General features: G+C 31.8%; 88 protein-coding genes, 1 tRNA gene, 1 pseudogene and 1 riboswitch. Of the genes and pseudogenes, 47 read left to right on the top strand and 43 right to left on the bottom strand.

Annotation, left to right across the window (positions count from 1 at the left end; all coding sequences use genetic code 11):
- Positions 1-165: 165 nt before the first annotated feature.
- Positions 166-483, bottom strand: coding sequence for a thioredoxin (gene trxA, locus N5D46_RS05490; protein ID WP_038331009.1), 318 nt, complete (start codon positions 481-483; stop codon positions 166-168).
- Positions 484-593: 110 nt separating this feature from the next.
- Complete coding sequence (gene dnaE, locus N5D46_RS05485) at positions 594-4,994, bottom strand: DNA polymerase III subunit alpha (RefSeq protein WP_114998805.1); 4,401 nt, start codon at positions 4,992-4,994, stop codon at positions 594-596.
- 102 nt (positions 4,995-5,096) lie between these two features.
- Between dnaE and N5D46_RS05480 the strand changes: the two genes are divergently transcribed.
- Together N5D46_RS05480 and N5D46_RS05475 are read left to right on the top strand one after the other, a co-directional pair.
- Complete coding sequence (locus tag N5D46_RS05480) at positions 5,097-5,621, top strand: NADPH-dependent FMN reductase (RefSeq protein WP_115001941.1); 525 nt, start codon at positions 5,097-5,099, stop codon at positions 5,619-5,621.
- A gap of 270 nt (positions 5,622-5,891) precedes the next feature.
- The gene (locus N5D46_RS05475; RefSeq protein ID WP_038331001.1) at positions 5,892-6,395 is read left to right on the top strand and encodes a hypothetical protein; all 504 of its coding nucleotides are present in this window, start codon (positions 5,892-5,894) and stop codon (positions 6,393-6,395) included.
- A 15-nt stretch (positions 6,396-6,410) separates the two neighbouring features.
- Here N5D46_RS05475 and N5D46_RS05470 read toward each other — a convergent pair whose 3' ends face one another.
- Together N5D46_RS05470 and N5D46_RS05465 are read right to left on the bottom strand one after the other, a co-directional pair.
- Positions 6,411-6,779 (bottom strand): MerR family transcriptional regulator, encoded by a 369-nt coding sequence (locus tag N5D46_RS05470; RefSeq protein ID WP_038331000.1) that lies wholly within the window; start codon positions 6,777-6,779, stop codon positions 6,411-6,413.
- Between the two features lie 9 nt (positions 6,780-6,788).
- Entirely contained in the window at positions 6,789-7,739 is a 951-nt protein-coding gene (locus N5D46_RS05465) for a M23 family metallopeptidase (protein ID WP_280049394.1), read from the bottom strand.
- 99 nt (positions 7,740-7,838) lie between these two features.
- Between N5D46_RS05465 and alaS the strand changes: the two genes are divergently transcribed.
- From alaS to N5D46_RS05450, 3 genes and pseudogenes are all read left to right on the top strand, one after another.
- Complete coding sequence (alaS, locus tag N5D46_RS05460) at positions 7,839-10,448, top strand: alanine--tRNA ligase (RefSeq protein WP_280049392.1); 2,610 nt, start codon at positions 7,839-7,841, stop codon at positions 10,446-10,448.
- 100 nt (positions 10,449-10,548) lie between these two features.
- Positions 10,549-11,460 (top strand): annotated as a pseudogene (locus N5D46_RS05455) (EamA family transporter).
- Positions 11,461-11,516: 56 nt separating this feature from the next.
- On the top strand, positions 11,517-11,936 hold the full coding sequence (locus tag N5D46_RS05450) for a DUF805 domain-containing protein (RefSeq protein ID WP_180905777.1): 420 nt from the start codon (positions 11,517-11,519) through the stop codon (positions 11,934-11,936).
- A gap of 15 nt (positions 11,937-11,951) precedes the next feature.
- Here N5D46_RS05450 and N5D46_RS05445 read toward each other — a convergent pair whose 3' ends face one another.
- Positions 11,952-12,479: a hypothetical protein gene (locus tag N5D46_RS05445; protein WP_280049390.1), complete on the bottom strand. Its 528-nt coding sequence runs from the start codon at positions 12,477-12,479 to the stop codon at positions 11,952-11,954.
- 174 nt (positions 12,480-12,653) lie between these two features.
- Between N5D46_RS05445 and N5D46_RS05440 the strand changes: the two genes are divergently transcribed.
- Positions 12,654-13,070 carry a nucleoside-diphosphate kinase gene (locus N5D46_RS05440; RefSeq protein ID WP_038330990.1) on the top strand — a complete coding sequence of 139 codons (417 nt, stop codon included), beginning with the start codon at positions 12,654-12,656 and terminating at the stop codon, positions 13,068-13,070.
- Positions 13,071-13,170: 100 nt separating this feature from the next.
- Positions 13,171-13,629: a copper resistance protein NlpE N-terminal domain-containing protein gene (locus N5D46_RS05435; protein ID WP_219033791.1), complete on the top strand. Its 459-nt coding sequence runs from the start codon at positions 13,171-13,173 to the stop codon at positions 13,627-13,629.
- 214 nt (positions 13,630-13,843) lie between these two features.
- On the opposite strand, the gene N5D46_RS05430 is transcribed toward N5D46_RS05435, so the two are convergent.
- The 6 genes from N5D46_RS05430 to N5D46_RS05405 all read right to left on the bottom strand — a co-directional run bounded on the left by N5D46_RS05430 (position 13,844) and on the right by N5D46_RS05405 (position 18,148).
- Entirely contained in the window at positions 13,844-14,584 is a 741-nt protein-coding gene (locus tag N5D46_RS05430) for an acyl-ACP thioesterase domain-containing protein (RefSeq protein WP_280049387.1), read from the bottom strand.
- Between the two features lie 30 nt (positions 14,585-14,614).
- Entirely contained in the window at positions 14,615-15,112 is a 498-nt protein-coding gene (gene ribH / locus N5D46_RS05425; protein ID WP_125349547.1) for a 6,7-dimethyl-8-ribityllumazine synthase, read from the bottom strand.
- 114 nt (positions 15,113-15,226) lie between these two features.
- Positions 15,227-15,934 carry a tetratricopeptide repeat protein gene (locus tag N5D46_RS05420; RefSeq protein WP_125349548.1) on the bottom strand — a complete coding sequence of 236 codons (708 nt, stop codon included), beginning with the start codon at positions 15,932-15,934 and terminating at the stop codon, positions 15,227-15,229.
- A gap of 74 nt (positions 15,935-16,008) precedes the next feature.
- Positions 16,009-16,608, bottom strand: coding sequence for a porin family protein (locus tag N5D46_RS05415; protein WP_280049384.1), 600 nt, complete (start codon positions 16,606-16,608; stop codon positions 16,009-16,011).
- A gap of 23 nt (positions 16,609-16,631) precedes the next feature.
- Positions 16,632-17,402, bottom strand: coding sequence for an ATP-binding cassette domain-containing protein (locus N5D46_RS05410; RefSeq protein ID WP_280035372.1), 771 nt, complete (start codon positions 17,400-17,402; stop codon positions 16,632-16,634).
- On the bottom strand, positions 17,402-18,148 hold the full coding sequence (locus N5D46_RS05405) for an ABC transporter permease (RefSeq protein WP_171622564.1): 747 nt from the start codon (positions 18,146-18,148) through the stop codon (positions 17,402-17,404). The genes N5D46_RS05410 and N5D46_RS05405 overlap by 1 nt, the downstream gene beginning before the upstream one ends.
- 53 nt (positions 18,149-18,201) lie before the next feature.
- Here N5D46_RS05405 and N5D46_RS05400 point away from each other — a divergent pair, with 53 nt between their 5' ends.
- Together N5D46_RS05400 and N5D46_RS05395 are read left to right on the top strand one after the other, a co-directional pair.
- Positions 18,202-18,792 carry a SprT-like domain-containing protein gene (locus N5D46_RS05400; protein WP_180905771.1) on the top strand — a complete coding sequence of 197 codons (591 nt, stop codon included), beginning with the start codon at positions 18,202-18,204 and terminating at the stop codon, positions 18,790-18,792.
- A gap of 9 nt (positions 18,793-18,801) precedes the next feature.
- Positions 18,802-19,896, top strand: coding sequence for a mannose-1-phosphate guanylyltransferase (locus tag N5D46_RS05395; protein ID WP_280049382.1), 1,095 nt, complete (start codon positions 18,802-18,804; stop codon positions 19,894-19,896).
- A 60-nt stretch (positions 19,897-19,956) separates the two neighbouring features.
- On the opposite strand, the gene N5D46_RS05390 is transcribed toward N5D46_RS05395, so the two are convergent.
- Together N5D46_RS05390 and N5D46_RS05385 are read right to left on the bottom strand one after the other, a co-directional pair.
- On the bottom strand, positions 19,957-20,931 hold the full coding sequence (locus tag N5D46_RS05390) for a hypothetical protein (RefSeq protein WP_280049380.1): 975 nt from the start codon (positions 20,929-20,931) through the stop codon (positions 19,957-19,959).
- A 119-nt stretch (positions 20,932-21,050) separates the two neighbouring features.
- Positions 21,051-21,485, bottom strand: coding sequence for a hypothetical protein (locus N5D46_RS05385; RefSeq protein ID WP_038336372.1), 435 nt, complete (start codon positions 21,483-21,485; stop codon positions 21,051-21,053).
- A gap of 132 nt (positions 21,486-21,617) precedes the next feature.
- Between N5D46_RS05385 and N5D46_RS05380 the strand changes: the two genes are divergently transcribed.
- From N5D46_RS05380 to N5D46_RS05365, 4 genes are all read left to right on the top strand, one after another.
- Positions 21,618-22,472, top strand: coding sequence for a glycerophosphodiester phosphodiesterase family protein (locus N5D46_RS05380; protein ID WP_280049377.1), 855 nt, complete (start codon positions 21,618-21,620; stop codon positions 22,470-22,472).
- A complete protein-coding gene (gene bshC / locus N5D46_RS05375) occupies positions 22,473-24,071 on the top strand; it encodes a bacillithiol biosynthesis cysteine-adding enzyme BshC (RefSeq protein ID WP_280049375.1) in 1,599 nt (532 codons plus the stop codon).
- Positions 24,072-24,113: 42 nt separating this feature from the next.
- Complete coding sequence (locus tag N5D46_RS05370; RefSeq protein ID WP_038336376.1) at positions 24,114-25,961, top strand: LysM peptidoglycan-binding domain-containing protein; 1,848 nt, start codon at positions 24,114-24,116, stop codon at positions 25,959-25,961.
- Between the two features lie 114 nt (positions 25,962-26,075).
- A complete protein-coding gene (locus tag N5D46_RS05365; RefSeq protein WP_038336378.1) occupies positions 26,076-27,245 on the top strand; it encodes a dicarboxylate/amino acid:cation symporter in 1,170 nt (389 codons plus the stop codon).
- Positions 27,246-27,344: 99 nt separating this feature from the next.
- Here N5D46_RS05365 and N5D46_RS05360 read toward each other — a convergent pair whose 3' ends face one another.
- Complete coding sequence (locus N5D46_RS05360; protein WP_280049370.1) at positions 27,345-29,753, bottom strand: TonB-dependent receptor; 2,409 nt, start codon at positions 29,751-29,753, stop codon at positions 27,345-27,347.
- 300 nt (positions 29,754-30,053) lie between these two features.
- Between N5D46_RS05360 and N5D46_RS05355 the strand changes: the two genes are divergently transcribed.
- From N5D46_RS05355 to N5D46_RS05330, 6 genes are all read left to right on the top strand, one after another.
- Entirely contained in the window at positions 30,054-30,818 is a 765-nt protein-coding gene (locus N5D46_RS05355; RefSeq protein ID WP_038336382.1) for a Rossmann-like and DUF2520 domain-containing protein, read from the top strand.
- Positions 30,815-31,339 carry an HAD hydrolase family protein gene (locus N5D46_RS05350; protein ID WP_114998734.1) on the top strand — a complete coding sequence of 175 codons (525 nt, stop codon included), beginning with the start codon at positions 30,815-30,817 and terminating at the stop codon, positions 31,337-31,339. The genes N5D46_RS05355 and N5D46_RS05350 overlap by 4 nt, the downstream gene beginning before the upstream one ends.
- An 11-nt stretch (positions 31,340-31,350) precedes the next feature.
- Positions 31,351-31,935 carry a Maf family nucleotide pyrophosphatase gene (locus N5D46_RS05345; protein WP_280049368.1) on the top strand — a complete coding sequence of 195 codons (585 nt, stop codon included), beginning with the start codon at positions 31,351-31,353 and terminating at the stop codon, positions 31,933-31,935.
- 75 nt (positions 31,936-32,010) lie between these two features.
- Entirely contained in the window at positions 32,011-32,577 is a 567-nt protein-coding gene (gene nadD, locus N5D46_RS05340) for a nicotinate (nicotinamide) nucleotide adenylyltransferase (RefSeq protein ID WP_280049366.1), read from the top strand.
- Positions 32,578-32,608: 31 nt separating this feature from the next.
- Entirely contained in the window at positions 32,609-32,965 is a 357-nt protein-coding gene (locus N5D46_RS05335; RefSeq protein ID WP_280035389.1) for a hypothetical protein, read from the top strand.
- Positions 32,962-33,402: a GNAT family N-acetyltransferase gene (locus N5D46_RS05330; protein WP_280035390.1), complete on the top strand. Its 441-nt coding sequence runs from the start codon at positions 32,962-32,964 to the stop codon at positions 33,400-33,402. Before N5D46_RS05335 ends, N5D46_RS05330 begins: the two co-directional genes overlap by 4 nt.
- Here the strand turns inward: N5D46_RS05330 and N5D46_RS05325 are convergent.
- Genes N5D46_RS05325 through pth form a run of 3 tightly spaced genes read right to left on the bottom strand, consistent with a single transcriptional unit; the run spans position 33,399 to position 34,598 of the window.
- Entirely contained in the window at positions 33,399-33,629 is a 231-nt protein-coding gene (locus N5D46_RS05325) for a DUF3820 family protein (RefSeq protein WP_280035391.1), read from the bottom strand. The two genes, N5D46_RS05330 and N5D46_RS05325, sit on opposite strands and share 4 nt — an antisense overlap.
- Positions 33,629-34,042, bottom strand: a complete 414-nt coding sequence (locus N5D46_RS05320) for a rhodanese-like domain-containing protein (RefSeq protein WP_280049364.1) — start codon at positions 34,040-34,042, stop codon at positions 33,629-33,631. The genes N5D46_RS05325 and N5D46_RS05320 overlap by 1 nt, the downstream gene beginning before the upstream one ends.
- Positions 34,032-34,598, bottom strand: a complete 567-nt coding sequence (gene pth / locus N5D46_RS05315; RefSeq protein WP_038336392.1) for an aminoacyl-tRNA hydrolase — start codon at positions 34,596-34,598, stop codon at positions 34,032-34,034. Before pth ends, N5D46_RS05320 begins: the two co-directional genes overlap by 11 nt.
- A gap of 112 nt (positions 34,599-34,710) precedes the next feature.
- On the opposite strand from pth, the gene N5D46_RS05310 reads away from it, so the two are divergent.
- The 3 genes from N5D46_RS05310 to N5D46_RS05300 all read left to right on the top strand — a co-directional run bounded on the left by N5D46_RS05310 (position 34,711) and on the right by N5D46_RS05300 (position 38,394).
- A complete protein-coding gene (locus N5D46_RS05310; protein ID WP_221855624.1) occupies positions 34,711-35,226 on the top strand; it encodes a TlpA disulfide reductase family protein in 516 nt (171 codons plus the stop codon).
- Positions 35,227-35,410: 184 nt separating this feature from the next.
- Positions 35,411-36,391: a glutathione synthase gene (gshB, locus tag N5D46_RS05305; protein ID WP_280049361.1), complete on the top strand. Its 981-nt coding sequence runs from the start codon at positions 35,411-35,413 to the stop codon at positions 36,389-36,391.
- Positions 36,388-38,394, top strand: a complete 2,007-nt coding sequence (locus N5D46_RS05300) for a flavohemoglobin expression-modulating QEGLA motif protein (protein ID WP_280049359.1) — start codon at positions 36,388-36,390, stop codon at positions 38,392-38,394. Before gshB ends, N5D46_RS05300 begins: the two co-directional genes overlap by 4 nt.
- A 54-nt stretch (positions 38,395-38,448) precedes the next feature.
- Here N5D46_RS05300 and N5D46_RS05295 read toward each other — a convergent pair whose 3' ends face one another.
- From N5D46_RS05295 to N5D46_RS05275, 5 genes are all read right to left on the bottom strand, one after another.
- Positions 38,449-39,735: an amino acid permease gene (locus tag N5D46_RS05295; RefSeq protein WP_280049357.1), complete on the bottom strand. Its 1,287-nt coding sequence runs from the start codon at positions 39,733-39,735 to the stop codon at positions 38,449-38,451.
- 69 nt (positions 39,736-39,804) lie between these two features.
- Positions 39,805-42,192: a TonB-dependent receptor gene (locus tag N5D46_RS05290; protein WP_280049355.1), complete on the bottom strand. Its 2,388-nt coding sequence runs from the start codon at positions 42,190-42,192 to the stop codon at positions 39,805-39,807.
- Positions 42,193-42,245: 53 nt separating this feature from the next.
- A riboswitch (SAM riboswitch) is annotated at positions 42,246-42,349 on the bottom strand.
- 58 nt (positions 42,350-42,407) lie between these two features.
- Positions 42,408-43,007 (bottom strand): aminotransferase class IV, encoded by a 600-nt coding sequence (locus N5D46_RS05285; RefSeq protein WP_280049353.1) that lies wholly within the window; start codon positions 43,005-43,007, stop codon positions 42,408-42,410.
- Positions 42,991-43,950 (bottom strand): aminodeoxychorismate synthase component I, encoded by a 960-nt coding sequence (locus tag N5D46_RS05280; RefSeq protein WP_280049351.1) that lies wholly within the window; start codon positions 43,948-43,950, stop codon positions 42,991-42,993. The genes N5D46_RS05285 and N5D46_RS05280 overlap by 17 nt, the downstream gene beginning before the upstream one ends.
- Before the next feature lie 15 nt (positions 43,951-43,965).
- The gene (locus N5D46_RS05275) at positions 43,966-44,727 is read right to left on the bottom strand and encodes a hypothetical protein (RefSeq protein ID WP_280049349.1); all 762 of its coding nucleotides are present in this window, start codon (positions 44,725-44,727) and stop codon (positions 43,966-43,968) included.
- Between the two features lie 72 nt (positions 44,728-44,799).
- Here N5D46_RS05275 and N5D46_RS05270 point away from each other — a divergent pair, with 72 nt between their 5' ends.
- Together N5D46_RS05270 and N5D46_RS05265 are read left to right on the top strand one after the other, a co-directional pair.
- Positions 44,800-45,372 carry a nitroreductase gene (locus N5D46_RS05270; RefSeq protein WP_280049347.1) on the top strand — a complete coding sequence of 191 codons (573 nt, stop codon included), beginning with the start codon at positions 44,800-44,802 and terminating at the stop codon, positions 45,370-45,372.
- A gap of 109 nt (positions 45,373-45,481) precedes the next feature.
- The gene (locus tag N5D46_RS05265; protein WP_114998709.1) at positions 45,482-46,315 is read left to right on the top strand and encodes an alpha/beta hydrolase-fold protein; all 834 of its coding nucleotides are present in this window, start codon (positions 45,482-45,484) and stop codon (positions 46,313-46,315) included.
- Positions 46,316-46,373: 58 nt separating this feature from the next.
- Here the strand turns inward: N5D46_RS05265 and N5D46_RS05260 are convergent, their stop codons facing one another.
- The 4 genes from N5D46_RS05260 to N5D46_RS05245 form a co-directional block, all read right to left on the bottom strand.
- A complete protein-coding gene (locus tag N5D46_RS05260; protein WP_221408225.1) occupies positions 46,374-47,210 on the bottom strand; it encodes an IS3 family transposase in 837 nt (278 codons plus the stop codon).
- Positions 47,211-47,233: 23 nt separating this feature from the next.
- Positions 47,234-47,662 carry a transposase gene (locus tag N5D46_RS05255; protein ID WP_221408224.1) on the bottom strand — a complete coding sequence of 143 codons (429 nt, stop codon included), beginning with the start codon at positions 47,660-47,662 and terminating at the stop codon, positions 47,234-47,236.
- An 87-nt stretch (positions 47,663-47,749) separates the two neighbouring features.
- Positions 47,750-48,247, bottom strand: a complete 498-nt coding sequence (locus N5D46_RS05250) for a GNAT family N-acetyltransferase (protein WP_260509600.1) — start codon at positions 48,245-48,247, stop codon at positions 47,750-47,752.
- Between the two features lie 32 nt (positions 48,248-48,279).
- Positions 48,280-48,741, bottom strand: coding sequence for a DinB family protein (locus tag N5D46_RS05245; RefSeq protein ID WP_038336414.1), 462 nt, complete (start codon positions 48,739-48,741; stop codon positions 48,280-48,282).
- Between the two features lie 134 nt (positions 48,742-48,875).
- Here N5D46_RS05245 and N5D46_RS05240 point away from each other — a divergent pair, with 134 nt between their 5' ends.
- From N5D46_RS05240 to N5D46_RS05230, 3 genes are all read left to right on the top strand, one after another.
- Entirely contained in the window at positions 48,876-49,976 is a 1,101-nt protein-coding gene (locus tag N5D46_RS05240) for an Mrp/NBP35 family ATP-binding protein (RefSeq protein WP_114998705.1), read from the top strand.
- Positions 49,977-49,991: 15 nt separating this feature from the next.
- On the top strand, positions 49,992-50,285 hold the full coding sequence (locus N5D46_RS05235) for a NifU family protein (protein WP_038336433.1): 294 nt from the start codon (positions 49,992-49,994) through the stop codon (positions 50,283-50,285).
- A gap of 109 nt (positions 50,286-50,394) precedes the next feature.
- Positions 50,395-51,165 (top strand): DUF3108 domain-containing protein, encoded by a 771-nt coding sequence (locus N5D46_RS05230; protein ID WP_280035402.1) that lies wholly within the window; start codon positions 50,395-50,397, stop codon positions 51,163-51,165.
- A gap of 40 nt (positions 51,166-51,205) precedes the next feature.
- Here the strand turns inward: N5D46_RS05230 and aat are convergent, their stop codons facing one another.
- Together aat and N5D46_RS05220 are read right to left on the bottom strand one after the other, a co-directional pair.
- Positions 51,206-51,838, bottom strand: coding sequence for a leucyl/phenylalanyl-tRNA--protein transferase (aat, locus tag N5D46_RS05225; protein ID WP_280049340.1), 633 nt, complete (start codon positions 51,836-51,838; stop codon positions 51,206-51,208).
- Positions 51,839-51,922: 84 nt separating this feature from the next.
- Positions 51,923-52,294 carry a DUF3127 domain-containing protein gene (locus N5D46_RS05220; protein ID WP_038336420.1) on the bottom strand — a complete coding sequence of 124 codons (372 nt, stop codon included), beginning with the start codon at positions 52,292-52,294 and terminating at the stop codon, positions 51,923-51,925.
- A 117-nt stretch (positions 52,295-52,411) separates the two neighbouring features.
- On the opposite strand from N5D46_RS05220, the gene N5D46_RS05215 reads away from it, so the two are divergent.
- Positions 52,412-52,493 (top strand) — tRNA-Leu (locus N5D46_RS05215).
- A 343-nt stretch (positions 52,494-52,836) separates the two neighbouring features.
- Entirely contained in the window at positions 52,837-53,076 is a 240-nt protein-coding gene (locus N5D46_RS05210) for a CsbD family protein (protein WP_125349576.1), read from the top strand.
- Positions 53,077-53,118: 42 nt separating this feature from the next.
- On the opposite strand, the gene N5D46_RS05205 is transcribed toward N5D46_RS05210, so the two are convergent.
- The 9 genes from N5D46_RS05205 to N5D46_RS05165 form a co-directional block, all read right to left on the bottom strand.
- Positions 53,119-54,243 carry a GNAT family N-acetyltransferase gene (locus N5D46_RS05205; protein WP_280049337.1) on the bottom strand — a complete coding sequence of 375 codons (1,125 nt, stop codon included), beginning with the start codon at positions 54,241-54,243 and terminating at the stop codon, positions 53,119-53,121.
- Between the two features lie 46 nt (positions 54,244-54,289).
- On the bottom strand, positions 54,290-54,811 hold the full coding sequence (locus tag N5D46_RS05200) for a DUF4833 domain-containing protein (RefSeq protein ID WP_114998697.1): 522 nt from the start codon (positions 54,809-54,811) through the stop codon (positions 54,290-54,292).
- 48 nt (positions 54,812-54,859) lie between these two features.
- Complete coding sequence (locus N5D46_RS05195) at positions 54,860-55,462, bottom strand: hypothetical protein (protein WP_280049335.1); 603 nt, start codon at positions 55,460-55,462, stop codon at positions 54,860-54,862.
- 3 nt (positions 55,463-55,465) lie between these two features.
- Positions 55,466-56,104, bottom strand: coding sequence for a VTT domain-containing protein (locus N5D46_RS05190; protein WP_280035410.1), 639 nt, complete (start codon positions 56,102-56,104; stop codon positions 55,466-55,468).
- A gap of 50 nt (positions 56,105-56,154) precedes the next feature.
- Positions 56,155-56,826 carry a DedA family protein gene (locus N5D46_RS05185; protein WP_180905395.1) on the bottom strand — a complete coding sequence of 224 codons (672 nt, stop codon included), beginning with the start codon at positions 56,824-56,826 and terminating at the stop codon, positions 56,155-56,157.
- Positions 56,827-56,835: 9 nt separating this feature from the next.
- Positions 56,836-57,201 carry a YraN family protein gene (locus tag N5D46_RS05180; protein ID WP_125349580.1) on the bottom strand — a complete coding sequence of 122 codons (366 nt, stop codon included), beginning with the start codon at positions 57,199-57,201 and terminating at the stop codon, positions 56,836-56,838.
- Positions 57,202-57,211: 10 nt separating this feature from the next.
- Positions 57,212-57,847: a uracil phosphoribosyltransferase gene (upp, locus tag N5D46_RS05175; RefSeq protein ID WP_280049333.1), complete on the bottom strand. Its 636-nt coding sequence runs from the start codon at positions 57,845-57,847 to the stop codon at positions 57,212-57,214.
- Positions 57,834-58,790, bottom strand: coding sequence for an LD-carboxypeptidase (locus tag N5D46_RS05170; protein ID WP_280049332.1), 957 nt, complete (start codon positions 58,788-58,790; stop codon positions 57,834-57,836). Before N5D46_RS05170 ends, upp begins: the two co-directional genes overlap by 14 nt.
- A 129-nt stretch (positions 58,791-58,919) precedes the next feature.
- Positions 58,920-61,361 carry a TonB-dependent receptor gene (locus N5D46_RS05165; protein WP_280049331.1) on the bottom strand — a complete coding sequence of 814 codons (2,442 nt, stop codon included), beginning with the start codon at positions 61,359-61,361 and terminating at the stop codon, positions 58,920-58,922.
- Between the two features lie 471 nt (positions 61,362-61,832).
- On the opposite strand from N5D46_RS05165, the gene N5D46_RS05160 reads away from it, so the two are divergent.
- Positions 61,833-62,039 carry a T9SS type A sorting domain-containing protein gene (locus N5D46_RS05160; RefSeq protein WP_347881017.1) on the top strand — a complete coding sequence of 69 codons (207 nt, stop codon included), beginning with the start codon at positions 61,833-61,835 and terminating at the stop codon, positions 62,037-62,039.
- Between the two features lie 73 nt (positions 62,040-62,112).
- On the opposite strand, the gene N5D46_RS05155 is transcribed toward N5D46_RS05160, so the two are convergent.
- On the bottom strand, positions 62,113-63,468 hold the full coding sequence (locus N5D46_RS05155; protein WP_125349589.1) for an orotate phosphoribosyltransferase: 1,356 nt from the start codon (positions 63,466-63,468) through the stop codon (positions 62,113-62,115).
- A 239-nt stretch (positions 63,469-63,707) separates the two neighbouring features.
- On the opposite strand from N5D46_RS05155, the gene N5D46_RS05150 reads away from it, so the two are divergent.
- The 5 genes from N5D46_RS05150 to nadC are packed head-to-tail and all read left to right on the top strand — an operon-like array spanning position 63,708 to position 69,161.
- Complete coding sequence (locus tag N5D46_RS05150) at positions 63,708-64,826, top strand: C1 family peptidase (protein ID WP_280049330.1); 1,119 nt, start codon at positions 63,708-63,710, stop codon at positions 64,824-64,826.
- Positions 64,827-64,838: 12 nt separating this feature from the next.
- Positions 64,839-65,843 carry a quinolinate synthase NadA gene (gene nadA / locus N5D46_RS05145; protein WP_038337116.1) on the top strand — a complete coding sequence of 335 codons (1,005 nt, stop codon included), beginning with the start codon at positions 64,839-64,841 and terminating at the stop codon, positions 65,841-65,843.
- On the top strand, positions 65,843-67,408 hold the full coding sequence (nadB, locus tag N5D46_RS05140; protein WP_280049329.1) for an L-aspartate oxidase: 1,566 nt from the start codon (positions 65,843-65,845) through the stop codon (positions 67,406-67,408). The genes nadA and nadB overlap by 1 nt, the downstream gene beginning before the upstream one ends.
- The gene (locus N5D46_RS05135) at positions 67,408-68,298 is read left to right on the top strand and encodes a hypothetical protein (RefSeq protein WP_280049328.1); all 891 of its coding nucleotides are present in this window, start codon (positions 67,408-67,410) and stop codon (positions 68,296-68,298) included. Before nadB ends, N5D46_RS05135 begins: the two co-directional genes overlap by 1 nt.
- The gene (gene nadC / locus N5D46_RS05130; protein ID WP_219033810.1) at positions 68,298-69,161 is read left to right on the top strand and encodes a carboxylating nicotinate-nucleotide diphosphorylase; all 864 of its coding nucleotides are present in this window, start codon (positions 68,298-68,300) and stop codon (positions 69,159-69,161) included. Before N5D46_RS05135 ends, nadC begins: the two co-directional genes overlap by 1 nt.
- Positions 69,162-69,307: 146 nt before the next feature.
- On the opposite strand, the gene N5D46_RS05125 is transcribed toward nadC, so the two are convergent.
- The 3 genes from N5D46_RS05125 to trmB form a co-directional block, all read right to left on the bottom strand.
- On the bottom strand, positions 69,308-69,796 hold the full coding sequence (locus tag N5D46_RS05125) for a hypothetical protein (protein ID WP_280049327.1): 489 nt from the start codon (positions 69,794-69,796) through the stop codon (positions 69,308-69,310).
- A gap of 86 nt (positions 69,797-69,882) precedes the next feature.
- Positions 69,883-71,334: a M20/M25/M40 family metallo-hydrolase gene (locus tag N5D46_RS05120; RefSeq protein ID WP_280049326.1), complete on the bottom strand. Its 1,452-nt coding sequence runs from the start codon at positions 71,332-71,334 to the stop codon at positions 69,883-69,885.
- A gap of 94 nt (positions 71,335-71,428) precedes the next feature.
- Complete coding sequence (gene trmB / locus N5D46_RS05115; protein WP_114998671.1) at positions 71,429-72,106, bottom strand: tRNA (guanosine(46)-N7)-methyltransferase TrmB; 678 nt, start codon at positions 72,104-72,106, stop codon at positions 71,429-71,431.
- Between the two features lie 135 nt (positions 72,107-72,241).
- On the opposite strand from trmB, the gene N5D46_RS05110 reads away from it, so the two are divergent.
- Positions 72,242-72,655, top strand: a complete 414-nt coding sequence (locus tag N5D46_RS05110; protein ID WP_125349592.1) for a hypothetical protein — start codon at positions 72,242-72,244, stop codon at positions 72,653-72,655.
- 180 nt (positions 72,656-72,835) lie between these two features.
- Positions 72,836-73,309 carry a DUF6702 family protein gene (locus N5D46_RS05105; protein ID WP_114998668.1) on the top strand — a complete coding sequence of 158 codons (474 nt, stop codon included), beginning with the start codon at positions 72,836-72,838 and terminating at the stop codon, positions 73,307-73,309.
- A 49-nt stretch (positions 73,310-73,358) separates the two neighbouring features.
- Here the strand turns inward: N5D46_RS05105 and N5D46_RS05100 are convergent, their stop codons facing one another.
- The gene (locus tag N5D46_RS05100; RefSeq protein WP_280049325.1) at positions 73,359-74,615 is read right to left on the bottom strand and encodes a D-alanyl-D-alanine carboxypeptidase; all 1,257 of its coding nucleotides are present in this window, start codon (positions 74,613-74,615) and stop codon (positions 73,359-73,361) included.
- On the bottom strand, positions 74,615-75,517 hold the full coding sequence (locus N5D46_RS05095; RefSeq protein WP_280049324.1) for a mechanosensitive ion channel family protein: 903 nt from the start codon (positions 75,515-75,517) through the stop codon (positions 74,615-74,617). The genes N5D46_RS05100 and N5D46_RS05095 overlap by 1 nt, the downstream gene beginning before the upstream one ends.
- 172 nt (positions 75,518-75,689) lie before the next feature.
- Here N5D46_RS05095 and N5D46_RS05090 point away from each other — a divergent pair, with 172 nt between their 5' ends.
- The 10 genes from N5D46_RS05090 to N5D46_RS05045 all read left to right on the top strand — a co-directional run.
- On the top strand, positions 75,690-76,991 hold the full coding sequence (locus N5D46_RS05090) for an OmpA family protein (RefSeq protein WP_280049323.1): 1,302 nt from the start codon (positions 75,690-75,692) through the stop codon (positions 76,989-76,991).
- A 112-nt stretch (positions 76,992-77,103) separates the two neighbouring features.
- On the top strand, positions 77,104-78,234 hold the full coding sequence (tgt, locus tag N5D46_RS05085; RefSeq protein WP_280049322.1) for a tRNA guanosine(34) transglycosylase Tgt: 1,131 nt from the start codon (positions 77,104-77,106) through the stop codon (positions 78,232-78,234).
- A 1-nt stretch (position 78,235) separates the two neighbouring features.
- Positions 78,236-79,330, top strand: a complete 1,095-nt coding sequence (locus N5D46_RS05080) for an LptF/LptG family permease (protein WP_114998662.1) — start codon at positions 78,236-78,238, stop codon at positions 79,328-79,330.
- Positions 79,331-79,509: 179 nt separating this feature from the next.
- A complete protein-coding gene (locus N5D46_RS05075) occupies positions 79,510-80,760 on the top strand; it encodes a hypothetical protein (protein WP_280049321.1) in 1,251 nt (416 codons plus the stop codon).
- 154 nt (positions 80,761-80,914) lie between these two features.
- On the top strand, positions 80,915-82,837 hold the full coding sequence (thrS, locus tag N5D46_RS05070) for a threonine--tRNA ligase (protein ID WP_114998657.1): 1,923 nt from the start codon (positions 80,915-80,917) through the stop codon (positions 82,835-82,837).
- Positions 82,838-82,896: 59 nt separating this feature from the next.
- Positions 82,897-83,406: a translation initiation factor IF-3 gene (infC, locus tag N5D46_RS05065; RefSeq protein ID WP_236688239.1), complete on the top strand. Its 510-nt coding sequence runs from the start codon at positions 82,897-82,899 to the stop codon at positions 83,404-83,406.
- A 59-nt stretch (positions 83,407-83,465) separates the two neighbouring features.
- Positions 83,466-83,663: a 50S ribosomal protein L35 gene (gene rpmI, locus N5D46_RS05060; RefSeq protein WP_038337133.1), complete on the top strand. Its 198-nt coding sequence runs from the start codon at positions 83,466-83,468 to the stop codon at positions 83,661-83,663.
- A gap of 95 nt (positions 83,664-83,758) precedes the next feature.
- Entirely contained in the window at positions 83,759-84,103 is a 345-nt protein-coding gene (gene rplT / locus N5D46_RS05055; RefSeq protein WP_038337134.1) for a 50S ribosomal protein L20, read from the top strand.
- Between the two features lie 135 nt (positions 84,104-84,238).
- Complete coding sequence (locus tag N5D46_RS05050) at positions 84,239-84,904, top strand: phosphatase PAP2 family protein (RefSeq protein ID WP_280049320.1); 666 nt, start codon at positions 84,239-84,241, stop codon at positions 84,902-84,904.
- The coding region (locus N5D46_RS05045) for a nitrilase-related carbon-nitrogen hydrolase (protein ID WP_280049319.1) at positions 84,888-85,625 on the top strand (738 nt) is incomplete at its 3' end. The genes N5D46_RS05050 and N5D46_RS05045, both read left to right, overlap by 17 nt.

Raw genomic sequence — 85,625 nt, 5'->3', positions numbered from 1 at the left:
TGACAGGCAAGTATTCTAACCAACTGAACTACCGGATCAAAATCTGTATCGATTTCGGATTGCAAATATAGGCGGTTTTCTGATAAAACCTAAACTTTTTTCAAAAAAAATCTCGGAAATTTTGCATCCGAGATTCTTTTATTTCAAAATCAACGATTTAATTTATTATAAAATCGCGTTTAATTTTTCTACTAATTGCTCTTTTGGAACAACTCCAACAACTTTGTCTACTACTTCTCCGTCTTTGAAGAATAAAATTGTAGGAATGTTGCGAATTCCATATTTTGCTGCAACTTCTTGGTTTGTGTCTACATCAACTTTACCAATAACTGCTTTTCCTTGATATTCTGTAGCAAGCTCTTCCACAACTGGACCAACCATTCTACAAGGACCACACCAAACAGCCCAAAAATCAACCATTGCTGGTTTTCCTGACTCTATAATATCTGATGCAAATGATGCGTCTGTTACTTCTAATGCCATAATCTTATATTTTTTTATCTAATCTTAAGTTTACAAATCTACATAAAATTTTATTCTTGAAAAATTTCGTTCATATTATCTATCAATTATTGAATAGATGAAACGAATAATTAATTCAGTTTGAATGTAATTTCCTGCAATTCATCTAATTCTTTCAACAAATCTCGACAAATGTTAATTTTGATTTTACTTGCTGGTAAATCTAAATTATTCAAATAATCTTTTGGATCAATTAATTGAATTTTTAATAATTTATCTCCTTGATATTTGAACATAATATCTGATAATTTGCTAAATGTTTCTTCCGAAAATTCTGGAACTTCAATCTTCACCGTCATTTTTTCGGCTTGCTTTTCCACAATTTCATTCAACAACAAAATATTTGTGATGTTTTTATACACGCGTCCTTGCGTTACATTTCCTTCTTTGTCTTTGAATTCTTTTTTCGAGATATTCAATTTCAAATTCAAGAACATATTTTCCTGCATAAAGTGTCTATATTTCATATAATCGCTACCAAAAACCATGATATCCATCGAATCGGTGTAATCACTAAACGTAAAAATACCAAATTCGTTTCCATTTTTGGCAATTCTATGTTGAATATTTGACATCATTCCACAAATTGAAACTTCTTTGTTGACAAAATTATCTTCATTCGCATTGATATCAGAAATACTACAATTTGAAGCCATTTTCAACTCATGTTTGAAATCATCCAAAGGATGCGAAGAAATATAAATTCCAACAACTTCTTTCTCTTTCGACAAACGTTGTAACATATTCCATTTCTCACAATCTGGCAACATCGGAACCACATCTTCTACAACAGAATCTCCTCCAAAATCACCAAATAAAGAAGTTTGAGAAGAGTTTTTTTGCTCCTGATAATTTCCTCCATATTTGATTAATTTTTCCAGATTCGTCGTTGTATTATCGATAAAAAAATAACGTCCACGATGAAATTCAAACGAATCAAAACCTCCAGCTAAAACTAAGTTTTCGATTGTTTTTTTGTTCACTGTTCTCAATTCGACACGTTTAACAAAGTCGTATATATCTTTGAACGGACCATTTGCTTCACGTTCAGAAATTATCGAGTTTACTGCGGCTTGCCCAACACCTTTTACAGCGCCCATTCCAAAACGAATTTCATAATTTTCGTTTACGTTAAACTTCGTAATCGATTCATTGATATCTGGACCAAGAACCGCCAATCCCATTCGCTTACACTCTTCCATAAAGAAGGTCACTTGCTTGATATCATTCATATTATTTGAAAGAACAGCCGCCATATATTCTGCTGGATAATGTGCTTTCAGATAAGCTGTTTGATACGCTACCCATGCATAACACGTCGAGTGCGATTTATTGAAGGCATAGGATGCAAAGGCTTCCCAGTCTGTCCAAACTTTTTCTAAAATCTTAGGATCATGCCCTTTTTCTGAAGCTTGCGCAACAAATTTTGGTTTCATTTTATCCAAGACAGCTTTTTGCTTTTTCCCCATTGCTTTACGCAAAACGTCGGCATCACCTTTCGAGAAACCTGCTAATTTTTGCGAAAGCAACATTACTTGCTCCTGATAAACCGTAATTCCGTAGGTTTCTGATAAATATTCTTCCATCGCATCCAAATCGTACTGAATTGGTTCTTCACCATTTTTACGGCGAACAAACGACGGAATATATTCGATAGGCCCAGGACGATAAAGGGCATTCATGGCAATTAAATCCGCGAAAACTGTCGGACGTAAATCCTTCATGTATTTTTGCATTCCGGGGGATTCGTATTGGAAAACCCCAACCGTTTCGCCACGCTGGAAAAGCTCATATGTTTTTTCGTCGTCAATCGGAATTTCATCCGGATTGATTTCGATTCCTGTTCTCGCTTTTACTAATTTGATGGTATCTTTAATCAAGGTTAAGGTTTTCAACCCCAAAAAGTCCATCTTCAATAATCCGGCACTTTCTGCAACCGAGTTATCAAACTGCGTTACATATAAATCTGAATCTTTAGCTGTTGTTACAGGTACGAAATTCGTGATATCATCTGGCGTAATAATTACCCCACACGCGTGAATTCCCGTGTTACGAACAGAACCTTCTAAGATTTTTGCTTGCTGAATAGTTTCCGCAGCTAAATCGTCTCCATTCGATAAACGTTTTAATTCGCTTACAGCATCAAACTCTTCTGGTTTTAAGGCTCCTTTTAATGCAGCTTCATCTAAATTGAAGATTTTAGATAACTTCATATTCGGAATCAAACCTGCAACACGGTTCGCATCAAACAATGGTAAATCCAATACACGCGCCGTATCTTTAATCGAAGATTTCGCCGCCATTGTACCATAAGTGATGATTTGCGCTACTTGATTTGCTCCATATTTATCAATCACATAATCCATTACCAACGATCGACCTTCGTCATCAAAGTCGATATCGATATCGGGCATAGATACACGATCAGGATTTAGGAATCGCTCAAAAAGTAAATCGTACTGAATTGGATCTAAATTGGTAATCCATAAACAATAAGCAACTGCTGATCCTGCCGCCGAACCACGACCTGGACCAACCGATACGCCCATTTTACGCGCCGCAGCAATAAAATCTTGTACAATCAAGAAATAACCAGGATAACCTGTTTTTTCAATTGTGGCTAATTCGAAATCCAAACGTTCTTTAATTTCGTCTGTCAATTCTGGATAACGAATTTTTGCACCTTCGTAGGTTAAATGTTTTAAATAAGCATTCTCACCTCTTTTCCCTCCATCTTCATCATCTTCTGCGTGATGAAATTCTTCGGGAATATCAAATTTTGGAAGTAATACATCTCGATAAAGCGTGTATTCTTCTATTTTATCAACAATTTCTTGAATATTAATAATTGCTTCGGGAATGTCTTGAAACAATTGTTTCATTTCTGCTTCCGACTTAAAATAATATTCTTGATTTGGCAAACCAAAACGGAATCCACGACCACGACCAATTGGCGTTGATTGTTTTTCTGCATCGCGCACACACAACAAAATATCGTGTGCATTCGAATCGTCTTGATTGATATAATACGTATTATTTGTCGCAACAACTTTTACATTGTGTTTACGCGCAAACGCAAGCAAAGTCTGATTAACACGATCTTCATCTTCTTGTCCGTGGCGCATCAATTCGATGTAAAAATCATCACCAAACTGCTCTTTCCACCAAAGTAAAGCTTCTTCGGCTTGCTTTTCACCAAGATTCAAAATTTTGTTTGGAACTTCACCTTGTAAGTTTCCAGACAAAACAATTAAATCTTCTTTATATTCTTCAATAATCGCTTTATCAATTCGAGGCACGTAGTAAAACCCATCAGTATAAGCCTTCGATGCCATTTTTGCTAAATGATGATAACCATTTTTGTTCTTTGCAAAAATTACAATTTGATAGCCATTATCCTTTTTTGTTTTGTCTAAATGATTTTCACAAACAAAGAATTCGGAACCAATAATAGGTTTTAAGATAACTTCCGTTGGTTCTGCTCCGTCAGCAATTAACTCTTCATTCTTTACTTTTGCAGCTTTATTATGATTTTGTACTTCTGCATTAAAATGAAAAGCTCCCATCATATTTCCATGATCGGTAATTGCAACTGCAGTCATTTTATTTTTTGCCGCAGCACTCACCAAATCGTTTACAGAAATAGTCGATTGAAGAATTGAAAATTGTGTGTGATTATGTAAATGTGCAAATTTTGCTTTCTCGAATTGTGCTAAAACTTCTTCCGAAATATCAATAACCTCATCTCCTCCATCTTCTTTGGCTTTAATTTTCGCAATTTCTTGTGAAGCTTTTTTAAGATTTACGTGATTTAGTCCAACTGGCTGAATATTTGTTTCATTAATTGCATTAAATCGAACAAAATATTCATCTTCAACTTCTAACTCGTTTTTTGTAAAAATACCTTTACGAATCAACTCGAAAAAACAACGCGTAGTTGCCTCCACATCGGCAGTTGCGTTATGCGCTTCGCCAAACGAAACACCAAAAAGATATTGATGCAATTCCGTTAACGTTGGTAATTTGTAACGACCTCCACGACCTCCAGGAAGTTTCAATAACTCAGCAGTCACCTCGGTACAGGTATCCAAAACAGGTTTTTCGGCTAAATTATTTTCATAATTCAGACGATAAAATTCGGCTCCCATAATGTTAATATCGAAACCTAAATTTTGTCCAACAATAAATTTAGCTTTACCTAAAGCTTCGTTGAATTTATCTAAAACTTCTTTTAATGGAACACCTTTTTCGGTTGCTAAATCAGTTGAAATTCCGTGAATACGTTCAGAATCATACGGAATATCAAAACCATCTGGACGCACCAAATAATCTTGATGTTCAATAATTTGCCCCATTTCATCGTGCAATTGCCAAGCGATTTGTATACAACGCGGCCAGTTGTCGGAGTCAGAAATCGGCGCATTCCAATCTTTCGGAAGACCAGTTGTCTCTGTATCGTATATTAAGTACATTGAGTTTTCGTTTGAATCTGTAAATTTACGAAATCTTAGCAGAAGATTTTCTTAAGATAAGTTAAGAATAATTATCTATTTTAGATGTTCAAATCAACGAAAATGAAAAATATTTTCATCATTAATGGAAGCACAAGCGAAAATTCATCTAATCAAAAAATCATAGAAAATTTTATTTCTTCTACATCTCAATATTTCAAATGTACTGTTTTTGATGAATTAAAAACTCTTCCTCATTTTGATCCAGAACGTTCTATCGAAAATACGCCGCAAGAAATACTTGGTTTTAGAACTGAAATAGAAAAAGCTGATGGAATAATTATTTGTACGCCCGAATATATTTTTAGTATTCCGAGTGGATTAAAAAATGTATTAGAATGGTGCGTTTCTACAACCATTTTTGATGGAAAACCTTTAGGAATTATCACTGCGTCTGCAAATGGAGAAAAAGGACATGAAGAATTGCAATTGATAATGAAAACGTTGATGACAAACTTCAATAATGAAACAACTTTACTCATTCAAGGTGTTAAAGGAAAAGTAAATTCGGAAGGAAAAATTATTGATAAAGTAACTTTACAACAATTGGAAGAGTTCATCGTAGCTTATAACCAACTATTAACCTAAAATATGTTTTACGTTTATACTATTGCAATACCACTTTTGATTATTTTGACTTTTTATTTCGTTGAACGAAAAATATTCAAAATAAATAACCTTCTCATTTTAGTTTTTTTATTCTGGCTTTACTTGATTAGCTTATTTTTTTTACAATATTTTAAAATTTTAAATGATTTTTGGAGTTTATACTCCATTTTACTCTTCTTACTTCCAATCACTATTATTGTATTAATTATAAAAATTGTAATGATTATTCTAAATAATTTTAAAAAATAAATGAAACAAAAACTAATCTATATACTTTATTGGTCAGCAATATTTACGGTTTCAATATCAATGTTTGTGTATGGAATTGTAAAACCTACTCAATTCACAAATATGGATAACAGCATTAATAATCATCTTTCTGAAGGTCATCGATTGATGTGGAATTTTTATAGTTTTACCAAAGGGTATCCAATAATCATCGGAATTTTTGAAGTGATTGGTGCAATCACATTACTTTTTAGAAGGACAAGAATTTTTGCATGCTTGTTATTAACTACAATTTTAATCAATATTATTCTACAAGATTATTTCTATGAAATTGTTGCGCTAAATTCTTCTATTTTTTATCAAGTTTTAGTCTTTGTTATCTTAATTATTGACAAAGAAAGAGTGATTGAAATTTTTTCGAAACTATTTGAATTAAAAACTAAACTAAAACCAAACTGGATTCTAATCATTATAAGTTTTATACTTGCAATTGGCTTTAAATTTATTGAAACAAAAGTTTTATAACCAAAAAAGATGAACTTAATTCAGTTCATCTTTTTCTAAAATTTCTTCCGACTCAAAACTCATTTTAAGTTTGATGAGTTCATCTTTTATATTTTCTAATCGCTTCACAACATCTATTTCATCTGTTGTTGTCGCAATTCCTTTTTTACCAATCGCTTGTTTTGCACCTTCTAACGTATAGCCTTTTATTTTTACCAAATAATAGATATTCTTGAAACAATCAATATCATTTTTGGTAAATAATCGATTTCCTTTTTTGTTCTTTTTGGGTTGAATAATTTCAAATTCTTTCTCCCAAAATCGAATCAACGATGCATTTACATCAAAGGCTTTGGCGACTTCGCCAATCGAGTAATATAGTTTATCAGGCAGGTCTACGTTCATTATCAGCGTTTAATCCAAAGATAATGACAATTTTTTAGAGTTTTGATAAATTTTAATGAAATCGTCTGGATCTACATCATTGTAGAAATACATAATTGGATCTACAGGTTCTCCATTCTTGTGAATTTCGTAATGCAAATGCGCTCCTGTCGACAATCCAGTCGTCCCAACATAACCAATTACATCGCCTCTTTTCACTTTTTGTCCACTACGAACTTTCGCACGAGACATGTGAGCATACAAACTTTCGTAACCATTTCCGTGTTTCAAGACCACCATATTTCCGTAACCCGAATTAAATTCAGAAACTTTTACAGAACCATCTCCAGTTGCATAAATTGGTGTTCCTGTAGAAGCTGCAAAATCTAAACCTTTGTGCATTTTATTCACTTTCAAAATTGGGTGAAAACGAGATCCATAACCAGAAGCTAATCTACTTACATATTTATCTGCAACAGGTTTTAGTACTGGCATTGATGATAAATTGGCATCTTTAACACCAGCCGAACGAAATACTTCGTCCAACGATTTTGATTCAATTTCAATTTTATCAATCAATTTTTCGATATCTTCTGCTGTATAATTATCAATTTCTTTGTTTACAGAATCGATATTTTCATTGACACGCATATCATAAATTGTACGATAAATATTACGATCTTTTTCTTCGATTTCTGTCAAAGCTTCTTCAACTTCTTTGAATTTTTTATGTAATTGCTGATTTTCATTTTCCATTCTTTCCAACTCAGCCAATAATTTGCTTTTGTCGTCTTTGAATTTTCCTGCTCTTGATGCGTATTCAGAATCATTAAAATGATATCCAATCATTCCAGCAGATATTGTCGATAGACATAAAAATAGTAATATGTATAATGCTGTTTTAGGAGTTTTTTGGACTCTTTTCTTCGCCCAACTCATCAAAAATTTCACAGAATTATACTTATAGTTTTTATTTTCCATTACTTAACCAACCTTTTATTATCTTTGTAAAACGTTTGCAAAGTAACGAATATTGTACGAGTAAACTTGTTAATCAAATGATAAAAATAATTTAATTAGATGAAATCCAAAGATATAAGAAAAGAATTTCTGCATTTTTTCGAAACAAAAGGCCACTTAATAGTAGACTCTGCGCCGATTGTTTTGAAAGACGATCCGACATTAATGTTCAATAATTCGGGGATGGCACAATTCAAAGAATATTTTTTAGGAAACGGAACTCCAAAAAGTAATCGTATCGCGGATACACAAAAATGTCTTCGTGTTTCTGGTAAACATAATGATTTGGATGATGTAGGAAAAGATACTTACCACCACACGATGTTCGAAATGTTAGGAAACTGGTCTTTTGGTGATTATTTCAAAAAAGAAGCAATCGCTTGGGCGTGGGAATTACTAACAGAAAAATACGGAATCTCTAAAGATCAAATTTATGTAACCGTTTTTGAAGGTGATAAAGGTGACGGAACATCATTAGATGAAGAAGCATTAGAACTTTGGAAACAACATATTGCTGAAGATAGAATTCTTTACGGAAATAAAAAAGATAATTTCTGGGAAATGGGTGATATCGGACCATGTGGACCATGTTCTGAAATTCATGTTGATATTCGTCCAGAAGCTGATCGTTTAGCTGTTGATGGTAAAACATTGGTTAATATGGATTATCCACAAGTTATCGAAATTTGGAACTTGGTATTTATGCAATATCAACGTAAAGCGGATGGTTCTTTAGAATCTTTACCGGCTCGCCATATCGATACAGGTATGGGATTTGAGCGTTTGGCAATGGTTTTACAAGGAAAATCATCTAACTATGATACAGATGTTTTTCAACCAACAATTCAAAAATTAGAAGAAATTTCTGGTGTAAAATACGGAACAGCAGAAAAAACAGATATCGCTATTCGTGTTGTAGTTGACCATTTACGTGCAGTTTCTTTTGCAATTGCAGACGGACAATTACCATCAAACACAGGAGCAGGATATGTAATTCGTCGTATTTTACGTCGTGCAATTTCTTACGGATATCGTTTCTTAGGTCTTAAAGAACCTTTTATCTATAAATTATATCCAATCTTGAAAGCTGAAATGGGTGATTTCTTCCCAGAATTAGTGAAACAAGAAACAATTGTAACTGGCGTTATTCGCGAAGAAGAAGCATCTTTCTTACGTACAATTGAACAAGGATTAAATCGATTAAATCAAATCATTGAGCAATTAGGAGATTCTAAAGTTGTTCCTGGTGATGTGGTTTTCGAATTATATGACACATTTGGTTTCCCCGCAGATTTATCTCGTATTGTAGCAGAAGATCACGGTTTCACAATTGACGAAGCTGGTTTTGAAGCTGAAATGGCGAAACAAAAAGAACGTTCGAAAAAAGCAACTGCTTTAGTAACGGATGACTGGGTTATTTTAGATGATAAAGGAAAGGAAACCTCTATCGCTTATGATAACACAGAAGCTGAAGTAAAAATTACACGTTACAGAAAAGTAAAAAATAAAAAAGGAGAATTTTTCCAATTAGTATTCAACCAAACACCATTCTATGCAGAATCTGGAGGACAAATTGGTGATACAGGATTTATTTCTACTTTAAATGAAACAATTGAAGTTGTTGACACGAAAAAAGAAAACAACTTAGTGATTCATTTTGTTGAAACTTTACCAGAAAATGTAAACGCTACATTCAATGCGAAAGTTGATAAAGAAAAACGCAACGAGACAACGAAAAATCACTCTGCAACACATTTAATGCATGAAGCTTTACGCGAAGTTTTAGGAACGCACGTAGAACAAAAAGGTTCTTATGTGGGAGATGATTATTTGCGTTTTGACTTTTCTCATTTCTCTAAAATGACAGATGAAGAATTGGCAATTGTTGAGCAAAAAGTAAATGATAAAATTGCGGAAGCTTTACCATTAATCGAAAAAAGAGATTGTGACATCAACGAAGCTATCTCTGAAGGTGCAATGGCTTTATTTGGTGAGAAATATGGTGATAAAGTTCGTGTTATTCGTTTTGGATCTTCAATCGAATTATGTGGTGGTACACACGTAAAAAACACAGCGGATATTCGTCTGTTCAGAATTTTATCTGAATCTTCAACGGCTGCTGGTATTCGTCGTATCGAAGCAATTACATCAAATAAAGCGATCGAAGCATACAAAGATGCTGAGAAAAACTACAATGATGTTTTAGCTGCACTTAAAACGAAAAATGATGCGGTAAAAGCTGTTCAACATTTATTAGATGAAAATGCTGAATTGAGAAAGCAATTAGAATCTTTTGTTGCACAACAAGCTGCTGCTGAAAAAACAACTTGGAAAGCTGCTGTTAAAGAGATTAACGGTGTTAATTTCTTAGCGGTTAAAACGAATTTAGATACAAATGCAGCGAAACAAAATGCAATTGATTTAACAAAAGAAATCGAAAATGCATTTATCGTTGTTGGTACGAATGATGCGTTAAAACCATCGATTACAATTTCTATCGCGAAAAATCTTGTAGATGAAAAAGGTTATAACGCAGGACATATTGTAAAAGAAATCGCTAAGCACATCAACGGTGGCGGAGGTGGACAAGCTTTCTTAGCTACTGCAGGTGGTAAAGAGGTTTCTGGATTAGATGCTGCACTTAAACAAGCAGAAGATTTTGTTAAATAACAAATCTCGATCATAATATTTAAAAGCGACTTGGTTTATCAAGTCGCTTTTTTTATTTTTATAATTCTATTTAGATTTAACACTTTTAACTTTTTTAATCTTGAAAGTCATCAAATTATTGATTGCCGTAAGCATCGTTGCAATTGTTTGAGGAACAACTTTTCTCGGAATTCGTGTAGCAGTAGAAACCATTCCAGGCTGGTTTGTAGCAGGAATTCGTCAATTTTTGGCAGGAATTATTATGCTAATTATTTTACTCTCAAAAAAAGAATTAAAATGGATTGTCTAGAAAAATTTGTCTTATCAACTTATATTTTCAAGTTTGATGTTAATCGCTGCAAATGGTTTAACTACTGTTGCAGAAGAAAATTTATCGAGTAGTTTAGCTGCATTAATTAGCGCAACCTCACCTATTCTCGTTTTTCTAAGAAGTATTTTTATTGGCTTACAAAAATTCAGTTAGCGTGGATTATTAGGTGTTTTACTTTATTTTGGGGGTGGAATATTTATTTTTTGGTAGGGAAATCAAGAATTAGCAAATCTAGCATATAGAACTGGAATTATTTTACTTTTTTGTGCAATTACAGGTTGGGCAACAGGAACTATTTTCATTAAAAAAATGAATATTCAATCCAAAAATATTTCTCTCAATCTTTTTTACCAATTTATATTTGCTGGAATTGTTTAAATTATTTTTGCTTTCGCTTTTACAAAAAATTATAATTTCGAAAATTGGAGTACAAAAAGTATTTCTGCCATGCTTTATTTAGCTGTTTTTGGTTCTGTGATTACGTTTTTTTCATTTCATTATGCGTTGACCAAAATTTCTCCAATACAAGTTTCTATTCTTTCTTATTTCAATACGATTATTGCAATAATTTTGGGTTGGTTAATATTAGACGAACAAATTTCATCAAAGTTTATCGTCGCTACTATTCTAATTATTCTTGGTGTTTTTATTATTAATTATAAGCCAGAAATGTTCAAAACTAAACGTTTAAAAGCAGATTAAGAGTTACGTAATAAAATTTATTTTAATATTTTTAACATAATTTAACAACTTAATCTATGATTGAAATATACAAACGAGTAATGTTTGACAATTACGCCAATTTCTCGGGAAGAGCCCGCAGAAGCGAATTTTGGTATACAACTTTAATTAATACTATATTTTTTATAATATCTTTCATTTGTTTATTTAAATTTATAAATATATCAGACATAGTTTCATATACTATTGGAGGAATAATAGTTTTATTTTTTTTTATAACTCTTATACCAAGATTAGCTTTAATAAGTAGAAGATTGCATGACACAGGAAAAAGTGGATGGTTCTATTTATTAACTTTTATACCTGGAGGAAATCTTATTTTATTAATATTTTTTATTATGGATAGTCAACCAGGTTCTAATCAATGGGGACCAAACCCAAAAGAAACTGATGATTCTATCAACGAAATAGGAAACGATTTAATCGAAAGATATTAAAATTAAAAAGCGAGATTAATTCTCGCTTTTTAATTGGATCAATTTTATCCATTGTTTTAGATTATATCGTCTAAAAATTCCTAAATAACGTTGATTAAAAGAGTTCACCCAAATCGAATTGTCTTCACAATAAATCACAACTGTTTCGATATAATCTCTTCTTCGGTAATTGTATTTATAAAAAATATTTCGTTCCGAATATTCAAAAAGAAACAAACCTTCTTCATCCAACGATTCGGTAAAATTAAGTTGTCGCTGAGCTAATTCTTTGATTAAATTAATATTCTCACTTAACGATTTTGATGTTTTAATTTCTACAAAAAATCTATCATTAATTGTCGTTATTATTCGGATTCCAAAAATTAAAATCATTGAAATAAAAACAATATTCATTTCACTTGATGCATAAATAAAGAATAAAACAAGTGCAAACATCAGCCCAAAATCTAAATAATTCCAAATTTCGAAAGGTAGAAAATATTTATCACCAACCTTTTTGAGTTTTGTTTTATGATGAAATGTGGAAAGATCATTTGTATTCATAAGTTTTAGATTTCTCTTAAAAATAAGAAATATTATCGAATTGAAACAATCTTAAATGAATAACAATTAACTATTTTTATTAAAATAAGAAATTTTAATTATAAAACAAAAACATTCGAATCATTTTTGTAATTTTGCACCTCAAAAAATAAGTAATAAATACAATTCAATAAAATGGCAAACATTACATTTACAATGATTAAGCCTGATGCAGTTGCAAAAGGACACATCGGAGATATTTTAAAAGACATTACTGACGCTGGTTTCAAAATTAAAGCGGCTAAAATGACTCAATTAGCAAAACAAGATGCTGAAGCATTTTACGCTATCCACGCAGAGCGTCCTTTCTTCAAGGATTTAGTAGAATTCATGACTTCTGGACCAATCGTTGCTGCAGTTTTAGAAAAAGACAACGCAGTTGCTGATTTCCGTACTTTAATCGGTGCTACTAACCCAGCTGAGGCTGCAGAAGGTACAATCCGTGCTAAATATGCTGAATCTATCGATGCTAACGCTGTTCACGGTTCTGATTCTGACGAAAATGCTGCTATTGAAGCTGCTTTCCACTTTGCTGCGAAAGAAATTTTCTAATCGAATAAGATTACAAAACATTATACAAATCCTTCTGAAAATATTCGGAAGGATTTTTTTTGGCTCAAAATTTACTTACCTTTAAATCAAATTCTAAAAAATGAAAAAAATAATTTTAGCCACATTTACAATCGCAGCTTTTGTTGTGTCAAGTTGTAAAAGCGAAACAGAACCTGTAAAAAATGATGTAGAAAATGTAGAAGATTCAGTAAAAGTTGAAGCAAAAACTGCCGAAGAATCTATTCAATACGAAGGAGCTTACAAAGGAATTTTGCCTTGTTATGAGAAAGATTGCAAAGAGGTTGAAATGGAAATAAAATTATTACCAAACAAAGGATATGTCTATTCTACAAAACGTCTGGGGTTAGATAAAATGGCAATTATGACATCTGGAACTTTTCAGTTTAAAGAAGATGGAAATACAATTGTTTTTCCTGAAATTGCCAATGTTCCGAATGCTTTTTTGGTTGAAGAGGGAAAAATTACTCAGTTAAATAAAAATCAGAAGAAAATAGAATCGGCCGATTCTGCTAAATTTGTTTTGACAAAAGAAAAATAGATAAAAAAAGGTTTCGATATGAAACCTTTTTTTATTGTAATAATTTTAGATTCTTTGATAAACTCAGAATAATTGTTTTCAAAACTCTGATAAAGTAAATGTCATTCCGACGAAAGGAGGAATCTGAGATTCTTCATTCCACTTACGTTGCATTCTGACTTATTATCCATAAGTCATGTTGAACTCATTTCTACATCGCATTATACAAAGTATTTTACCTCAACTCCAATCGACAAACGAAGTTTACTTTTTCTTGATTAACAACTTTAAACTGAATTAAATTCTTAGTTTCTAATTTCTGAATTTCTATTTTGTCATGTAAACTTAATTCTTTCAAGAAATTCATATCAATCGCTTTGATACGATGTTTGAATATTATTTCAGGATCAATAGTATTCAAACACCAATCCAAATATTTGGTATTATTTGCGTGTTTTACGATATCTAAATCAGAAAACTGAACTTTATATTGAATAACTTCTGTTGGTTCAAAATCGATGTTCAAAATCGAATTTTCGATTTCAGTTGGTTTCAGATTTGGAAAACGTTCAATGTGAGATGAATCAAGTTGAAGAATATCCGGACGACGTTTTTCTGTATTGAAAACCGCCCACAAACTTGAAGCGCCAATTAATTTTTTTCCATTTTTCTCAATCGTAAAATCACGAATAGATTTTGCTCCTTTCAGCACTTCAATCCACGTTTTTACATCAACAAAATCTGTCCAAGAAGGTAATTCATCAATTTCTATTCGAAGTCGATTCATTACCCAAGATTGGTTAAATTCTTGTAAATCAAAAAAACCTAAACCTCCTTTTATCGCATGTTCTGAAGCTGTTAATTGAAAAAGATTTGCCATTTCAGACAATTTCATTTTACCAGTCGGATCACATTGAGAAAAATAAATTTCCCAATTTTTCGTATAAATTGATTTAAAATCTTCTGCTATTGGCATCGATAAAGCTTTGAATCTATTATGCTGAAATTATTTACCTAATTTCTTTTTCATATCCGCCATCATAACCGCAGCTACACCAGCTTCAACTCCTTTATTTCCATGTTTTCCGCCAGAACGATCAATTGATTGCTGTTCATTTTCGTCTGTTAAAACACAAAAAATAATTGGCATATTGTGTTTGATATTCAAATCTTTTACACCTTGCGTCACACCTTGACAAACATAATCAAAATGCGCTGTTGCTCCACGAATCACACATCCAACAACGATAATTCCGTCCAAATCTGGATGAGTTTGCGCAACTTTATCAGCTCCATAAATCAACTCAAAACTACCAGGAACTTCATATAAAGTAACATCATCAGGATTTGCGCCCAAATCAATCAATGTATCTTTTGCTCCATCTCGCAAATTAAATGTGATATGATTATTCCATTCAGATGTAATGATTGCAAACTTAGAGCCCGCTACATTTGGTAATTCTGCTTTATTATATTGAGATAAATTTTTATTTTCTGTTGCCATTTTGTTTAAAATTTGAATGGTAAAATTACAAAAATGATTTAGGATAAACTTTGATTTGAATCAATAAAAAAAGCCGAACAATTTGTTCGGCTTGTAATTATCTTTTGAAGTGAATTATTTTGCAGTTTCAGAAGCGTATTTTAAACGCTCAATAAACTTCGCAGTTTCACCATTATTTGCATTTGGATATTTATCCTCTAAAGCTTGAAAATATTTTAAAGCATCAGCATTTTTACCTAATTCCATTGCAATTTCACCTGCTTTTGTGTAGTAAGTTGATTGTAAAGTTTCAACTTCTGTCGCTTCAGCAGCTTTTACATAGTAAGGTAAACCTTCTTCTAATTTGTTAGAAGCAACTAATGCATTTCCTAACATACCATATTTTTGCGCCAACATTACATTGTCATCTGTGTCAAAATCTTCTAATAATTTTACCGCAGATGCGTAATCTCCTAATTTATAATAAGAACTTGCCGCTTTGAAACGTGCTAAATTACCAGCATCAGTATTTCCATATTCATCAACAATTTGTTGTAAACCTTGGAAACTTCCTGCGCTACCATTAAGAGCAACGTTAATAGAATCTTGATCAAAAAGACGTTCTGCTTGAACCATTTCTTTGAAAGCGTCTTCTGATTTAGGTTCTACGACTAATTTTAAGTAAGCAAAATAACCTAAAACAGCTACAATAATTACTCCTAAACCAATACCAATTGCTTTAGCATATTTTTCAACAAAAAACTCTACGTTGAAAGCTGTTCTATCTAATTTTTCTACGAATTGCTCTGTAGCAAATTCTTCTTTTTTATTATTTTTTGCCATTTTAATAATTTACGAGATTGCAAAAATACAATTTGGAACAAATATATCCAATAAATTTATTTACAAACAACCTTTTAGAATAAATATGCTACTGATAAGTTTAACATTTGCGGACGATTTTCTGTTCTATATTGTCCATTTGATCCGTTCAAAATGTCAGATCCAACTTTTCCTAAACCGAATTCGTAACGTAAATCGAATAATAATTTAGAAACTTCTACACCTGCACCAATTTGCATTCCGACATTAAATTCGTCTTGTTTTGCAGTTGTAAAATCTTTTACAGATAATTTATCATCAAAATAGTAAGAGAAAACTGGACCAGCTTGAATATGTCCGATTCCTAAAAATCTTTTTCCAACATTTACAGGAATATCCATACGTTTTTTAGTTACATTCAGTTTTTGTCCATCAACATCATATTCATTTTTGAATTGCGTATACAATAACTCTGGTTGTATGTAAATTCCTGCTAAAGAGACACGAGCTAAAGCACCAGCTTGAAACCCTGCAGAAGCTTTCCCATCTTTCTTGGAAATATTTCCAGCATCTTCCCAAACTTTTCCTTTATCTGTATTGAAAACAGCTCCTCCTTTGATACCAAAATTGATATTTTGTGCTGTTGCAAAATTTGCAGCTAAACCTACAATTGCAGTTAAAATTAATTTTTTCATAGAATTTTTATTTTTATTGATTTTTATTGTTTTTCTTTTAATAGAGCTTCTCTCAATTTCTTGAAAAGATTTGACGAATATACAAAATCAATTACATTCGGATTATCAGCCACCAGAATCTCTTCTTTCGTCCCTTCCCATTCTAAGAAACCGTTTTTAAGAAATACGATATGGTCACCGATTTCCATTACCGAGTTCATATCATGTGTATTGATAATTGTAGTAGTATTTAATTCCTTTGTAATATCGTAGATCAATTGATCAATTACCAAAGCTGTTTTTGGATCTAGACCTGAGTTTGGTTCATCAGCAAATAAATATTTTGGATTATTTACAATCGCGCGCGCAATCGCCACACGTTTTTGCATTCCTCCAGATATTTCTGACGGATATTTTTTAAGCGCTGTACGAGCTATTTCTACACGATCTAACACTTCACGCGCACGTTTTTCGGCATCAGCATTTGACATATCCGAAAACATTTGCAATGGAAATTTTACATTTTCTACAATATTCATCGTATCATACAAAGCCGAACCTTGAAAAACTACTCCAATTTCTGAACGTAAACGTTGTTTTTCTTTGTAATCAAACTCGATCATATTATCTCCTTCGTACAAAATTTGACCTGAAGTTGGTGTTAATAATCCAATCAAATTTTTCAAGAAAACTGTTTTTCCAGAACCACTTTGACCAATAATCAAACTAACTTTTCCTTTCTCGAAAGTGACAGAAAAACCTTTCAGAACTTCTACTGCATCAAATGATTTTCTGATATCTTTTACTTCAATCATTAGCTCAAAATTGTTTGTGTTAATATTAAGTTGATCACAATAATTGCTACTGATGTCCATACAACAGCTGTTGTTGCAGAACGACCAACTTCTAACGAACCTCCTTTTACTTTATAACCATAGTATGCCGGAATTGTTGCGATAACAAACGCGAATACCATTGTTTTAAGGAATGTATAGACAAACAATTTTGTTGCCATATTCATTTGTAAACCTGTAATAAAATCGGCTGCCGACCATAGTTTTGTAAAAACTCCAATATAATAACCGCCTAATAATCCAAATCCGATAGAAATCATAACCAATAAAGGATTGAAAAATACACAGGCGATAATTTTTGGTAAAATCAAGAAGTTTGCAGAATTGATTCCCATAACATCTAACGCATCAATTTGTTCGGTAACACGCATGGTTCCGATACTCGAAGCGATATACGAACCTACTTTACCAACTAAAATTAGCGACATAATGGTTGGAGCAAACTCTAATACCAAAACCACTTTGGTTGCATAACCAATGTAGGCATCTGGAACAGGAATAGAAGCTCCCTGAAAGTTTTGCGCCATTTGTATTGCTACAACTGCACCCATAAATGTTGAGATAAAGGTTACAATCCCTAAAGAGTTGACACCTAAATCATATATTTCTCTAACGGTCAATTTCCAGAAAACGCTCAATTTTTGAGGTTTGCTAAATACTTTACCCATAAGCATAAAGTATGACCCTAAATTTTCGATTAGTTTCATTACGACAAAATTAATATTTTTATTGGAAAGGCTTTTTATTTATCTTGCACAATGTGAATTTAGAACATTTAACTTCTTATCTCCCTCATAATGCAGACTTGTATGTAAAAAAGTGGTTAGAAAATCATTTTATAACGTTAAAAATTACAAGAAGACGTGAAACTAAGTTGGGAGATTATCGCAAATTGGTCGAAAATAATCGTCATCAAATTACAGTGAATGGCGACTTAAATCAGTATGCTTTCTTTTTTGTTTTTACACATGAAGTGGCGCATCTCAAAACTTTTGTTCAGTTTGATTCGCGTAAAATAAATCCGCATGGAAAAGAATGGAAAACCATTTTTGGGCATTTATTATTAGAATCTCTTCACATTTATCCCGAAGAATTGCAACCGTATATTCTTCATCATGCCAAACATCCGAAAGCGAGTTTAGGAGCAGATATTAATATCTCAAAATATATTATAGATGATAAAAATCCTGCTCAAATTTATCTTGAAGATTTGGAGGATGGTACAATATTTTCGATAGGAAAAAGAATCTTTAAAAAAGAATCTAAAAGAAAATTAAGGTATCTTTGTTTAGAGTTGAAAACCAAGAAAAAATATTTGATAAACGCAACTGCAACTGTAAATAAACTTTAAAAGACAATCATGAATAATAAAGATAACTACGCTGTTATCCTTGCCAGTGGTACAGGAGTGAGATTATGGCCTTTGAGTACAATTAAAAAACCAAAACAATTTCATGATTTATTAGGAATAGGAAAAACTTTTATTCAATTAACGTATAATCGCCTTAAAAAAGTCGTTCCGCAAGAAAATATTTTCATTGTAACTATTCAAGATTATAAAGAGATTGTAAAAGAACAATTACCAGATTTTGAGGATAAAAATTTTATCATCGAACCAAGAGTCATGAATACCGCAGCTTGTAATTTATTGGCCGCAATGACAATCCAACAATTTAATCCAAATGCAAAATTGATTATTTCTCCTTCAGATCATTTTATTTTTGATGAAGATGAATTTGTAGAAAAAGTAAATCTTGCTTTCGAAGATGCTGATAACGATCGATTGATTACTTTGGGAGTAGCTCCAACGCGACCAGATGTTAATTACAGTTATATTCAGTTCATCGAAAATACAACACCTATAAAAAAAGTAAAATCTTATATCGATAAACCTGATTTAGAATTTGCTGAATCTTTTATAACGAGTGGTGAATTTATTTGGAATACAGGAATCCTTATTTGGTCTGTAGATAGTATTGTAAAAGCTTTTCAACAACATTTACCTTCGATGAAAGAAACTTTGAAAAAATATTTTAATCTTGAACGTTCTTTACAAAATACAGAAACTTTAAAACCTGTTTACACAACGTTAGATGTAACTTCTATCAACAAAGGAATTTTAGAGCAAGCAGATAATGTTTATGTCATTCCGACAACTTTTGGATGGAGTGATATTGGAACTTGGTCGGCAATCAACGAAAAGTATAAATATACAGGTGAAGATCAGGACGAAAATCACAATACATTATTATGTAAACATTTTTCTGGTTACAACGCCAAAAATAATTTCATTTATTCTACGCAAGACAAAGCTATTATTATTGATGGATTAGATAGTTATGTGGTTATTAATTCGGAGAAAGGATTACTCATTTGTCCTCGAAGCAATGTACAGTTTATAAAAACTTATGTGAGCGATTTGAAATTACAGAAAAACGGAGAAAAATATTGTTAAATAAAAAAATCTCTTCAATATTATTGAAGAGATTTTTTTATGTATTTATAATTTTAATATTTATCGAAGTGTAATCACATTTTGACCAACTTTGTATCCATTTTGGTAAATATCGATTTTATATTCACCTTTTGGAAAGTCATAATCAACCCAGTCAAAATTAACTCTTGAACCAGACATATTATTGTAATTAACTTTTACACGATCAGAATATTCTACAGAAGATCCTGAACGTAAAGTTGTTTCACCAGCATCAGCACCTTTAAATTTTCCTATCTCGCCACTTGGTTTGTAAATAGAAACATACAATTCTTTGGTTTCAGAAGTTGCATTCAAGTTTTTATCCAAATCGAAAGATACTCTAACTTTATCAATTCTTCTTGCTCGCGTTGTTTCCACTTCTTTTCCGCTTGATTTTACTCTCAAACCTTTAATCGTATAATTTGAAATCGATAAAGTAGAATTTGTCTCTTTGATTAAATTCTGATGATTTTCTTTTTCAGTACTCAAATTTGATTCAACAGTTTTTTTCTGCTCATTCAAATGAGAATTTTCCGAAGTTAACTCTGTATTCTTGTTTGTCAGCTTTTTATTTTCGTCTTTCAAGCGAACAATTTCTTCTTTATAAACTTTAATATCTGCTTGTAAAGAGGTTATCAAACGTTTAGCACGCTGCAACTCTCCACTTGTAATTCCTTCTTTATTTAAGATTGATTGAATTTCTTTTTGTTTCTCCAAAATCAATCGATCTTGATAACTTAAAGAAGAATCTTTTTTTACAACACGAGTTTTAGCATCATCAAAATCAGATCTAATTATACGTAATTCTTGTTTCAGAATTTCTCTAGATCGTTCCAAATCATTGATATCACTTTGCATTTCTATCGAAGATTTTGCATTTGCTTCTTTAGAATATACAATATACCCAATAGCTAATAACAGGGCTACTGCTAAAACAGCAATAATAATATTCTTTACGAATTCATTTTTATGTTTAGGGTTTGTAGAGGGTTCAAGATCTTTGTATTCAGTCATTTTAATTATTTCGAGGAAAAATTATTAAATCAAAAATTAAACCAATTTTATAATAATTAATAACTAATGTTAAATTTAACATTTACAAATTGTAATAAAACTTGATAAATAAAGACTTTTTAATCGTTTGTCTCTTTTTTAATGTCTTCAGAAGCTTCGTCTAATTTATTTTCGGCTTTTGTTTTTAACTCATCAGCTTTTTCTTCCAATTCTGTTTTTTCTTCTTTAAAAGTTTCTTTCAAATCCGAAACTTTCTCTTTCACAAAAGCACTTGTTTCTTTCATTTGCTTTTCCGCAATATCTTTTACTTCGTTATAATCTTGTTTCGATCTTTCTTTAAAATCTCTAGCGGCTTCTTTCGATTGTTCTTTCAAATCACCCGAAGCATCTTTTATATTATTGATTGTTTTACGCGCAAAATCCGATGCGTCATCTGCAATCAATGTTCCTGCTTTTTTTACAGTTGCCGAAACATCGTCAAATTTATCTCCCGCAACATCAATCGCAGTTTCAGTTTTTCCTAAAATTCTTTTCAAAAAAGTTCTAAGTCCCATAATAATTTATTTTGTTGATTATTTTCAGTTTAAATTTACAGCTTCATTCGCAATTTTAGAATGAATTAATTTAATTTTTTATTTAAAAATATGAATTTCAACTATTTTAAACGATATTATCTCCGAATTTTAATGTTCAGTTTACTAACTATTTTTAGTTGTAATCCGAAGAAAAATCAATCCGAAACACATCAAAATACTTCATCCGAAGAAATATCCTTCAAATATTCGACCAAAAATAAAAACTTTGTCAGCGCACATCGTGGCGGAAGTGGAATACATGGTTTTCCCGAAAATTGTATCGAAACTTTTGAACATCTTTATCAAAAAGGAATTCAAATTTTTGAGATTGATGTTGCCGAAACAAAGGATAATCAACTTATTTTAATGCACGATAATTCGTTGCAACGAACAAGCACAGGGCGACAAGATGTCAATCAAGTTGACTTAAAAACCATTAAGGAATACTTTTTGGTAGATGATTTTGGACAACAAACGTCATACAAAATTCCGACTTTTGCAGAAGCGCTAAATTGGGGGAAAAGTAAACCGATTTATTTTATGGTTGACATCAAAAAAGGTGTTGATTATCGTGATATTGTGAAGACAATAGAACATGTAAACATGCAAAAACAGGTTGTTTTGGTGACGTATACAGTTGGTCAAGCGAAAAAGTTGCATCAACTTGCGCCAGATATGCTATTGTCTGTTTCGATGCGAAACGAACGCGAATTTAATGAAATGATGAACAGCGGAATTCCGACTGACAAAATGGTTGCCTTTACAGGAACTCGACGCAATGACAAATCATTTTTAAACAAAATTCATGACAAGGATATTTTGGTCATTTTTGGGACGTTAGGAAACTTAGACAAAAGTGTTTCGGCGAGAAATGGACAACTTTACCGCGATTTAGAAAAAGATGGTGTCGACATTTTTGCAACAGACAGAGCAATGGATGTACATCAAACGATTAATAAAAATTAAATGGAAACAATATCACTTAAGGATTCAAATTATTTTTCAAAATTGATGCTAAATTATATCAATCAAGACGAGGATTTGAAAAACTTCTACAACCTATTTCCAACCAAAGAAAACTATATAAAACAAGCGAAAAATAAGCTTGGACATTATAAAAATAGAGCAATTCTTGTTGAACAAATTTCGAAACAATTAGGTCATTTAGATTTATCGGAAAAGCAACAAAATAATCTACAAAAATTAAGAGAAAAGAATACAGTAACAATTACGACTGGACATCAATTAAATTTATTTACAGGTCCAATTTTCTTTTTTTATAAAATTTTGCAAGTTATCAAAGCATGCGAGGAATTGAATAATGAACAAAGTGAAATCAATTTTGTTCCGATGTTTTGGATGGCGACAGAAGATCACGATTTCGAAGAAATTAATCATTTCAAATTTGGAGATCGAATTATTCATTGGGAAAAAGAGTTTGGCGGACCAGTTGGACGTTTATCAACAGATGGTTTACAAAAAGTTTTTGATTCATTTTTGTCATTAATTCCAAACGGAAAAAAGAAAACTGAATTGCAAAATTTGATTGAAGCATCTTATTTATCGAATGATAATTTGACAGACGCAACACGAAAATTGGTTCATTTATTATTCAAAGATCTTGGATTGTTGATGATTGATGGAGATGATAAAGAATTGAAAAAATTGATGATTCCAACTTTTGAAGAAGAATTAATTCAGTCAATATCGTTCAAAAAAGTAATACCTCAAAATGAGAAATTAGAACAATTGGGGTATTCTATTCAAGTGAATCCTCGTGAGATAAATTTGTTTTATATCAATCAAAATAATTCGCGCGAACGTATTGTTGAACAAAATGGAACGTATTTTGTCAATAACACTTCAATCAAATTTTCGAAAGAAGAAATTATTGCCGATTTACATCAAAATCCAGATAAATTTAGCCCAAATGTGATTTTGAGACCATTGTACCAAGAAACAATTTTACCAAATGTTGCCTATGTTGGCGGCGGTGGCGAAATGGCTTATTGGTTACAACTGAAAGAAATGTTCGATCAATTTGAAGTTGATTTTCCACTTTTAGTTTTGAGAAATTCATTATTAATCCGAACTGAAAAACAACACGAAAAACAACAAAAACTAGATTTATCAAACGAAGATTTATTTTCGAATAGTTTAGCCATCACAAAAAAACGTTCGATAAATTCGTCAGAAATTGCTCCAAAACTTCCTGAATTGGAAGAAGAATTAAAAAGTATTTTTGATCGTTTGGAACATTTGAGTTCGTTAACAGAATCTTCTTTTGCGGATATGATACAAGCGCAGCGTACAAAACAGTTGAAAGGTTTTGAGAAAATAAAACAACGTTTGGTACATGCAGAAGTGAAAAAAAATGAGGATTTATTGAAGAGAATCGAGCAATTATTAAATGATCTTTCTCAACAAAATGGTTTGCAAGAACGTGTGAAAAATTTTGCTGATTTTGATTACATTAATATTCAGTATTTCATTGATTTTATTGAAGATAGTCTTCGACCTTTTGATTTCGAGTTCATCATAAATACATTGAAAGAGGAACTCTAAACAAAACATAATTTGTATATTTGACCACGAAAATTCATCTAAATGAAAAAAATATTAGCTTTATTGTTATTTGTTGGTGCATCAGCACTTTATGCTCAACAAAAAACGCATACAGTTCAAGCAAAAGAAACCGTTTACGGAATTTCGAAACAATATGGTGTTTCGCAAGAAGAATTGTATAAAGCCAATCCTAAAATTGAAAAAAATGGGATTCATCCAGGTGATTTGATTGTGATTCCAGGTAAAGGAACTACGACAACCAAACCAACTGAGACCAATACACAAACAACTACGTCAAACGTAAAAACTTCAGACGACAATTATCAATATATTACAATTGAGCCGAAAGAAACGGTTTACAATTTGACAAAAAAATATAAAATTTCGGAAGAAACATTGAACTCATTAAACCCTCAAATCAAAGAAAGAGGTTTAGAAGTTGGTGACGTAATCAAGCTTCCAAAAGATGTGACAAACAAAGTTTTTTCTGTTCCAAAAGGAACACATTTAATCAAAAAAGGAGAAACTTTATACACTTTAGCAAAACAATATAATGTAAGTGTTGACGATTTATATGCAGAAAATCCAGCTTTACAAACAGGTGTAAAAGAAGGAATGGTGATTACAATTCCTAAAAAATCTGGTTCTGTTGTGATTGAAGAAAATACGATCAATTATGTTGTTCAGAATGGAGATTCGGCTTACGGAATTTTAGAAAAATACAACACAAATTTAGATGAATTATTGCGTTTAAACCCTGATTTGATCAATGGTTTAAAAGCTGGAATGACTCTTAAAATTCCATTGCAAAAAAATGCTAAAATCATCAAATACGGAACTGCAGGGAAGTTGAAACGTGCTAATGACAACGAAATTAATGTTGCTATTATGCTACCTTTTGATGTTGCAAATAATCCGCAATTGAAAAATTCGCAAGCGATGCAATTTTTTACTGGAGCTAAATTAGCGTTGACTCGTTTGGCGAAAAAAGGTAAAAATGTAAATGTAAAAGTGATCGACACGAAAAGCGTAAACTTACAAGATATTCTATCAACAACAGATTTCAGTAAAACAGATGCAGTTATTGGTCCGTTGAACACGTCTGATGTTACGGAAGTTGCGAATTTCTTTAGCAATTCTGGTATTGCTGTGATTTCGCCTTATGCAAATGACGATTCGTTAAATTCTTTCAATGATTTATTGATTTCTAATCCAAAAGATGAAGTAATTGCAGATCAAATCATCGAAGAAATTGGGAAAAACTTTGCTGGAGAACAAGTTTATTTATTAACAAATCGTGACGATCAAGAGTTAGCAAGTTATACGAAAAAACAATTAGAAAAACAGTTGAAAGCAAATGTTGTGATTGTAGATAGCGCAGCAAAAATTGTTCAACCACACGACAAAGTAAACGGCGAAGATTATTACACACCAATTATCACAGTTTTAGTTGGTGATGATGATAATTTGGGAAAACAATATTTAGAGAAATTAAAAACATTTAACAAAGACAATATCAAAGCCTTCGGGATAAAATCAGTTTCGGTTTATGATGTTTATAGTGCAGATAATGCGAAGAATATTGATGCATTCCGTGAATTTGGTTTTGTGTTTAGTACTGCGCGATTAATCAATACAAGAGATACGGAAGTACAAAGTGTAATCAAAGATTTCAAGGAAGTTTATTGTGAATTTCCGACACGTTACGAGCAATTAGGTTACGATGTAACGTATGATATTGTGGACAGAATGAATAATAAAGGTGATGTTACCAACAATATTACAACAGAAAATACACGTTTGGCATCGAAGTTTGCATACAAAAAAATAAGCGGAAGCAAAGCTTATACGAACGATGCAAGCCGAATTGTACGTTTACCTAAAAAGTAATTTTATCAAAAATTATATACCAAAAAGCGATGCTAAAATTTAGCATCGCTTTTTCTTTTTATCAAGATTTAGAATTAAAACCTTGTATTGAACGGATTTTTTCTAAATTTGACTATGCACAAACTTAAAGACAATTTACTCGTAAAAGTTATTCTTGCCATTGTACTTGGAATTTCACTCGGCGGAATAATACCAGAAGCTATTGGTCGTATTTTTATGACTTTCAATGATTTTTTTAGCGAATTACTTAACTTTTTAATCCCATTAATCATTGTTGGATTAATCGTTCCATCAATTGGAAGATTAGGACAAACAGCCGGAAAATTATTATTAGCAACCGTTTTAATTGCTTACGGATCAACCATTTTTTCAGGATTACTAGGCTACTCAGCGAGTATGTCTATTTTTCCACAATTATTAGAACATCAAACTGGGCAAATTAATTTAGCAGAAAAAGCCAAAGAATTTACACCATACTTTTCGATAGAGTTTCCTCCGTTATTTGATGTAATGCCAGCTTTGGTATTTTCATTTCTTTTCGGAATTGGATTATCACGATTAAAAGATTCGACTTTTGGAAAATTTGCAGATGATTTCGAAGAAATTATTACGTATTTAATTCAAAATTTAATCATTCCATTATTACCAATTTTCATTTTCGGAATCTTCTTGAACATGTCATATTCAGGACAAGTTGTAACAATTATGAACGTATTCCTTAAAATAATTGGTGTAATTTTCGTGCTTCATGTTTTCTTATTAGTGCTTCAATTTACAATTGCTGGAATTATTACAAAAAAAAATCCATTTACCATGATGAAATTGATGTTACCAGCTTATTTCACAGCATTAGGAACACAATCTTCTGCTGCAACAATACCTATAACAATTGCGCAAGTAAAGAAAATTGGTGTTCGTGACGAAATTGCTAATTTCGCTGTGCCGTTGTGTGCGACAATTCATTTATCTGGTTCGATGTTAAAAATCGTTTGTTGTTGTTTAGCATTGATGTTAATCCAAGGAATGGAAATTGATTTTGTTCAATTTTTAGGATTTATCATGATGCTTGGAATTGCAATGGTTGCAGCTCCTGGAGTTCCTGGTGGAGCGATTATGGCAGCAATTGGTATTATTGCTTCTATGTTAGGATTTAATGCAGAAAATCAAGCTTTGATGATTGCACTTTATATCGCAATGGATAGTTTTGGAACAGCAGGAAATGTAACTGGAGACGGTGCAATTGCTGTAACGTTGAATAAATTATTCAAGAAAGAAGTTCAATAAAAAATAAAATATTAATTCAAAAAAAAAGAGTTCCAAAAAATATTGGAACTCTTTTTCGTTTTAAGAATATTTAAATAAATGAAGAATACATTTTATTAATTAGAAACCAACTCCTCCTGATTGCTCAGATTTGTTTTGTTGAGCTTCTGCACGATTTCGTACTTTTCCACCGAAATTATACGTAAATCCGATGTTCATTGTATGTGCTTCCCAACGGAATTTTCCTGTTGCTCTATCTGGATTATACATTTCTAAACGTCCATAAAATGTTCTGAAAATATCACTTACACGTGCACTCAAACTTGCTTTTCCTCCCATAAATGTGTAACGCGCTCCTAAATCCATACGCCACATATCGCGCATTTCTCCTTGGATAAATTTGTATTTCCCTTGATACATAAAGAAATGTTGTAAACTGATAGCTTTCGAAACTTTGAATGTATTATTCATACGAGCTGTTAAACGATTTGCATCAATCTCGACAAAGTATGGAACTTTAACCCCATTTTCTTCTTTCTCTTGTTGAACAACCATTGTGTTATGTGTATAATCTCCACTGATATTAGATGACCACCATTTTGTTGGCACAAGATTAAATGCTAATTCAAAACCATATGCATCTACTTTATCATAGTTTAGATAATTCTGAATATATGCTCCATAAACTTCTTCGTTTCGTAAAACATTTCTAAAAATATTGTCTTTAATATGTCTGTAAAACACATTCGCAGAAATAGAATTTTTACCAATTCGTTGTAAATATCCAACTTCGAAATTATCTGTATATTCTGGTCTTAATGCTGGATTTCCGATACTTGACATCATTGGTGTCGACCATTCTGGCACTGGAGATAATTGCCCAATTCCTGGGCGATCAATTCTACGGCTATAATTTAATGACACTTGTCCTTTTTCGGTAACATCATATGTTAAGAAAGCTGATGGAAAGAAATCTAATTTATCTTGTTCAATTTTTCCTTCTTCATTTACATTAACAACGAAATCTCCTTTGTCTCTAAACTGTTCTGCACGTAAGCCTAACTGCATTCCAAATTTCCCAAATTTTTGACCATAATTTACATATGCAGAAAAGAAATCTCGTGTAAAATTAAAATCTGTACTTGGATTGTATGTTTCACCTTTTACAATTATTCTTCGGTCTGTTAATAAAATATTATCGTTATCTTCTCTTCTAAATTGTAATCCAGCCTCTATTTTTCCACCATCTTTGATTTGATTCGTATAATCTAAATTAACACGAATGTTATTTGTTCTATCATCACGATCTTCATAATATTTTACTTCATCTGGATAAAAATTATGCATGTTTCGTAAATCTACACTTTTAGCTCTAGAGAAAAATGCGTCCAAAACAATGTTGTGATCTGCTTTATCAAAATCACGTTTGAAATTCAAACTATAATCTTGACTTCTCCAATCTCCATCAAAATTCGAATTATTGGGATAAAACTCTTGTGTTTTGGTATTCACCATATCCGATCCAATTAATCCATTTCCTTTTCCAAACCATTGATTTGTATAAATCGTCAAAGCTGTTTTGTCGTTGATGAACCAATCGAAACCAATTTTACCTGCTTGGCTTTCGTCATTGTTTAAAATATCAATTGCACTTTTGAAATTTGTGTCAAAATTATTTAAAGAGCCATGAAATTCACTTGGACGTTTATTGTAACTATAATTTCCGAAAAAATTGAAAGAACCTGTATTTACATTTGCTGTTAACGAATTATTGAAACGACTTTTCTTCCCTTGCTCATAACCTGTACTCAATGCAACATTGTATCCTTTTTTCTTTCCTTTTACCATCACTATATTGATGATTCCAGATTTTCCGTCCGCCTCATATTTTGCAGAAGGATTAGTAATAATTTCTACACGCTGAATTTGATTCGAAGGAATTTGCTTCAATACTTGCGATGCTGATAAAGATGAAGGCTTTCCATCAATATAAATTTTCACATTTTCATTTCCACGTAACGATAATTCTCCTGTTTGTTGATCAACATTTACAGACGGAATGTTATTCAAAACCGCAGCAGCATCCGCTCCAGAAGAAATTAAATCATTTCCTACTTCTACAACACGTTTGTCTATTTCGTTACGATATTGAGAAACTTCTGCACGAACGAAAGCACCTTTCAATTCTACAGTTTCAGTTTTAGCAGTTTCTAAAATGATGTTACCTAAATTTAACTCACCTCCTTTTACTTCTGCAGTTGTTACAGATTGTTGATAACCAAATTCTGTAATCACCAAACGATAACTTCCGTCTTCTAAATCTGGAATCTCGAATGTTCCGTCTGCGTTCGCATACACTTCATCGAATAATTCTTTTGAATCTGCTTTATAAATCTGAATCGCAGCCATACCAACCGCTTCATTTTTTGCATTTTCAATCTTTCCTTTCACAGGATGTTGTTCCTGCGAGAATCCGTAAATAGAGCAAACGGAGAAAAGAATAGCTAAAGTAAATTTGTTTAATTTCATAGTTAATATTTTTTAACAGTACTATGTTTTACATAATACATAATAAGAGTTGTCCGTACTTTTTCCTAATTAGACGTTTTAAAAAATGTTTTGTTACAAAATTTTTAAACTTTTTTTTAAATTTTAAAGTACTATGTTTTACATAATAGGTAAACCCAATTGTTGGATGATTTTATTAATAAGACGCAACAACTTCAAAAATGTTACAAGAATTTTTAATTTTTTTTTAAAATTTTTTTCCTCGGCTGAAAAACTTACATTTATCATTCAATTAATATTAATCAAAAAATTGCTAAAACATTGAGTTCAATTGTCATATTAGGTGCAGGAAATGTTGCGTTTCACTTAACTCGTGCATTAATCGAAAACACTTGCAATGTTCGACAAATTTTCAATAGAACATTAGAACATGCTAGAGAAATCGGAGAAGCAAATAGAATTTCGTATACTGATAAAATTTCTGAAATAGAAAAAGCAGACATTTATATTATTGCAAGTGCCGATTCTGGAATCGAAGAATTCTCTCATTATATTCCGTATGATGATGTTTTGGTTGTTCATACTTCTGGATCGTCTCCTATGTCTGTTCTGAAAGGCGATTACCGAAAAGGCGTTTTTTATCCATTGCAAACTTTTTCGAAAGAAAGAACAATGCGTTATGATAATATTCCATTTTTCATCGAGGCGGAAAATTCTGAAGATTTGAAGAAATTGAATGAATTAGGGAATCGTATTTCAAACGAAGTTCATGAACTAAATTTTGCAAGTAGAATGCAAGTGCATATGACAGGTGTTTGGGCAAATAATTTTGTCAATCATTTATATTATATCGCTGGAAATATTTGTGAGCAAAACAATGTTCCGTTCGATGTTTTGTTACCTCTTATACAGGAAACAGCAAATAAAGTCATCGAAATGAGTCCAAAAGATGCGCAAACTGGTCCAGCAAAACGTGGAGATCAAGTGATTATTGATCGTCATTTAGAGGCCTTACAAGATGATTCGAGATTATTACAGATTTACCAAATATTGACAGATTCAATCAAACGAGTTTACGAAAAATGATAAGTTATAAAGAAAAACTAAATAACATTAAAACCGTTATTTTAGATGTAGATGGAGTTTTGACAGATGGAAATTTAATTTTATTACCAACTGGCGAAATGGTGAGAACAATGAATACGCGCGATGGTTATGCAATGCAATTAGCCATCAAACAAGGAATACGAATTGCGGTGATTACAGGCGGAAGAGATGAAGCTGTTGTAAATCGTTTAAAATATTTAGGCTTAACTGATATTTATGTAAACAAACGTGATAAAGTAGAAGCTTTCGAAGATTTACTTTTTTCTTATGGATTAGATCCTGATGAAATTGCTTATATGGGCGATGATTATCCAGATTTAGCTGTGATGAATTTAGTAGGATTATCTGCTTGTCCAAATGATGCGTGTATGGATGTGCGCAAAGCTTCGGAATATATTTCACCAGAAAACGGTGGAAAAGGTTGTGTTCGCGATTTATTAGAGCAAATCTTGAAAGTTCAAAACAAGTGGTATAATGCAGAAGAAATTGCTTCTGTATAAAAGTTTTTGAAATGTTATTAACAGAAAAATTAAAAGATACCAATATCATTTTGGCATCACAGTCGCCAAGAAGAAAAGAACTTTTAGCTGGATTAGGATTGAAATTTTCGACAATTTCATTGGATATTGACGAAACATTTGATCGCAACGAATTCAAGAAAGAACAAATCACCGAATATCTTTCCGTTAAAAAAGCAAAAGCTTATACGGATATTCAACCAAATGATTTGATTATTACTTCGGATACAACTGTTTGGGTAGATGATGAATCGTTAGAAAAAGCTTCGAACAGAGAAGAAGCGTACGAAATGATTAAAAAATTGAGTGGAAAAACACATTCTGTTTATACATCAGTTACGATTCGTTCTATCGAGAAAGAAGTTACTTTTTCGGACGAAACACAAGTTACTTTCGCAGATTTGACAGACGAAGAAATATATTTCTATATCGATAATTACAAACCTTTTGATAAAGCGGGTGCTTACGGCGTTCAGGAATGGATTGGTTATATTGGTGTGGACAATATGAATGGAAGTTATTTCAATGTAATGGGACTTCCTACACATAAGCTATATAAAGAATTAGTGAAATTCTAAACATACAATCCAGCTTCGGCTGGATTTTTTTATTCTACAATTATCGTATTTTTGTTTTTCTAAAAAATCAATTTTATGAAGGTCGGTTTATATTTTGGATCATTCAATCCTATTCATGTCGGACATTTAATTATTGCCAATCATTTTCAACAATTCACCGATTTGGATCAGGTTTGGTTTGTGGTTTCTCCTCAAAATCCGTTAAAGAAAAAAAGTTCTTTGGCAAATGAATATGATCGATTAGAAATGGTAGAATTAGCGATTAAAGATTATCCTAATCTGCGTGCATCGAATATCGAATTTACGTTACCGAAACCGTCGTACACAATTGATACGTTAATTCATCTAAACGAAAAATTTCCTGAGCATAATTTTGCGTTGATTATGGGTTCTGATAATTTAGATGGAATTTCGAAATGGAAAAACGCTGAGATTTTAATGCGCGATTATCAAATGTATGTTTATCCGCGTCCTGGTTATTCGCAAGAAGAAAATTTGGATAATGTCGAAATGGTTGAAGCGCCTTTGATGGAAATTTCTTCTACATTTATCAGAAATGCAATCAAAAATGGAAAAAATATCAAGCCTATGTTACCTCCAAAAGTTTGGGAATATTTGGATGGAAGTAATTTGTATGGATAATTTAATTTGAAAATGATAGAATTTGAAGATTATGGATTGGGAAAATTTTATAGAATATGAATCATTAATAATTCAAAAACAATTTGCTGGAGAAATTCGATTTGGTCCAACTTTTTTCTCGCTTAATTCTAATCCAGAAATTAAAGAATTGAATAATAAAATCTTTGGAGATTGGTTTTATAAACACAATTCGATGATATATTTACAACAATGGAATTCTACTAAAAATCCAGATATAAATCTTATTTCAATAAATATATTTACACTTGAATATAAAATTGTATTAGAAAATATAAAATCTGTTTTTGGGGAAATGAGATGCAGAAATAATCAATTATATTTTGTAGATAAATACAATAAAAAAGAATATTTAATCACAGAATCATGACAAAACAAGCTACTATAAATAATTTAGACGAATTGGTTCCTTTATTTGATGCATATCGTCAATTTTATGATAAGAAATCTGATGTAAAAGCAGCAGAAGAATTTCTAAGAGCCAGAATTGTAAATGATGAATCGGTTATCTTTTTAGCCTATAATAAAGACGAAAAAGCCGTTGGTTTTGTACAATTGTTTCCTTCATTTTCATCTACTCGAATGAAACGTTTTTGGATTTTGAATGATTTATTTGTTTCGCCAGAATTTCGCGGACAAGGTTTTGCAAGAGAATTGATTGAAGAAGCAAAAAGTTTATGCCGTAAAACTGATGCTTGCGCGATGCTGTTAGAAACCAGTGTTACGAATGATATTGGAAATTCATTATATCCAAGTGCTGGATTTCAATTGCGCGATGATGCAAATTTTTATGAATGGGAAGTTTAACCAAATTGACGTTTTAATTCGTAGATAATATCTTCTAAACCATTTAGTTTTATTTCGTAAACGGTGGATAATAAAACGCCTAATTTTCCTTTCGGAAAACCACCTTTACCAACAAACCATTCCAAATAAGAAACAGGTAAATCGCACAACAATCGCCCTTCGTATTTACCGAAAGACATTTTTGTTGTGACAATTTCTTTTAATATTTCGGGACGAAATCCTTCCATTATTTTACTACAGTTCCTTTGTACGTCGACATTCCATCTTTGAAATTCTTCGCATTTTTGAAACCTTTTTCTTGCATTTTTTCTGTTGCTAATTTTGCTCTAACACCAGATTTGCAATAAATGAAATAATTCTTTTTTGTATCTAATTTCTGAATTTCTTCTTCGAAATTTGGATTTTTCACATCTATATTTACCGCTCCAGGAACATGACCTTCAGCAAACTCTTCAGGTGTACGAACGTCTAACAAAACATTCTTATTACTCTTGAAATTAATTTCATTTACATTGTCTAATGTCGAAGTTATTTCTTCTATTTTCGCTTCTTTTCCTTCTGAGCTTGACGAATTGCTTGCACAAGAACCTAAAAAAAGTGTTCCTGCAATCATTGCAACTCCTAAAATTTTATTTACCATTATATTGATTCATTGTATTACCTAATCCTTGAAAAATAAACGACAAAACTGCATCAGCAGCCAAATTCAATCGTTCATTCATTTTTTCATTTTCTTCTGCCGACCAATCGCCTAACACATAATCCACTTGTTTACCTTCCGAAAATTCGTTTCCTACACCAAAGCGTAATCGCGCATAATTTTGTCCGCCAACTTTATTTTGAATATCCTTCAAACCATTGTGTCCACCATCGCTACCTTTTCCACGCATACGAATTGTTCCGAAAGGCAAGTTCAAATCATCTGTAATGACAAAAATATTTTCTAACGAAATATTTTCTTTTTTCATCCAAAAACGAACCGCATCTCCACTCAAATTCATGTATGTATTTGGTTTTAACAACGTAACTGGACGCGCTTTATATTTAAACTGTGCTACTTCACCAAAATTTGATGGTGAAAATTTAGCATCAACTTTTTTAGCAACTTCTTCAACAACCTTGAAACCAATATTATGACGAGTATTTTCGTATTGAGCACCAATATTACCAAGCCCAATAATCAGATATTTTTGCATGAAACAAAATTACATCTTTTTGCAATGATTAGAAATAAATATTTACCTTTGCTTTAAAGTCTACTGAATTGGTATAGATTTTGTAAATACATGAAATCGATAAAAAATTATCATGAGAAAAATAATTAGCGTTTTAATATTATTTGTTGGAATTAATGCATTTTCGCAAAAAATTCCGTCAGTGATGAAAACTGAATTTCCCGCAACAGCTTTGCAAGATAGCGTAGTTGATTTAGAAGGAAATTCGGCAACCATAGAAAAAGTTTTTTCAAACTATAAAGGAAAAATTGTCTTGTTGGATTTATGGGCAACTTGGTGTGGAGATTGTATCAAAAACATGCCTGCTTTGAAATCTTTGCACGAAAAAAATCCTGACGTAACCTTTGTTTACCTTTCAATGGACAAGAATGAGGAAGCTTGGAAAAATGGTATTAAAAAATATCAGATTGAAGGTCAACACTTTTACTTAGGAAACAACTGGAAAGGCAATTTTGGCACAGGGATTGATTTAAATTGGATACCGAGATATTTGGTTCTTGATCAAAATGGAAAAATTGCAGATTACTACAGCGTAAAAGCTGATGATCCTAAAGTTCAAGAAACAATTGATCGTTTAAGAAATAAATAGTTTATAGTTTACCAACCAAATGGTGATTGAAATTGAAAAATCAATCACCATTTTCTTTTATTAATCATTAGAAATCAATATCTTTCATAGAATAAAAATAAATATTCTATAATTTTTTATAGATCATTTTTTGTATCAAACTTTTAGTTATTATTGCATTGATTTTAATACCCTTTTTATTTATATGAAAATATGCTTCGTAATGTATCCTTGGGACAAGGTTGAACCAGGAAAAGACACCACTATGCGAATTATTAAAGAATGCGTAGATCGTGGATTTGAAGTATCCTATTTAACAAAAAAAGATATCTCTATTGCCAAGGGCAAAGTTGTAGGAAACTGCAAAAAGATGATAACTACAGAAACAAATGATTGTGTTGAATTTTATCACACCATGAAATTTGAAAGTAGTATAAAAGATTTGACCGAATTTGATATAATTTTTATGAGAGCCGATCCACCAATTGATCCGCTTTTGTTGAATATGTTAGAATTAATCGAAGATAAAGTTTTCTTCGTGAATAAAATTTCGGGATTACGTAAAGCAAATAATAAAATATACGCCGCATCTTTTGATGATGGTCTAGAAACAATTGTTCCTCAAACACTTATTACAAAAGATATTGATTTGATAAAATCGTTTGTAGAGGAAAATAATTTCGAGAAATTTATCATCAAACCATTAGACGGAATGGGTGGTAAAGGTGTTATACTTTTCGAACGAAAAAATATTGGTAACTTAAGCTCGATTTGCGATTTTTATATCAATCATACCGGGAATTCTCAGCCTATTATTTGTCAAAATTATATAGAAGGTGCAGAAAAAGGTGATGTTCGCGCCATTGTGATTAATGGTGAACCGATTGGTGCAATTATGCGTGTTCCTGCAGAAGGTGACCACCGTTCTAATATTTCGGCTGGTGGTTCTGCGATTAGACATGATATGAGTGAACATGAGTTAGATTTATGCCGTAAAATAGGAAAACAATTAAATGAAGATGGAATTTATTTTTGCGGAATTGATTTGATTAACGGAAAAATGGTTGAGCTAAATGTCGTAAGTCCTGGAGGAATTGTTCCTCACAATAATGTAAACAATAACAACGAAATTCAGAAACAAATCATATCGATGTTATTGGAGAAATATAAAGAATTTAAAGCATGAAATCCATAAGTATACAGCAAATTTTAGATAATATTGAGAACGAAATTGTATTTGAAGCTTATGCAGAAGACGAATCATTCAAAATAAAAATTGACGAATACATTCCTTACGTTTGTGCTGCCATTCATGATGGTGGACAAATGCGTGACGATATTCGCGAAAAATGTTTATTAAGCAATTATGAACGTTGGTACGAGGAAGATCCGCATACTGCTGAGTTTGTAGAAACTTTTCCAATCTTAATTCAAGGTTGTGATTCTCGATTTGAATACGATCTAAATCGTGGTCCAGAAACTGCTGTGTACGAAGAAGCTTGGGGAAAACAGGTTTGGAAAGAGCCTTTATCGGTTTCACAAAAACAAAAAAGTATTGCAAAACATCATGCTTTTTATGAGGTTTTAGAAGCTTTAATCAACAAGCTTGAAACTAAATTCAAGTCATGTTTAGTTTATGATATTCATTCGTACAATTGGAAACGTTGGGATCGTCCGGTTCCTGTGTTCAACATTGGTGCGGAGCGAGTTGATAACGAACGTTACGGAAATTATGTAGAAAGTTGGCGCGATGAATTAGCGAATATTGAGTTAGAAAATATTCACAATTATTCAGCGATTAACGATGTATTTTATGGACGCGGATATTTGTTAGAATTTGTTACAAATCGATTCAAAAATACATTGGTTTTAGCGACAGAAGTTTCAAAAATTTATTGCGATGAATTGACAGGAGAATCTTTTCCAGAGATTATTAACCAAATAAAAGAAGGTTTTAAATCGGCGATTCTTAACCACGCTTACGAGTTTGTAAAAACGGAAACGACGTACAAAGTAGGTTCTAAGCAAGTGAATATTTTGCACAATGAATTAGAATCTGATTTGGTCAAAATTGATAAACAATTGTATCAATTGGTTCAAAATTTTGAGTTGTTGAGTGTCATCAATCCGATTAATTTAGAATTTGAAAAGAAGAAATTCTTAGCTTCAAAATATACATACGAACCACAATTTAAGTACAATCCGCTTAACATTGATCCATTCGAATTTAAACGAAAATTATCGAATATTAAAGTCGAGAAAATCAATGATATTAGTATTCAAAATATGTATGTTAACACGATTAACGCTTATTTTGACAAGGTAGATTTGTTGGCGAATCTTGGTACGGATAAATTTTTGTACAATTCGTTGCGTTATTTTGGCGAACCATCTAAAAAAGATATCGAAAATGCGAACTTTATCCTTTATTGTCCTGAGTTTAGAATGGATAAACAAGGCAATTATACAGAGGAAGAAGTGGTTGATCTTTTTAGAAATGCTACAAATGATTATGGCTTCAAATTTGACATCGAAGTTTCGGATGATATCGCATCAAAAGCGCTTGTGATCAATAGTAAGAGAAAAGTTGTGATTAAACGTGGCGTTAAATTTGACAAACGTTTTACAAATGGTTTAATCGAGCACGAAATTGGAGTTCACATGGTAACAACGATGAATGCATTGGATCAACCATTAAAAATCTTTAGTATTGGTTTACCTGTGAATACGTTGACGCAAGAAGGTTTAGCGATTTTAAGCGAATATTACTCTGATTCTATTAATCATAGCCGATTAAGAGAACTTGGTTTACGCGTTATGGCGGTACATATGTTGACAAATGGAAAATCGTTCAATGAAACATTTATGACCTTGATGGAAGAATACAAAATGCAACCAGAAGATGCATTTTATCTGACAACTCGCGTTTATCGTGGTGGTGGTTTTACAAAAGATGCACTTTACTTGAAAGGTTTGAAAACAATTTTGAATTATGTTGATCAAGGGCGTTCTTTGGATAATTTATTGATTGGAAAAACTTCAGTTGAATACATTGATACAATTGACGAATTAGTTGAGCGTAAAATGATTAATAAACCAAAATATCATACCAAAATTTTCAAAAAACATCTTGAAAATCCAGAAATCAACCCTATTTTACAATATATTTTTAACGGAATAAAAGATTAAAAAATAAAAACCCACTCAAATTTGAGTGGGTTTTGTGTTATTATGAACTAATATTTAATCTTTTTTCTCAATTCTTTTATCAAAATAGAATAATACAATTCCTAATGCAATAATACCTAAACCAAATAAACTTTCTTTTGGTTTTTGCATCAAAACGAAATAACAGATATATAAACTAAATGCTAAAAATATAGCAGGTAAGACATAAAAGAATTTACTTTTGATAATAGTTAATTGATCTTGTTTGATAAAGAAAGCTGTACAAACTGCTAATGTTGCTAATATTTGTAAAACAAACGATGTATAGGTAAAAATCACTTCAAAATCTCCTGAAAAAATTAGCAAAATACTAATTGCTGTATGCACCCAAATTGCACGAACTGGAATTCTATTTTTGTTCTCTTTCGCCATAAAATTCCACAATTTATTTTCGCGCGCTGTGGCTTGCGTCAAACGAGAACCAATCCACAAATAACCGCTAATCGTCGCAATCAATTGTAAAGCAATAAAGCAACTCACCCATTTTACATTATTTCCAAGCAGATTACCGAACGAAATATTTGCAACATTTTCTTGTCCAGCCAAAGTTGCTGCTGATGCATGTTTCAAGAAAACATAATTTAGCAAAACATAAGAAATCGTGACAAAAATAACGCCTATAAATAGTGCTTTTGGTAAGTTTTGTTTTGGTTGCTCAATTTCTTCTACGATGTATGAAGCCGAATTCCAACCTGTATAAGCAAAAGTAACATAAACCAAAGACGTCGCAAATGCAGGAAGTAACAATTCATTTTTCCAAGTCGAATCAAAAACTACCGCATTTGGCTCAACTGCTGGAGCAAAATAAAAACCTAAAGCAATTAAAACAACAATAAATACAACTTTTAGAATAGTAAAAATATTCTGAAAGTTACTACTCAAATTTAGACTGAATGATTGAAAAACGGCAACAATCAAAATCATGGCTATTGCAAATTCTTTTCCTAAATCAAACCCGAAAACATTCAAGTATTTTCCCATTGCCAAAGCCGCTAAAGAAATTGGCGCTGAGAAACCAACGAATAAAGAAATCCAACTTGATAAATAACCAAAAACGGGATGAAATGTCCGAGATAAATAAATATAATCTCCTCCTGATTGTTTAAATTTTGAAGCTAATTCCGAATAAATAAATGCGCCAATCAACGCTAACAATCCTCCTATTGACCACAATAATAAGATAGAAGTTGTATTTTTAAGATCAGAAATTTGATAACCCAAACTGGTAAAAACACCTGTTCCGATCATATTCGAAATCACTAATGCTGCTGCGGTTTTCCAACCAATTTTTGAATGTGCCATACACAAAAAAGTGCCAATTGAATGTTTGAATTTACATTAAAATTGACACTTAGAATATTTTATTATTGATTAAAATTTAAAACTTGCACGCGCAAAATAATACGCTCCTGTCATCCCCATTTGCACCGGTGCATACGGAAAAACTCCATAATAAGAATTTTCGTAAACTTGCTTGTCTGGGAAAACATCAAACAAATTATTTGCACCAATTGTAAAGTTGAAATTCTTTGTAATATCATAACCAATCGAAGCATCCGTCACCACTTTTCCCGTGTGTTCTTGGATACTTCCCCAAGGATATCCATCTTTTGTCACTTTTCCGAAATACGTGTTACGCACCATAAAATTGAATCCAGAAATTGCATAATTCAATCCTAAAGTTGCTTTTGTTTTTGGGCTTAATGATTCGATAATATTGACTTGATCAGGACCAAAAAATTCTTCTGTTGGAATTGTCAAAGCTGTTGGAAAATGATATCCGACAATTTTTGTTTCGTTTATATTTCCTGATAAACTTGCATTCAATTTTCCTCGACCTAAACGAGTATCATAAGAAATTACTAAATCCAAACCTTTGGTTTCTGTATCAATTGCATTCGTAAAAATACGCGCTGTCGCTACATTATATTTTTCTAAAGCAGGATCTGTGATATCAGAAGTTAAGACAATTCGGTCATCAACTTTTATAAAATATCCATCCAATGTGATGAATAATTTTGAAGTCGGACGAAATGTTAAACCTAAACTTGCATTGATTGATTTTTCTTCTTTTAATTTATCCAAACCAATTTCTTTCGACAATTCAGACTCATTTCGAATAATTCCTTTTGTTACCAAAACTTGATCACCATTATCATTCAAGAATAAATCGGTATACGAATTACTGAAATATTTTTGTTGTAAAGAAGGTGCTCTAAATCCTGTCGAAATCGCTCCACGAACCGAATATCCTTTTGCGTATTCATATCGCATCGCTAATTTTCCGTTGATTGTACTTCCAAAATCTGAGTAATTTTCAAATCGTCCAGCTAAATCAGCCGTAAAATCTCCAAATTTCAATTCTCCATCTACATAAGCCGCAACTGAGTGACGATCACCTTTTACAACATTCAATGGAGAAAACCCTACAAAAGATTCAGATCCAGAACCTGAATAAGACGCTTCATCTCCAGCTTCAATTTTATATTGTTCAAAACGATATTCTCCTCCAAACGCTAAACTAACATTTTGATTGATTCGTTTCGAAAAATCTAAATTGACTGTATTTTGTAAAAATTGATGTTTCCCAGCGTAAAAATCGGTTGGAGAATTTAAGCCTAATGATTGATTAATTGAATTTTCTAAATCATACTTGAATGAATTTAATCCAAAAGTATTGCTCAAGTCAACTTTCCATCCATCATATGAATAACGTAATCCTGTAGAATTTGAATAATCATTTACATTAGATTTTAACGTTGCTTGAAAACCATTTGGATAAATTTTTAACGCATCTTCAGACAATTCACTTGGCAATCTTCTAAAACCAAATCCATTACCTTGGCGCAACGAAACTCCTCCAAATGAATAAAAATCTAATCGATCATTAATCGCCGTTTCAGCATTTACAAAAAATTGTTGATTCTTGATTGCCGCATCTCCAATTTGAAATCTAAAATCTTTTCTCGAAAGCCCTAAAGCAGCAATTTTAGCGTCATCCACAGCTCTTGCTACATCTGGATCATCTGCAAAATCGTACGCGAAATTATCTCCAAAAATATCTAAATTATGATCTTTCGAGCGATTTGTTTTTTTACGTTCACTTACAACAGCCGAAAAAACAATCGAACCCGATTGTCCTAGTTTCGTTCCATAACTTCCGTTAAAATTGTACGTTTCTCCATCATTTCGAGAAGTCTGACCATACGTCAAAGACGCGTCACCAACTGGTTTAGATTTCAAAACAATATTTACAACTCCCGCAATTGCATCAGAACCATATTGCGCAGCCGCACCATCACGTAAAACTTCAATTTTATCAATTGCTGAAATCGGAATTGCGCCTAAATCTGTTCCTACAGAACCATTTCCAACTGTATTTTGGTAATTCACCAACGAAGTTGTGTGACGTCGTTTTCCATTAATCAAAACTAAAACCTGATCTGGTCCCATTCCACGCAATGTCACAGGATCGATATGCTCAGTTCCATCGGCAGATGATTGACGAACAGAATTAAAAGAAGGAATAACCACATTCAAAATATCATTCACACTCAATTGAGGAGAAGACGTTTTCAATTTCTCAACATCGATAATATCGACAGGAACTGACGAATTAACCACCGTTCTTTCTGATGTACGACCACCGATTAAAATAACTTCGTTAAGATTTGTTTCCTCCTTTTCAACTTCTTGAGCAAAAAGTGTAGATGCGCAAATAAATGCGAATGAAGCAAGTAAAAATTTGTTTCTTTTCATTTTTAATTTTCATAAAACTTTCAAGAAACCAACAGATAAAAGTGAAATACTTTTACTCATCTTTCCCTCTAATAGGTTGGATTTAGCACCTTAGATTATAAGTCATCTGGTTGCTAAGGTTTCACAGGGCCAATCCCTCCACCTTTCTTGATAAGTTATGCAAAGGTAATGTTAAAAAATGAAAACGCAAACAATACTCTATCAATTTTATAGAGTTATTGAATTAACAACGAAATATCCAATTCTTGGCTTTCGTCTAAATTCATCATCGCATTGATTCGTTTGAATGATTTAAAATTAACTAAATCTGAAACTTTTATATTTTTCTGAATGATCTCGCCTGATTGTAACAAAGCTTCTCGCATTGTTCCTTTCAACAGAAAAGTTCGTGGCGTGATCCATTGAGAACCGTCAAAAAAAACAATATTCGAATAAATACAATCTGTAATATAATTTGATTTTACCAAGACCAAATCATCTGTTTTTGAATCTTTTAAATATTCATCAAAAAACCAACGATCCATATATTTGTAGGAATAATCAATTTTATTTTCGATCTCAAAAAGTTGAATACTTTCAATGGGTTTGATTTGATACGATTGAAATTCTATCGATTGAATTTCACGATCATAAACAATTCTAACTTTATATTTTTCGTCCGTTAAGTCTGTCGGAAACTTAATAATTTCGTCCAATAAAATCGGATTGATTTCAGTAAAATTATCATTTCTTGTTCGAGCAAATCTCGCTTGATGAAATTCTAAATTTCGAAGTTGTTTGTTTACACAACAAATCGATTCAATAAATTGGAACATATACTTTCTGAATTAATTCTTCGTACTCTGCTTTTGCCTTACTTTTTGCTGTTATTCCTCCTCCACTCTTGAAAAATAATTCACCTTGATTATTTTCGATGAAACGAATCATCACAGCACTATCAAGATTTTCGCCATCAAAAACACCAAAAACTCCTGTATAAAAATTTCGATGATACTTCTCGGCTTCTAAAATAATTTCAACGGTTTTCTTTTTGGGCGCACCGCAAATAGAACCAGCAGGTAAAAGTTGATCGAAAATCGTTCCTAAATTTTGACTATAATCATCATTCAAATCGCCTTTTATCTCAGAACTTACTTGCAAAAGTGTTGCATCATTTGTCTTCACCTCATCCATGTAGCGATAATTTATCACCTCAACATTTTCGGAAACAAGACTCAAATCATTTCTGATTAAATCGACAATTGTTGCATGTTCGGCAGCTTCTTTTTCATCATTCAAAATAAGTTGCTTCGCATTTAGAATCGAGGCATCAATGGTTCCTTTCATTGGATTTGAAAAGATTTTTTGATCTTCAATTTTCACAAAACGTTCGGGAGAAAAACAAACAAATTCGTTTTTATATTTCAGTTTATATTTTGCTTCAGAAAACTGAAAAATTTCGTTCAAAGACAAATCAGTTTCGATTTTTGTTGGAAGCGTTAAATTCGTTAAATATGAATTTCCAAACAAAAGATTATCGTAAACATAATTGAATTTTGGCAAATATTCGTCAAAGGAAATCGGGAATTTATTGAATTTAAAATCTTTCTGAAAAGATTCTTTTTTTTGTGAATCTATTTCAAATTTTATCTCATCAGGTAATTCATTTAACGGAATTACTTCTCCATTTTCTTTCAAAAAATCGATCATAAAAAAAAAGGGAACTTTTGCAGCTCCCAATTCATTCATTTTCGTAAAAATCGAATGCTTTGCTAACATTCGATAAAATTAATATTATTCTTGATTTGTACCAAGTAGATCAATTTCTGTTTTTTCATCATCTGTCAAAATCATATCTTTTAACATAAAATATACCATAATATAAGCAAATGGATACGTTGCAAGAGCACCTACATAACAAGCAATAGCACCAATTGAAGCAACCAGACTAACTACAATCGCCATTAAAACCATCCACCAAAAATTCTTTTTCACAATTGCATAAGACGTTTTCATTGCGTCAATAGCGCTCATATTTCCATAATGAATAAGATACGGAGCCAGATAAATACACGCTTGTAAGAACAATAAAAATACTGTCGCCACTAAGATGTATAACATACCAAAAAGCGATGAACCAATCATTAATGCTGGGTTTACATTTTCGGGATCATTAAACATAAGTGGTAAAAAAGAAAAAATAATGTATGGTAACATTACAACTATTGCGACTCCCATTACGATAAGTGTTAAAAGGAAATAGCTTCCTATATTTTTGAAACCTCCAAAAAAGTCACCTAGCTCTAACGACATTTTGTTTTCGGCACGTTCTGCACCAATCATAAATCCCATTATAAGTGGATACATCACAAAAAGCAATCCGATTATAGTGAAGGAAGTAAACATATAAATAATAGCTGCAACAAGAGCATAAATAACAAATGGCTGCCAATTATTTTGAAAAAGTTCTAATGATTGATTGAAATATTTCCCAATATCAAATTGAAATTTATTGTTTTTGTAATACTCAATTTTGTTGTAGTCTAATGTTTTCATCTTAACGTTGGTTTAATTGAAATTAATGTAAATTTGCTTGATTAGTAGAATAAAATTAATAATTGTTACAACATGAATGCAAACGATTTATTATCAATCATAAAAAATAGACGCTCTATATTTCCTCCGCAATACAATCAAGAAGAAATTACACGCGAAGAATTGAATCAAATTTTTGAGGCAGCAAATTGGGCGCCGTCTCATAAAAAAACAGAACCTTGGCGTTTTGTTGTTTTAGAAGGACCTGCAAAAGACCGTTTCCGCGAATACGTGAAGCGTGTTTATGTGCAAGGAACGCCAACAGATCAATTGAGCGACAGAAAAATAAATGCATTAATTGAGAAATGTGATAAGTCGAATAAAATTGTTTTAATCAATTTTATCAACACAGAAAAAAATCCTGAATGGGAAGAATTAGCTGCAACCTCTATGGCTGTTCAAAATATGTGGTTAATGGCAAGTGCCTTAAATATTGGTGCATATTGGTCTTCTCCAGCAAATGTAATTGCAAATGTTGATGAGTTTACAACTATGGAAGAAGGTGAAAAATGCGTTGGTGTTTTCTATATGGGAAAATTTGATGGAGAAATCCCAGAAGCTATTCGTCAACCAATCGAAGATAAAGTGAGATTTTTAGAATATTAAAAATCTTCTGAAAATAATTTGAGAAAGACTACTATTTTTTAGTGGTCTTTTTTATTAAATAGAAAATCAACTCTTTATGATTTTTGTATATTTGAATAAATACTTTAATATGAAATACATGAAATCGATTTTTAACTACTTATTAGTTGTAATCTCTATTAGTTTTTTTACATCTTGCAAAAACTCTAATCTGCCTGTTTACAACGATCCAATCCCGAAACACGAAACATTTACAATTGATTCTAAAATTCTAAATGAAAAACGAGTTATTAATGTTTGGGTTCCAATAGAATATTCGACTTCTCAGGATTCGTTATCCGTTTTGTATATGCCTGATGGCGGAACAAAAGAAGATTTTCCACATATTGCAAACACATTAGATAGTTTGATTACTTCGAAAAAAATAAAACCAGTTATTTTGGTTGGAATAGAAAATATACAACGTCGCAAAGATTTGAGTCCACCAACTGAAAATGAAGAAGATAAAAAAATAGCCGATGTTGTGGGAGGTTCTAATCAATTTAGAAACTTTGTCAAGGATGAGTTATTTCCTGAAATCACGAAAAAGTATCGCACTAAAAATAATAAAGGAATTATTGGCGAATCGTTGGCTGGATTATTTATCATGGAAACTTTTCTGAAACAACCAGAAATGTTTGATTATTATATTGCAATTGATCCTTCACTTTGGTGGAACAATCACAAAATGTTATTGAATTCAAAAAATGATTTAGCTAAATTTCCTTCAACTCCAAAAAAGTTATGGTTTGCAGGATCTGGAGCAAGTGATATTTTACCTTATACAGATGATTTGAAGAATATTTTAACGCAAGAAAAACTTCCAAATCTACAATGGAATTATTCTCCAGAACCTAAAGAAGAACATGCTACAATTTACAGAGCAACTAAAGAAAAAGCATTGATTTGGAGTATTGGTAAATAAAATTTATCTTGTAACGTCCTGAAAAAATGATACAGGATTAGACCAATAAAATTTTATTTTAAACAGTACATATATTCGTATTTGTACTGTTTTTCTTTTTGTACGATTTTGGTATTAATTCTTGTTGTTGGTGCATTTGCATCGGCGTTAAATAATAGTTTGACAAATGCGGTCTTAACTCATTATAAATCTCTACGGTTTGTTTGACCAAAATCTTTCTTGTATTCAAATCTACATTAAATTTATCAATATCATATTCCTGTTTTAAAATTCCCTTGATTCTTTCGGCTATGGCATTCTCATAAGGATCTGATTCTTGTGTCATACTACAACGGATTTTATGCTTTTTCAATAGCTTTTGATAATCATCGGAACAATATTGTAAGCCTCTGTCTGAGTGATGAATAAGACTCTTCGGGTTTTCTTTTTTCAATGCCATTTTTAGAGCATTTAAACAAGATGCTGTAGCCAAAGAATCCGACACATCAAAGCCTACGATTTTCTTAGAATAAGCATCGGTTATCAAGCTTAAATAGGCTGGGTTTTCTCTGTTCCCCAAGTAAGTTATGTCTGATACCCAAACATTATTAGGCTTTTTGTATTGATAATCTTTAATCAAATTTTTATGTTTTTTAAAACGATGATACGAATTGGTAGTTTTGTGATAACTTCTTTTAGGAATGATTAACAAATGGTTAGCCCTTAAGAAATCAAAGAATTTGTCTCTGCCAATTCTTAAATTTTCAAGTTTCTCTTTCAAAAGAAAATACAGTTTCTTTCCACCCATTTTTGGATGAATCATTCGCAGCTCTGCTACCCAATCCACAACCTGCTGTGCATTTTGTTGCTGCTTTGCTCTTCGCTTTAAATGACGATAATAAACCTGTCGGTCCACCCCGAACAATTCACAGGAGAAACTTATGGTTTCTTTTTGTTCCCTTCGGAAAGATTCGATAGTTCGGGTGGTGAGTTTTTTCGTATATCAATTTGATATTCCTCTTCGGCAAGGTTAATCATCATATCGAAAATAATGGCTTTTTTATCAGCCACATAAGCTTGTTTCTCAAGTAAAGCCTTCTGCTTTTGCAAAAGCTTTACTTGGGCTTCAAGCTCCATGATCTTTTGTTCTGGTGACTTTGGCATATTCGAGGGTGTTTGGTTCTCCCAATCAAAGCTACCAAATTTTCTGAGCCAACTCATAACTGTACTTCGGGCTTGGATGCCATACTTACGGCAAGCGCCCACAGTAGATAATTTCCCAGACTCAATTTCTTTTACAACATTCAACTTAAAAGACATACTGTAATCTCGCTGAGTACGTTTGACATAATTGCTTCTTTCTTCCATAATAACGATTTCTTTTTTGTATCGCTATTTCAGGACGGGACATAATAAACAAAAAAAACCCTCACTTCAAATGAAGTGAGGGTTTTTTTATGCGATTCGTTTTCCTAAAATAGTTAAACTTCTTTCTATTCCGTCTAAAATTGCAATATTGGGATAATTTCCCCATTCTTCGAAACCAAAATGTTTGAATAATTTCAAGCTCGGTTCATTATGCGAAAAAATAAAACCTAAAATCGTTTTGATTCCAAATTCTGCTGCTTTCGTAATGCTATATTCCAACACTTGTTTTCCTAAACCTTTTCCACGTTGCATAGCATCTAAATAAATGCTGATTTCTACAGTTGCATCATAAGCTGGTCTTCCATAAAAAGATTGAAAACTTACCCAACCTACAATGTCTTTCAATTCATTTTCTACAACCCAAAGTGGTCTTTTTTCAGGTGAATGTTCTTCGAACCATTTTGCTTTACTTTCAACTGAAACTGGTTCTGTATCGGCAGTTACTAATCGCGAAGCTATTGTAGAATTATAAATTTCTGTTATTTTTTCTAAATCGCTTCGTTTAGCATCTCTGTATGTTAACATCTAAATTTTTAAATTTTATTCTCTTTTTGATTTTAAAAAGGAATATTCTTTTTCATCGCCATCATATAGCCCAAATGCATTGCTTCGTGAATATTGTTGTACAAAATTGCATCTTCAATCGATTCTAACGTCATACCAAAACTTGTTTTATATGATCGATAATACGATAGTTTTTCCGAACGATAATCCTTGAACATCTGCATTGGTGTACTTTCCAACATTTCCTTCAATTCTGTCACATCTTCTTCCGTTACTTCCGTATTTCCGATTGTTCCTTTTTTATACTTCTGAATAAACTGAATATCGACCAACATCCTATTATCGGTTAAATAATAATGGATCAATTGCTGTGTTGCCAAAACGTGAGCCGCATTCCAAAACAAATTGTTTTTATAGCCAACAGGTATATAAAGTAGTTGTTTCAGAGAGTGTTGTTCAAGCTCATCAATAATCTGTTTTCTTATATTCGTCAGATAAATAATATGCTCTTCCATAGTCAGATTTAAAGTTTAAATATACATCAAATTAAGTCTATTTATCAAATTATAAAGCAAAACAATTAAAATCACGTTTTTAGATTATTTAAAGTCTTTGATTCTTCGTAATTTTGTCTCATTAAAATTAAAAGATGGCTTACACAAGAGATCAAATATATCAAGTATTAGAAGAATTAGGTATTCGCAATTGGATGCGTAACGCTCAAGTGATGGGAAATGATATTATATTGGATATTGTTTCTCCTTCGCCTGCAATGCACGAACGCAAGCGTTTGGAAATTGCGTTGAAAAATGCATTTAAAGAAAATTTACCTGAGTCAAATCTTAAACTTAACATTTCTGTTGAAGTTGAAGAAAAAAATCCGAACGAAATCAAAGGTTCTGAATTGCCAGGTGTTAAAAATATTATCGCTGTAGCATCAGGTAAAGGTGGTGTTGGTAAATCTACTGTTTCATCAAACTTAGCAATAAGTTTAGCAAACATGGGATTCAAGGTAGGTTTATTAGATGCTGATATCTACGGACCTTCTATGCCAATTATGTTCGATTGTCAAGATGCTCGTCCATATTCTGTAGAAGTTAATGGAAAAACGAAAATAAAACCAGTAGAAGCTTACGGAATTAAATTATTATCAATTGGATTCTTTGCTGATACAGATCAAGCAATTGTTTGGAGAGGACCGATGGCTGCAAAAGCATTGAATCAAATGATTCGTGATGCACATTGGGGAGAATTAGATTTCTTATTAATCGACTTACCTCCAGGAACAGGTGACATTCATTTATCTATCGTTCAACAAGTTCCAATTACAGGAGCTGTTGTAGTTTCTACGCCTCAAAATATTGCATTAGCAGATGCAAAAAAAGGAGTTGGAATGTTCCAAATGGAAGCGATTAATGTTCCAGTTTTAGGAATTGTAGAAAATATGGCGTATTTTACACCAGAAGAATTACCTAACAACAAATATTATATCTTTGGACAAAATGGTGCAAAGAACTTAGCAGAACAAATTGGTGTTCCTTTCTTAGGCGAAATTCCAATTGTACAATCTATTCGCGAAGCTGCTGACGTTGGTCGTCCAGCTGCAATGCAAGAAGATACTGTTGTAGCTAATGTTTACAAAGAAATTGCACGTAACGCAGTACAAAGTTTAGTAGAACGTAACAATACTTTGCCTCCAACAGAAGCCGTTCGTATTACAACGATGGCAGGTTGTTCGGCAAAAAATTAAAAAAAGTAAAAGATCATGACTCCAGAAGAAAAATATTCAGAAGTTGAAAAGGCCTTAACTGAAATTAGACCATTCTTAAATTCAGATGGAGGCGATATCGAATTAGTATCTGTAGAAGATAATAATATTGTAAAAGTTCGCCTTACAGGTGCATGTATAGCATGTTCTGTCAACCAAATGACCTTAAAGTCAGGTGTTGAAATGACCATCAAAAAATATGTTCCAGAAATAGTTTCGGTTATCAATGTTTCAGATTTTGAAACTTCAACTGAAGCAGATCAAATATCTTCCTTAAAAGAAGAAAATTAGAATATCATTAGATTCTCATAAATTAAAACGCCTTTATATCAATTTATAAAGGCGTTTTATTATTTTTGGCAAACAATTTGAATCTTAACCTCAAAACCAAAAATTCAAAATGAAAAAATATATTTTATTTTTTACTTTTATTGTCCTTTCATTTGCATTGCCTTTAAATGCTCAAAACAACTACAAAGTTGGCGAAAATCTAAAATTTAGAGTTCATTATTCTGGATTGAATGCAGGTTTTGCTTCCATTGATGTAAGAGAAGCTACATTGAATGGAAAAAGCCATTATCACATCATAGGAAAAGGAACTTCAACAGGTGCTGTGCGTGCTTTTTTTAAGGTAGATGATAATTACGAATCGTATATTGACAAAACAGATTTGAAACCTACAAAATTTGTTCGAAATATTGTAGAAGGAAGTTACAAACGTCATCAAATTTATTATTTTGATCATGCCAATAGAAAAGCAAAAGTCGAAAATAAACGAGATGGAAAAGTTACAACAGAAACGATTCCTTACGATGCGCAAGATTTACTTTCTGCTTTTTATAGCTTACGTAATGCCAATCATACCACTCTTAAAACAGGAGATTATTTGAACGAAAATATTTTTCTTGGTGATGAAACGCTTAAATTTCGATTGAAAGTTTTGGGACGTGAAACCCTAAAAACAAAATTCGGAAAAATTGCAGCAATCAAAATTCGTCCGTATGTACAATCTGGTCGTGTTTTCAAAGAATCAGAATCGGTTACAATGTGGATTTCTGACGATGATAACTTAGTTCCGCTAAAAATAAAAGCGGGTTTATTAGTTGGATCGTTAAATGCAGATCTTAACGAGTATAGCAATCTAAAATATCCTATTACTTTTACGAAGTAAATTGAAAAAGCGAAGTTCGAAATCCGAATTTCGCTTTTTTTTATTTCTCCAAATATTCCAAAAAAACATCACTCGGAATTTCCATTGCACCCAAACTCGCTAAATGTTCGGTATAAACTTGACAATCGATCAATTTATATTTCTTGTGATATTTTGCAACAAACTGTATAAAACCAGCTTTGGAAGCGTTGCTCACTTTCGCAAACATACTTTCTCCACAAAAAATACCGCCCATATCAATTCCATAAAAACCACCAACTAATTCGTCGTTTTGCCAAACTTCAATACTTTTTGCAATTCCCATTTCATGTAACGTACAATATGCTTCGATCATATCATTTGTAATCCAAGTTCCGTCCTGATCTTTTCTATACGCTTGCGAACAATTTGTAATCACTTCTCGAAACGCTTTATTCTCTGAATAGGTAAATGTTTGATCTCGAAAAACTTTCTTCATCGATTTCGAAACATGTAAATTTTCTGGAAACAAGACAAATCGATCTTGAGGAAACCACCAAATAATTGGATCTTCTTCATTAAACCAAGGAAAAATTCCTTTCTGATAAGCCAGAATTAAGCGTTCTGGCGAAAGATCTCCTCCAACAGCTATAATTCCCTCGCTGTTCACTTCATCGTAATCAGGAAAGATTAAATCAGAACTTAACCAATACATATCGTTTTGTGTATAATTTATATAAAATTAAAAAAACGTGTCCAATGAAGAACACGTTTAGTATTAATTGATGTTTTGTTTTCCTTAGAATGGTAAATCATCATCATCTCCGTTAGAAAAAGTATCTACTGGAGGCGCTGGTGCAAAATTATCGTAACCTTGAGGTGCTTGTGCAGCTGCATTCGCCATATTCTCAATTCTCCACGCTTGGATTGTATTGAAATATCTTGCTACACCTTCTGGGTTCACCCACTCGCGACCACGAATGTTGATAGAAACTTTCACTTCATCACCAGGTTTGTAAGCATTCAACACATCAGTCTTATCTTGTGTAAGCTCAATTAAAATATCTTGTGGATATTGTTCTTGCGTTGTAACAACGAATTCTCTTTTCTTGAAACTTGCAGTAATATTTTGAGTTTCAAATACTTTTTTAATTCTTCCTGTAATTTCCATTTTTGTAAAAGCTTTGTACAAATTTAGAATGTAAAAAAAGATTAAAAAAATTTTATTTCGAAATTTTGTTAGAAAGAAAACTTGTGTATATTTGCAATCCAAATCGGTGAGATTTTAGCGGGCGTGGTGGAATTGGTAGACACGCTAGACTTAGGATCTAGTGCCGCAAGGTGTGGGAGTTCGAGTCTCCCCGCCCGTACAACAGAAAAGACTTTGAAATATTTTCAAAGTCTTTTTTTATGATTTATTGTTTTCTAATGATTTATAATATTTTTCATAAATTTAGATCATTATTTGGTTATAAGTTGGTTTGGTATGTATTCGAAAAGAAAAAGAAATTTGAAATCTGGAGGGAGAACTATCCCCATTTTTGAATTTATAGTGGTTGTTATTATCATCATTATTTTGATTTACTTCGCAGTTTTCTGAGGAAATTATTCTTCATTTTTTTTAACATTAATTTATAATTATTCCATTATCTATGGTTTAATATTTGTTCTTTATAGATAACAAATCTATTAACAACTTATAAAACAAAAATTATGGACAAATTACAATTAGAAGGAAAATGGAATCAAATCAAAGGATCTGTTAAACAAAAATTTGGAGATTGGTTTGATGATGATGATACTTTTTTGAATGGAAAATTTGACGATATCGTTGGAAAAATTCAAGAAAAAACAGGAAAAACAATCGAAGAAATTGAAAGTACAATTAGAGATTGGGTTGACACAGATGAAGATGCAGAAGATAATGCGAAAAATAATCAGCCACAAGCTTAGTTGATATAGAAAATGGTTAGAATTTAGGTTCTAACCATTTTTTTATGCTTCTATATTTTTATAAAATGTTTTTCGTCGCTTGTGAACAACAGGATCAAAGTTTTTCCATAATTGTTGCACTTTTGTATTTTCCTCAAGCAAAGGGTTCGTTTCTAAAGTTTTAATCCCTCTTGCTATAAATCGATCATAAAGTTCTTTAAAAATCAAGGCATTTACACCTTTATTTTGATAATGAGGATCAATTCCTATCAAATAAAATTCGACATGATCGTTCTTTTTTTGCGCTTGCATCAAATGCCACCAACCAAATGGAAACAATTTTCCTTTCGTTTTCTGAAATGCTTTCGAAAATGAAGGCATTGTAATCGCAAAAGCAATCATTTTGTTGTTTTTATCTTTTACACACGAAATAAAATCAGGATGAATAAATTTTAGATATTTCTTTTTGTAATGTTCAACCTGAAATTTTTCTATCGGAACAAAACTTTGCAATTCTGCATACGTCACATTCAACAAATCGAACATCTCATCAACATAAGGTAACATTTCGTCAATTGTTTCAAATTTATACGTATCAATTTCGTAACGTTTTTTGAGCATTTCGCACAATTTATCCATTTGTTTTACCTTACCCAAATTAGCAATATCAATAGAATATTCTAACCATTCGGCTTTTGGTTGATAACCTAATTCTTGCAAATATGTTTGATAATATTCGTAATTATACAAACCGATTAAAGTTGCAACTTTATCAAATCCTTCTGTTAATAACCCCGCTTTATCCATATTCGAAAATCCCATCGGACCTTCTATATAACTCAGTTTATTTTTTTTAGCAATGTTTTCAACAGTTGTTAATAAAGCTTTCAGAATGTTAATATCATCTTTAAAAACTAACCAACCAAACCGAATTTTAGTCTTTCCAAGTTCTTTTACTTCGGTCCAATTAATAATCGAAACAATTCGTCCAACCACTTCTTTTCCTTTGTAAGCTAAAAAATAGTTAGCTTCAACCGTCTCAAAAATTGCATTATTTTTATCAAAACTTGCGAGTTCATCTTTCTTTAAAGAAGGCACCCAATACGGATTATCTTTATACACTTCAAAAGGTAAATCGACAAATTTCTTCATTTCACTTGGCGTATTCACCTCTCTTACTTCGATCATATGCTATTAAATTGCGTCTAACAGATTCTAATTTAGGAAGAATTTTTTAGAGAACAATTTTCTCTTCTACAGATTTTCCGTTTTTATCTTTTCCGTAAAATAAAATATAATCAAGCTTTACCGAAATTCCAGCCGTTCCTTTCTTCTGTTTTAAGAAAACACGATTCAGTGTTATCAACTTGTTATTAACAGTTGTTTGAACAATTGGATTTTTTTGAGAATCAAGCTTAAGCGTTAATTTTTGAGTTGGATAAGATACTAATGTCAACTGAAAAACATTCTTTTCAATTTTCTTAATATCTAAACCATATGCCAATTTCTTTTGTATAGAAGTCAAGGGCTTTTTTGAGCCATCTTCAGCATAAAGAATGCGATAAATATCAACTGGATTATCATCATCTAAAATTCCTTTGCTCGAAAAAAGTGCATCGTAAACAAACGTATTTTTATTGTCGTTGTGCTGAATATAGAATAATCTATTTTCTGATTTTGGAGGAACAGGATAACCTTGTTGTGCATTTACAACAAAAGAAAAAAGGATAGAACAAATAATTAATAGGTTTTTCATTGATTGATATTTTTAAAAATAGAAGATACGAATTATTTGAATGATTATCTAAATCCAAATAAAAAGTTTCGAAACTTTAACTTGCTCAATATTATTTTGATCAAGAAAATCTTGCGGAAATTTGATTAAATCTGAAATTGGAATAATTTCATCATTCTGAATAAAATTATATTTACCATGACCAGTTTGATATTTAGAACTTTTATTAGAAACTTCGTGATTGATTTCAATCATTTCATCTTCTAAATCAATAGTAATTTCTGATTCTTTTTCTACAACGAACAAAACCTTTTTATTCCTGAAAAAATAAATTTCGCGCTTAGATTCCTTTAAGAGATGATTGTAAGTATTGACAACTGGAATGGTAAAAAAAAAGAATAGTATCAAAAAAATCATTCCAATAATTATGTTAGTTAAAATGAAATCTGTCACAAACAATAATTGATAAGCTATAAATAAAAAAGTAAGACAAAGAATTGCAAAAAGAATCATATTAAAAACTGAAATATAGCTTAAAAAACCAATTTTGACGCGAATAACTTCATCATTTTCGTGTTTATATTCTTTTTGAGAATCAATGATAAATAAAATGATTGGTAGAAAAATTATTAACAAAAGTAAGATGATGAAAATCGAATTTTCTGTACTCATTTTTTATTTTTTTATTTTCTCTTTGACGAATTCTACAATAATTGGAACCAAAGAAAACACAATAATTGCCATTACGACAATTTCGAAATTGTTTTTGATAAATGGAATTGTTCCAAGGAAATAGCCAGCCAATGTAATCCCGAAAACCCAAATTGTTCCTCCGATAAAATTATATATAATAAATGTACCATAATGCATTTTAGAAATCCCTGCAACGAAAGGTGCAAGCGTTCTTACAATCGGAACAAAACGTGCAATTACAATGGTTTTTGAACCATATTTTGTAAAGAAATCTTCGGTCTTTAGTATCGCAGAATCTTTAATAATTCGTTTACCGAAAATTTTAGTTGTAACTAATTTCGTTCCTAAGGTTTTCCCAATCGTATAATTGACTGTGTCGCCTGCAATTGCCGCGATCCAAAGTAAACCTAATACAATATAAATATTGAGTTGAGCTGGAAAAGCCGCAGCTAACATCCCTGCTGCAAATAAAAGCGAATCTCCAGGTAAAAAAGGCATGACAACCAAACCTGTTTCGATAAAGATTAAGAGAAATAAAATCAAGTAAAACCAATGTTGATAATCATTCAAAATGGTTTCTAAATATTTATCGATATGTAGAATATAATCTAAAATTTCCATGATTTAAAGGTATAAAAAAACTCGACCGAAGTCGAGTTAAGTTTTTATAGTTATTCTTGTTCAGCTACCTTTTTTTTGCCGAACTTTTCTTTGATAATTTCCACTAAAATTGGAAGTACAGAAGCGATTGTTATTCCTAAAATTACTTTAGAAAAATTATTTTGAACCCATTCTATATTTCCTAAAAAGTATCCAATAAGTGTTAAACCAACAACCCATAACACGGCTCCAATCACATTATATGTAATGAAAATAGAGTATCCCATTCTCCCAATTCCTGCAACGAAAGGCGCTAAAGTTCTTACAATTGGTACAAAACGTGCAATTACAATGGTTTTTGAACCGTATTTTTCGTAGAATTCGTGCGTTTTATTGATATGTTCTTCTTGGATGAAATTTTTACCAAAAATCTTAACTTTAGTTGCTTTGTAACCAACTTTTTTCCCGATGGTATAATTCAACGTATCACCGAGTATCGCGGCCACCAAAAGAATTGCAATCATAATCCACACATTCATATCATTTGTTTCTTGTGCAGCTAACATCCCTGCCGCAAACAACAATGAATCTCCAGGTAAAAAAGGCATCACAACTACACCTGTTTCCACGAAAATGATTAAAAATAAAATTGCATACAACCACAAACCATATTCATTTGCAAACTCTGCTAAATGCTGGTCGATATGCATAATAAAGTCAAAAAGACTCATAAATACTTCCATAAAAGTTGATTAAATTTCCGAAGCATTAAATGCATTTTTGATATGATTTACGCTCCAAGATTGTTGTTTTTTTAAAAGTGCTAAAATATCAAATCTTACCTCAGAAATAAAATTATTTTTCTGAATAAAATCATCTGCGGCAAGAATTAACAATTTCTTCTTCTTTGTGTTAACAGAACTTTCTGGCTCGGCAACATAATTTGAAGTACGACTCTTAACCTCTATAATAACAATCTCATTTTCAAATTGAGCAATAATATCGATTTCGGCTTTTCTGAAAAAATAATTTCGAGCCAATATTTTGTATCCATTTTGGATTAAATAATTAACAGCAAAATCTTCTGCTTCTTTTCCGAAATCGTAACTAATACTCATTCAAAAAAAATTATTTTGTTCCGTACAAACGATCTCCAGCATCACCTAAACCTGGAACGATGTATCCATTTTCATTCAATTTTTCATCTAAAGCAGCCAAGAAAATTGGAACTTCTGGATAAACATTTTGTACAGCTTCCACTCCTTCCGGACAACCAACTAAACAAGCCAAACGAACAGATTTTGCTCCTTTCTCTTTTAGAATTTCGATTGCTTTGATTGCAGAACCTCCGGTTGCTAACATTGGATCTACCAAAATCACATCGCGAGAATCTAAATCAGTTGGGAGTTTACACAAATATTCGACAGGTTGCAATGTATCATGATCGCGGTAAAGCCCAATATGACCAACTTTCGCAGTTGGAATTAATTGATGAATTCCTTTTACCATTCCCAATCCTGCCCGTAAAATTGGAACGATAGCCATATCATTTCCTTTTAATTTGTAACCGATTGTTTTGGTAATTGGCGTTTCAACTTCAACTTCTTCAAGCTCAATATGACGTGTAATTTCGTAACACATTAAACCTGAAATTTCGTCTACTAATTCACCAAATTCTTTTGTTGTTGTGTTTTTATCACGCATTTGCGTAATTTTTGCTTTTACCAACGGGTGAGTAATGACTGTTAAATTATCTTGTTTCATATTTGTTTGTATAATGATGCAAAGTTACATTTTTTGAAGTAACATTTAACTGAACTTTCGCACCCATTTTTAGTGTAACATTGTGACCTGTATGACCTGCAGGAAATCCGAAAGCGACAGGAATATTTAGATTTTTGGTGAAACTATGAATGACTTCAAAAGTTTTTGGATCGAATGGATGATTGTAGTTATCAGCATTTTCTTCTTCCGTATCCATGTGTGTAAAATTTCCTAAAATAATTCCTTTTACTTGAGTGAGGATTCCGTTGCGTTTAAGATTCATCAACATTCGATCAACTGCATACCAATTCTCGAACCAATCTTCTAAAAATAAAATCTTATCCGAAGGATTTGTAATCGCAGATTCGCTCCCTAAAAGGGAATACACAATCGAAAGATTTCCTCCGATTAATTCTCCTTTTGCTTCGCCTAAATTATTGTAAGCATGTGATTGAATTTCGTAATTAATTTCCTTCCCAAACAATGCTTCATAAACACTTTGATAAGATGTTGGATGATACTCGGTATTTGCTAATTTCTTCGCTGTAACACCATGTATTGTTTGAAAACCCAATCGGTTAAAATGATTGTGAAAAACAGTTATATCAGAATAACCAATTATCCATTTTGGAGACTTTTTGAAATTAGTTAAATCTAACTCATCAATAATTTTTACTGAACCATATCCTCCGCGCGCGCACCAAACTGCTTTGATTTCAGCATCATCTAATGCCCATTGAAAATCTTCGGTTCTGATTTCATCTGTACCAGCATATTTGTAGCCAAAATCATATTCAGCATAAATATTTTTCCCAAGAACAGGAATCAATTTCCACGATTTTATTAAGTCTATTGCTTCGTCCAATTCGCCTTGTAACATTCGTTTTGCTGGCGCAACAATTGCTATTTTATCACCTTCTTTTAAAAAGTTGGGCTGAATCATTTTTGTAAAATTACCTGTCCCAAAGATAGAAACAAAAAATACATGAGTGAACCATTAACTTGAATTTTATCAACAAAAAAACCAATCTTTAATAGATTGGTTTTTTTATAAATTATATATAACAACTAATTATATTGTAATTTTTATTGTAGCATTCCAAGTTCTTCCGTATCCGAAATAAACTTGGTTGTTTACGTTAATTCCTTTATATGTATCAGCTCCTTTGTAATCTGCTTGATAGTTTGTAGTTGCTTCAGAAATATAAATATGATTAAATACATTATTTACATTAAAACGTAAAGTTAATTTATTTCTATCTGTTAATTTATGCTCCCAAGAAATACCAGCATCCATTAAATTGTATGAAGGCAATTTTAAATTACCAGATCCTCTTGTTGATGTATCATCAACTACAGAACTAACTCTTGAACTATATAAATCTCCTTGATAGCGATAATTTGCATTAACAGAAATACTCTTTATGACTTTATAATTCATACCTAATCCAAATTGTGTTTGTGCAGCATCTCCTACTTTCAATTTATCAAGGTTTTCGCTTGTAGTATCTAAGTAATTTTGATTATCTCCATATACAAATGTCGTAGATTGTCCTCTATATTTCCAATCTCCTAAAGAAGCGAAACCTGTCAATTCTAATACTCTCATTAGTTTGTATCCCATTTCCAGTTCTAGTCCTTTATGTCTTTGTTCAACACCTTGGTTTACTAAATTTATAATTGAACCACTTTCTACGCCGTATTTACTTATATCAGTTGATGTAGCAGTTCTAGAGTCTGTTGTTACACGATTTTTCCAATTTGTGTAATATCCATTCAAGTTTGCCCAAAAATTTCTAGCTTTGAATTTATATCCAAACTCTATACCTAATACCTCTTCATTTTTAGTATTATTATTTGCTTCATTACTATTTCTTAAAAATAAAGCTCTACTAAATGGCTGGCGAGAATAGAATCCAGAGTTGGCAAAAATCATGTGATTTTCTGCTATAGTAAAACTAACACCTCCTTTTAGGTTATATCCCCAGTTTGATAATTTTTCAGATTTTTCGTTTTCTTCAGTATATTTAAAATAATCCCAACGTTGATTAGTTTGATTAGATACCGATCCTTGAAAAAATGTACTAAATGCATCTGTTGAATACTCTAACTGAGTAAATAAACCTCCATAATTCACTCTTTCTCTATCATCATAACTCGTTTTTTCTGTGTCATTCTTAGCGTAATTATTCAATTTCCATGGATCATTTGTAGAAAACGTTTTGGAAACATTATAACCATTTGGATATCTAACATTTGTCCCCGATCTTACAGTGTAGTAATCACCTCCCATTAAATTCGCTAATTGTTGAAAATGATCTCCTTCGTATGCTCTAAGATCAAAACCTACATTCAAATTTAATTTGTCTGTGAATTTATGCTTTAGATTAGAAAGCATTCCATACCATTGATGATTGTTTACGTTAGATCTTATGGCATAACTAGAAGCTCCACCTGCTTGACTTTGTCTATCAAACTGATTTTGGATTAATTTTAATCCTGTATCAGAGTCAGTTGTCGCTCTACCCAAAGGTCCTGTTCCTCCTCCACGACCCCAAGAACCATAAAGAACTGTAGATAAACTAGTTTTATCATTTATATCAAAATCCCAGTTTATATTCATTACGGGTTTATGGTAGAAATTTCTTCTTTCATTAAACAGTTCACCATGTAAATAACCTTGATTTCCATTGAACTTACGCCCATATTTCAAAAGAGTTGATATTGGTTGAGCATAATTTTGATCATGCCACTGAGGTGCTCCTGTCAATAAGAAGTTTAATGTATGATTTTTAGATGGTTTATAGCCAAATGAGATAAAATAATTTTGTCCTTGACCTTTAGTACCATCATTGTATCCGTTACCTTGCCAATGACTTAATAATAAGGAAACACCAAATTTATTATTGATTAACCCTGTATTGTAGGCTAATGTCGAAGTGTAATAATAATCATTTGCTATTCCTGCTCTAAAAACACCTCCTTCTTTCTTTTCTGTAGCTTTTGTTATAAAGTTATATGTTCCCCCTACAGATGAAATGGCTATTTTTGATGATCCTAAACCTCTTTGAATTTGAATTGCAGAAGCTATATCAGACATACCCGACCAGTTTGACCAATATACTCTACCACTTTCCATATCATTGATTGGTTGCCCATTCAATAAAAATGCCGTGTTAGATTGATCAAAACCACGTGTAACAACTCTAGAATCACCAAACCCTCCTGATTGTCCTGCTACATATACAGATGGTGTATTAACAAAGGCTTTGGTAATATCATCACCTCCTCCAGTGCTTCGCTCTATCTGTTCTTTAGTAATTGTAGTTGATGCAACTGGTGTTTTTCTGTCTTCAGCTAGATCAATTACTCCTTTACCTATAATTAATGTCTCTACTAAAGACACATTTTCGTCCTCTTGTTGAACAACTTTTGTAGAATCTGTTGGTTCAACAACTTGAGCGAAAGATAATGTTGCCGTTAAGGCAAAAGCTCCTACTAATAAAAGCTTCATTGAGTTTAACCTCATCTTATGAAATAGTTTAAAAGTTTACTTCCGCAAATTTCTATACTTTAAATGAGATTATTGTTAAATTATGGTAAAATTTTATAAAATCAATTAACATCTTAAATATTAATTATTAATTATTATTTTTTATTCAAAATAGTCGATATTTTATCAATATTTTAAATTATATGAAGTAATTCTATTAAATTTTAAAGATTATTTAACATTTAATTAAAAATTAACATAATGTAAATGTTAATTTTTAACATTAATTATAGGAATACAATGATTTTTTTTTAGAAAAAAGATGAAAACTCAAGAAAAAATTAATTATTTAGAATCAGTATTAATAAAATTAAATTCAATAACTTTTTTATTTATAAAACAATAGTTTTTAAAATATCGTTAATTTATTAAAATCACTTTATAAAAAAAAAGTTTTCATAGATCACATAAAAAAATGTTAATTTTTAACAAATATTAGTAATCTATAATTATCTACTAAATTTTAAATCTCCAATTTCGATTAATATTATTGATGCAATAGGACGAATGATTAAAACGATAAATACTGAAAATTCTAATGGAAGTGTAAATCTTTCTAACTTATCAGCAGGATTTTATGTCGCAACAATTCAAGATGATAATGGAAATAGTGTTTCGCATAAATTTATATTGAAGTAGATTTCTTACCAAATAAAAAACAAAAAGCAAGCTGAAATAGCTTGCTTTTATATTTTTGAAATTTATCTAAATCTTAGTCATTCAAACTTTGTAGGTAAGAAACCCAACCTAACGTTTGGTATTCTTTTGCCGCAGTTTTTACATCAGCAGCTTTGTAAATTCCACGACCAACAATCATAAAGTCTGTGTGGTAATTTTTGAAAACTAATTCTGGCGTATTATACTGTTGTCCTTTGCTATCTCCAGTCGAAGAAATATTAACACCAGGCGTAAACAATAACAAGTTATCAGGAATTTGGCGTTGTGCAACAGCTCCTAAAACATTTCCAGATTGTTCCGAAACATTAATTGCTTTTGTAAAGTAATAATCATCAGTCAATGTTCCTTTCGAAGACATTTCAACAATTGTGATAACTCCGGTATTTTCGAAAACTTTTAATGATTCTAAACCTCCAATTGGATGAACAGTTACTAAATCTGCCCAATCAGAAATTTTGTAAATCGATTTCTTAAATTGTAATTCTTGCGTATTTCCAATATCTCCAAACTTGCGATCTTCGAATAATAAGAATTCTTTTTCACGTGCGATTTTTTTCAACTCAACAATTAAGTTATCCGAAAAATCTTGAATAATATCTGAATGTAATTTTAACGCAACAATATGATCACCAACCTTTTTAGCGAAATCTGTAATTTCTTCAGAAGTAATTAAATCTGCAGAAGCAATTAAGTTTGATTGTTTTTTAAGTGCTAATTCAACCAAACGTTTTCCAACTGGATGTACAATTTTTTTGTTTTCCAATGCAATACGTTGTTTTGCAGGAACCGCTTCTGGAGGTAGAGCTAAAAAGTCTTTGATTTTTTTCGCTTCATCATCACTTAAACGGTGATATTTATGTAAAATATCGATTACCTCGTGAATTGTAAATAACGTTTTCACATTGTAACCTTGTTCTTTCAATTTTTCAGATCCACCTTGCGCACGATCTAAAACAACCACCAAATCTTTTACACGTAAACCTTCGCGCTCAACTTGATCAATTGTTTCTAATAAAGATTGTCCAGAAGTAATTACATCTTCGACCAAAAGACAAGATTGTCCTTCCGCAAAAACACCTTCTACCATACGTTTAGTACCGTAACCTTTGTTTTCTTTACGTTTAATAATCAAAGGAATATTCGATGTTAAACTCATTGTAGTCGCCATTGGCAAAGCTGCATAAGGCACACCACAAATCAAGTCGTATTCTACATCTTCAACTAAATCTAATAAGTTATTTGCTAAAGTTTTTAGTAATTGTGGACTCGAAGCTAAAGGTCTTAAATCGACATAGAAAGGAGATTCTATACCACTTTTTAAAGTAAAATTTCCAAATTTTATAATTCCCAGCTCGTAAGCTTTCAATAAAAAATCTTCTCTTGGTTGCATCTGTGTAATGTTTGAGCAAAGTTAATAGGTTTTTGAGTCATTTATGGCATTTTCACGAAAATTAATTTTAAGATGAATAAAAATTGAATATTTATACTGATTTGATTTATAATTTGTTCGAAAAGTGAAATATTATAAATTCTGAAATAATTTTTCTAATTAAGAAACATTCAATTTGGAGCCGTTTTAGATGAAAACTTCATAAAATAACTTTACTTTTGAAATCTATACAAACACAAATGAAAAAATATATATTCGCTAGCATCGCTTTTGTAAGTATGTTGGTTTCGGCACAAGAAACGCCTTTCAAATTCAAAGAATTAGTTAATAATTCTGCACTTCCTATTATTTCGCAAGGAAAAACGGGAACTTGTTGGTCATTTTCGACAACTTCTTTTTTAGAATCGGAAGTGAAGCGTTTGACAGGAAAAGATGTCGATTTATCGGAAATGTATAATGTGCGTTTTACTTATCCTGTAAAAGCTTATAATTATATATATCGCCAAGGAAAAGCACAATTTAGTGAAGGAGGTTTGTCGCATGATGTATTAAACTCGGTTCGTAAAAATGGATTAGTTCCAAACGAAGTTTATGCAGGTTTTGCGAATGGAACAGATGTGAAACATAACCACGAAATGTTGGTAAAGGATTTGAAAGTTGGATTAGATTCGATTGTAAAAAATCCTAAAAAATATTTAACTGCAGATTGGAAATCAAAATTTGATCAAAAATTGAATGATAAATTAGGTGTTCCTCCGACAAAATTCAAATTCGAAGGAAAAGAATATACGCCACAAGAATTTGCAAAAGCCTTGAAAATAAATCCTGATGATTATGTAACCTTGACATCTTTTCAGCAAGCGCCTTATTATTCACAATTTATTTTGCAAGTGCCAGATAATTTTTCAAATGGTTCATATTATAATTTACCATTAGATGAATACATGAAAGTCTTGGACGAAGCGTTATATAAAGGATATACAGCGGCTTTTGATACAGATGTTTCTGAAAAAACATTTTCTAAAAAGTATGGAATGGCAATTTGGCCTTCAGAAGGTTTAGAATCAGATTATTTTGTTCAGATTTTACCTGAAAAATGGGTTTCTGCTGATGAACGTCAAGCGGCTTTCGAAGATTATTCGACAGAAGACGATCATTTAATGCATATTACGGGAATTTTGAAAGATCAATTGGGAAATCAATATTATGATGTAAAAAATTCTTGGGGAACAACAGATTTGGGAAATAATGGGCACATTTATATGTCGAAATCATTTTTCAGAATGAAATCTATCGCTTTTACAGTGCACAAAGATGCGTTGTCAAAAGAAGTGAAAAAGCAATTAGGAATAAAATAAAACCACTAACAAATGAATACATTAGAACAAGCGATAGAGAAACTAGATTATAAAGGTTATTTGGATGTAGAAATTCCAAAAGGCACTGATTTGATTGCGGAAATCAATAAATTACGTAAAGAGAAAAATGCGGTGATTTTGGCACATTATTATCAGTCAGGAGAAATTCAGGATTTAGCAGATTATTTAGGTGATTCATTGCAATTGGCTCGTGCAGCTGCAAAAACTGAAGCTGATATGATTGTTTTTTGTGGTGTTCATTTTATGGCGGAAGCCGCAAAGATTCTGAATCCGTCTAAAAAAGTGGTTTTACCAGATACAAAAGCAGGTTGTTCTTTGGCAGATTCATGTTCGGCAGAAGGTTTACGTGGTTTACGTGAGCAACATCCAAATGCGATTGTGGTAAGTTACATCAATTGTGATGCGGGTGTTAAAGCAGAATCAGATATTATTGTCACTTCTTCGAATGCGGAAGCGATTATTAATTCGTTGCCAGAAGATCAAGAAATTATTTTTGCGCCAGATCGTAATTTAGGTCGATACTTAAATCAAGTTTGTAATCGCAAAATGATTTTGTGGGATGGAGCTTGTATCGTACATGAAGCGTTTTCATTGGAACGAATTGCACAACAAATGGCAGATCATCCAAATGCAAAATTAATTGCGCATCCAGAAGCGCAAGAAGATTTATTGAAGTTTGCACATTTTATTGGTTCAACTTCTCGTTTGTTAGATTATGTGGTAGAAAATGATGCACAAGAATTTATTGTGGCAACGGAAGAAGGAATTTTACACGAAATGCAAAAACTTGCGCCGAATAAAACATTAATTCCTGCTTTGGTTCAAGATGAATCATGTAATTGTTCTGAATGTTTTTACATGAAATTATCCACATTAGAAAAATTATATCTGTGCATGAAATATGAATTGCCAGAAATACAAATCGAAGAAGAATTGCGAGTGAAAGCATTAGCTGCAATTAATAGAATGTTAGATTTATCAGAAAAAATAAAATAATGGCTATTCAAGATGTTTTAGTCATTGGTTCTGGAATTGCCGGACTTTCTTATGCGCTGAAAATTGCGATTCGTTATCCCGATGCAAAAATTACAATTGTAACAAAAGCAAACGAAGACGAAACAAATACAAAATATGCACAAGGTGGAGTTGCTGTGGTAAGTGATTTCGAAAAGGATAGTTTTGAAAAACATATCGAAGATACACTTCGTGCAGGAGATGGTTTGTGTAAGTTAGAAGCGGTTGAGGTTGTCGTAAAAGAAGCGCCAGAACGCATCAATGAAATTATTGATTGGGGTGTTCGTTTCGATAAAAATCATGAGGGGATTTATGATTTAGGTCGAGAAGGAGGTCATACCGAAAACCGAATCGTTCATCACAAAGATATTACGGGTTGGGAAATTGAACGTGCAATGCTCGAAGCAATAAAATCTTACCCAAATATCAAAATGCTAACACATCATTTCGTAGTTGATTTAATTACAGAACATCATCTTCGTCAAGATAATACAGATAAAATAACATGTTTTGGTGCATATATTTTAGATTTGAATACCGATAAAGTTGAGCAACATTTAGCCAAAGTAACTTTGTTAGCAACTGGCGGAGTTGGTCATGTTTATAAAAATACAACGAATCCTATTATTGCAACTGGTGACGGAATTGGGTTGGCTCGACGTGCGAAAGCAACCGTTTCGGGAATGCAATTTATTCAGTTTCATCCAACAGCTTTTTACAGTGAGTTTGATGGGCAATTGTTTCTGATTTCGGAAGCAGTTCGTGGTTTTGGAGCAAAATTGCGTACAAAAGATGGCGAATTGTTTATGCATAAATATGATGAACGTGAAGAATTGGCTTCGCGTGATATTGTGGCGCGTGCGATTGACAACGAAATGAAATTGCGTGGAGATGATTATGTTTATATTGATTGTCGACATTTAGAGAAAGAAAAATTCTTGGAGCATTTCCCGAATATTTACGAAAAATGTAAATCCGAAGGTTACGATATGTTTACCGAATTGGTTCCGGTTGTTCCAGCTTCGCATTATTTGTGCGGTGGAATAGACGTCGATTTAGAAGGAAAAACATCTATCGAGAATTTGTTTGCGGTTGGCGAATGTTCGAATACAGGTTTACATGGTGCAAATCGTTTGGCTTCGAATTCGTTGTTAGAAGCGATGGTTTTTGGTCATCGTGCAGCGTTAAAAACGGTCGATTTATTAAATGATAATCAATTTTCGATTTATAATTTTGAGTTTCCAGAATGGAACGAAGAAGGGATGAAAGTGCAAGAAGAATTAGTATTGATTTCTTATTTACGCAAACAATTACAAGCGATGATGAGCGAATTGGTCGGAATTGTACGAAGTGATAATCGTTTGCAAATTGCACAGAATCGTATCAATGAAATTGAGAAAATGGTCAACGAAATTTATTATTTTACGATTGTTTCACCTAAAATTTTAGAACTTCGAAATTTGGTTGATGTAGCACATTTAATCATTGAGCAAAGTATCAATCAAAAAGAAAATCGAGGAACTTTTTACAACAAAGATTTTAATTAATGAAGAAGTTATATCTGTTCGTTACATGTTTTGCAATGAGTTTTTCTTTTGCTCAAAATTCGAAAGAAAAACAAAACGTAAGTTTGACTTTTGGTAAAGAAGCTAAGAAAGCGGTTGTGTATTTTGGTTGCGAAAATTTCAAAGAGAATAGCGAGTTACAAACATGTATGAACAAAAACTTGAATCAAGATATTCAAACTCAAATTTCATTCTTTTCTAATATTGCTGATTATCTTCATATCGAAACTGCTCAATCTAAATTAGGTTTTAAAATTAATGAAGATGGTAATTTTGATGATGTCTCGACTGATGGTTCAAATCCAATTTTTAATAGTGTAGCATTGTCGAGTTTAGTTTTGTTGAACAATAAAATGGAGCGAGCTAATCTGAAAATGACGCCTGCAAAAGGAGTCGATGGAAAAGCGGTTGCGATGAAATATACAATGCCTTTACGTTACGAATCGGCAGAAAAAAATAATGATTTTGAAACTTTCCCTTCAGAAAATCGTGTATTGTTTACTTTAAAAACTGATGAAGAAACGATTGAAGTAAGAATTGATAAAGAATTTAATTTAACAACTTTTGGTAATAATGGAAGTCGAGAATATTATTTAGGAAAGTTTTCTAATCTTTTCGAAATGGCTTCTATTGATCCTTATGCAACTGCTTTTGATGTGGCTTTTAAATCTGGAGCAATTGACATTACAAAAGGTAAAATTGATGACAAAGAATATAAACTTCAAATCAAAAATTTCTTCGAAAATGATCCTTCAGTACAAGTGTTGATTACAGTTGTGCGTGAAGAAAACGGTACTTGGGCTGAATATTATGAATACAAAACCAAGAAAGAATTTAATCAATCAAAATTTGCATCCTTAACATATAGATAATGAATTTTCCTCCATATATCACACAAGAAAAATTACAACTTTTTATTCGTCAAGCTTTTTTAGAAGACGTTGGCGATGGCGATCATTCAACTTTAGCGTCGGTTCCGTATGATGCAATTCAAGAAGCTGAACTGAAAGTGAAAGATAACGGAATAATAGCTGGAATTGAATTAGCAAAAATTATTTTCGATACGTTTGATCCATCTTTAAAAATAGAACAATATATAAATGATGGCGATAAAGTTCAATTTGGTGATATTGCGTTCAAAGTGAAAGGTTCTTCGCAATCAATTTTAACTTGCGAGCGATTAGCGTTGAATTGTATGCAACGAATGTCTGGTATTGCGACTTATGCACATGAAATGATGGAATTGGTAAGCGGAACAAATGCCAAAATTTTGGATACACGCAAAACAACACCTAATTTTCGTATGTTAGAAAAATGGGCTGTTAAAATTGGGGGCGCAGAAAATCATCGTTTTGGATTATACGATATGGTGATGTTAAAAGATAATCATGTCGATTTTTGTGGAAATATTACTAAAGCAGTTGCGCAAACCAAAGATTATTTGGAAAAACATCATTTACATCTAAAAATAGAGGTGGAAACGCGCAATATGGATGAGGTAAAAGAAGCTTTGGAGGCAAATGTTGATTTTATTATGTTGGATAATTTTGATCTCGAAACGATGAAAGAAGCTGTTCAATATATAAATGGACAAGTAAAAACTGAAGCTTCGGGTGGAATTACAAAAGAATCTGTTCGTGCAATTGCCGAAACTGGTGTTGATTTTATTTCTTCTGGTGCGATTATTCATTCTGCTCCTAACTTTGACTTGAGTTTAAAAGCTGTGAAAGCTTAGTTTTTTAACAATTTTTCTTAAAAGTTTGCATTTGAGTAAAAGAGAATGTCTATTTTATCAGAATTTAAAATATTTAAATTTTGTATAACTGAAAACTTCAAAAAAATATAAAGCAAGCTATTTACAGCTTGCTTTTTGTTTTTTATTTATCTTAATAACCTAGTTTTCTTTATTCCTGATTTCAAGAAAAATTCATTCAATAAATCCATTTTCTGCATACATTCATCACCTAAGTCAATTTCTTTATTACTTGATCTAAAAGCATTACAGTCAAAACATATTTCAATATACTCTAATAAATTATCATCTTTGTCTAAAAACAATATAGCATTATTAGGCATATAACACCCTGAAGACATGCGAACATTTGAATCTTTCAAGTATCCATAATTAAAAATTAGATTAGTTAATTCATCTTTTTGAGAAGAATTTAGTTCAACATAATCTTCAAATCTTAATTTATCAAACAACGATTTATCCTCTTCCATACTTACAAAATAACTCCACATTTCACCACCTGCAACACCTGGTTTTTGTTGATGATACGTTGCTAAAACTATTTTTTCTGATATATTATAAGGATAAATTTTATTTCTTTCAGTAACAGTTAATTTATCTTGTTTTACACAAGACATATTTTTATAAAACAACTTTTCTTTGTATTGACTTCCACAACTTGTTAATATAAAAAATACTATTAGTAAAATACTATATCTACTCATTACTTGAACACAAATTTATGTGAAACACTATTTCCATTATAATCTTGAAATGTTGCGATATAAAATCCTGTAGATAAATTAGAAAGATTTACACTTCCATTAGAATTTTCAGTATTTATTGTTTTAATCATTCGTCCTGTTGCATCAATTATTTTGATCGAAATTGGAGATTTAAAATTTAATTGATAATTCAATATTTTATTTGAAATGTAAATTTTAGACGAATTTTTATCAATATCATTTGTACCTAAAGTCGAGATTTTAGCCGCTTCAACTACATATTCTATTCCTAATTTTGTAAACTTCGCCGCATGCGTAGACGTACTTCCCATAAACGCATAAGTATCTCCGGTTGTGTGTATATTAGGATTATCTTCTCCCATTTTAGACTCGAAAGGTAAAGTCGCCGCATAACCATTTTCCGACCAACTCGCATGATCTGAGCATCCATAACCACATTTTGAAGTATCATACGTGAATTGATGTAAACCCGTTTTGTTGTATTCGTCCATCAATTTCATCAAAAACGAATTGAGATTTGCATCACAATAAGTATCCGTCATCAAAATAACATCTTTCGTAGAACCTTTGTAATTCGTCATATCAAATTGTACATAACCTATTACATTTTTATTCTCCGAAGCGTATTTCTGCGCAATTTCTTTCGATCCTACCAAACCTATTTCTTCTGCAGCATAAGCCATAATTTCGGTAGTTCGTTGCGGTTTGAAATTATTTTTCAACAAAACACGTAAAACTTCGGTAATTGTTGCAATTCCCGATGCATTATCATCTGCTCCTGGCGCAAAAGTCTGATTTGCATTCCAACCAACAGTCGAATCGGCGTGACCTCCAATAATCACAAATTCATCTTTCTTTTCAATTCCATTAAAAGTCAAAATCAACGATTTCATTGGTGTATTCACATGACCAACGATTCTTACAGCAACATCTGTTCGTCCTGCATCAGCAATCATTTTTTCCCAAACTTCTTTCAATTTAAGAACCGCATCATTTGCTTCTTGTCGTGTATGATAACGCGTTTTGAAACCTTCTAACATCAAAATTGTTTTCTCAATTTCTTTCACATCAACATCATTCAAAGCCGTAGTTATAAAAGCTTGTTCTGATATTGTATAATTGAAAGGTGCTTTTTTCTGAGATGGCTTTTCTTGAAGTGATTGAAGTGCATCTTCTTTCGAATTTTGAAAAACATAACCATGTCCATGTGCAAATTTTCCGTGCAAACTTTCAGCAATTGCAGGATGAAAATAAATTGCAGATAAATTATCTTTCGAAGATATTAGATCAATTGAATCTGCATGATTTTTTTGTAAAAAAATTGCATTCTCTGTCTCCATTGTCGCAAAAATGAAGTTTTCTTTGGATTGCCCAAAAGAAAAAATAGCATGGAATAAAAAAGGCGTAAGGAATAAAAATTTATTTCTCATAAAATCATATTAGTGTTAAAACAAATATATGATTAATAATATTTTATCAGATTTATTTGAAATAAAAAAATCCATCTTTCGATGGATTTTTTTATTAATATTTTAATTGAAACTTTATATAAGTAATCTTTTTACCTTCTTCCAAAAACTTCGATTCGTAATATGTTTGTACTTCCGTTACAATTGCAGGAATATCCGAATGATCTGGGTGATAAACATCGTGTGTAGAACGAATCACTTCGTGTCCTTCGATGTGAATAACACCATGTGTATATCCGTGTAAAAATTCAGAATCTGTTTTTAAATTAACTGTTCCTTCAGGTTTTAAGATGGTATTGTAACGTCTCAAAAATTCAGGATCTGTTAAACGATGTTTTGTTCTTCTGTATTTGATTTGTGGATCTGGGAAAGTAATCCAAATTTCGCTCACTTCATTTTCTGCAAAAAGATGATCGATAATTTCGATTTGAGTTCGAAGAAATCCAGCATTTTCAATTCCTTCATCCAAACAAGTCTTAGCACCACGCCAAAATCTTGATCCTTTAATATCTACTCCGATAAAATTACGATCCTTGTCACGACGCGCCATTGCAACTGTATATTCTCCTTTTCCGCACCCAAGTTCTAACACAATTGGTTTGTCGTTCTTGAAAAATTCTTTGTTCCAATTTCCTTTTAATGCAAACTCGTTAATTGCCTCTTCTCGTGTTGGTTGAACAACATTCTGAAAAGTTTTATTTTCGTTAAATCTTCTGATTTTATCTTTTCCCATTTCGGATATATTTTGCGCGAAATTACGAGATTTTGATTAATCTAAAAAACTGTTCTGAAAACACATAAATATCATCAAATAGTATTTATGTAAAAAGGTTTGTTATTTTTGTATTGAAAAACTAAAATTAGAAAAATGGATTTTATCAAACAATTTCATAGTGGCTGGGCTTATCTTGTGATTTTGATGGGCGTTATCTTTGTGATTTCAACATTAATTTATGCGATTTCTAAAAAAGATACAAACGCAACAATAAAAAAAATCGGGTTATTTACAACCATTACTTTTCACGTTCAATTATTACTTGGATTAGTCTACTATATTATGATGTTTTCTGCTTTGGAACCATCAGGAATAATGAAAGATTCTGGCTTGAGATTAACTTTTGTTGAACACCCTATGATGATGATTGCAGGTGTTGTTTTTATGACAATTGCGAATGCAAAATTAAAACGATCTACAACTGTACCAATGAGCGTTGCAGTCTTTGCAATTATTGGTTTAGTTTGTATTTTAAGTAGAATTCCTTACCATGTTTGGTTTGCTTAAAAATTTAGAATAAATTCATAGAAAAGAGTATTAAGTTATTAATACTCTTTTTATATTTTTATGTGATTTATAATTTTTTTATTCTAATTTCGTTATTAACAAGTCGCTAAAGCTTTCTTTTAAATTTTAAGAATCTTTGGCACTCGATTTGAAATAGACTTGTACAAACTAAGAAATAAAATGAAATACATAAAATATCTATTCTCTTTGCTTTTGGTTTTAGTAACTTTTAACCTAAACGCTCAAGATTTTCATACAGCAAATATCAAGGTTGATTACGAACAAGAAACTGGAACTTTAAATATCACTGCGCGTACATTTACCAATCAGTTGGAAAAAGCAGTTGGTGCTGATGTTTCAAACAAATCTAACTTCGAAAACAAGTTGAAAGCGTATGTAAATAGTAAAGTTGATGTAAAAGTAAATGGTAAAGCTTTGGGAACTTCTTATTATGGTTATCAGGTAAATGATAAATCGACACGAGTTTTTTTTAAGTTTGATAAAATTTCTAATATCAGCTCGATAGAACTAAAAGTAGCTTTGTTGACAGATATTTTTAATGATCAACAAAACATTGTAACTTTTGATGTCAAAAATAAAAAAGACACAAAAGTATTAACAGGAAATAACGACACCGTAAAGATGTCTTTCTAATAAAGCAAAAGCCTTCCGAAATCGGAAGGCTTTTTTATTTCAAATATGCTTAATAATTATCTCTAATAATTCGTAATAACTTTTCGTTCTCATTTCGAATCCAAGATAAATCTTTGATCGAATTATTATTCATCAAACTAAAAATTAACGTTCTTCCAGATTTCGTTTTCAAATAACCACTCAACGTTACATTATTGTTCAACGTTCCTGTTTTGGCGTAAATATAAGGTTGCGCCGAATCTTTGTATCTATTTTTGATTGTTCCCGTTTTACCGCCGATTGGGAAAATAGAAAACAAACGTTGCTCAGGAAATTCGTTGTACATTTTCCCTAAAACTTGCGCAAAACTTTGAGGTGTAAACAAATTATAACGCGATAATCCCGAACCGTCAAACCATTCTGGTTGCTGTTTCAAATCATTCAACAAATATCTTTTCGAAAAGGTAATCGTTTCAGAAGCGCTCAATTTTCCTGGTAAAGTACTCGAAGCTAAAATCAATAAATGTTCAGCCAAAAAATTATCGCTATTTTCCATCATTTCGCGGTAAACATCATCTGATTTCTGACTATAAAACACTTTCGGATTATTGACCATTGGCGTTTTGACCATATCAACAGGTTTCCCCAAAATTTGCGACAACGATTTTTCTATCACCGTTTCATTCACAATGAAAGGAACTTTTTCTGTTCGTTTTTTATTGCTGATATAAAATTTATTGTCATAGAAATTCCTCGGCTCTGGCATTTCTCTAATTTCTGTTAATTCTTCAAAATATGTTGGAAATGTTTTGATTGAACTTCCATTTTTCGAAATTGAAACTAAATTTTCATGAATCGGAAACTGACTTCTTTCTGGTGCATAATCTTTTCTAAAATCGTCCCAAGTCCAACCTGGTAAAAAAGATTCTTCGTCGAAATTATTCCAATGAAAAACAATTTTAGAACCATTATTTTTCAAAAAATCTACCGCTCGTGTATTTTTATATTTTGGATGCAAAAAAGTTGGATCTCCAGTTCCTTCGATATGCAATTCGTCACCAATCAACTGATATTTGAATGCAGGGATAGAATCGTTCAACATTTTCATTGCTGTATACAACGTAAAAATTTTGGTATTTGATGCTGGAATAAAAAATTTATTCCCGTTATAATTATAGATTTCTTCTTTCGTGATTGGATCATACAAATAAAATCCTGTGAATTGAGTGGAATAGAAATCAGAATTGAGATGTTTCTCAATTAATTCGATCTGCGCAAATAGATGCACAGACGAAAAAATTGATAATATGGTAAGTAAATACTTCATTAATCTTTATTATCGAAAGGAACTGTTGGCGAATTACTATCATTCTTAATAATCATCTCTGTATGCGGATAAGGCATCGAGATATTATTATCGTCTAATGCATATTTCACCGCGCGATACAATTGCCAATAAGCCGTCCAATAATCACTATTCTTCACATAACAACGCACAGCCAAATTCACAGAACTTGCTGCAAATTCTAAAATCTCAACCGTTTTAGATTGTGTATCATCAACCAATTCATTTTTCTCTAAAACATTCAACAAAACTTCGCGCGCTTTGTCAAAATCATCATCATAAGAAATACCAACATTCACATCTAATCGACGATATTCTTTGACGGAATAATTGGTAATTGGATTATTAAACAAATTTGCATTTGGTAGCGTCACAACCTGGCCTTTTCCAGTAGCAATCACTGTATTTAATAAACTGATTGATTCGACAGTTCCTTCATTTCCTTGTGAAACAATATAATCTCCTACTTTAAACGGTTTGAAAAGAATAATTAGAATTCCCGCTGCAAAATTTGACAAAGACCCTTGTAAAGCTAAACCAATTGCTAAACCAGCTCCTCCTAGTGCTGCGATTAAACCGGAAGCATCTAAACCTAATCGTGAAACAACAAACATTATCACGATCATTTTTAGAACAATATTTATAATCGGAATAAGAAAAGTACGAATAGATAGATCCACATTACGAGCAATCATACGTTTTTCAATCAATTTTTTCAATTTGCCCGCCAACCATAAACCAATTACTAACGTAAATATCGCAGAGACTAAACTCCACCCCACTTCAGACCCTTTCGTAATTAACCAGTTCGTAATATATTCTACATCTTTGATAGGTGTTGAAATCACATCTTGTAAACTATCAACCTTGTCTTGTTCTTGCATAATATTTTTTTAGTAATTCAGCGGATAAAATTAATTCCATTCTTACATCTTTTCAAAAAAATAAAAAAATTATCATTTTTTTTAACTAATTTTAATAAATCTGAATATTGGTACAATATTCGTTAATAACAAATTACAACTAAAAAAAGACTATAATTAAAAATTAAAATCTATGAACATTATTGAATTAGTAAAAGGGTATATTACCCCAGATTTGATCTCGAAAACTTCATCAGAATTAGGTGAAAATGAATCGGGAATTTCTAAAGCAATCAATGCATTTATTCCTATTCTTTTAGGAGGTGTTTTAGAAAAAAAGAATTCTACTACAGGCTTATTTCATACCATCAAATCTTTTGGTGCTTCTCGTGGATTAGCTAATATTTCGACAGAACAAGAAACTCCAGACACAATTAAAGAATTAATCAATGTTATTTTTGGTTCGAATGCGCAACCAATCGTTTCTAAAATTGCTGAATATGCAGGAATTTCGACAGGTTCATCTTCAAAATTATTAGACTTAACTGCATTAACAACTTTTGGATCTATTGGAAAAGAAGCCGAATTTAACAATGTAACAGAAGCTGATTTCTTTTCATCTTTAGGAGGAATTAAAGATAAAATTTTAGGATTAATTCCAACTGGTTTAGGACTTGGAGCTTTAGGTTTAGGAACAATATTTAACGATGCGCCTAAAATTACTGAAACAATAGATGTTGCAAAAGATCATATAACTGAAACTATTACAGAAACAAGAAAAGTAGTTGATGTAGAACCAGAAGAAAAACCATATGTAGCGCCAGTTGATGCTTATGCAGAAACTCATAATAACAATGGTGGTGGAGGTTTTTGGAAATGGTTAATCCCATTAATTTTAGTTGCTTTAGCAGCCTTTTTCTTATTAAAAAAATGTAATAAGAACGAAGAAAAAACAGTTATTACAGAAGAATCTGAAATTGTGGTTGATTCATTAAATGAGGATTCTCTAAACGCTGCACCAAAAGAATTATCTGATATTGATTTAGATGGTGTTGCATTGAAAGGATATGCAAATGGATTAGAAGATCAAATTATCAAATTTATCAAAGCGCCAGATTTTGCAACAATGACAGAAGATCAATTGAAAGAAAAATGGTTCAACTTTGATAATGTTAACTTCGTTTTTGGTAAAACAGATCAATTAGAGCCAGGTTCTGACGTTCAATTAGATAATGTTGCTGCAATTTTGAAAAAATATCCAACTGCAAAAATTAAACTTGGAGCGTACACAGATAAAGTTGGTGATGATGCAAAAAACAAAGAAATCTCTCAAAAAAGAGCAGATTACTTAAAAGCTGAATTAACAAAACGTGGTGTTGGTGCGCAAGTTATTGCTGCCGAAGGTTACGGAGAAGAATTTGCAAAAGTAGCTGAAACAGCTTCTGACGCAGAAAGAGCTTCTGATCGCAAAATGTCATTACGTTTTACAAAATAATCATTTCATAAAATTTTTAAATAAGGGGTAAAGGCAACTTTATCCTTATTTTTTTGTTATTTTTTTCGAAACCAACTCGCAACAAGCTAAACAATTAATATCTTTGCACACTATGAAATTTTCAATCGATAAAAAATACGAATTTTCTAAGGCAAGAGCTGGTGTTGTAGAAACCGATCATGGTAAAATCGAAACACCTATTTTTATGCCAGTTGGTACGGTTGGTACAGTAAAATCTGTTCACCAACGTGAATTAGAAGAAGATATTAAAGCCCAGATCATTCTTGGAAATACTTATCATTTGTATTTGCGTCCAGGAACTGATATTTTGCACAGAGCGGGTGGATTACATAAATTTATGAATTGGCAAAAACCAATTCTTACAGATTCTGGAGGATTCCAAGTGTATTCTTTGGCAACAAGTCGTAAAAAATCTGAAGAAGGAGTGCGTTTCAAATCACATATCGATGGTTCTTACCACATGTTTACGCCAGAAAAATCAATGGAAATTCAGCGTTATATCGGAGCTGATATTTTTATGGCTTTTGATGAATTAACAGGAATTCCAGCAAAATATCACGATGCAAAACGTGCGATGCATGTCACACATCGTTGGTTGGAGCGTTGTAGAACTTGGTTAAACAATAATCCTGAATATTACGATCACAAACAAACGCTTTTCCCAATTGTACAAGGAAATGATTTCAAAGATTTGCGTCAAGAATCAGCAAAATATATTGCGGATTTCGGTGCAGAAGGAAATGCTATTGGTGGATTATCTGTTGGTGAACCAGAACCTGTGATGTACGAAATGACGGATATCGTAACCGAAATTCTTCCACAAGACAAACCTCGTTATTTAATGGGAGTTGGAACACCTTGGAATATCATCGAATGTATTGCTTTAGGAGTTGATATGTTCGACTGTGTTATGCCAACTCGTAATGCGCGTAACGCCATGTTGTTCACGTGGAATGGTGTTATGAATATGAAAAATGCAAAATGGAAAGATTGTTTTGAACCATTAGACGAAAACGGGACTAGCTATGTGGATAGTTATTACACAAAAGCCTATGTTCGTCATTTGTTCAATGCCAACGAAGCGTTAGGAAAACAAATTGCATCTGTTCATAACCTTGCGTTTTATTTAGATTTGGTAAGAGTTGCAAGACAGCATATCTTAGCAGGAGATTTCGCTCAATGGAAAGAACAAATTGTTCCACAATTAAAACAACGTCTGTAGTTTGAAAATAATTGATAAATACATCATCCGAAACTTTATCGGAACCTTTATCTTCATGGTTTTGATTTTGTCTACTATCGCTGTTATTGTCGATCTTAGTCAAAAATTAGGACGTATTAATGATAGTGGTTCTACAGCTTTTTCGGCTTTAACCCAATTTTACCCTTATTGGTCTATTTGGATTATCAACACCTTTTTACCAATTGCCGTTTTTATCACTGTGATTTATTTTACATCACGACTTACGATGCAAACCGAAATTGTAGGTGTGCTTTCGGGTGGTATTAGTTTTTATCGATTTACACTTCCATATATTTGGGTTGCTATATTTTTAGCTGTTTCTGCTTTGGTAGTAGGAAATGTGGTTTTGCCTTGGGCAAATATCAAAAAAAATAAATACCAATACACCCATTTATTGAGTAATAACGACAAGGAAGAATATTATAAACGACAACGTATCGGTTCGCAAATTTCTCCTGATGAGTTTGTTTTTGTAGATAGTTATGACAGAACAGAAAAATTAGGAAGTTCTTTTATGTATCAAAAATTTGATTCGACTGAGTTGAAAAAACAAATCATCGCTTCAAGTTTTAATTGGAATGATAAAGATTCTACTTATGCATTAATGAGTGTTTACACACGCGAAATTAACAAGGATAAAACCGAAAAGTTAAATTACGAAGCCAATACAAATTTGAAGTTACCAGCTTCTCCTGATGAAATTTTACCAGAAGAATATGTTGCTGAAACAATGAATACCTTCGAATTAAATGAATTTATTCAGAAACAAAAAGCAAAAGGTTCTGCCAATGTAAATACATACGAAAATGAATTAAATAACCGTTTGAGCGTACCATTTTCAACTATTATTTTGACACTTTTAGCTTTATCGCTTTCATCTAAAAAACGTCGTGGAGGAATCGGAATCAATCTTGCAGTTGGTATTTCGTTAGCGTTTGTCTACATTTTCTTCTCGCAAACAACGTCTACGTTTTCCGAAAAAGGATATGTTTCGCCACTTGTCGCCTCATGGATACCAAACATCGTCTTCGGATTACTAACTTTGTTTTTATATTTCAGACGAGCACGTTCATAAAATATTTCAAAATCCAGTTTCGAAAAGAACTGGATTTTTTATTTGACATTAAACCAATTATATTTTTAATTAAAAGAAATAAAATTTTTTATTCAATTGATAATAATTAACTTTAAGACATTCTAAATTAATCCCTTAGATTTAAAAAAAGTTGAAGTGTAAAACTAAAATCAATTGATATGAAAAAAAATTTACTCCTTTTATTTTTAATCCTTTCGGTTTCTATTTTTTCACAAGAAACATTAAATACGATGTTTTATAATGTGTTCAAATTTCCGAATTCACTTCCTCAAAATCGTCAATTGATCTTAAGAGATATTTTAGACGAATACAAACCAGATTTATTTATGATTTGTGAATTAGTAACAGAAAATGGCGCTGATTTAATCTTAAATACATCTTTGCAAAATCAACCTGATAAATTTGCTCGCGCACTTTTTGTGGCTGATACAACGAAATTAGATGATCCGTTACAAACAATGGTTTTTTATAATACACGTAAATTGACGTTGGTTAATCAACAAAAAATCCCAACAGTTTATCGCGACATCAATCAATATTCTTTTCAATTAAATATTACTTCAAACGATCCCATTCATTTAGAAGTTTTTGTTGCGCATCTAAAATCAAGTACAGGACCTGCAAATCGTCAAATGCGTTTGGAAATGGTGCAAGAAGTCACAAAATCCTTGAAAAAATTAACGCAACCTAATACATATGTTCTTTTTGCTGGAGATTTTAATTTTTATAATTCATCAGAACCAGCTTATCAAGAAATTATCAATCCGGCAAATGCTATTTTGATGATTGATCCATTAAATGCACTTGGAAATTGGCAAGACAATCCAGCTTTTAGTTATTTACATACACAAAGTACACGCGTTTCTAACATAGGTTTTGGAAGCGGAACTAATGCAGGGGCAAGTGGCGGTTTAGATGATCGTTTTGATTTTATTATGATGAGTGAAAATTTCAAAAACAGCTCACGTTTTTCTTTTATAAACGATAGTTATAAAGCGTATGGAAATAATGGAGATTGTTTGAATAAAGATGTTAAAGATCCTGATTGTACAGGCATTTACTCTCAAACTCTACGAACTAATTTGTACAATATGAGCGATCATTTACCTGTTGTGATGCAATTTAAAATTCATGAGAGTTTAAGTACAAAATCAATTGAATCAAAACCTTTTATCTGGTTAAAATCAGCAAATATTACGAATGATAAAATTATAATTGGTATTGATAAAACACAATTAAATACTCAAAATAATATACTTTTCATTTACAATTCAGTTGGACAAAGTGTACAATCGGTTCGTATTAATAATCAATCAAATATAACGATTAATTGTCAAGGATTAGCGGCTGGAATTTATTATATTAAAACAAAAGAATCAAACGAAATTTTAAAGTTTATAAAGAGATAATTCAATATTAATTTTATCGAAAACAAGATAATTTCATTCAAAACAATAGCTCAACTATTTACTTAATATTTTAGCTAAAATCAACCCTTTAAAAATTTCGTCAACTTACAGAAAATTCGTAATTTTGCATCCTAGTACAAATTCTAAAAGTAAGATGATAAACATTTCTCTTCCAGATGGAAGTGTAAGACAGTATGAGAGTGGCGTAACTCCTATGGACGTGGCGCTAAGCATTAGTGAAGGTTTAGCACGTAATGTAATTTCGGCTATAGTAAACGATCAACAAGTTGAAACAACAACCCCAATCACCACAGATGCAACGATCAAATTGTTAACCTGGAATGATGAAATGGGTAAAAAAGCTTTTTGGCATTCATCTGCTCACTTATTAGCGCAAGCTATTTTAGAGTTTTATCCAAATGCTAAATTAACTATTGGACCTGCGATTGACAAAGGTTTCTATTACGATGTTGATTTTGGTGAGGATAAATTTACAGAAGCTGATTTTGCGAAAGTAGAAAAAGCAATGTTAGAGAATGCAAAGAAAAAAGCTGAATTCAAATTATATTCAGTTTCAAAAGCAGAAGCATTAGAGACATACAAAGACAATGAATACAAAACAGAATTAATCTCTAATCTACAAGATGGAGATATTACATTCTGTACACACGATAATTTTACAGATTTATGTCGTGGTGGACACATTCCAAACACTGGAATTGTGAAAGCTGCAAAAATCTTGAATGTTGCGGGAGCCTATTGGCGTGGAGATGAGAAAAACAAGATGTTGACTCGTGTTTATGGTATTACATTCCCAAAACAAAAAGATTTAACAGAATATCTTGAGTTATTAGAAGAAGCAAAAAAACGTGATCACCGTAAATTAGGGAAAGAATTAGGTTTATTTGCTTTCTCTGAAAAAGTTGGTGCAGGTTTACCTCTTTGGTTACCAAAAGGAGCTGCTTTGAGAAGAAAATTAGAAAACTTCTTATTGAAAGAGCAACAAAAAATGGGTTACGAAATGGTAATTTCTCCACACATTGGTCAAAAAGAATTGTATGTAACTTCTGGTCACTATGCAAAATATGGTGCAGATAGTTTTCAGCCAATTAAAACGCCAAACGAAGGAGAAGAATTCTTGTTAAAACCAATGAACTGTCCACATCACTGTGAGATTTACAAAACATCTCAATGGTCGTACCGCGATTTACCAAAACGTTATGCAGAGTTTGGTACAGTTTATCGTTACGAACAATCAGGAGAATTACACGGTTTAACGCGTGTTCGTGGATTTACTCAAGATGATGCTCACTTATTCTGTACACCAGATCAATTATTAGAAGAATTCAAAAAAGTAATTGATTTAGTATTATATGTATTTACAAATCTTGGATTTGATAATTATTCGGCTCAAATCTCATTAAGAGATCCAGAGAATAAAGAAAAATACATCGGATCTGACGAAAACTGGGAAAAAGCTGAACAAGCAATTATCACAGCATCAGCAGAAAAAGGTTTACCAACAGTTGTAGAATATGGCGAAGCTGCATTCTATGGACCTAAGTTAGACTTTATGGTGAAAGATGCATTAGGACGTCAATGGCAATTAGGAACAATCCAAGTGGATTATAATTTACCAGATCGTTTTGATTTAACTTACACTGGAGCAGACAACGAAAAACACAGACCAGTAATGATTCACCGTGCGCCATTCGGCTCTATGGAACGTTTCATTGCCATTTTGTTAGAAAATACAGCAGGGAATTTACCACTTTGGTTAACACCAGATTTATTCACAATTTTACCAATTAGCGAAAAATATGTGGAATATGGAGAAAAAGTATTAAATTTGCTGGCCGAAGAAGAAATTAACGGACTGATTGACAGTAGAAACGAGAAAACTGGTAAAAAAATCCGTGATGCCGAAATCGGTAAAATTCCTTTCATGTTAATCATCGGTGAAAAAGAAGCAGAAAACGGTACAGTTTCTGTAAGAAGACACGGAGAAGGTGATTTAGGAGAGATGACGATTCAAGCGTTTATCGACTTCATGAAAGAACAAATCAAATTAAAATAATTTAAAACAGAATAACTATCGCAATTAGAAGAAAAGGCGGCAGAGGTCCAGCCAGAGTAATTAAGGAAGATCAACACAAGATCAATGATAAGATTGACGCGAAAGAAGTACGCGTTGTTGGAGAAGGTATAGAACCTGGTGTATATCCAATAGCTAAAGCTTTAGAACTTGCAGAAGAACAAGGTTTAGATTTGGTAATGATCAGTGAAAAAGCCATTCCACCTGTTTGTCGTGTCGTAGAGTACAAAAAATTCTTATACGAACAAAAGAAAAAAGAAAAAGAACTTAAAGCTAAACAGCAGAAAGTTGTCGTGAAAGAAATTCGTTTCGGTCCTCAAACAGATGATCATGATTACGAATTCAAAAGACGTCACGCAAGATCTTTCTTAGAAGAAGGTTCGAAATTGAAAGCGTATGTTTTCTTCAAAGGACGTTCTATTATCTTTAAAGATCAAGGAGAAATCTTATTGTTACGTTTAGCTCAAGAATTGGAAGATGTTGGAAAAGTAGAACAAATGCCAAAACTTGAAGGTAAAAGAATGATTATGATGATGGGACCTAAGAAATAATTAGGTTCTTATCATCTTACAAAAAATAAAAAACGTTTTAATTTTAAATATTTGTAATCATGCCAAAATTAAAAACAAAATCTGGAGCGAAAAAACGTTTCAAATTAACAGGAACAGGTAAAATTAAAAGAAAACACGCTTTTAAAAGCCACATCCTAACAAAAAAAGAGACTAAACAAAAGAGAAATTTAACTCAAACTGGTTTAGTTGATCAAGCTGATGTTCATTCAGTAAAACAACAATTAAGATTAAAATAAGAACGTGTTCTTATTTGGTTTATTAATTCATTATTAACCCTGTCGATGGGCCTTAAAGCAGAGCAATCTCGCCCACTACAAAAAAATTAAAAATTATGCCAAGATCAGTAAACGCAGTTGCGTCAAGAGCTAGAAGAAAAAGAGTTTTAAAACTTGCAAAAGGATATTACGGAAGAAGAAAAAACGTTTGGACTGTTGCTAAAAATGCAGTAGAAAAAGGTTTAGTATACGCTTACCGCGATAGACGTCAAAAGAAAAGAAATTTCCGTGCGTTATGGATTCAAAGAATTAACGCTGGAGCAAGATTACACGGATTGTCTTACTCTAAATTTATGGGAGCTATCCACAAAGCTGGAATTGAATTAAATCGTAAAGTTTTAGCTGACTTAGCGATGAACAATCCAGAAGCTTTCAAAGCAATCGTAGAAAAAGTAAAATAATTTTTTTAAACAATATTAAAACGTTTTAAAACTTGGCTATTTAGTCAAGTTTTTTTTTTTGCTTAAATTTGAATGAATGTCATTCTAGACTTATTTGGAATATCATCATAAATGTTATTTAAAAACCCAACTCAAATGAATCAACAAAAAGATTTATTTCTAAGAATTTGGCCATTTTTTGTCGTTTTTTTTATCTACAATTTTGCTGCAATTGCTATGACGCAATATTATGGTCGCGACGAATTACATCTGCATTTCAATCAATACAGCAATCATTATCTCGATAAACTCTTTGTTTTTTATACCGATTTTGGAACCTATTATTTATTTTTTATACTTCTTGGTTATCTATTTTGGAAAACAACTCGAAGATATTTTTATTATTTATTAGTTTCTGGAGCAGTTGCAACAACAATTAGTGTATTCTTTAAGAATGTCTATTTCGAACAAGTTTTACGTCCTGGATATTATTTTACACAGAAAAAAATAGACATTATTCTAGTCAAAGATTATGCGATACAAATGGATTCAACTTTTCCATCAGGACATTCATTAACAGCGGCAATAATTTCGATGACTTTATGTTTATTAACCAAAAACAGATGGTTACAATTATTTTTTGCACTTCATTTTCCAAGTATCGCAATTAGTAGAATCTACTTATCACGCCATTTTGCGATTGATACCGTTGGTGGTTCGTTTATTGGTTTTTTTATATTTATCTTTATGTATTACATCATCAACCAATCTAATAAACCAAAATTAGATCAAAAATTTATCAACAATGAAAATTCAAAATAAACTTAAAATATCATTAATACAATACGATGTAATCTGGGAAGATACAAAAGCTAATCATTCCTATTTAGACGAATTATTAGCCAATCACCAAACTGATATTATATTGTTACCAGAAATGTTTGCTTCGGGATTCTCGATGAATATAGAAAAAATTGGTCAAAAACCTTTTGGAGAAACCTTCGAATGGATGCAACATAAAGCCAAAGAATTGAATTCTGCAATTGCTGGAAGCATATCTACGCATGAAAATGATAAATACTATAACCGATTTTATTTCATCTGTCCAAGCGGCTCTATTTACATTTACGATAAGAAACATTTGTTCAGTTACGGAAAAGAAGCTGGAGTATATTCAGCAGGAGATAAAATTGTAACGATAGATTATAAAGGATGGCAAATTCGTCCTATTGTTTGCTACGATCTACGATTTCCAGTTTGGATTCGCAATACTGAGGAAAATCCCTACGATTTGATACTTTGTAACGCTAGTTGGCCAAAAGCACGTCGAGAAGCTTGGATTTCACTCCTAAAAGCTCGAGCAATCGAAAATATGGCTTTTATTGCTGGTGTAAATAGAATTGGCGTAGATGGCTATAATCTCGAGTATCAAGGCGATTCGCATTTATTTGATACATTGGGACAAGATTTGAAAACGATTAACAATCATCCTGAAATTTTACAATTTGAAATTGATAAAGAAGAACAAGATAAAACTCGAAAG

The sequence above is a fragment of the Empedobacter sp. GD03865 genome, from assembly GCF_029840775.1.
GTDB lineage: Bacteria > Bacteroidota > Bacteroidia > Flavobacteriales > Weeksellaceae > Empedobacter > Empedobacter falsenii_B.
This window is presented reverse-complemented; position numbering and strand designations above follow the sequence as displayed.

Bases quoted from the DNA above. Each gene is read 5' to 3' on its own strand.
- trxA (WP_038331009.1), bottom strand. From the start codon at position 483: ATGGCATTAGAAGTAACAGACGCATCATTTGCATCAGATATTATAGAG.
- dnaE (WP_114998805.1), bottom strand. From the start codon at position 4,994: ATGTACTTAATATACGATACAGAGACAACTGGTCTTCCGAAAGATTGG.
- N5D46_RS05480 (WP_115001941.1), top strand. From the start codon at position 5,097: ATGAAAAATATTTTCATCATTAATGGAAGCACAAGCGAAAATTCATCT.
- N5D46_RS05475 (WP_038331001.1), top strand. From the start codon at position 5,892: ATGAAACAAAAACTAATCTATATACTTTATTGGTCAGCAATATTTACG.
- N5D46_RS05470 (WP_038331000.1), bottom strand. From the start codon at position 6,779: ATGAACGTAGACCTGCCTGATAAACTATATTACTCGATTGGCGAAGTC.
- N5D46_RS05465 (WP_280049394.1), bottom strand. From the start codon at position 7,739: ATGGAAAATAAAAACTATAAGTATAATTCTGTGAAATTTTTGATGAGT.
- alaS (WP_280049392.1), top strand. From the start codon at position 7,839: ATGAAATCCAAAGATATAAGAAAAGAATTTCTGCATTTTTTCGAAACA.
- N5D46_RS05450 (WP_180905777.1), top strand. From the start codon at position 11,517: ATGATTGAAATATACAAACGAGTAATGTTTGACAATTACGCCAATTTC.
- N5D46_RS05445 (WP_280049390.1), bottom strand. From the start codon at position 12,479: ATGAATACAAATGATCTTTCCACATTTCATCATAAAACAAAACTCAAA.
- N5D46_RS05440 (WP_038330990.1), top strand. From the start codon at position 12,654: ATGGCAAACATTACATTTACAATGATTAAGCCTGATGCAGTTGCAAAA.
- N5D46_RS05435 (WP_219033791.1), top strand. From the start codon at position 13,171: ATGAAAAAAATAATTTTAGCCACATTTACAATCGCAGCTTTTGTTGTG.
- N5D46_RS05430 (WP_280049387.1), bottom strand. From the start codon at position 14,584: ATGCCAATAGCAGAAGATTTTAAATCAATTTATACGAAAAATTGGGAA.
- ribH (WP_125349547.1), bottom strand. From the start codon at position 15,112: ATGGCAACAGAAAATAAAAATTTATCTCAATATAATAAAGCAGAATTA.
- N5D46_RS05420 (WP_125349548.1), bottom strand. From the start codon at position 15,934: ATGGCAAAAAATAATAAAAAAGAAGAATTTGCTACAGAGCAATTCGTA.
- N5D46_RS05415 (WP_280049384.1), bottom strand. From the start codon at position 16,608: ATGAAAAAATTAATTTTAACTGCAATTGTAGGTTTAGCTGCAAATTTT.
- N5D46_RS05410 (WP_280035372.1), bottom strand. From the start codon at position 17,402: ATGATTGAAGTAAAAGATATCAGAAAATCATTTGATGCAGTAGAAGTT.
- N5D46_RS05405 (WP_171622564.1), bottom strand. From the start codon at position 18,148: ATGAAACTAATCGAAAATTTAGGGTCATACTTTATGCTTATGGGTAAA.
- N5D46_RS05395 (WP_280049382.1), top strand. From the start codon at position 18,802: ATGAATAATAAAGATAACTACGCTGTTATCCTTGCCAGTGGTACAGGA.
- N5D46_RS05390 (WP_280049380.1), bottom strand. From the start codon at position 20,931: ATGACTGAATACAAAGATCTTGAACCCTCTACAAACCCTAAACATAAA.
- N5D46_RS05385 (WP_038336372.1), bottom strand. From the start codon at position 21,485: ATGGGACTTAGAACTTTTTTGAAAAGAATTTTAGGAAAAACTGAAACT.
- N5D46_RS05380 (WP_280049377.1), top strand. From the start codon at position 21,618: ATGTTCAGTTTACTAACTATTTTTAGTTGTAATCCGAAGAAAAATCAA.
- bshC (WP_280049375.1), top strand. From the start codon at position 22,473: ATGGAAACAATATCACTTAAGGATTCAAATTATTTTTCAAAATTGATG.
- N5D46_RS05370 (WP_038336376.1), top strand. From the start codon at position 24,114: ATGAAAAAAATATTAGCTTTATTGTTATTTGTTGGTGCATCAGCACTT.
- N5D46_RS05365 (WP_038336378.1), top strand. From the start codon at position 26,076: ATGCACAAACTTAAAGACAATTTACTCGTAAAAGTTATTCTTGCCATT.
- N5D46_RS05360 (WP_280049370.1), bottom strand. From the start codon at position 29,753: ATGAAATTAAACAAATTTACTTTAGCTATTCTTTTCTCCGTTTGCTCT.
- N5D46_RS05350 (WP_114998734.1), top strand. From the start codon at position 30,815: ATGATAAGTTATAAAGAAAAACTAAATAACATTAAAACCGTTATTTTA.
- N5D46_RS05345 (WP_280049368.1), top strand. From the start codon at position 31,351: ATGTTATTAACAGAAAAATTAAAAGATACCAATATCATTTTGGCATCA.
- nadD (WP_280049366.1), top strand. From the start codon at position 32,011: ATGAAGGTCGGTTTATATTTTGGATCATTCAATCCTATTCATGTCGGA.
- N5D46_RS05335 (WP_280035389.1), top strand. From the start codon at position 32,609: ATGGATTGGGAAAATTTTATAGAATATGAATCATTAATAATTCAAAAA.
- N5D46_RS05330 (WP_280035390.1), top strand. From the start codon at position 32,962: ATGACAAAACAAGCTACTATAAATAATTTAGACGAATTGGTTCCTTTA.
- N5D46_RS05325 (WP_280035391.1), bottom strand. From the start codon at position 33,629: ATGGAAGGATTTCGTCCCGAAATATTAAAAGAAATTGTCACAACAAAA.
- N5D46_RS05320 (WP_280049364.1), bottom strand. From the start codon at position 34,042: ATGGTAAATAAAATTTTAGGAGTTGCAATGATTGCAGGAACACTTTTT.
- pth (WP_038336392.1), bottom strand. From the start codon at position 34,598: ATGCAAAAATATCTGATTATTGGGCTTGGTAATATTGGTGCTCAATAC.
- N5D46_RS05310 (WP_221855624.1), top strand. From the start codon at position 34,711: ATGAGAAAAATAATTAGCGTTTTAATATTATTTGTTGGAATTAATGCA.
- gshB (WP_280049361.1), top strand. From the start codon at position 35,411: ATGAAAATATGCTTCGTAATGTATCCTTGGGACAAGGTTGAACCAGGA.
- N5D46_RS05300 (WP_280049359.1), top strand. From the start codon at position 36,388: ATGAAATCCATAAGTATACAGCAAATTTTAGATAATATTGAGAACGAA.
- N5D46_RS05295 (WP_280049357.1), bottom strand. From the start codon at position 39,735: ATGGCACATTCAAAAATTGGTTGGAAAACCGCAGCAGCATTAGTGATT.
- N5D46_RS05290 (WP_280049355.1), bottom strand. From the start codon at position 42,192: ATGAAAAGAAACAAATTTTTACTTGCTTCATTCGCATTTATTTGCGCA.
- N5D46_RS05285 (WP_280049353.1), bottom strand. From the start codon at position 43,007: ATGTTCCAATTTATTGAATCGATTTGTTGTGTAAACAAACAACTTCGA.
- N5D46_RS05280 (WP_280049351.1), bottom strand. From the start codon at position 43,950: ATGTTAGCAAAGCATTCGATTTTTACGAAAATGAATGAATTGGGAGCT.
- N5D46_RS05275 (WP_280049349.1), bottom strand. From the start codon at position 44,727: ATGAAAACATTAGACTACAACAAAATTGAGTATTACAAAAACAATAAA.
- N5D46_RS05270 (WP_280049347.1), top strand. From the start codon at position 44,800: ATGAATGCAAACGATTTATTATCAATCATAAAAAATAGACGCTCTATA.
- N5D46_RS05265 (WP_114998709.1), top strand. From the start codon at position 45,482: ATGAAATACATGAAATCGATTTTTAACTACTTATTAGTTGTAATCTCT.
- N5D46_RS05255 (WP_221408224.1), bottom strand. From the start codon at position 47,662: ATGGAAGAAAGAAGCAATTATGTCAAACGTACTCAGCGAGATTACAGT.
- N5D46_RS05250 (WP_260509600.1), bottom strand. From the start codon at position 48,247: ATGTTAACATACAGAGATGCTAAACGAAGCGATTTAGAAAAAATAACA.
- N5D46_RS05245 (WP_038336414.1), bottom strand. From the start codon at position 48,741: ATGGAAGAGCATATTATTTATCTGACGAATATAAGAAAACAGATTATT.
- N5D46_RS05240 (WP_114998705.1), top strand. From the start codon at position 48,876: ATGGCTTACACAAGAGATCAAATATATCAAGTATTAGAAGAATTAGGT.
- N5D46_RS05235 (WP_038336433.1), top strand. From the start codon at position 49,992: ATGACTCCAGAAGAAAAATATTCAGAAGTTGAAAAGGCCTTAACTGAA.
- N5D46_RS05230 (WP_280035402.1), top strand. From the start codon at position 50,395: ATGAAAAAATATATTTTATTTTTTACTTTTATTGTCCTTTCATTTGCA.
- aat (WP_280049340.1), bottom strand. From the start codon at position 51,838: ATGTATTGGTTAAGTTCTGATTTAATCTTTCCTGATTACGATGAAGTG.
- N5D46_RS05220 (WP_038336420.1), bottom strand. From the start codon at position 52,294: ATGGAAATTACAGGAAGAATTAAAAAAGTATTTGAAACTCAAAATATT.
- N5D46_RS05210 (WP_125349576.1), top strand. From the start codon at position 52,837: ATGGACAAATTACAATTAGAAGGAAAATGGAATCAAATCAAAGGATCT.
- N5D46_RS05205 (WP_280049337.1), bottom strand. From the start codon at position 54,243: ATGATCGAAGTAAGAGAGGTGAATACGCCAAGTGAAATGAAGAAATTT.
- N5D46_RS05200 (WP_114998697.1), bottom strand. From the start codon at position 54,811: ATGAAAAACCTATTAATTATTTGTTCTATCCTTTTTTCTTTTGTTGTA.
- N5D46_RS05195 (WP_280049335.1), bottom strand. From the start codon at position 55,462: ATGAGTACAGAAAATTCGATTTTCATCATCTTACTTTTGTTAATAATT.
- N5D46_RS05190 (WP_280035410.1), bottom strand. From the start codon at position 56,104: ATGGAAATTTTAGATTATATTCTACATATCGATAAATATTTAGAAACC.
- N5D46_RS05185 (WP_180905395.1), bottom strand. From the start codon at position 56,826: ATGGAAGTATTTATGAGTCTTTTTGACTTTATTATGCATATCGACCAG.
- N5D46_RS05180 (WP_125349580.1), bottom strand. From the start codon at position 57,201: ATGAGTATTAGTTACGATTTCGGAAAAGAAGCAGAAGATTTTGCTGTT.
- upp (WP_280049333.1), bottom strand. From the start codon at position 57,847: ATGAAACAAGATAATTTAACAGTCATTACTCACCCGTTGGTAAAAGCA.
- N5D46_RS05170 (WP_280049332.1), bottom strand. From the start codon at position 58,790: ATGATTCAGCCCAACTTTTTAAAAGAAGGTGATAAAATAGCAATTGTT.
- N5D46_RS05165 (WP_280049331.1), bottom strand. From the start codon at position 61,361: ATGAAGCTTTTATTAGTAGGAGCTTTTGCCTTAACGGCAACATTATCT.
- N5D46_RS05155 (WP_125349589.1), bottom strand. From the start codon at position 63,468: ATGCAACCAAGAGAAGATTTTTTATTGAAAGCTTACGAGCTGGGAATT.
- N5D46_RS05150 (WP_280049330.1), top strand. From the start codon at position 63,708: ATGAAAAAATATATATTCGCTAGCATCGCTTTTGTAAGTATGTTGGTT.
- nadA (WP_038337116.1), top strand. From the start codon at position 64,839: ATGAATACATTAGAACAAGCGATAGAGAAACTAGATTATAAAGGTTAT.
- nadB (WP_280049329.1), top strand. From the start codon at position 65,843: ATGGCTATTCAAGATGTTTTAGTCATTGGTTCTGGAATTGCCGGACTT.
- N5D46_RS05135 (WP_280049328.1), top strand. From the start codon at position 67,408: ATGAAGAAGTTATATCTGTTCGTTACATGTTTTGCAATGAGTTTTTCT.
- nadC (WP_219033810.1), top strand. From the start codon at position 68,298: ATGAATTTTCCTCCATATATCACACAAGAAAAATTACAACTTTTTATT.
- N5D46_RS05125 (WP_280049327.1), bottom strand. From the start codon at position 69,796: ATGTCTTGTGTAAAACAAGATAAATTAACTGTTACTGAAAGAAATAAA.
- N5D46_RS05120 (WP_280049326.1), bottom strand. From the start codon at position 71,334: ATGAGAAATAAATTTTTATTCCTTACGCCTTTTTTATTCCATGCTATT.
- trmB (WP_114998671.1), bottom strand. From the start codon at position 72,106: ATGGGAAAAGATAAAATCAGAAGATTTAACGAAAATAAAACTTTTCAG.
- N5D46_RS05110 (WP_125349592.1), top strand. From the start codon at position 72,242: ATGGATTTTATCAAACAATTTCATAGTGGCTGGGCTTATCTTGTGATT.
- N5D46_RS05105 (WP_114998668.1), top strand. From the start codon at position 72,836: ATGAAATACATAAAATATCTATTCTCTTTGCTTTTGGTTTTAGTAACT.
- N5D46_RS05100 (WP_280049325.1), bottom strand. From the start codon at position 74,615: ATGAAGTATTTACTTACCATATTATCAATTTTTTCGTCTGTGCATCTA.
- N5D46_RS05095 (WP_280049324.1), bottom strand. From the start codon at position 75,517: ATGCAAGAACAAGACAAGGTTGATAGTTTACAAGATGTGATTTCAACA.
- N5D46_RS05090 (WP_280049323.1), top strand. From the start codon at position 75,690: ATGAACATTATTGAATTAGTAAAAGGGTATATTACCCCAGATTTGATC.
- tgt (WP_280049322.1), top strand. From the start codon at position 77,104: ATGAAATTTTCAATCGATAAAAAATACGAATTTTCTAAGGCAAGAGCT.
- N5D46_RS05075 (WP_280049321.1), top strand. From the start codon at position 79,510: ATGAAAAAAAATTTACTCCTTTTATTTTTAATCCTTTCGGTTTCTATT.
- thrS (WP_114998657.1), top strand. From the start codon at position 80,915: ATGATAAACATTTCTCTTCCAGATGGAAGTGTAAGACAGTATGAGAGT.
- rpmI (WP_038337133.1), top strand. From the start codon at position 83,466: ATGCCAAAATTAAAAACAAAATCTGGAGCGAAAAAACGTTTCAAATTA.
- rplT (WP_038337134.1), top strand. From the start codon at position 83,759: ATGCCAAGATCAGTAAACGCAGTTGCGTCAAGAGCTAGAAGAAAAAGA.
- N5D46_RS05050 (WP_280049320.1), top strand. From the start codon at position 84,239: ATGAATCAACAAAAAGATTTATTTCTAAGAATTTGGCCATTTTTTGTC.